The 115,343-nt window shown below is 64.5% G+C and carries 80 protein-coding genes (1 of these 80 running past the window's edge); 50 read left to right on the plus strand and 30 right to left on the minus strand.

Translation table 11 applies throughout. The annotated features are described in order from the left end of the window. The 3 genes from I6F28_RS31085 to I6F28_RS31095 all read right to left on the minus strand — a co-directional run. Positions 1-990 (minus strand): branched-chain amino acid ABC transporter permease (locus I6F28_RS31085; protein WP_225142717.1); only part of this gene is annotated, 990 nt, incomplete at its 3' end. Beyond that, positions 987-2,030: a branched-chain amino acid ABC transporter permease gene (locus I6F28_RS31090; RefSeq protein WP_036013420.1), complete on the minus strand. Its 1,044-nt coding sequence runs from the start codon at positions 2,028-2,030 to the stop codon at positions 987-989. The genes I6F28_RS31085 and I6F28_RS31090, both read right to left, overlap by 4 nt. 42 nt (positions 2,031-2,072) lie before the next feature. Then, positions 2,073-3,221: an ABC transporter substrate-binding protein gene (locus I6F28_RS31095; RefSeq protein WP_225142719.1), complete on the minus strand. Its 1,149-nt coding sequence runs from the start codon at positions 3,219-3,221 to the stop codon at positions 2,073-2,075. A 633-nt stretch (positions 3,222-3,854) separates the two neighbouring features. On the opposite strand from I6F28_RS31095, the gene I6F28_RS31100 reads away from it, so the two are divergent. The 7 genes from I6F28_RS31100 to I6F28_RS31130 are packed head-to-tail and all read left to right on the plus strand — an operon-like array spanning position 3,855 to position 11,244. Next, positions 3,855-4,637, plus strand: a complete 783-nt coding sequence (locus tag I6F28_RS31100) for an aspartate/glutamate racemase family protein (RefSeq protein WP_225142721.1) — start codon at positions 3,855-3,857, stop codon at positions 4,635-4,637. A 31-nt stretch (positions 4,638-4,668) separates the two neighbouring features. Next, positions 4,669-5,097 (plus strand): organic hydroperoxide resistance protein, encoded by a 429-nt coding sequence (locus I6F28_RS31105; RefSeq protein ID WP_311735370.1) that lies wholly within the window; start codon positions 4,669-4,671, stop codon positions 5,095-5,097. Positions 5,098-5,119: 22 nt separating this feature from the next. Beyond that, positions 5,120-6,298 carry a thiolase family protein gene (locus I6F28_RS31110; protein WP_225142723.1) on the plus strand — a complete coding sequence of 393 codons (1,179 nt, stop codon included), beginning with the start codon at positions 5,120-5,122 and terminating at the stop codon, positions 6,296-6,298. Further along, the gene (locus I6F28_RS31115; protein ID WP_225142724.1) at positions 6,295-7,536 is read left to right on the plus strand and encodes an SDR family NAD(P)-dependent oxidoreductase; all 1,242 of its coding nucleotides are present in this window, start codon (positions 6,295-6,297) and stop codon (positions 7,534-7,536) included. Before I6F28_RS31110 ends, I6F28_RS31115 begins: the two co-directional genes overlap by 4 nt. Positions 7,537-7,571: 35 nt before the next feature. Beyond that, a complete protein-coding gene (locus I6F28_RS31120; RefSeq protein WP_225142726.1) occupies positions 7,572-8,354 on the plus strand; it encodes a cyclase family protein in 783 nt (260 codons plus the stop codon). Between the two features lie 58 nt (positions 8,355-8,412). After that, entirely contained in the window at positions 8,413-9,570 is a 1,158-nt protein-coding gene (locus I6F28_RS31125; RefSeq protein WP_225142728.1) for an ABC transporter substrate-binding protein, read from the plus strand. An 18-nt stretch (positions 9,571-9,588) separates the two neighbouring features. After that, positions 9,589-11,244 (plus strand): ATP-dependent acyl-CoA ligase, encoded by a 1,656-nt coding sequence (locus I6F28_RS31130; protein ID WP_524536125.1) that lies wholly within the window; start codon positions 9,589-9,591, stop codon positions 11,242-11,244. 12 nt (positions 11,245-11,256) lie between these two features. Here the strand turns inward: I6F28_RS31130 and I6F28_RS31135 are convergent, their stop codons facing one another. After that, entirely contained in the window at positions 11,257-11,763 is a 507-nt protein-coding gene (locus I6F28_RS31135; RefSeq protein WP_036013463.1) for a MarR family winged helix-turn-helix transcriptional regulator, read from the minus strand. Between the two features lie 280 nt (positions 11,764-12,043). Here I6F28_RS31135 and I6F28_RS31140 point away from each other — a divergent pair, with 280 nt between their 5' ends. The 14 genes from I6F28_RS31140 to fhuB all read left to right on the plus strand — a co-directional run bounded on the left by I6F28_RS31140 (position 12,044) and on the right by fhuB (position 59,123). Then, a complete protein-coding gene (locus I6F28_RS31140) occupies positions 12,044-14,362 on the plus strand; it encodes a bifunctional salicylyl-CoA 5-hydroxylase/oxidoreductase (protein WP_225142732.1) in 2,319 nt (772 codons plus the stop codon). Between the two features lie 16 nt (positions 14,363-14,378). Then, the gene (locus tag I6F28_RS31145; RefSeq protein WP_225142734.1) at positions 14,379-15,560 is read left to right on the plus strand and encodes an acyl-CoA dehydrogenase family protein; all 1,182 of its coding nucleotides are present in this window, start codon (positions 14,379-14,381) and stop codon (positions 15,558-15,560) included. Positions 15,561-15,578: 18 nt separating this feature from the next. Then, complete coding sequence (locus I6F28_RS31150) at positions 15,579-16,010, plus strand: RidA family protein (protein ID WP_225142736.1); 432 nt, start codon at positions 15,579-15,581, stop codon at positions 16,008-16,010. A 283-nt stretch (positions 16,011-16,293) separates the two neighbouring features. Further along, a complete protein-coding gene (locus I6F28_RS31155; RefSeq protein WP_225142738.1) occupies positions 16,294-17,442 on the plus strand; it encodes an amidohydrolase in 1,149 nt (382 codons plus the stop codon). A gap of 249 nt (positions 17,443-17,691) precedes the next feature. Next, positions 17,692-20,031 carry a TonB-dependent receptor gene (locus I6F28_RS31160; protein ID WP_225142741.1) on the plus strand — a complete coding sequence of 780 codons (2,340 nt, stop codon included), beginning with the start codon at positions 17,692-17,694 and terminating at the stop codon, positions 20,029-20,031. A 376-nt stretch (positions 20,032-20,407) separates the two neighbouring features. Next, positions 20,408-20,635: an MbtH family protein gene (locus tag I6F28_RS31165; RefSeq protein ID WP_036013449.1), complete on the plus strand. Its 228-nt coding sequence runs from the start codon at positions 20,408-20,410 to the stop codon at positions 20,633-20,635. Between the two features lie 21 nt (positions 20,636-20,656). After that, entirely contained in the window at positions 20,657-21,412 is a 756-nt protein-coding gene (locus I6F28_RS31170; protein WP_225142743.1) for a thioesterase II family protein, read from the plus strand. After that, the gene (locus I6F28_RS31175; protein WP_036023852.1) at positions 21,381-22,349 is read left to right on the plus strand and encodes a TauD/TfdA family dioxygenase; all 969 of its coding nucleotides are present in this window, start codon (positions 21,381-21,383) and stop codon (positions 22,347-22,349) included. The genes I6F28_RS31170 and I6F28_RS31175 overlap by 32 nt, the downstream gene beginning before the upstream one ends. 78 nt (positions 22,350-22,427) lie before the next feature. Next, the gene (locus I6F28_RS31180) at positions 22,428-32,162 is read left to right on the plus strand and encodes a non-ribosomal peptide synthetase (RefSeq protein ID WP_225142744.1); all 9,735 of its coding nucleotides are present in this window, start codon (positions 22,428-22,430) and stop codon (positions 32,160-32,162) included. Positions 32,163-32,164: 2 nt separating this feature from the next. Continuing rightward, a complete protein-coding gene (locus tag I6F28_RS31185; protein ID WP_225183393.1) occupies positions 32,165-38,701 on the plus strand; it encodes a non-ribosomal peptide synthetase in 6,537 nt (2,178 codons plus the stop codon). Further along, on the plus strand, positions 38,694-55,130 hold the full coding sequence (locus I6F28_RS31190; RefSeq protein ID WP_225142746.1) for a non-ribosomal peptide synthase/polyketide synthase: 16,437 nt from the start codon (positions 38,694-38,696) through the stop codon (positions 55,128-55,130). Before I6F28_RS31185 ends, I6F28_RS31190 begins: the two co-directional genes overlap by 8 nt. 4 nt (positions 55,131-55,134) lie before the next feature. Next, positions 55,135-56,115, plus strand: a complete 981-nt coding sequence (locus tag I6F28_RS31195; RefSeq protein ID WP_225142748.1) for an alpha/beta hydrolase — start codon at positions 55,135-55,137, stop codon at positions 56,113-56,115. A gap of 178 nt (positions 56,116-56,293) precedes the next feature. Continuing rightward, positions 56,294-57,130 (plus strand): ABC transporter substrate-binding protein, encoded by an 837-nt coding sequence (locus I6F28_RS31200; RefSeq protein ID WP_225142750.1) that lies wholly within the window; start codon positions 56,294-56,296, stop codon positions 57,128-57,130. Beyond that, entirely contained in the window at positions 57,117-59,123 is a 2,007-nt protein-coding gene (fhuB, locus tag I6F28_RS31205; protein WP_225142752.1) for a Fe(3+)-hydroxamate ABC transporter permease FhuB, read from the plus strand. Before I6F28_RS31200 ends, fhuB begins: the two co-directional genes overlap by 14 nt. Before the next feature lie 6 nt (positions 59,124-59,129). On the opposite strand, the gene I6F28_RS31210 is transcribed toward fhuB, so the two are convergent. Then, a complete protein-coding gene (locus I6F28_RS31210; RefSeq protein WP_225141397.1) occupies positions 59,130-59,984 on the minus strand; it encodes an ATP-binding cassette domain-containing protein in 855 nt (284 codons plus the stop codon). After that, positions 59,981-61,114 (minus strand): siderophore-interacting protein, encoded by a 1,134-nt coding sequence (locus tag I6F28_RS31215; protein ID WP_225142754.1) that lies wholly within the window; start codon positions 61,112-61,114, stop codon positions 59,981-59,983. The genes I6F28_RS31210 and I6F28_RS31215 overlap by 4 nt, the downstream gene beginning before the upstream one ends. A gap of 222 nt (positions 61,115-61,336) precedes the next feature. Here I6F28_RS31215 and I6F28_RS31220 point away from each other — a divergent pair, with 222 nt between their 5' ends. The 4 genes from I6F28_RS31220 (at position 61,337) to dusA (ending at position 67,833) form a co-directional block, all read left to right on the plus strand. Further along, on the plus strand, positions 61,337-63,034 hold the full coding sequence (locus I6F28_RS31220) for a cyclic peptide export ABC transporter (RefSeq protein ID WP_225112786.1): 1,698 nt from the start codon (positions 61,337-61,339) through the stop codon (positions 63,032-63,034). Between the two features lie 177 nt (positions 63,035-63,211). Then, positions 63,212-64,273 (plus strand): GNAT family N-acetyltransferase, encoded by a 1,062-nt coding sequence (locus tag I6F28_RS31225; RefSeq protein WP_225142756.1) that lies wholly within the window; start codon positions 63,212-63,214, stop codon positions 64,271-64,273. A gap of 22 nt (positions 64,274-64,295) precedes the next feature. After that, complete coding sequence (locus I6F28_RS31230) at positions 64,296-65,594, plus strand: lysine N(6)-hydroxylase/L-ornithine N(5)-oxygenase family protein (protein ID WP_225142758.1); 1,299 nt, start codon at positions 64,296-64,298, stop codon at positions 65,592-65,594. Between the two features lie 1,252 nt (positions 65,595-66,846). After that, a complete protein-coding gene (dusA, locus tag I6F28_RS31235; protein WP_225112813.1) occupies positions 66,847-67,833 on the plus strand; it encodes a tRNA dihydrouridine(20/20a) synthase DusA in 987 nt (328 codons plus the stop codon). 105 nt (positions 67,834-67,938) lie between these two features. Here dusA and I6F28_RS31240 read toward each other — a convergent pair whose 3' ends face one another. The 5 genes from I6F28_RS31240 to I6F28_RS31260 form a co-directional block, all read right to left on the minus strand. Further along, positions 67,939-68,493 (minus strand): TIGR02281 family clan AA aspartic protease, encoded by a 555-nt coding sequence (locus tag I6F28_RS31240; protein ID WP_036001607.1) that lies wholly within the window; start codon positions 68,491-68,493, stop codon positions 67,939-67,941. Between the two features lie 28 nt (positions 68,494-68,521). Next, positions 68,522-68,725, minus strand: coding sequence for a DUF1289 domain-containing protein (locus tag I6F28_RS31245; protein ID WP_036001604.1), 204 nt, complete (start codon positions 68,723-68,725; stop codon positions 68,522-68,524). Positions 68,726-68,769: 44 nt separating this feature from the next. Next, positions 68,770-70,365, minus strand: coding sequence for a sensor histidine kinase (locus I6F28_RS31250; protein WP_225142761.1), 1,596 nt, complete (start codon positions 70,363-70,365; stop codon positions 68,770-68,772). Positions 70,366-70,527: 162 nt separating this feature from the next. Then, positions 70,528-71,928, minus strand: coding sequence for a sodium:proton antiporter (locus tag I6F28_RS31255; RefSeq protein ID WP_420886316.1), 1,401 nt, complete (start codon positions 71,926-71,928; stop codon positions 70,528-70,530). A gap of 228 nt (positions 71,929-72,156) precedes the next feature. Further along, complete coding sequence (locus tag I6F28_RS31260; protein WP_036001597.1) at positions 72,157-73,029, minus strand: NAD(P)-dependent oxidoreductase; 873 nt, start codon at positions 73,027-73,029, stop codon at positions 72,157-72,159. A 182-nt stretch (positions 73,030-73,211) separates the two neighbouring features. Here I6F28_RS31260 and I6F28_RS31265 point away from each other — a divergent pair, with 182 nt between their 5' ends. From I6F28_RS31265 to I6F28_RS31280, 4 genes are all read left to right on the plus strand, one after another. Next, positions 73,212-73,649 (plus strand): VOC family protein, encoded by a 438-nt coding sequence (locus I6F28_RS31265; protein WP_036001594.1) that lies wholly within the window; start codon positions 73,212-73,214, stop codon positions 73,647-73,649. Between the two features lie 53 nt (positions 73,650-73,702). After that, a complete protein-coding gene (locus tag I6F28_RS31270; protein WP_036001591.1) occupies positions 73,703-74,839 on the plus strand; it encodes an Mrp/NBP35 family ATP-binding protein in 1,137 nt (378 codons plus the stop codon). Between the two features lie 206 nt (positions 74,840-75,045). Further along, positions 75,046-76,134: a TRAP transporter substrate-binding protein gene (locus I6F28_RS31275; protein ID WP_036001589.1), complete on the plus strand. Its 1,089-nt coding sequence runs from the start codon at positions 75,046-75,048 to the stop codon at positions 76,132-76,134. A gap of 155 nt (positions 76,135-76,289) precedes the next feature. Next, entirely contained in the window at positions 76,290-77,378 is a 1,089-nt protein-coding gene (locus I6F28_RS31280) for a TRAP transporter substrate-binding protein (protein ID WP_036001586.1), read from the plus strand. A 438-nt stretch (positions 77,379-77,816) separates the two neighbouring features. Here the strand turns inward: I6F28_RS31280 and I6F28_RS31285 are convergent, their stop codons facing one another. After that, on the minus strand, positions 77,817-78,026 hold the full coding sequence (locus I6F28_RS31285; RefSeq protein WP_036001583.1) for a hypothetical protein: 210 nt from the start codon (positions 78,024-78,026) through the stop codon (positions 77,817-77,819). Positions 78,027-78,278: 252 nt separating this feature from the next. Here I6F28_RS31285 and I6F28_RS31290 point away from each other — a divergent pair, with 252 nt between their 5' ends. From I6F28_RS31290 to I6F28_RS31305, 4 genes are all read left to right on the plus strand, one after another. After that, on the plus strand, positions 78,279-78,953 hold the full coding sequence (locus tag I6F28_RS31290) for a response regulator (protein WP_036001578.1): 675 nt from the start codon (positions 78,279-78,281) through the stop codon (positions 78,951-78,953). A 1-nt stretch (position 78,954) separates the two neighbouring features. Then, entirely contained in the window at positions 78,955-80,328 is a 1,374-nt protein-coding gene (locus I6F28_RS31295; RefSeq protein ID WP_524536124.1) for a sensor histidine kinase, read from the plus strand. Between the two features lie 99 nt (positions 80,329-80,427). After that, entirely contained in the window at positions 80,428-80,703 is a 276-nt protein-coding gene (locus tag I6F28_RS31300; protein ID WP_225112788.1) for a ribbon-helix-helix domain-containing protein, read from the plus strand. Continuing rightward, positions 80,693-80,905, plus strand: coding sequence for a type II toxin-antitoxin system RelE/ParE family toxin (locus I6F28_RS31305; RefSeq protein ID WP_225142762.1), 213 nt, complete (start codon positions 80,693-80,695; stop codon positions 80,903-80,905). Before I6F28_RS31300 ends, I6F28_RS31305 begins: the two co-directional genes overlap by 11 nt. A gap of 167 nt (positions 80,906-81,072) precedes the next feature. Here I6F28_RS31305 and I6F28_RS31310 read toward each other — a convergent pair whose 3' ends face one another. The 5 genes from I6F28_RS31310 to I6F28_RS31330 all read right to left on the minus strand — a co-directional run bounded on the left by I6F28_RS31310 (position 81,073) and on the right by I6F28_RS31330 (position 87,058). Continuing rightward, positions 81,073-82,362: a M20/M25/M40 family metallo-hydrolase gene (locus I6F28_RS31310; protein ID WP_036001572.1), complete on the minus strand. Its 1,290-nt coding sequence runs from the start codon at positions 82,360-82,362 to the stop codon at positions 81,073-81,075. A gap of 269 nt (positions 82,363-82,631) precedes the next feature. Next, entirely contained in the window at positions 82,632-84,287 is a 1,656-nt protein-coding gene (locus I6F28_RS31315) for a TRAP transporter large permease (protein ID WP_036001569.1), read from the minus strand. 27 nt (positions 84,288-84,314) lie between these two features. Continuing rightward, the gene (locus I6F28_RS31320; protein ID WP_036001566.1) at positions 84,315-84,896 is read right to left on the minus strand and encodes a TRAP transporter small permease subunit; all 582 of its coding nucleotides are present in this window, start codon (positions 84,894-84,896) and stop codon (positions 84,315-84,317) included. 169 nt (positions 84,897-85,065) lie between these two features. Then, positions 85,066-86,085 (minus strand): GTP 3',8-cyclase MoaA, encoded by a 1,020-nt coding sequence (gene moaA / locus I6F28_RS31325; protein WP_036001562.1) that lies wholly within the window; start codon positions 86,083-86,085, stop codon positions 85,066-85,068. 265 nt (positions 86,086-86,350) lie between these two features. Next, a complete protein-coding gene (locus I6F28_RS31330) occupies positions 86,351-87,058 on the minus strand; it encodes an HAD family hydrolase (RefSeq protein WP_225142764.1) in 708 nt (235 codons plus the stop codon). Positions 87,059-87,233: 175 nt separating this feature from the next. Between I6F28_RS31330 and rpiA the strand changes: the two genes are divergently transcribed. From rpiA to gor, 3 genes are read left to right on the plus strand one after another with little or no spacing between them, the layout of a single operon-like run. Continuing rightward, complete coding sequence (gene rpiA / locus I6F28_RS31335; protein WP_225142766.1) at positions 87,234-87,965, plus strand: ribose-5-phosphate isomerase RpiA; 732 nt, start codon at positions 87,234-87,236, stop codon at positions 87,963-87,965. Continuing rightward, on the plus strand, positions 87,962-88,504 hold the full coding sequence (locus tag I6F28_RS31340) for a DUF2059 domain-containing protein (protein WP_036001556.1): 543 nt from the start codon (positions 87,962-87,964) through the stop codon (positions 88,502-88,504). The genes rpiA and I6F28_RS31340 overlap by 4 nt, the downstream gene beginning before the upstream one ends. 47 nt (positions 88,505-88,551) lie before the next feature. Beyond that, the gene (gor, locus tag I6F28_RS31345) at positions 88,552-89,940 is read left to right on the plus strand and encodes a glutathione-disulfide reductase (RefSeq protein WP_036001552.1); all 1,389 of its coding nucleotides are present in this window, start codon (positions 88,552-88,554) and stop codon (positions 89,938-89,940) included. A gap of 2 nt (positions 89,941-89,942) precedes the next feature. Here the strand turns inward: gor and I6F28_RS31350 are convergent, their stop codons facing one another. From I6F28_RS31350 to I6F28_RS31365, 4 genes are all read right to left on the minus strand, one after another. After that, on the minus strand, positions 89,943-91,082 hold the full coding sequence (locus tag I6F28_RS31350) for a glucuronate isomerase (RefSeq protein ID WP_225142768.1): 1,140 nt from the start codon (positions 91,080-91,082) through the stop codon (positions 89,943-89,945). 325 nt (positions 91,083-91,407) lie between these two features. Then, entirely contained in the window at positions 91,408-91,593 is a 186-nt protein-coding gene (locus tag I6F28_RS31355) for a hypothetical protein (protein ID WP_225141415.1), read from the minus strand. A 64-nt stretch (positions 91,594-91,657) separates the two neighbouring features. Continuing rightward, positions 91,658-92,887, minus strand: coding sequence for a carboxylate-amine ligase (locus I6F28_RS31360; RefSeq protein ID WP_225142771.1), 1,230 nt, complete (start codon positions 92,885-92,887; stop codon positions 91,658-91,660). 18 nt (positions 92,888-92,905) lie between these two features. Beyond that, the gene (locus I6F28_RS31365; RefSeq protein ID WP_036001537.1) at positions 92,906-93,733 is read right to left on the minus strand and encodes a class II glutamine amidotransferase; all 828 of its coding nucleotides are present in this window, start codon (positions 93,731-93,733) and stop codon (positions 92,906-92,908) included. Between the two features lie 359 nt (positions 93,734-94,092). On the opposite strand from I6F28_RS31365, the gene I6F28_RS31370 reads away from it, so the two are divergent. From I6F28_RS31370 to I6F28_RS31390, 5 genes are all read left to right on the plus strand, one after another. Next, positions 94,093-94,560: a tellurite resistance TerB family protein gene (locus I6F28_RS31370; RefSeq protein ID WP_109144143.1), complete on the plus strand. Its 468-nt coding sequence runs from the start codon at positions 94,093-94,095 to the stop codon at positions 94,558-94,560. Between the two features lie 2 nt (positions 94,561-94,562). Next, positions 94,563-94,925, plus strand: coding sequence for a hypothetical protein (locus tag I6F28_RS31375; RefSeq protein ID WP_036022245.1), 363 nt, complete (start codon positions 94,563-94,565; stop codon positions 94,923-94,925). After that, complete coding sequence (locus I6F28_RS31380) at positions 94,922-95,569, plus strand: TerC family protein (RefSeq protein ID WP_036022248.1); 648 nt, start codon at positions 94,922-94,924, stop codon at positions 95,567-95,569. Before I6F28_RS31375 ends, I6F28_RS31380 begins: the two co-directional genes overlap by 4 nt. A gap of 31 nt (positions 95,570-95,600) precedes the next feature. Beyond that, positions 95,601-96,185, plus strand: coding sequence for a TIGR00645 family protein (locus I6F28_RS31385; protein WP_036022249.1), 585 nt, complete (start codon positions 95,601-95,603; stop codon positions 96,183-96,185). 202 nt (positions 96,186-96,387) lie between these two features. Then, positions 96,388-96,651: a hypothetical protein gene (locus tag I6F28_RS31390; protein WP_036001521.1), complete on the plus strand. Its 264-nt coding sequence runs from the start codon at positions 96,388-96,390 to the stop codon at positions 96,649-96,651. A gap of 7 nt (positions 96,652-96,658) precedes the next feature. Here the strand turns inward: I6F28_RS31390 and I6F28_RS31395 are convergent, their stop codons facing one another. Continuing rightward, on the minus strand, positions 96,659-97,555 hold the full coding sequence (locus I6F28_RS31395) for an alpha/beta hydrolase family protein (protein WP_225132832.1): 897 nt from the start codon (positions 97,553-97,555) through the stop codon (positions 96,659-96,661). A gap of 181 nt (positions 97,556-97,736) precedes the next feature. Here I6F28_RS31395 and I6F28_RS31400 point away from each other — a divergent pair, with 181 nt between their 5' ends. The 3 genes from I6F28_RS31400 to I6F28_RS31410 all read left to right on the plus strand — a co-directional run bounded on the left by I6F28_RS31400 (position 97,737) and on the right by I6F28_RS31410 (position 101,455). After that, positions 97,737-99,125 carry a class II 3-deoxy-7-phosphoheptulonate synthase gene (locus I6F28_RS31400; RefSeq protein WP_225141419.1) on the plus strand — a complete coding sequence of 463 codons (1,389 nt, stop codon included), beginning with the start codon at positions 97,737-97,739 and terminating at the stop codon, positions 99,123-99,125. Positions 99,126-99,129: 4 nt separating this feature from the next. Then, a complete protein-coding gene (locus I6F28_RS31405; RefSeq protein WP_036001513.1) occupies positions 99,130-99,483 on the plus strand; it encodes a diacylglycerol kinase in 354 nt (117 codons plus the stop codon). A 214-nt stretch (positions 99,484-99,697) separates the two neighbouring features. Beyond that, positions 99,698-101,455 carry an NAD+ synthase gene (locus I6F28_RS31410; protein ID WP_225142773.1) on the plus strand — a complete coding sequence of 586 codons (1,758 nt, stop codon included), beginning with the start codon at positions 99,698-99,700 and terminating at the stop codon, positions 101,453-101,455. A 25-nt stretch (positions 101,456-101,480) separates the two neighbouring features. On the opposite strand, the gene I6F28_RS31415 is transcribed toward I6F28_RS31410, so the two are convergent. The 5 genes from I6F28_RS31415 to I6F28_RS31435 all read right to left on the minus strand — a co-directional run bounded on the left by I6F28_RS31415 (position 101,481) and on the right by I6F28_RS31435 (position 106,006). After that, positions 101,481-101,873 (minus strand): cytochrome C oxidase subunit IV family protein, encoded by a 393-nt coding sequence (locus tag I6F28_RS31415; protein ID WP_036001507.1) that lies wholly within the window; start codon positions 101,871-101,873, stop codon positions 101,481-101,483. Between the two features lie 9 nt (positions 101,874-101,882). Continuing rightward, the gene (locus I6F28_RS31420) at positions 101,883-102,605 is read right to left on the minus strand and encodes a heme-copper oxidase subunit III family protein (protein ID WP_036001504.1); all 723 of its coding nucleotides are present in this window, start codon (positions 102,603-102,605) and stop codon (positions 101,883-101,885) included. Positions 102,606-102,619: 14 nt separating this feature from the next. After that, positions 102,620-103,324: a cytochrome c oxidase subunit 3 gene (locus I6F28_RS31425; protein ID WP_036001502.1), complete on the minus strand. Its 705-nt coding sequence runs from the start codon at positions 103,322-103,324 to the stop codon at positions 102,620-102,622. Beyond that, positions 103,321-105,099 carry a cbb3-type cytochrome c oxidase subunit I gene (locus I6F28_RS31430; RefSeq protein ID WP_036001499.1) on the minus strand — a complete coding sequence of 593 codons (1,779 nt, stop codon included), beginning with the start codon at positions 105,097-105,099 and terminating at the stop codon, positions 103,321-103,323. The genes I6F28_RS31425 and I6F28_RS31430 overlap by 4 nt, the downstream gene beginning before the upstream one ends. Positions 105,100-105,172: 73 nt before the next feature. Next, positions 105,173-106,006 carry a cytochrome c oxidase subunit II gene (locus I6F28_RS31435; RefSeq protein WP_036001495.1) on the minus strand — a complete coding sequence of 278 codons (834 nt, stop codon included), beginning with the start codon at positions 106,004-106,006 and terminating at the stop codon, positions 105,173-105,175. Between the two features lie 526 nt (positions 106,007-106,532). Between I6F28_RS31435 and I6F28_RS31440 the strand changes: the two genes are divergently transcribed. Beyond that, positions 106,533-107,438, plus strand: coding sequence for a DUF2189 domain-containing protein (locus tag I6F28_RS31440; RefSeq protein WP_225142775.1), 906 nt, complete (start codon positions 106,533-106,535; stop codon positions 107,436-107,438). 52 nt (positions 107,439-107,490) lie between these two features. On the opposite strand, the gene I6F28_RS31445 is transcribed toward I6F28_RS31440, so the two are convergent. Together I6F28_RS31445 and I6F28_RS31450 are read right to left on the minus strand one after the other, a co-directional pair. Continuing rightward, entirely contained in the window at positions 107,491-108,660 is a 1,170-nt protein-coding gene (locus I6F28_RS31445) for a DUF2865 domain-containing protein (RefSeq protein ID WP_074447864.1), read from the minus strand. A gap of 140 nt (positions 108,661-108,800) precedes the next feature. Then, a complete protein-coding gene (locus I6F28_RS31450) occupies positions 108,801-109,094 on the minus strand; it encodes a hypothetical protein (RefSeq protein ID WP_225142777.1) in 294 nt (97 codons plus the stop codon). A 288-nt stretch (positions 109,095-109,382) separates the two neighbouring features. On the opposite strand from I6F28_RS31450, the gene cysS reads away from it, so the two are divergent. From cysS to I6F28_RS31470, 4 genes are all read left to right on the plus strand, one after another. Beyond that, the gene (gene cysS, locus I6F28_RS31455; RefSeq protein WP_225142779.1) at positions 109,383-110,765 is read left to right on the plus strand and encodes a cysteine--tRNA ligase; all 1,383 of its coding nucleotides are present in this window, start codon (positions 109,383-109,385) and stop codon (positions 110,763-110,765) included. 115 nt (positions 110,766-110,880) lie between these two features. Next, positions 110,881-111,372 carry a GNAT family N-acetyltransferase gene (locus I6F28_RS31460; RefSeq protein ID WP_036001471.1) on the plus strand — a complete coding sequence of 164 codons (492 nt, stop codon included), beginning with the start codon at positions 110,881-110,883 and terminating at the stop codon, positions 111,370-111,372. Next, positions 111,369-112,967, plus strand: a complete 1,599-nt coding sequence (gene cimA, locus I6F28_RS31465) for a citramalate synthase (RefSeq protein WP_109144134.1) — start codon at positions 111,369-111,371, stop codon at positions 112,965-112,967. The genes I6F28_RS31460 and cimA overlap by 4 nt, the downstream gene beginning before the upstream one ends. 141 nt (positions 112,968-113,108) lie before the next feature. Next, positions 113,109-113,486, plus strand: coding sequence for a VOC family protein (locus I6F28_RS31470; RefSeq protein ID WP_036001466.1), 378 nt, complete (start codon positions 113,109-113,111; stop codon positions 113,484-113,486). 108 nt (positions 113,487-113,594) lie between these two features. On the opposite strand, the gene I6F28_RS31475 is transcribed toward I6F28_RS31470, so the two are convergent. Then, positions 113,595-114,200, minus strand: a complete 606-nt coding sequence (locus I6F28_RS31475; protein WP_025035586.1) for an LOG family protein — start codon at positions 114,198-114,200, stop codon at positions 113,595-113,597. A 200-nt stretch (positions 114,201-114,400) separates the two neighbouring features. Here I6F28_RS31475 and I6F28_RS31480 point away from each other — a divergent pair, with 200 nt between their 5' ends. Continuing rightward, a protein-coding gene (locus tag I6F28_RS31480; protein WP_225142781.1) for an ABCB family ABC transporter ATP-binding protein/permease crosses the window boundary here: on the plus strand, positions 114,401-115,343 show its 5' portion. It continues 1,016 nt past the right edge of the window; only the first 943 of its 1,959 coding nucleotides appear in the window; its start codon is at positions 114,401-114,403; its stop codon lies beyond the right edge, outside the window.

A 115,343-nucleotide genomic window follows, 5' to 3' on the forward strand; every position in this document is an offset into this window, starting at 1 on the left:
GGGCAGGGGCGGGGCGGCTGGCGGCCGTTCGCGCTTGATCTTCGGCAAGTAGCGCGCGACGAACGGCACGATGCCCTGCCGCGCCCATTGCAGGAACAGGATGAACAGCGCGGAGAAGGCGACGATCTCGAGCTGGCCGGACGCGCCCTTGGCGATCAACGGCAGATAGTCCTGCACGCTGTTCTTGAGCAAGGTGACGATAGCGGCGCCCACGACGCCGCCGAGCAGGCTGCCGGCGCCGCCGACCATCGACATCATCAGATATTCGATGCCCATGCCGGCCTCGAACGGGCCCGGGCTGATGAAGCGGCTCATATGGGCGTAGAGCCAGCCGGAGAGCGAGGCGAGGAAGGCCGCGATCACGAAGGTCACGAGCTTGATCCGGAACGCGTTGATGCCGAGGCTTTCGACCAGGATATTGCCGCCGCGCAGCGCGCGCATGGCGCGGCCGACGCGGGAATCGAGGAGATTGTATCCGAGGAAAAGCACCACGACGACGATGCCCCAGATCAGGAAATAGATCTGGGCGCTCGAAACGAGCGCGAACGATCCGATACTGATCGGCGGGATCGACGAGATGCCGTTGAAGCGCCCGAGCCCCTCGACATTGCCGAACAGGAAGCCGATGGCGAGCCCCCAGGCGACGGTCGAGAGCGACAGGAAATGGCCCTGGAGCCGCAAGGTGACAACGCCGAGGACGGTGGCGACACCGCAGGTCAGCGCCACCCCGAACACGAGGCCGAGCCACGGGGAAGATCCATTCAGAGCAGAGACCCAGGCCGTGGCATAGGCCGCGACGCCGACGAAGGCGGCCTGTCCGAAGGACACGATGCCGCCGACGCCGGTGAGCAGGGCAAGGCCGATCGCGACCAGCGAATAGATGCCGATATAGTTCATCAGCGTGATGCTGAAGGGGTTGAGGACGAATGGCGCGAGCGCGAGGCACGCTACCGCCGCCACCGCCGCGAGCTGAACGTGAAGGCGCGTCATTCCTCGATCTCCTCCTCGGAATGCAGCGAGGCGAGGGATCGCCAGATCAGGATCGGGATCAGAAGCGAGAACACGATGACATCCTTCAGCGCGCTGCTCTCGAAGGATGCGAAGCTTTCGAGGATACCGACGCCGACGGCGCCGATGGCCGCGCCGGGATAGCTCGTCATGCCGCCGACGATGGCGCCGACGAAGGCCTTGAGGCCGAGCAGGAAGCCGGAATCGTAGAATATGGTGTTGACGGGCGCGATCAGGATTCCGGAGACGCCGGCCATCAGCGAACCCAGGAGATAGGCGATGGTGCCGGCGCGGGCGGGACGTATGCCCATCAGGCGGGAGCCGGTCCGGTTCACGGCCGTCGCGCGGAGCGATTTACCGACCAGCGTGAAGTCGAAGAAGAGATAGAGCAGGCCAGAGAAGACGAGGGCTGCGATCACGATCAGCATGGTCTGGCCCGAGATCAGCACGCCCGCAAACTCGGTCGACAATGACGTCAGCGGCTCGGTCCTGACACCCTCGGGACCGAAGAAGAGCAGCCCAAGGCCGACCAGCGCGAAGTGCAGGGCGACGGAAACGGTCAGGAGCAGCAGCACCGTTCCGTCCGCAATGGGACGGAAGACGATCCGGTCCAGCAGCGGGGAGATGGGGGTGATCAGCATCAAGGCCAGCACGAGCCTGATGGCGAGCGGCGGATCGGCGCGCATGGTCAGCCAGGCGAGGCCAACCACGGCCAGCGGCAATGCGAGATAGAAGAAGAGAGCGCGCGGAACCAGCCGACGCTCGCCGTTGCGCAGCAGCGAGACGATTTCGATCAGGGTTGCGAGGCACGCAAGAATGACGACCAGCGCGCCCGTGCCGGGAAAGCGCTTCGCGTCGAGCGCCGCCAGCGTCAGCGCGGTGAAGGCGGCGATGTCGCCAAAGGGAATGAAGATGACCCGTGTCACCGTGAAGATGAGGACCGTCCCGATTGCCACCAGCGCGTAGACTGCGCCGGTGGCGATCCCATCGATCGCAAGAATGGCTGCGATGTCGCTCGTCATTGAGAACGCCGTCCCCTTGTTCTGGTGGCCTGGCCTGTCCGACTACGGCGCGTATTTCCAGGCGCCGCCCGTCAGGCGCACCACGACCAGCGCGCGCTCATCGACGCCGGTCACCGAGCCGGGCTTGAAGTTGTAGATGGCGTGCACGCCGGGCAGCTCCTTGGTGCTGAGGATCGCGTCCCGCAGGGCGGCGCGAAATTCCGCCGTGCCGGGCTTCGCCGTCTTGAGCGCGCGCTCCGCTGCGTTGGCGAAGATCAGCCAGGCGTCGAAGGAGTAGGCCGAGAAGCCGTCGGTGGTCGGGATGTTATGGACCTTCTGGTAGACGCTGCGGAAATCCAGCGCGATCTTCTTGGCGAAATGTTCGTCGGGCAGCTGCTCGGCCACGATGACCGGGCCGGCGGAGACCTGGATGCCTTCGGCCGCCTTGCCGCCGACGTTCACGAAGTCCGGATTGACGAGCGCCACCGTGCCGTAGGTGTTTCCCTTGAAGCCGCGCTCCGCGAGGCTGAGGAGCGGCAGCGCGCCTTGCGTCCCCGAGCCGCCGTCCAGCACGGCGTCCGGCCGCGCCGCGAGCACTTTGAGGATCTGCGCGGTGACCGAAGTGTCGGTGCGCGCATAGCGCTCGTTGGTCTGGATCTTGACATCGCCGGCGGCCTCCGCCGCCTTGGCGCCGTTGTAGACGAGGTCCCCCCAGGCGTCGGAGAAGCCGATATAGCCGATGTTCTTCATGCCGTCGCGCTTCATGCGATCGGCGATGATCTTGACGAGGAGGGACGCAGGCTGCGGCACCGACACCACCCACTGCTCGGGTGTTTCCGGCAGTTTGCCGATCGGCGAGACCGCGATCATCGGCACTTTCAATTCGCTCGCCACCGCCGCCATGGCGATGGTCGAGGGCGCCGTCGCGGTGCCTATCAGGAGGTCGACCTTCTCTTCTTCCACCAGCTTGCGCGCGTTGCGGGTCGCGGCCGACGGGTCGGAGCCGTCGTCGAGCTGGATCAGGCGGACGGTCTCGCCGTTGATGGTCTTCTTGTATTCATAGGCCGCGTTGATGCCGCGCCCGTAGGGAATGCCGATCGACGAGCCGTTGCCGCTGAGCGAGGTGACGAAGCCGATGGTGATATCGGCCCGCGCGGCGGGGGCTGTGACGATGCCGGCGGCAAGTGCAAGTAAACTCAGAGTCTTGCGCATATGCGTTCTCCTCCGTTGATGCTGGATAGGAATGCTTCGATGCTGCCGCACGGGGTCCCCGAACGACGAACCGCCCGATTGAAAACATTGCTGCGGCGCCAAAAACCGGGCGCGACCGAAGAGTGTGTGCTCCGGGCGCTCAGCAGCCATGATGTTGTGCGCCGCGCGAACGATAGGCCCACCGGCACATGCAAGCGGGCCTTTTCCGGAGCGATGAAAGGTCGTCGGTGCCGCCGCGATGCGCGACCGGCGATGCTGCTGCTAAGGCCGGCTGTTCGAGCACGGCGACTGTCCACACGATCGAGTCTCTCAAAATCGGTGCCCTGCAACATCATTGTCATGGCCACCGGTCTTTGACCGGCGAGGAATTACTTAAAGCCTAAAGTAACTCCGGTGGCGCCGTCAACACGTGTCACGGGGCTGTCAGAAAAAAATGTTGTTGCATACAATTTCGTCAGTGTGCGGCGCTTCTGCGCTCATCGACCCATAGAAAAAGCCGTGCTCGCCTTGACCCCGACGGCACTGGTCGCCGTCGCCGCCGCGCGCATTTGACGCGTCAATTAGTTTATGGTTGAAATATATCCATCGGCAGCCGACGACCGATCCTCCGATCACCGCTTGAGGAGAAGGACGATGCGCATCTTCTGGCAGAGCTTTGTTGATGCGAGCGTGAATGCGCCCTACATGGCGCGGCTGTCGGAATACCTGAACGACATCGCTGCGCCAGGCACGACGGTCCACGTCCAGGGCATCAGTCCGCCGGACCGCGAGTTCGGACGGCTCGCGGAATTGCGCTGTGCGGTCCAGGCAATCGACAACGGTATTGCAGCGGAGGAGGGTGGGTTCGACGCCTTCGTCATGGGGCATTTTCAGGATCCCGGACTCTACGAGCTGCGCTCGGCGCTCGACATTCCCGTGATTGGGACTGGCGAGGCGACGTTGCTGGCGGCCTCACAACTCGGGCGGCGGCTGGGTCTTGTGACGCTCGATCCCGTCTTCGAGGTCTTGCACTATGAGCAGGCCGAGCGTTACGGCCTCGGCGATCGCGTCGTCCATGTGACCGGCCTTGGCTGCAGGCCGGATGATTTCTCCGATGCGTTCGCCGGAAACGCTGCCGCGCAAGCCCGCATGATCAAGGACTTCGTCGCCTGCGCGCTCCCGCTGGTGGAACGCGGCGCGGATGTCGTGATCCCGGCCGGCGTGTTGCCAGGCCTCTTGATCGGGCGAGAGCATGGCCTGAAGGTCGGCCACGCTCCGGTGGTCAACTGCGCGGCCGTGGCGCTCAAGAGTGCCGAGATGTGGGTACAGCTCCGGAAGCTCAATGGCACCGAGCCCAGCCGCGGGCCGAGCTTCAGGCGGGCCAGCGCCCAGGCCCGCGATGACTTCCGCGCGCTACTTGCCCGTAACAGCCGCTAGTCCTCGAAAAACCGTTCCTGGAGAACAAATAATGATGACCCCCGAAAAGATCCTGTACGAGACCGAGGTGGCGGCGACCGGAGGTCGGGATGGCAAGGCGGTCAGCGCTGACGGTCTGCTCTCGGTGTCCCTGTCCTTGCCGAAATCGATGGGTGGTCCCGGCGGCGAAGGCACCAATCCCGAGCAGCTCTTTGCGGCCGGCTATGCCGCTTGCTTTCTCGGCGCGGTCAAGCTCGTCGCGCGCACGCGGAAGGTGGTGCCCTCTGCCGAGCCGTCCGTGACTGCGAAGGTTGCGATGGGGCCGGTGCCCGTCGGATATGCGCTCGCTGTCGAGCTGAAGGTCAGCCTGCCTGGTGTCGAGAAGGCCGTGGCCGAAGAGGTCGTTGCCGGTGCGCATGAGCGTTGCCCCTATTCGAACGCAACCCGCGGCAATATTGACGTGAAACTGACGGTGGTCTGAGGCGGATGAACGAGGGCGGTCGGTGACCAACACCTTGCGCGCACCATATGACGGCGTGGTGATCGCGGCTCCCGTCACGATTCCCTATGTGCGCTACTCCATCGAGAGCGCGCAGTGGTGGATCGGGCGGGCGCTGAGCGCGCTCGTCGCGCAGGCCGGCATCAAGGCCTCCGACATCGACGGCCTGTGCGTCTCCAGTTTCACCATGGGCACGGACAGTGGCATCGGATTGACACAGCATTTCGGGCTCTGCGTCCGGTGGTTGGACACGATCCCGCTCGGCGGCGCCAGCGCTATTGCGGCGCTGCGCAAGGCGGCGCGCGCGGTTCAGGCGCGCGATGCCGACATCGTGGCGTGCGTCGCTGGCGACACCAATCACGTCGATTCGTTCAGGCTGACGCTGGAGAATTTCTCGCGGTTCAATCAGGACGCCGTCTATCCTTACGGCGCGGGCGGCGCCAATGCCAGCTTTGCGCTGATTGCGCGCAACTATATGCGAATGTTCGGCGTCGCGCGCGAGGACGTCGGCAAGATCGCTGTCGCCCAGCGCGCCAATGCCCTGCGCAACCCGCATGCGCTCATGAAGGCTCCGCTCACGCTCGAGCAATACCTGGCGGCCCGGCCGATTTCCGATCCGATCCACCTGTTCGATTGCGTGATGCCCTGTGCGGGCGCGGAAGCTTTCCTCGTGATGCGCGATGAGACGGCTTCATCCCTGAAGCTGCCCGCCGCGCGACTCCTTTCGACGATCGAGCGGCACAATGCCTTTGCCGACGATCCGATGCAGGTGCGCGGCGGCTGGGCGATGGATGTCGACGAGCTCTATGCGATGGCCGGCGTCAAGCCTGACGATCTCGATGTCGTGCAGACCTATGACGACTATCCCATCATCACGATGATGCAGTTCGAGGATCTCGGATTCTGCAAGAAGGGCGAGGGCGCTGAGTTCGTGCGCCAACACGATCTCACCATCGATGGCGACTTCCCGCACAACACCTCGGGCGGACAGCTCTCGGTCGGGCAGGCCGGTGCCGCCGGCGCCTACCTCGGCCTCGTTGAAGGGTTGCGGCAGGTTCTGGGCAGTGCCGGTCCCACGCAGGTCAGGAATGCGAGCCTCGCTCTGGCCTCGGGGTTCGGTATGATCAACTATGATCGTGGTCTCGCCTCGGGTGCCGCGATCTTTGCTGGACCGTCGCGATGATAGAGCAGATCAAGCCGCCCCGGCGCAAGAACCCGCTGCTGCGGACGCGGCTACCGGCCTCGCCACCGCGACCGCGCAGCAGGATGTCGCACGGGTTCACGCGCGCGGCCGCCGAAGGCCGCTTTATGCTGCAGCGCTGCGAGGCTTGCGGCACCTTTGCTTATCCGGCGCGCGAAGCCTGCCCGTCTTGTCTTTCGGCCGGCCTCGCTTTCGTCGATGCGCCGCGGCAAGGTGTACTGCTTGCCGAGACAACGGCGCTGGTGCCGAGCGACGTCTATTTCCGCGAGCGGGCGCCGTGGCGGATCGGCCTCGTCAAGATGGATTGCGGTCCGACGATCGTCGCACATCTTCATGCCGACTGCGCAGAGGGCGCGGCCGTCAGCATGTCGCTGCAACTCGACAAGAGCGGCCAGGCGGTGGCCTTTGCCCGTCCCGAAGGGGAGACTCCCAACATGGCAGACGACAAGCAGTGGCGGGAAATGACGGCCGATCCGAAATTCCGTCGCGTGCTCGTCACCAATGGCCGCAGCGTCATCGGTCAGGAAGCCGTCACCGCTTTGAAGGCGGCGGGCGCCAAGACGGTGTTCGTCGGCATTGCCGAACCATGGCGGCCGTTCGCCGGCGAGGAGCGGCTGCGCGGTCAAGACGGGATCGAGATCGTGACTCTCGATGCTGCTGACGAAAAATCGGCTACCGATCTTGCGGCCGACATCGGCGGCAAGGTCGATATTCTCGTCAACACGACGGAATATGTCCGGCCGGGCGGCCTGCTCGATCGCAGGGGCACGAGCATCGCACGGGACGAGATCGACCAGGCCTATCTCGGCTTCATCAATCTGGCTCAAGCCTTTGGCCCCGCCATGCGGATGCGCGGTGCCGACGGCATCAACAGCAGCGCGGCATGGGTCAATATTCTCTCGGTCTATGCACTAGCGAACTGGCCCGCCTTCGGCGCCTACTCGGCTTCGCAGGCCGCCTGCCTGTCGTTGTCGCATTGCTTGCGCGCGGAGCTGCGGCCGGGCGGCGTCCGGGTGATGAACCTGTTCACCGGCCCTGTCGACACCGAATGGTTCCAGACCGTGCCGCCGCCCAAGGTCGCGCCGCGCGTGATCGCGCAGGCGGTCGTGTCGGGCCTCAAGAACGGACTCGAAGAGATGTATGTCGGAGATGTCGCCGAAGAGATCCGGCAACGTCTCGCGGCCAATCCGAAAGCGCTCGAGCGCGAGCTCGACCGATAAGAAGCGGGATTTCAACCGAGCTGGAGGACGTGACGATGCAAAGCAAGAGTCTCCTGGAGCTGGCGAGTGCGATTTCTTCCGGCGCGGTGCGCGTCGTCGATCTGACCTTCACACTCAGTCCGGACTTTCCGGTCATCGTCCTGCCGCCGGAATTCGGTCAGGCCGCGCCTGTCCGCATCCAGGAGATATCGCGATACGATGGTCGCGGCCCGGCCTGGTACTGGAACAACGTTACGTTCGGCGAACACACCGGCACGCATTTCGACGCGCCGATTCACTGGTTCACCGGCAAGAACCTGCCGAACAATGCCGTCGACACGATGCCGGCCAAGGACATGATCGCACCGGCCTGTGTCATCGACTGCTCGGCGCAGGCGGCGCAGGATCCCGATTTCCTGCTGACCGTCCCGATTGTCGAAGCTTGGGAAGCCAGGCACGGCCGGATCCCTGAGCGGAATTGGGTCCTGCTCAGGACCGACTGGTCGAAGAAGGGCTGGCGTGACTACTCCAATCTCGGGGACGACGGCGCGCATACGCCGGGCCCGAACCCGGTGGTGATGAAGTGGCTGGTGGAGGAGCGCGGTGTCATCGGTTTCGGCACCGAAACCATCGGCACGGATGCGGGGCAGGCCGGGCACTTCGAGCCGCCCTATCCAGCGCATCACTTCCTGCACGGCGCGGGCCGCTACGGCCTGCAATGCCTGTGTAACCTGGATCAGCTTCCGGCCACCGGCGCCGTCATCGTGGCTTCGCCACTGAAGATCCAGAACGGCTCCGGCAGCCCGCTTCGAGTCATCGCTCTGGTGTCGTCCACTTGAGCCCCAATCCATGGCGCTCGCCAGCCAGAACAAGAAATTCTCCCGAAAGACAGGTGCCATGAACTTGATCAAGAGCCTGGTGGCTTCCACTGCATTGCTGCTTGCCGTTCCGCAATTCGCGCGAGCCGAGATCCTCGTCGGATTCGTTACCGGCCTCAGTGGGCCGGTGTCATCGATCGGTATTCCCAACGCGAAGGGGATCGCGGCAGGTCAGGCCTATATCGGCGAAATTGGCGGCGAGAAGCTGCGGGTCATCCAGCTCGACGACGGCTCCGATCCGACCGCGTCGGCACGCAATGCGCGCAAGCTGCTGGAGCAGGAGAAGGTCGATATCCTGATCGGCACGTCCGGCGCTCCCCAGACGCTCGCGATGGCGACCGCGGCCATCGAGATGAAGATTCCGATGATCGCGGTGTCGCCGATCGCACCGGTGGCGTCAGGCGACGGCGGTCCTTGGGTCGTGCAGACGCCGCAGCCCACGCCGCTTCTGGTGCAAGGAATCGTGGACCACATGAAGGCGAAGAGCCTGACGACCGTGGCCTTCATCGGTTTCTCCGATGCGTTCGGCGATCTCATGTACAATTCGCTCGAGCAGAGTGCGAAGGCCGCCGGCATCAAGGTCGTCGCCAACGAGCGCTATGCCCGGTCGGACTCCTCGGTGACGGCTCAGGTGCTGCGCGCACTCGCCGCGCGTCCCGACGCCATCATGCTCGGCGGCACCGGCACGCCAGGCGCGCTGCCGGTCATCGCTCTGTCCGAGCGGGGATATAAGGGACCGCTCTACGGCAATCACGGGCTGATCAGCGCCGATTTCCTTCGTCTGGCCGGCAAAGCCGCCAATGGCATCATGTGCCCGACGGGACCTGTGACCGCGGCGGAGCAGCTTCCGGCCAGCAATCCGATCCAGAAGGTCGCCCTGGATTTCCGCGCGGCCTTCGAAAAGGCCAATGGCGAGGCGCCGACGGATTCATTCTCGTCCTATTCCTTCGACGGCTGGCTGATCTTCGCCGACGCCGCCAAGCGTGCGCTGGCAACCGGTGCCAAACCAGGCTCACCTGAGTTCCGTACCGCGATTCGCCAGGCACTGTTCACCACCAAGGAGGTCGTCGGGACGCAGGGCGTCTACACCTACACGCCGGCGGACCGGCATGGAGTCGACGATCGCTCGCGCATCATGGTTCAGATCGAGGACGGCAAGTACAAGCTGTTGCCTTGAGGTGCGAGCATGGTCGCAATGGAGAAAGATGCGCTGGCGAACATCAGCGAGGTGGTCGGCGGTGAGGACGTGACGCCTGCCTGGGCGCGCGCGATGGCGTCGTTTCCGCCGTCTGAGCGCATCCTCTCGACGATGCTCACGCGCCAGGCGGAGCGTTACGGCGATCGCCTTCTGCTCGTTGCCGGAGAGGCGCGTTGGAGCTTTACGCAGGCTGCGACGATTGCGGCTGCGTCGGCCCAGACGCTGGTCGATGCCGGGATCAAGCCGGGCGACCGGGTCGCGCTGATGTGCTCGAACCGTCCGGAGTTCTTGCAGGTCTATCTCGGCTGTGCGTGGCTGGGGGCGATTGCGGTCCCGATCAATACCGCCTTGCGCGGCTTCCAGCTGTCCCACATTTTCCGCAACTCGCGTCCCGCGCTGCTCGTCATCGAGGCTCAGTTCGCCAGCGCGGTCGAGAGTGTCGAGGCGGATGTCGAGCTGCCGCCTCGGACCTGGATCATCGGAGCTGCCGCCGACGCAATCGGTGCCAGGCTTTCCGCGGTCCCGCTGCCGCCTCTTGGCGCCGCAGCCCCGGCCGGCGCCGTGCGTCCCGGTGACACCGTTGCGATCCTCTATACGTCGGGCACCACGGGGCCTGCGAAGGGTGTGTGCTGTCCGCAGGCGCAGCTGTTCTGGTGGGGCGTCTATTCGGCGCGCGCGCTCGGAATCCGCGAGGGCGATGTGCTGTTCACCACGCTGCCGCTGTTCCACACCAACGCGCTGAATGCGTTCTATCAGGCGCTGCTGAACGGATGCACGTACGTGCTCGAGCCGAAGTTCTCGGCTTCCGGCTTTTGGGCTGCCGCGCGACAGCACAATGCGACGGTCGGCTATCTGCTCGGTGCGATGGCGTCGATGCTCCTGGCACAGCCGAAGAGCGCAGACGAGTCAATGCATCGTCTTCGTGTCGCTCTTGGCGGCGGCGTGCCGCCGCAAATCCACGGCCCGTTCCGCGAGCGCTTCGGCGTACCGCTGGTCGACGGCTACGGGTCGACGGAGACGAATTTCGTGTTCGCCGGCACGATTCCGTCGGATCGGGCGGGGACGATGGGGTACCTGGCCGATGGCATTGAGGCGCGGATCGTCGACGAGAATGATTCCGCGCTGCCTGATGGAGAGGCCGGCGAGCTCGTGCTTCGCGCGAGAGAACCCTTTGCGTTCGCGTCCGGCTATTTCGGCATGCCGGAGAAGACCGTGGAGGCCTGGCGAAATCTGTGGTTCCACTCAGGCGATCGGGTCGTTCGCGATTCCGACGGGCATTATCGCTTCATCGATCGCATGAAGGATTCCATCCGCAGGCGCGGCGAGAACGTGTCCTCGTGGGAGGTCGAGCAGGCGATCCAGGCGCACCCCGCGGTCGCTGCCTGCGCGGTCTACCCGCTGCCGTCGGAGTTGGGTGAGGATGAAGTTGCTGCTGCGATTCTGCTGGAACCGGGCCACTTGCTACAGCCCGTCGACATCGTCAGGCATTGCGAAGGACGGATCGCCTATTTCGCTATTCCGCGTTATGTGCGAATCCTCGGTCAGATGCCGCTGACGGAGAACGGCAAGATCAAGAAGGGCGTGCTGCGCGATGCCGGTGTCACGACGGATACATGGGATCGCGAAGCGGCCGGAGTGAAGGTACGACGCTGACGTCGTATCCGCTCAAGGTTTTTGCAAGGCGTCCCTGACGGCGGCCTTGAGTTCGTCGAGCTCGCCGATCAATCCATCGAACCGATCTGCCGGGAAATCCGCCAGCAGCTCGGCAAGCCATGCGCCGTGGCTCTTGGCCATTCGCCTGAAGATCTTGCGGCCTTCGACCGTCATACAGACGATCTGCACCCGCCGGTCGAGGTTCGACGCCGTGCGGGTGATGTATCCATCTGCGACCAGGCGGTCGACGATTGGCGTGAGGTTCCCGGCGGAGACCATCAGGCGCTTGGGCAGCTCTCCCAGCACAAGTCCGCTTGGTTCGCGGTCGAGCTGGGCGAGAACGTCGAAGCGGGGCATCGTGAAGTCGAACTCTTCGCGAAACCGGCGCCGCAACTCGCTTTCGATGAGGGACGTGCAGGCGAGCAGTCGGAGCCAAAGGCGTGTTTGAGCCCTGTACTCAGCCTCCTGATCCGTCTCGTTCTTGGCCGAAACAGGGGTGGACTCCTTCGCGAGTGCCAATCGAATCTCCCGGGCTTCGTGGCTTACGAAAGCTGGCGCAGCTCTCGTGACATTGGCAAGATAGTTCGTGCCAAAAGTAAATTCAAGGCTGGGTCCGAAGGATTCGGAATCGGCGCCGCCGTGCATCCGATTTACACTAAAATTCAGATCGACGCTGCGGCGAGGGGCGTGCCCTCCAGGGCCTTTGCAGAACCGCCTTGACAAGGCACGCGTCGAGGAAATATTTTATACTTAAAATAATTGGGTGAGAGCTCGGCGCAACGCGCGAAAGCGAGGGATCATGCGCATAGTCTGTATCGGCGGCGGGCCGGCCGGCCTCTATCTGGGCCTCCTGATGAAGCGTCGACATCCGGAACATGTCGTCACGGTCGTCGAGCGCAACAAGCCCTACGATACGTTTGGCTGGGGGGTGGTATTCTCCGATGCCATGATGTCTGCGATGCGTCTTGCCGACCCCGAAAGCGCGGCCGAGATCGAGGACGCCTTCAATCATTGGGACGACATCGAGCTGATCTTCAAGGGGACGCGCCAGCGCACGACCGGCCACGGCTTCATCGGCATTGGTCGCAAGCATCTGCTCAACATTCTCCAGAGGCGCTGCGAGGCTCTGGGTGTCGAGCTCGCCTTCGAGCGTGAGGTGGAGTCCGATCTCGAATTCCCCGACGCCGACCTGATCGTCGCCTGCGACGGTGTCAACTCCAGGATTCGCGCCCGCTATGCCGAACAGTTCCAGCCGGACATGGTGATCCGGCCGAACCGCTACATCTGGCTCGGCACCAAGAAGGCGTTCGACGCCTTCACGTTCGATTTCCAGAGGACCGAGCACGGCTGGTTCCAGGCACACATTTACAAGTTCGACGCGGAGACCTCGACCTTCATCGTCGAGACCACGGAAGAGACCTACAATGCTCACGGGCTGGGCGAGCTCGATCAGCAAGGGTCGATCGACTTCTGCGAGAAGATCTTCGCCGAGACGCTCGACGGTGCGAAGCTCTTGACCAACGCCCGCCATCTGCGCGGCTCGGCTTGGCTCAATTTCAGCCGCCTGATCTGCGGCAAATGGAGCGTGTTCAACGGCCGCTCCCATGTCGTGCTGATGGGGGACGCCGCGCACACCGCGCATTTCGCCATCGGGTCGGGCACCAAGCTCGCGCTCGACGACGCCATCGAGCTCGCCAACCAGTTCGATCACCATGGTCACGGGCGCGACCGCATCCAGACCGTGCTGGAGGCCTACGAGGAAGTACGCCGCGTCGACGTGGCGCGCATCCAGAACGCCGCGCGCAATGCGATGGAATGGTTCGAGGTGGTCGGCCGGCGCTATGCTGATACGCTCGAACCGCCGCAATTCTTCTATTCGATGCTGACGCGTTCCCAGCGCATCAGCCATGAAAACCTGCGCCTGCGCGACCGTGCCTGGTTGGAAGGATTCGAGCGATGGTTTGCCGCGCGCTCGGGCATCGCCGTCGAGGACGGCGAACGGGTACCGCCGCCGATGCTGACGCCGCACCGCGTGCGCGGCCTCACGCTGGCGAACCGCATCATGGTCTCGCCGATGGCGATGTATTCGGCGAAGGACGGGCTGATCAACGACTTCCACATCGCCCACCTCGGAGCGCGCGCCATGGGCGGCGCCGCGTTGATCTTTGCCGAGATGACCTGCGTCTCACCGGATGCCAGGATTACGCCGGGCTGTCTCGGGCTCTGGAATGATGAGCAAGCGGCACAATGGCGCCGGCTGGTCGATCTGGTCCATAGCCTCGGACATGCCAAGGTCGGCATCCAGCTCGGCCATGCCGGGCGGAAGGGATCGACCCGGCTCGCCTGGGAGGGGATTGACCAACCGCTGGCTTCAGGCAATTGGCCGCTGATCTCGGCTTCCGCGCTGCCCTATCTGCCGCACAGCCAGTTGCCGCGGGAGATGAACCGCAGCGATATGGACCGCGTCCGCGACGATTTCGTCGCCGCAACGCGCCGTGCTGCCGACGCCGGTGTCGATTGGCTCGAGCTTCATTGCGCCCATGGCTATTTGCTATCGAGCTTCCTCTCGCCGCTGACCAACCGGCGGACTGACGAATATGGCGGCAACCACGAAAATCGTGCGCGCTTTCCGCTGGAGGTCTTCAGGGCGATGCGCGCGGCGTGGCCATCCGATCGGCCGATGTCGGTGCGGCTGTCCTGCCATGACTGGACCGAAGGCGGCAACACGCCGGCCGACGCCGCGATCTTCGCTGCGATGTTCAAGGAGGCGGGAGCAGACGTGATCGATTGCTCCTCGGGACAGGTCTGGAAGGAGGAACGGCCGATCTACGGCCGCCTGTTCCAGACGCCATTCGCCGATCTGATCCGCAACGAAGTCGGCATCGAGACGATAGCAGTCGGTGCGATCTCCGAGGCCGATCACGCCAACTCGATTCTCGCGGCTGGCCGCGCGGATCTCTGCGCGATTGCGCGGCCGCATCTCGCCGACCCGGCCTGGACGCTGCACGAAGCCGCGCGCATCGGCATCACAGCGGTCAACTGGCCGAAGCAGTATCTGTCCGCCAAGGGACAATACGAAGCCAATCTGGCGCGTGCCGCTGCCGTGGCCGCGCAGTGAGCGAAGGAGGGATCGGATGAACTCCGTGGTAAAGATGATCCGGCGCGAATGGCTGGACTGGCCGTTCTTCGAGCCCCGCCATCTTGCGATCGGCGAGGCGCTCGATCGCTTCGTGCAGTCGGGAGCCCTCGACAAGATCGATCACAATGATGTGGATGGTGCCTGTCGCAAGCTTGTGCGCGCGATGGGCGCGGCGGGGTTGCTCGATTGCGCGGTCGCGGCGTCGCCCGATGGCGATGCGACGTCGATCGATTCCCGCTCGATCTGCCTGTCGCGCGAGTCGCTGGCCTATGCCGATGGCCTCGCCGATTTTGCTTTCGCCATGCAGGGGCTTGGCTCCGGAGCGATTGCACTGGGTGGCTCGGCGGAGTTGCGCAAGGCCGTGCTGCCGAAGGTGCGTTCCGGCGAATGGCTCGCGGCCTTCGCGCTCTCCGAGAAGGAGGCGGGGTCGGACGTCGCGGCGATGTCCTGCACGGCGCGGGTCGACGGCGACAACTACGTCATCGACGGCGAGAAGACCTGGATCTCGAACGGCGGCATTGCCGACGTCTATACGCTGTTTGCGCGAACGGGCGAGGCGCCGGGCGCCCGCGGCATTTCGGCCTTCGTCGTCTTTCCGGATGATCCCGGTTTTAGCATTGCCGAGCGCATCGACGTCATCGCGCCGCACCCGCTGGCCACGTTGCGCTTCACCAATTGCCGGATTCCCGCGAGCCGTAGGCTCGGCGCGCCCGGGGGCGGGTTCAAGCTCGCGATGCAGACGTTGGATATTTTCCGCGCATCGGTCGCCGCCGCAGCCCTCGGCTTTGCCCGTCGCGCGCTCGACGAGGCATTGTCGCATGCCCGCAGCCGAAACATGTTCGGTGCGACGCTGGGGGATCTTCAACTGACCCAGGCCGCGCTCGGCGACATGGCGACCGACACCGACGCGGCGGCGCTGCTGAGCTACCGCGCGGCCTGGCGCCGCGATGTCCAGAAGCTTCCGACGACGCGCGAAGCCGCCATGGCGAAGCTGACCGCCACCGAGACCGCGCAGCGCGTCATCGACCGTGCCGTCCAGATGTTCGGCGGCCGCGGCGTGCGCAAGGGAGAGGTCGTCGAAAGTCTCTACCGCGAAATCCGCGCGCTGCGCATCTACGAGGGTGCGACCGAGGTCCAGAAGTTGATTGTCGCCCGCGAGCTGTTGAAGCCGCGCTGAAGGGATTGAGAACTACGCATGAGCACGATCAGCAAGCCGGAAGCCCCCGTTGCGCGTGGTCTGCAACTGCTTCAGCCCAGCGGCTGGCCGCAGCCGAAGGGGTATGCGAATGGCGTCATGGCTGAAGGACGACTCATCGTGACGGGTGGTGTGGTCGGTTGGGACGCAGCCGGGCGATTTGCGGACGGCTTCGTTGCGCAGGTCCGCCAGACGCTCGAGAACATCGTCGCGATTCTGGCAGAGGGAGGCGCGCGGCCGGACCATCTCGTGCGCCTGACCTGGTACGTCGTGGACATGGACGAATATGTGTCGAACCTGAAAGCGCTCGGCAAAGTCTATCGCGAGGTCATTGGCACCCATTACCCTAGCATGGCGCTGGTGCAGGTCGTGCGTCTCGTCGAGCCATCCTCGCGTGTCGAGATCGAGGCGACGGCCGTCGTCCCGCGCTGACGAAGGCGTCGGCCGCAGGCCCGCGGCGAGACCGCGACGATGGAAAGCTCTCTACGGCGCCCGTGATGGATTGGAGCGAGAGCTCAATATTTTCAATCGGCTAAGGGGCGGCGTGTGCACCATGTGTGCACCGGGAGATGCACAAAAATCTATCGACTGCAAATTTGAGCAGACGGTCTGAGGCGTGATACTGAGCTCGGCTTCCGCGCGATCGAATTGACGAGAGCAGTGCAGCGACTACAACAGGCGTTTCGCCGCCGGTCATGAGTGAGAAAGAAGCCCAATGTTCCTGACCGAGAACGATCTGAATGAATTGGTGGCATGGCGACGCCATCTTCACGCCGTGCCGGAACTGTCGGGGCAAGAGGCAAAAACCGCGGAAGCCGTGCGGGCCCGTCTTCAGGCGGCGGGTGCCGACAGGATCGTTTCGGGCCTCGGTGGTCACGGCGTGCTTGGAATCTATGATGGACGTGAGTCTGGCCCGACGATCATGCTTCGGGCCGAACTGGATGCACTGCCGATTCAAGAAAAATCAGAACTCAAGCATCGATCGCTGATAGCAGGAAAGGCCCATCTCTGCGGTCATGATGGTCATATGGCAATTCTGGCGGCCGTAGCGCAAAATCTGAGCCAGCAACGTCCAAGCCGAGGTCGCGTAGCGCTCCTGTTTCAGCCGGCCGAGGAGGACGGGTCCGGTGCGGCCGCCGTTCTGGCTGACGCGAAGTTTGAGCAGATGCGGCCCGACTTTGTCTTCGCGCTGCATAACCTTCCCGGCCTCGGTCTTGGACAGGTCTCTCTTGCCGAAGGTTTGGTGAATTGCGCCTCGCAAGGAATGCAGATCAGATTATCAGGACGAACGACGCACGCGTCGAATCCGGAGCTTGGTGTCTCCCCGAAAGACGCGCTCGCCAGGCTTCTGCTGGAGATACCCGCGCTCGGGCGCGGGACGGAGCTAGACGACGACTTCTCAATGCTGACGGTCACCCACGCAAGACTTGGGGAGCCTGCGTTCGGTATCGCGCCGGGCTTCGGCGAATTGTGGGCGACACTGAGAACATGCACCGACATGATGATGGAACGGCTCCGCCTGGAGGCGGAAGACTTGGTTCGGCGCGTGACGGCCGGCAAGGGGCTGAGCACGGAAATCGCTTATCGCGACGTCTTCAATCATTGCGCAAACGACGTCGATGCTGTTGCCCAGCTTAGAAGCGCGCTGGACGCAGAGGGGGTGCGACATTCGGCGGAGGGCCTTCCACTGCGTGGCTCCGAGGACTTCGGACGTTTTGGCTCCCGTTCGAAGTCGGCGATGTTTTTCCTGGGAGCCGGCAAAGAGCATCCCGGGCTGCATGAGTCGAACTACGACTTTCCGGATCAGTTGATAGAAATTGGTGCAAGAATATTCGTGCGCACCATACGCAACCTGCTTGGCTAAATAGAGAATTCCGGACGGAGTGACAGCGTATCGCCTGCATGCCACATGTTGGATCGGCGCTTAGAACGATTTGAAACTAGAAGCTTTCGAAAATTTGCAGTGAAGTTCGAAGTAGGAAATCGCTTCTCCGATCACGACGGTTTCGTCGTGCAACCTTAGATAATTTCTAGGTCCCAATTCCTTCTCGCAGCACCGTCGTATGTTAGGAAGCGACGGGGACGTGCTTGCAAGTGGAATTGGGGCGCAGGAATGACGCGTGAACTCTCGGCCAGGAAAATCGTGCGTACACTATCGTTGGGCGCGGTGAGTTATCTCGCACTGTCGATGGAATCTTCGGGTGACCTTCAGCATGCGGTTGCGCAATCCAATCTGCCGCCCGTGACCGTGGATGCCTCCAAGCCGAGAGCTCGTCAGCCGGTCCAGAGATCACAGTCGACGCGCGCCTCGCGTGGACAGCGATCCGTCGCCGCGGCGCCTCCGCGCCAGGCTGCACCCGTTCCCTATGTGGTGCCCTCGACCGGAACGGTCGGCACGGTGCCGCCCGCCTACGCAGGCGGCCAGGTTGCAACCGGCGGGAGTCTCGGTCTGCTCGGCAATCGCGGCGTGATGAACACGCCGTTCAACCAGACGAGCTATACGGCGGAGCTGATCAAGAATCAGCAGGCGCGCACCGTCGGCGATGTGCTGTTCAACGATCCCTCGGTCCGGGTGAAGACGCCTGCCGGCAATGGCATCGATGGTGTCTACATCAGGGGCTTCTACCACGACAGTGGCGACTACGCCATGAATGGCCTCTATGGAATGGCGCCGTTCTATTCCACGTCAGCGAATTTCCTTGAGCGCGTCGAGGTTCTGAAGGGACCGGGCGTGCTTCTCGGCGGCATGCCGCCTGCAGGTGCCAATGGTGGTAGCATTAACTTGGTGACTAAGCGCGCACCTGACTTCGACATCACGCAACTCACTGCACTTTACATATCAAGGTCTCAGTTCGGACTGCAAACCGATGTGAGCCGTCGATACGGCGAACATAAAGAATGGGGCGTCCGGTTCAATGGTGAGGCGCGGGGCGGCTCGACTGCGTATGATCGGCAGACCGATCAGTTCGGCAACGCCGTGCTCAATCTGGACTACCGGGGTGAACGCGTGCGCTTTTCAACGGATATCGGTTATCAGGCTGATGATCTGAAGCCGCCGCTGCGGTTCCTGACGTTTACCACCAGTCCTCCGTTCGCGACCACCATCCCAGTTCCCGCCCTTCCGAAGCCCGGCGCCAATTACATGCCGGAATGGGCGACATGGAAACCGAAAGACGCGTTTGCCATGACGCGCGGTGAAGTCGATTTAACGGAGTCGGTGACGGCGTACGGTGCGGCTGGATATCACAAGAGCGAGATCGACTACGTCTATCCATCGCCGCGCATCACGAACGCGAACGGCAACTGGACGGCCGTTCCATTCAGCGGGCGCGATGTTTATGACAATTATACAGGTGAGGTCGGGCTGCGAGCCTCGGTGGATACCGGCCCCATCAATCATCTCTTGACTGTGAACTACTCGGCTTTCGAGCGAGATTACAGTTCGTTCGGCAGGGCAGGCGCTGCGATCAATTCAAACTTGTACAATCCGGTTCCGATCCCTTATCCCAACTTCGCTACCGTCGCCCAGAATCTGGAGACGCGAACCAAGCTTACCAGTGTCGGTATCGCTGATACGATGTCGATGTTCAACAACAGGCTTCAGTTTGTTGTCGGGGCGAGGCGGCAGACAGCGGGCGTAGACAGCGTGAACCTGCTGACCTCTGCCAAATCGAGTGTCGACGTTCCGACCTGGAGTCCCGGCTATGCGGTCATCGTCAAGCCGGTGGAGAACATCTCCCTTTACGCAAACTACATCGAAGGCCTTAAGGCGCCCGAAGTCGTTGTCGGCGCCACGTCGTATTCGAACGTTGGCGAGATCATTCCTCCTGCTCAGACCAAGCAGAAGGAAGTCGGCATGAAGGTCGATATGGGCCGGATCGGCTTTACTGCCAGCGCATTTGACATCACCAGTCCGAACATTATTTCGGTCGCAGTGCCGGGGCAAACCCTACCTGCGAGGCGACTTTCCGGCGAGCAGCGCAATCGGGGCTTCGAACTGTTCACCTTCGGGGAGGTGACCCCGACGTTCCGGGTGCTGGGTGGTGTGACCTTCATTGACGGCGAGGTCGTCAGGCAGGCGGTCTCCGTCGGATCGATCATCGTCAACTACAATGGCAAGGTTCCCGTCGGCGTGTCGGCGGTTAACTTGAACCTCGGCGCCGAGTGGGACACCCCGTTCCTGCCGGGACTGACTATGACCGGCCGGGTCATCTACACTAGCGAGAGCTACGCCAACGATGCGAATACGCAGGAGCTTCCTGCGTGGACGCGAGTCGACCTTGGCGCACGCTACACATTCGTGTCGCCTTGGAACGGTAAGCCGATTGTTGTTCGCGCCAGCGTGGAGAACGTGTTCAACGAGGCGTACTGGAATTCCTATCGCACGGTGAGTAGCGCGGTATCACTCGGCGCGCCGCGCACCTACCTCCTGTCGACGACGTTCAATTTCTGAACGCTGGTCCTTGGTACTCCCGATGCGCACCGCCGTGGATCTGGTCCGCGGCGGTTTTTCGTTGGTCCATAATCAGCAAGCTGCACTTGTCGCGATTGATGACAGTGTCATGAAACACCACCGCGATAAAATCGCACCATCACGCCACATCGGAAAAGTTCCTCCTTGCGCAGTTAGAATTGCAGCAATCTTCGTCGCGTCCTGAAATCCCAATAGTTTTCCGCGTATTGGCGCGCAAGCGCGGAGGTTGCATTGTGTCCGCCCGTCGCCAATTTTGAGGTCTTACAAAAAGTCGCGTCGATATTGCTTTGACCCTCGTCGGCTTCTCACCTAGTCAAACGTCTCTGCTTTCGCTTTCCGAAAAGGGGATCGCGCCATGATGGTGTTCGACAGAGACGACGTCACCTTCACCGTCGTCGTCAATCACGAAGAGCAATACTCCATCTGGCCGACGTTCAAGGAGATTCCGGCCGGCTGGAAGGCGGTGGGCAAGTCCGGCAGCAAGAAGGAATGTCTCGACCATATCGAGCAGGTGTGGACCGACATGCGCCCGCTCAGCTTGCGCAAGTTCATGGACGGCGCGTCGCCTCAGCAGACGACGTAGTCAGCGAAGTCCGGTCGTCCGATGCGGCTTCTTTGTCTGCCCTATTCCGGCGGAACTGCCATGTTCTATGCGCGGTGGCGCAGGCTGCTGTCGTCGTGGATCGACGTTCGGCCGGTGGAATGGCCCGGCCGCGGTGCGCGCATGGACGAGCCGCTGGCGACCGATCCGCGCGTGCTGGCGGCACAGCTGGCTGGTGAACTCGCCGCGCAGCTCGACGGGCCCTACGCACTATTCGGGCACAGCCTCGGTGCCGTGATCGCGTTCGAGCTCGCACATGGCCTGCTCGATCGCGGGGCGCCTGCGCCGGCCATTCTCTTCGCCTCGGGTGCGGAAGCGCCGGCGGTGCGGGACGGCAGCAAGTGGCGCCATCCCCTGAGCGACCAGGCGCTGATGCAGGAGCTGCGTGATCTTCAGGGCACACCCGACGAGGCGCTGTCGAATGCCGAGTTGATGCGATCCGCGCTGCCGGTACTGCGCGCAGATTTTCTGATGTGCGGAGCCTATGCCTACCGGCCGCGGCGTCCATTGCCGTGCCCCGTACACGTTTTTGGCGGAGCGGACGACGAGACCAGCCGCGAAGCACTCGAGGCTTGGCGGCTGGAGACCTCGGCGGCATTCACGCTCGATATTCTGCCCGGGCATCACTTCTTCATTCACACACAGCAGGCCGAACTGATCGACCGGATCGGCTGGGCGCTGGCCCGGCAATCGGGGCGATCGACCGGTTTGCATCGGAGCGAGGATCATGAGCGCGTTCTCCGTCCAGCCACTCATTGAGGGCAAGGCTCTTCCCATGCTGCTTAGGGCAGGTGAGGCCGGGCAGCCGCTCGGCGAATCCCTTCCCATGCTGCGTGCAACGATCGACCGGTACCTCACCGACAGCGGCGGCATCGTGTTTCGCGATTTCGCGCTCGATGGTCCCGATGCGTTTCGAGCCTTCGCGGCCGATTTCGGCCACCCGCTGCTGACCTACGAGTTCGGGTCGACGCCGCGTTCGCAGGTGACCTCAGGCGTCTACACGTCCACGGAGTATCCGCCGCACCAGCATATCCCGCTGCACAACGAGCAGGCCTATACCCGCGATTGGCCGATGAAGATCTGGTTCTACTGCATGCAGCCAGCGCTGGAAGGCGGCGAGACGCCGATCGCCGACAGCCGCGCCATCTATCGCGACATGCCGCCGGCCATTCGCGAGCGGTTCGCCGAGAAGGGCGTGATGTATGTGCGGAACTACGGCAACGGGCTCGACGTCGATTGGCAGCAGGTGTTCGGCACCGACTCCAGATCGGAGGTGGAAGCTTACTGCGCTCGCCACGACATCGAATGCGAGTGGAAGGAAGATGGCGAACTCCGTACGCGCCAGGTCTGTCAGGGCACGGCGCAGCACCCGGTCACGAAGGAGTGGGTCTGGTTCAACCAGGCGCATCTGTTCCATGTCTCCAATCTCGAGCCGGAGGTGCGCGAGAGTCTGCTCGACGTGGTCGAGGACGAAGCCGATCTACCGCGCAACGTCTTCTATGGCGACGGTTCGACGATCGAGGACGAAACATTGTCAACGGTCCGGACCGTTCTGGAGAGGCACAAGATCAGCTTTCCCTGGCAGGCTGGGGACGTCGTGATGCTCGACAACATGCTCACCGCGCACGCGCGGGCCCCGTTCAGGGGTCCGCGCAAGGTGATCGTCGCCATGGCGGAAGCTCATCGGCAGGGGTGATCGGCAAGGGTGATCAGCGGCACGTCTCATTCGGGCGGCGGGGATTTCCGGCGCGCGGCCGGACAGGAATTTGAGAACATGGACAGATCCGACCTCGTCGAACGCTTGCGAGAGCATGCCGCCTTGCGACCGGAGAAGGTGGCGTTGCGATTCCTGGAGGGCGACGACGTTGCCGATGAGCTGACGTTTGCCGCGCTGGACGCTCGGATCAGGGCGCTTGCGGCATGGTTTCAGCAGATGGGCGGTGCGGGCGAACGGGCGGTGATTCTGCTTCCGAGCGGGATCAACTATGCCGTCGCATTCTATGCCTGCCTGTATTCGGGCGTAGTCGCCGTGCCGGCGTATCCGCCTGAGGGCGGTCCCGAGCGCTATGCAGGACGACTGAACGGTATCCTGCGGGATGCCGCGCCTCGCTTCATCCTGGTGGAGACGGGGCTGCGCGGTCTCATCGAGGCGGCATTGCCCGAGCTCGCCGACGTGGAGATCGTTGCGGTGGACACGATTTCGCCCGATCTCGCCGCGGACTGGTGCGAGACGAGGCCTGCCACCGATGGGATCGCGTTCCTCCAATACACATCCGGCTCGACCTCGCAGCCGAAGGGCGTTTGCGTCTCCCATGGCAATCTAGCGGCCAACGAGCGTGCGATCGAAGCGGTTTGTAGTGGAACGCCGAACGATGTGTTTGTGAGCTGGCTGCCGCTCTATCACGACATGGGGCTGATCGGCGGACTTCTGAACCCGCTGTTCACGGGCTTTACCGGCGTCCTGATGTCGCCACGGAACTTCCTGGAGCGGCCACGGCGCTGGCTCGAGGCCATCGACCGTCACGGCGGCACGTTGAGCGGTGGCCCCGACTTCGCGTACTCACTCTGCACCGACCGCATCTCGGAAGAGACCATCCGTCGGCTCGACCTCAGCCGGTGGAGGTTTGCGTTCTCGGGCTCGGAGTTCGTCCGCCGCACCACCTTCGAGAAATTTGGCGACCGGTTTGCGCGGGCCGGGTTCGATCGACGGGCGTTGACGGCTTGCTATGGACTTGCGGAGGCGACGCTGCTGGTCACGGCCAGCGACATCACCGCCGAGACCGTCAGCTACACGCTCGACACCGCGGAACTCGCCGCCGGCCGCATCGCGAGCGCCAGCGAAGGCACGGACCTCGTGGCATGTGGTCGAACTGCTGCTGGTCACGCCGTGCGCATCATGCGCGTCGACGAATCGGCGGTGGCCGAGGCGAATGAGGTGGGCGAGATCTGGGTCACTGGTCCCAGTGTCGCGCTCGGCTACTGGAACAATGTCGAGGCCACGCATCAAGCCTTCGTCGAGCGAGATGGTGCGCGTTGGCTGCGGACCGGCGACATCGGCTTCCTTCGCGACGGCGCACTCGTGGTGGCCGGTCGTCTCAAGGACCTGCTGATCGTTCGCGGGCAGAACGTCTATCCGACGGATGTTGAGCAGGCGGTCGAAGCCGAGGTCGAATCCGTCCGCAGCGGACGGGTTGCCGCCTTTCCCATCGAGGTCGAGGGGCGTGAAGCCATCGGAGTGGCGGCGGAGTTCAGCCGCGCCGTGCTCAAGCGTAGCAATCCGGAAGCGCTCGCACATGCGATCGGCGAAGCCGTGCTCCGGCAGGCGCAGGAATATCCGGCCGTGATCGTTCTGCTGAACCCGCAAGCGATGCCGCTGACGACGAGCGGCAAGCTGCAGCGGTCGGCCTGCGCAACGCGTCTCGCCGACAACACGCTCGACAGCTTCGCGGTGTTCGAGAGAGGGCGTCGCCGCGGCACTGCATCCGTGACGGTGCCGGCGAGCGATACCGAGCGTGCCGTCGCTGCGATGTGGTGCGAGGCGCTTGGCGTCGCGGCGGTGCATCGCGAGGACGATTTCTTTGTGCTGGGCGGAAACTCGATCGCGGCTGGCCAGGTTGCTGCTGCGATCCGCGACCGCCTGGACGTGGAAGTGGAGCTGCGCACCTTCTTCGACGCGCCGGCGCTTGCGGCCTTCGCTGGCCGGATCGATGCTCTGGCGGGCACGGGTGCTGGCCGGGCGCTCCCGCCGATCCCATGGGCCGTCGCGGCCGATCGCACGATGCTGTCGCACGCACAGGAGCGGCTCTGGTTCCTCTGGAACATGGATCCTGCTGGGACAGCCTATACCGTTGCGAGCACAATCGGTCTGAAGGGACGGCTCGACCGTGCAGTGCTTTCGCGTGCTTTCGGCGAGATCGTCCGTCGTCACGAGATATTGCGCACCACGTTCATCGCCAGAGACGGCCGTGGGACGCAGCTCGTCCACGATGTCATGAGCATCGGCGTTCGGCACGAGGATCTCCGCGCCTATTCTGTGCGGGAGCGCTCCGAGCGCGCGGAGACGGTCAGGCGATCCGAGCTCGGCAAGCCATTCGATCTCGTGAACGGGCCATTGTTGCGCGCCGTGCTGCTTCAATTCGCGGACGATGCCTACGAATTGCTGTTGCTGGCCCATCACATCATCGTCGATGGATGGTCGCTTGATGTGCTACTCGAAGAGCTAGCCGCTCTCTATCGAGCCGGTACCGGTCAGGACGCAGGCGTGCCGCCGGTTCCGGCAATTCAATATGCTGATTTTGCGGCCTGGCAGCGAAGCTGGCTTGCGGGCGGCGAGGGCGATCGGCAGCTCGCCTATTGGCGCGCCAAGCTCGGCGATGTTCACCCGGTGCTGGCGCTGCCGCATGATCGGCCGCGCCCGACGATCCAGAGCCATGCCGGCGATACGATCGGTCTGGCCATCGACGCCGTGCTTGCGTCCCAGCTCCGGGAGATCGCCGGCAAGCAGCGCGTCAGCGTCTTCATGCTACTGCTCGGCGCATATTACGCGCTGCTCCATCGCTACACCGGGCAGAGTGATTTGCGTGTCGGCGTGCCGGTCGCCGGGCGCCGGCATACGCAGCTCGAACGACTGATCGGATGTTTCGTCAACACGCTGGTGCTGCGGGCCGAGATGACCGCCGAAGCGAGCTTCACGAGCCTGTTGCGTCAGGTCAGGGAATTGGTGGTCGAGGCACTGGCGCACCAGGATCTTCCGTTCGAAATGCTGGTCGACAGCCTCAAGCCCGAACGCAGCGGTGGGCAAAATCCCCTGTTCCAGGCGAAGTTCAACTACATGACGGCGCCGGGCGGTTTCTCCGGCGTGGAGGGGCTCGCTGCCGACGTCGACATTGTCGATCTCGCTGGTTCGCATTTCGATCTCGCCCTCGACGTCATCGATGGCGTCGGGATGAAGGTCACGTTCAACTACGCCACCGACCTATTCGATCGTCCGACCATTGCACGGCTGGCGGCGCAATTCGGTTCGATGCTGCGCCAGATCGCCGACAACGCCGAGCGGCGGATATCGGACTTCGTCATCGACGACGGACACCGGCAGACCGTGCCGAGTGAGGCTGCGGCGTTCGGCTTCGCCGATATGGTGAGCCTTCATCGCGCGGCGACAGTCGATCGACAGACCGCCATCGCCATTCGATGCGGCCGGGGGCAACTGACCTTTGCGGCGCTCGAGCAGCGGTCAAATCGTATCGCACACGCCCTCATCGCGAAGGGCGTGGCACGCGAGACACCGGTTGCGCTGTGGATCGAGCGCTCTCCGGCCTTTGTCGTCGCCTTGCTCGGTGTGCTGAAGGCGGGCGGCTCTTATGTCCCGCTCGATCCGAAATGGCCGTTGGAGCGCGTCCGCCGTATCCTGACCGACGGCGGCATCGACATCATGCTTGCGGCAGGCGACAAATTGACGGATGCGCGCGAGCTGGGCTGCCTGGTGCTCGACGCGGAGGCGGAAGCGGCGCGCGCCGAGGTATCGAGCCTGCCGCTCGACACGACCATTCATCCAACGCAGACCGCTTACGTCATCTATACCTCCGGATCGACCGGCGCGCCTAAGGGCGTCAGCGTCTCGCACGGGGCCTTGGCCAATTATGTCCAGGCTCTGCTGCAACGTCTGAAGCCGCGCCCGTCGGCGAGCATGGCGATGGTTTCGACGGTGGCGGCCGACCTCGGCCACACTGTCCTGTTCGGTGCGCTCGCATCCGGCGGCACGCTGCATCTGCTGTCACCAGAGGCCGTATTCGACGCGGATGCGTTTGCACAAGCGATGCGCGAGGGCGAGGTCGACATTCTCAAGATCGTGCCGAGCCATCTGCGAGGGCTGCTTCAGGCCTCGCACTCGGCCGATCTGCTCCCCCGCGACGCGCTCGTCCTGGGCGGCGAGGCGTGCGATGGCGCGCTGCTGGACGACGTCCGGCGTTTGCGGCCGGAATGCCGGATCCTGAATCATTACGGGCCCACGGAAACGACCGTCGGTGCGGTGACGCATGAGTGCGCGGCAGGCCGCGGGGACGGTTCGGTTCCGATCGGTCTGCCTCTTGCCAATCTGCGCGTCCATGTCCTCGATGACGCCTTGAACGAGGTGCCGATCGGAGTCGTTGGCGAGCTCTATGTCGGCGGCGCTGGGCTGGCGCGGGGCTATCGCGGCGCGGCGGGCCTGACCGCGGAACGCTTCGTGCCGGATCCGTTCGGCGCCGCGGGCGGGCGCCTCTACCGAACCGGGGATCGCGTCCGCTGCGACCGCGAGGGCCGGCTGATATTCCTGGGTCGTTCTGACGACCAGATCAAGTTGCGCGGCTATCGCATCGAGCTGGGCGAGGTCGCGCGCGTCATCAAGGCGCTGCGGGGAATCGATGACGCGGTGGTCGTGTCACGCGCCATCGGTGCGAGTGAGCGCCAGGAGCTGATCGCCTATTGCGTGCCCGAGAGCGGCGCCGGTCCGCAGGCCGAGGCGATCAAGCAACAGCTGGCTGCAATCGTGCCGGATTATATGGTTCCGTCACACATCGTCATGTTGGTGCGACTGCCGCTGACGCCCAACGGAAAGATCGATCGTCGCGCCTTGCCTGAACCGGCCGAACAGGGGGCGTCGGCCGGCTATGCCGCGCCTGCGGGGGATCTTGAAGTTGCGATCGCGGCGGTCTGGTGCGAGGTGCTCGTTCGCGAGCGCGTCGGCCGGAATGACAATTTCTTCGAACTCGGCGGCGATTCGATTCTGAGCCTGCAGATCATCGCCCGCTTGCGCAAGCGCGGCATCCGGCTGACGCCGAAGCAGATCTTCAGCCAGCAGACGGTTGCCGGGCTGGCGACGGTCGCCGTTATGTCGGCGGGGACGACCAGAAAGGACAGACCGGCGGCGAGGACGTCAGTCGGCGGCGACACCGCATCTGGCATGCCCCGTCTGATGCCGATTCAGACGCGCTTCTTCGCCGAGGACATTGCCAACCGGGATCACTGGAACCAGGCGGTTCTGCTGCTGCCGCGGATGCAGGTCGACTGGGAGACGCTGCGGCGCGCGCTTGCGGCCATCCTGGACCATCACGATGCGCTGCGTTTGCGGTTCAGGCAGGTGGATGGCGCCTGGCGGGCGGAGCAGGGCCCGGCACCGGCGTCATCCGAACTGCTGTGGCGTCATGCGGGCGTCGCCGGCGCGACGGAGGTCGTGGCGCTCGCCCGCGCTGCGCAGGAAAGTCTCTCACTGTCTTCGGGACCGCTGCTGCGGGCTGTCGGCATGGACCTGGCGGACGGTAGCCAACGCTTGTTGCTTGCGATCCATCATCTCGTCGTCGATGGCGTATCCTGGCGCATCCTTCTGGAGGACCTGGCGTTGGCCTATGACCAACTCCAGCGTGGCAGTCCCGTCGCGCTGCCGCCGAAGAGCGACTCCTATGCCTCGTGGAGCGAGCGGCTGCATGCCTATGCGGTAACCGCCGAGATCGCGGGCGAATTGCCCCATTGGCTGGATTGTGGCGCCGGCGCGCGTCTGCCGTGCGATGACGACCATGGCGACGTCGATCGCGTCGGGGACGGCGGCGAGGTGTCATTGGTGTTCGATGCCGACCTGACGTCGCAACTGCTCGAACAGGCGCCGGCTGCCTATCGGACCCAGGTCAATGATCTCCTGCTCGCCGGTCTCGTCCGTGCGGTGTCGCGCTGGAGCCAGCACGACGAGATCGCCGTGGAGCTCGAAGGCCACGGCCGCGAGGATATCTTCCCGGATGCGGATGTGTCCCGCACCGTCGGCTGGTTCACGACGGCCTTTCCGGTCCGGCTGAAAGATGCAGGCGACGAGGCGTCGCTGATCAAGGCGGTCAAGGAGACGCTTCGCGCGATTCCGAATCGCGGGATCGGCTATGGCGTGCTGCGCCATCTCGGCTCCGGGCAGCAGCGCCAGGCTCTGGCGCAATTGGCAGAGCCGCAGATCGTCTTCAACTATCTAGGCCGATTCGATGCCAACGTAGGGACCAACCAGCGCTTCTCCTTCGCAGCGGAGAGTGCAGGTCCCTCGCGTAGCGCCACGGCCCCGATGCGCGGTTGGCTGAACATTACAGGCCTCGTGCGTGAAGGCCGGCTGGAATTATCTCTCGGATACGGACGCAAGCGCTACCGGCACGCGACCATCGAGCGGCTCGCCGCACATTACAAGGACGCATTGCGCGAACTGATCGCCCATTGCTGCAATGGAGCGTTCGGTCTCACGCCATCGGATGTCCCGCTGTCGGGGCTCGCTCAATCCGATCTCGATCGGTTGGCTGCGAACCTGGATCTTCGCGGCATCGAGGACATCTATCCGCTCTCGCCGATGCAGCAGGGCATGCTGTTTCATGCGCTGCGCGATGGTGCCAACGACGCCTATGTGAATCAGGTCGGGCTCGAACTGTTCGGCGTCGATGCCGGCAAGCTGAAAGCCGCGTGGCAGGTGGTCAGCGACCGGTATGCGGCCTTGCGGACCGGATTTGTCTGGCAGAATCTGTCGGGTGCTGCGCAGCAGGTGGTGCATCGTCATGTGACGGTGCCGTTCGTCGAGGAGGATTGGCGCGGGAGCGCGCCTGCGGATCTGCAAGCCGCGCTGGCGGAGATATCCCGGCGTGAGCGCGAGATGGGCTTCGACGTTTCGCAGCCGCCCCTTCAGCGTATCCGTCTGATCCGTCTCGACGACGACAGGCACTGGCTGATCTGGACCCATCATCACATCTTCGTCGATGGTTGGAGCTCGGCCCGACTGGTGGCGGAGGTGTTGCAGCAGGCGAGCGGTCGCCCGCTGCCGGCCGTGCAGGGCAGCTACCGCGACTACATCGCATGGTTGCAGGGTCGCGATCGCGAGAGCGCCGAGAGGTTCTGGCGCGAGGCTTTGGCAGGGCTCGAGGCGCCCACATTGCTCGCGAACACGCTGGCGCCCTCCAAGACATCCCCGGCCGAAGGCCATGCCAGTGTCGGGCTTGCGGTGGACGCAGCGCTGACCGAGCGGCTGAAGTCCTTTGCCAAGCATGAACGGGTGACGCTCAATACGCTCATCCAGGGTGCGTGGGCACAGCTGCTGCGGCGTCATTCGGGGCAGTCCGCGGTCTCTTTCGGCGTGACCATCTCGGGCCGTCCGGCCGAATTGCCCGGGTCCGAGGAGATGGTGGGCCTCTTCATCAACACGCTTCCCATCGTCGATGCGACCAGCCCGCAAGCTATCGTGGGCGATTGGCTGCGCCAGTTGCAGGAACAGAATTTGGCGATGCGCGAGCACGGTTGGACGCCGCTCTACGACATTCAGCGCCTCGCCGGCCGTGCCGGGCAGCCGCTGTTCGACAGTATCCTGGTGTTCGAAAACTATCCGATCGACGAGGGGGTGCTGCGAGGCGGGGAAGGTGGTCCGCGGCTGGGACGTGTGGCGCATGTGACGCCGACGAACTATGCGCTGGCGGTCGCGGTGTTCGCCGCCGGCGATCGGCTGAACATTGAATTCAACTATGACCGGAGCCGGGTCGACGAGGCGGCGATCCTGCGCCTTCGCGACATTCTCCACGCCCTGCTGGAACGGATTGCGGCGAATTCGGAATGTGCGCTCGGTGATCTCTCTGCGGCAGTCGAGCAGGACGCGCGACGAGCTCTCGAATGGAGTGGCGCAGCGCGGCTGACCTCCGCATCATCCTGCGCCGACGTCGTGATGCATATCGAAGCACAGGCCGCGCAGGCGCGGTCTGCCATTGCCATCGTCTGCGGCGACCAGCGCATCTCCTATGGCGAGTTGAACGCGCGTGCGAACGCGCTCGCACGACGCCTTCGCCTCTGGAACGTCGGTCCGGATCGGCTGGTCGGCATTGCCTTGAGCCGAAGCCCGGACATGATCATCGCGCTGCTCGCGGTTCTGAAGGCCGGAGGCGCCTATCTGCCGCTCGATCCGGATTATCCGGCCGAGCGGCTTGCCTACATGCTGCGTGACGGCGGCGCGGCGCTGGTCCTGACGCAAGGCGCGCTGCTCGAGCCGCTTGCACCGGTGCTGCGCGAAGCCGGGGTCGAGGCGCTCTGCATCGACGAGCCATCGCCGCGCGCCGGCGAGGACGGCGGGAACCTCGACATCGAAATCCATCCGGACAGCCTGGCCTATGTCATCTACACGTCCGGGTCGACCGGCGCGCCGAAAGGCGTGGCGGTTGCGCGCGGACCGCTGGCGATGCATTGCGAAGCCATCGGCCGGCTGTACCGCATGACCTCGCGTGACCGCGAGTTCCAGACGGCATCGATCAATTTCGACATCGCCCACGAGCGATGGCTGGTACCGCTGATGACGGGCGGTTCGCTCGTCCTGCCTTCGAAGCCCGGTCTCCTGATTGACGATCTCGTCAGCGAGATGACCCGCAATGCGGTGACCTCGATCTTCCTGCCGCCGGCCTATGCGGATCAATTGAGCGCGGCATTGCGGCAGGGTGGGCGCAGGCTGGCGATCAGGGCCTGTATCGTCGGCGGCGAAGCCTGGTCCGATACCGGGGTCAGGGCATTTCGAGAAGCTTTCATTATCGATCTTCTGGTCAACGCCTACGGCCCGACCGAGACGGTGATCGCGCCGACGGCGTGGATCGTCGACGCCGCCGCGTTGACACCTCACCAGCCCGCACCGATCGGACGGCCCGTTGGTGCGAGGTCGGCGCACATTCTCGATTCCGACCTCAATATCGTTCCCGCCGGCGTCACCGGCGAGCTGTTCATCGGTGGTGTTGGCCAGGCCCGCGGCTATCTGAACCGGGCTGCACTGACCGCGGAGCGGTTCGTCCCCGATCCGTTCAGCGACGATGGCACGCGCCTCTATCGCACCGGCGATCTCGCGCGCTGGCGCAACGACGGCGTGATTGAATATGTCGGCCGCGCCGACCAGCAGGTGAAGATCCGCGGCTTCCGTATCGAGCTCGGAGAGATCGAGGCGCGTCTGCTCGAGCAGCGTGGCGTGCGTGCGGCGGCCGTTGTGGCGGGCGAAGGCCGGACCGGGCGCCAATTGTTCGCCTATGCGAGTGGCGGGCCGTCGCTCGACGGCCGCGCCTTGCGCGATGCACTGTCCGCCGTTCTGCCTGACTACATGGTGCCGTCGTCGGTGACGGTGCTGGAGCAGTTGCCGCTCACCGCTAACGGTAAGATCGATCGGCGTGCACTGCCGGCGCCGGGCGAGGATGCGTTGGCGAGTCGCACCTACGAGGCACCCGAGGACGAGATCGAGCTGGCGCTGGCCGGGATCTGGGCGGAGCTGCTCGACGTCGATCAGGTCGGACGCAACGATCACTTCTTCGAGCTCGGCGGACATTCCTTGCTCGCAGTGCGGGTGCTGAGCCGGGTGTCGCAGGAGATCGGCGTGTCAATCGCGGTCTCGGATCTGTTCGCTCATCCCGATCTTGCCTCATTTGCCCGGGTCGTGTCGATCAGGCTCATCGAGCAAGAATTCGATGCCGAAGAGCTCCAGGAACTGGTGGGAACGGAGCAGTGAGCATGGCTGACACGGCAAAGCCGAGCTTACGCGATCTGGATCCCCAGCAGATGAGAAAGCTCGTCGCGCTGGCCAGGAATCGTGGCCGGAGTGACGCCAGTGCCATTCCGGTGGTGGCGCGGAGCGGATCGTTGGAAATGTCCTTTGCGCAGCAGCGGCTCTGGCTGCTGGCGCAGCTCGATGGTACGAATTCCAGCTATCACATTCGCGGAGCATTGCGGCTTACGGGCGAGCTCGATCTCGAAGCCTTGCGTCGCAGCATCGACCGTGTGTTCGCGCGCCACGAAGCGCTGCGCAGCGTCTTTCGCGTACTGGACGAACAGCCGCGCGTAGTGCTGCTGCCCACGGATGAGCGTGTGCCGCTGCTCGAACATGATCTGAGTGGCCGGGACGATCGCGAGCAGGAGCTGGCGCGCCTCTGCCGCGAGGAGGCCGCGACGCCGTTCGATCTCGCCGCAGGACCGTTGGTCCGCGGTCGCCTGATCCGGATGGCGGAGGGAGAGCATCTCTTCTTGCTCACCCAGCATCACATCGTCTCCGATGGCTGGTCGATCGGCGTGCTCATGCGCGAGCTCGGCGCTCTCTACCGGGCATTCGCCGCCGGCAAGGACGATCCTCTGCCGCCATTGGCAATCCAGTATCCGGACTATGCCGTCTGGCAGCGGCAATGGCTGTCCGGCGAACGCTTGCAGCGGCAGGTCGACTATTGGCGAGAAGCACTCGCGGACGCTCCTGCCGTGCTTGAATTGCCGACGGATCGGCCGCGTCCGCCAATCAGGTCGCTCGCCGGGGCGTCCCTGCCGATCGAGATCGATGTGGAGCTGGCCTCCGGCATCAGGCGACTGAGTCAGTCGCATGGCGCCAGTGCTTTCATGACGGTGCTGGCGGCCTGGGCAGTGGTGTTGTCGAGACTCTCCTCGCAGACCGATATCGTCATCGGGACTCCGACGGCCAACCGAAATAGGCCGGAGATCGAGGGCCTGATCGGATTCTTCGTCAACATGCTGGCTGTCCGCGTTGATCTCTCGGCGGAGCCCAGCGTGGCCGAACTGCTCCGCCGCGTGCGCGCGGCGGCGCTCGCGGCGCAGGATCATCAGGACCTACCGTTCGAGCAGGTCGTCGAGATCGTCCAACCGCTGCGACGGCCGGAGCAGACACCGGTCTTCCAGGCCGTGTTCGCCTGGCAAAACAACGAGAGGGGGCCTCTCGAGTTGCCCGGCCTCAAAGCCGAGGTCGCTGATATTCCGCTGCAACAGGTCAAGTTCGATCTCGAGCTCAATCTCGGCGAGATGGACGGGCGCATTGTCGGCTCCCTGAATTATGCGACGTCGCTATTCGACGAAGCGACGATCACGCGCCATCGGGGCTATCTGTTGACCGTGCTGCGGGCGATGATCTCCGATGCGGACCAGGAGGTCGACCGGATCGATATCATTGGTGCCGATGAGCGCAGGCGCGTTCTCGACACTTGGAACGAGACGGCCACGCCGTTTCCCTCCGAAAGCTGCATTCAAGATCTGTTTGCGGAGCAGGTGAGAAGGGCGCCGGACGCCATTGCGCTGGCATACGAGGACGTTCGTCTGAGCTATAGCGAGCTCGATGCGCGGGCGAACAGGCTTGCGCGGCACTTGATCACCTTGGGAGTGGTGCCGGATCAGCCCGTTGCGATCTGCGTGCCGCGGGGCATCGCAATGGTGGTGAGCCTGCTGGCCGTGCTGAAGGCGGGCGGCGCCTATCTGCCGCTCGATCCCGCTTATCCTGCGGAGCGGCTACGTCAGATTGTCGACGATGCCAGGCCGCGCCTGCTGATCGCAGACGCCACAGGACGCGCGATCATTCCAGATGGGACCTGCGAGATGGTCGACCCCGACGCAGACGCAGGGCTGGCGACGTCGGATCCGAGTGTTCTCCTCGAAGGCCTGACTGCGCGAAGCCTCGCCTACATCATCTACACGTCCGGCTCGACCGGTCGGCCGAAGGGGGTGATGGTCGAGCACCGTGGCCTGGTGAATTTGGCGTTGGCGCAGCGGGCATTGTTCAACATCAATTCGAGCAGTCGCGTCGTGCAGTTTGCCTCGCTCAACTTCGATGCCAGCATCTGGGAAATCGTCATGGCCCTGTGCTCGGGCGCCGCGCTGTTTCTGGCCGGCACGCGCGAGCATCAGGACACCGCGGCATTGTTCGGCTATCTCGCGGACAATGCGATCACGCATGCGACCTTGCCGCCGGCGATGCTGCACGGGCGGACCGATCTCGAACGGCTCGCCTCGTTGCGGGTTCTCGTTCTTGCCGGTGAATTGCCCAGGGCCGAGCTGGTCAAGGGATTGCCTCCTGATATTGCCGTCTTCAACGGTTATGGGCCGACGGAAGCAACGGTCTGCGCCACGAGCTGGTTGCGGCATCGGGGCTTTGATGGCGACGCGGCTCCGATCGGTCGACCGCTGCCGAATGCGCGGATCTATCTTCTGGACCGGTTCGGTGCGCCCGTTCCGCTCGGTGCGGTCGGTGAAATCCATATCGGAGGGGTCGGCATCGCGCGCGGTTATCTCAATCGCGCCGATCTGACGGCGGAACGCTTCGTGCGCGATCCCTTCTGCGGCGATGCGGATGCACGCATGTACCGCACCGGCGATCTCGGCCGCTATCTCCCGGACGGCAATATTGCGTTTCTCGGCCGCAACGACCACCAGGTCAAGATCCGTGGCTTTCGTATCGAGCTCGCTGAAATCGAGTTTCGGCTCAACGAGCACGCCGACGTTGCCGATTCAATCGTGCTGGTGCAGCGCAATCATGGCGGCGATATGCGGCTGGTCGCCTATGTGGCCGTTAGGGGGGGCGTAAGGCGCGATGGCGGAGAGCTTGCCAGCGCGTTGCGCGATCACCTGCGTGCGTGTCTGCCGGACTACATGGTGCCGTCAGCGTTCGTAAGTCTCGATGCACTCCCGCTCACGCCGAATGGCAAGGTGGACCGCAAGGCACTGCCGGCGCCGGAGAACGATGCATATGCGCGGCGCCGTTTCGAACCGCCGCGAGGCGAGGTCGAGCAGATTGTCGCAAATATCTGGGCCGAGCTCTTGGGCGTCGATCGGATCGGACGCAGTGACCACTTCTTCGAGCTCGGCGGCCACTCGCTGCTCGCAGTGCGCATGCTGGAGCGATTGCAGCGGCATGCGCTGAGGGCGGATGCGCGCATGCTGTTCGCGAAGCCGGTGCTGGCGGAATTTGCCGCCAGCCTCGATGGCGGCGTAGAAGCCGACGTTCCGGTCAATCAAATCACCCGGCAGACGACGGCGATCACACCGGAATTGTTGCCGCTGATCACGTTGACGCAATCCGACATCGACAGCATCGTGGCCGACGTTCCTGGCGGCGTCGCCAACATCCAGGATGTCTACGGCCTCTCGCCACTTCAGGATGGCATTCTCTTCCACCACCTGCTGTCGAAGGAAGGCGATCCCTATCTGCTGGTCGGCCGAATGGCATTTGCCAGCCGCGACCTGCTCGATCGCTATCTCGACGCGGTCCGGCAGGTGGTCGCCCGTCACGACATTCTGCGAACGTCTATCGTGTGGAGCGGACTGTCCACGCCGGCACAGGTGGTTTGGCGGCAGGCGTCCTTGGTCGTCGACGAGGTCGTGCTGGATGGCGAAGGCCCTGGGGATGAGCAGCTCGCGCGACGATTCGATCCGCGTTTGCATCGGATCGATCTCGGACGGCCGCCGCTTTTGCGATTTGCGGTCGCGGCCGATCCGGGTGGAGAGCGCTGGCTGCTTTTGGTCCTGCTGCATCATTTGATTGGCGACCACTCCACGCTCGAAGTGATGCACGACGAGGTCGGGAAGATCCTGTCCGGGCGGAGCCACGAATTGCCGCCGCCTTATCCGTTCCGGAATCTGGTGGCACAGGCGCGCGGATCGGCGGCGACCAAGGAGCATGAGCGCTTCTTCCGCGGCATGCTCGCCGACATCGACGAGCCCTCCACGCCGTTCGGCCTGGATCGGGTGCACGGCGATGGTGCCGGTATTGCCGAAACCCGGCTGATGCTGCCCGAGAGCTTGAACGCAAGGCTTCGTGTGCAGGCGCGGCGGTTGGGCGTCAGCCTGGCCAGCCTTTGCCATCTCGCCTGGGGGCAGGTGGTGGGGCGAACCAGTGGGCGCGAGCAGGTGGTGTTCGGGACTGTTTTGTTCGGTCGCATGCAGGCCGGCGCCGGCGGCGATCGCACCATGGGCCTGTTCATCAACACCTTGCCGCTGCGGCTCGACCTCGACGACACAGCGGTCGAGGACAGCGTCCGTGATGCGCATGGTCGGCTGACCGAGCTGATGGCGCACGAGCACGCCTCGCTGGCGCTTGCGCAGCGATACAGCGGCGTCGCGGCGCCCGCGCCGCTGTTTAGCGCGATCCTGAACTACCGGCACAATGCGATGCCGGCCGATTTGGCTGCCGGCAGAGAGCACTCCGGCATCGAATGGCTCGGTGGTGAAGAGCGCACCAATTATCCCCTGATGCTGGCGGTCGAGGATTATGGCCAGGCGCTTGGCCTGACCGCCCAGATCGTCCATCCGTTCTCGGCCGATCGCATTTGCGCCATGATGCAGCAGGCACTCGATCAATTGGCCGATGCGCTGGATCGCGCGCCGCGTGCGCCGGTCCGGCAGCTCGACATTTTGCCCCCCGACGAGCGGCAGCTGTTGCTGGAGACGTGGAACCGGACGCAGGCGCATGATCGGCGACAGTCGTTGATCGAGCAATTTGAAGCACAGGTCCGGAAGTCACCTGAGGCGATCGCGCTGGTGTTCGGCGAGGCGGAGCTGAGCTATGCCGCGCTGAATGCGCGCGCCAACCGGCTGGCGCGACGATTGCGGGATCACGGCGTCGGGACCGAAATCGTGGTCGGGCTGGCGCTCGACCGCGGCGTCGAGATGCTGGTCGCGCTGCTGGCGGTGCTAAAAGCCGGCGGGGCCTATTTGCCGCTCGATCCGGATTACCCGCCGGAGCGGCTGGCTCATATGCTGCGCGACAGCGGCGCGGCGCTGGTGCTGACGCAGACGGAGTTGCGCGATCAGTTCGCCGCCGTGCTGGCGGAGACCGGCGCCGAGGCCTGGATGCTCGACGCTGCGGACGGCGAGGGCGGCGATGCCGCCAATCTCGATGTCGCCGTTCACGGTGAGAGCCTCGCCTATGTGATCTACACCTCGGGCTCGACCGGCCTGCCCAAGGGCGTGATGGTCCGTCATGACGCGGTGACGAACTTCCTCGCGACCATGGCGGAGCAGCCCGGCATGACGGCCGCCGACCGGGTGCTTGGCCTGACCTCGCTGTCCTTTGACATCGCAGTGCTTGAGCTCTGGCTGCCGCTGACGATTGGCGCCTGCGTCGTGCTGGCGGATCGCGCGGCCGCGCATGATCCTGCCAAGCTCAAGGCGATCGTGGAGCGGCATGGCGTGTCCCTGATCCAGGCAACGCCGTCGACCTGGCGGATGCTGCTCGATCATGACGGCCCTGCGCTGCCGGCGAGCTGCCGGGTGCTGTGCGGCGGCGAGGCGCTGCCGCCGGATCTGGCGCGGCGGCTGGTGGCCCAGGCCGGCGAGGCCTGGAACCTGTACGGCCCGACCGAGACCACGGTGTGGTCGGCGCGCCATCGGCTCGATGCGATGGATGATCGTCCGCTGCTGGGCCGCCCGATCGGCAACACCACGCTTTACGTTCTCGACGGTGACCTCAACCTCGCGCCGGTCGGCGTCGCCGGCGAGCTCTATATCGGCGGGAGCGGGCTCGCCCGCGGCTATTGGCAGCGCGGCGGCCTGACGGCGGAGCGCTTCATCCCTGATCCGTTCGGTCCGCCGGGGGCGCGGCTGTACCGCACCGGCGATGTGGCGCGGTGGCGATCCGACGGCGTGCTCGATTATGTCGGCCGTGCCGATTACCAGGTGAAGATCCGCGGCTTCCGCATCGAGCTCGGCGAGATCGAGGCGCGGCTGCAGGCGCAGCCGGGCGTCCGCGCGGCCGTGGTGGTGGCGCGCGAGGCCGGCACCGGCCGCCAGCTGGTCGGCTATGTCAGCGGCGAAGCGCTGGATGGGGCGGCGCTCAAAACGGCGCTGTCCCCGGTGCTGCCCGACTACATGGTCCCGGCGCGGATCGTGGTGCTGGAGCGTCTGCCGCTGACGCCGAACGGCAAGATCGACCGCAAGGCATTGCCGGCGCCGGATCAGCTCGCGCCGTCCGCCCAGCATGTGGCGCCGCGCACGCCGGTGGAGGTCACATTGGCCGCGATCTGGGCCGATCTGCTGCGCCAGCCCAATATCGGTGTCACCGACAATTTCTTCGAGCTCGGCGGCGATTCCTTGATCGCGGTCCAGCTCGTCAGCCGCATCAAGCGGGATCTCGGCCACGACCTGCCGCTCAATCGTCTGTTTGAATTGACGACCGTTGAAACCATGGCTGCTGCGCTGGGCCTGGAGAGCGAGATCGACAAGCGAAGCGACGACATCGTAGCGATGCTCGACCTGTTGAAGGAAGTCGAACTGTCCCATGAGTGACACGGCAACCACGCAAAAGCAGCAGCTGCGCGACATTTCACGGCGCTTGATGCGTCTCGATTCCGGCAAGCAGCACGCGTTCGTGTCGCAGCTCGCGGCGAAGGGCGTCAACCTCGCCATGCTGCCGATCGTGCGCCAGGGGCGAAAGCGGGCGCCGCTGTCCTTTGCGCAAGCGCGCCTCTGGTTCCTGTGGCGGATGGATCCGTCCAGCGCGGCCTACAACATATCAGCGACGGTGCGCGTGCGCGGCCAGCTGCAACCACGCGCATTGCAACAGGCGTTCGATATGCTTGTCGCCCGCCACAGCGCGCTTCGCACCGTCTTTCGGCAGGAAGGGGAGCAGGCCGAACAAGTCATCCAGGTTCCGCAGCCGGCCGCATTGCGGCACCTGGCCCTCGATGGCGACGACCGCGAACGGCAGGCGCGCGAGCTTGCGCGGCAGGAGGCTTCGCTGCCGTTCGATCTCGAGGCCGGCCCGCTTATGCGCGCGACGCTGCTGACGCTGGACGAGGGCGATCACTTCCTCGTCGTCAGCCTGCACCATATCGTGGCCGACGGCTGGTCGATGGGCGTGCTGGTTGACGAGTTCTGGAAACTGTACGCGGCATTCGCTTGCGGTGAAGAACCGGCGCTGCCGGAGCCGGAGATTGACTATGCCGACTACGCCGAATGGCAGCGGCTCTGGATGAGTGCGGTCGATGGCGAACGGCAGGTCGGCTACTGGACCAGGCGTCTCGCCGATCCGGCGGTGCTCCAGCTGCCGATCGACCGGCCGCGCCCGGCGGTCCCGGATCTGGCGGGATCGGCACATCGCATCCCACTCGACCCGGCGCTAGCCGATGGCTTGCGCGGACTCGCGCGGCGGCATCGCACGACCCTGTTCGCGGTCCTGCTGGCGAGCTTCAAGGTGCTGCTCTATCGCTACACCGGGCAGTCCGACATCAACATCGGCGTGCCCGTCGCCAACAGGCATCGCGCCGAAGCGCGCGGCGTGATCGGTCTGTTCGTCAATACCCAGGTGCTTCGCACGCAGATCGACGGCCGCGCGGCGATCGCGGACTTCATTGCGGCGGTTCATGCGGCCACTGTCGAGGCACAGGAAAACCAGGACCTGCCTTTCGAACGTCTGCTCGAAATCCTTCGGCCCACGCGCAGCCTGAGTCAGAATCCACTGTTCCAGGTCCTCTACAATCACCAGCGCCGTCGGGCGTCGGCTAGTCCATCGGATCGGACCGGTCTCCAGATCGAGACGATCGATACGGAGGTCGATGCCGTCAAGTTCGACCTCGCGCTCGATACCGAGGAGGGGCTGTCAGGCGAAATCCGCGCCGTCTTTACCTATGCGGCGGCGCTGTTCGAGGCGGCGACGATCGAGCGTCTTGCCGCGCATTGGACCACGACCCTGAAGGCCATGGTCGCCGACGACGCGCAAGGGATCGCCGATGTGGCGTTGCTGTCCGAACAGGAACTGGGGCAGTTGCGGCAATGGAATCGCGCCGACGAAACGGCAAGCTCATCGTTCACACCGGTGCATCGGACGGTTGCACGGCTGGCCGCCGAAACGCCCGACGCGCCGGCGCTGGTCTTCGGTGACGATGAAATCAGCTATGCCGAGCTCAACCGCCGCGCCAACCGGCTTGCGCACCACCTGATCCGCCTCGGTGTCGGGCGCGACGACCTTGTCGGCGTCTCGGCACGGCGTTCGCCACACCTCGTTGCGGCGCTGCTCGCCATCTTGAAGACGGGTGCAGCCTATCTGCCGCTCGATCCCGAACATCCGGCGAGACGCCAGATCGGCACCCTCCGCGATGCCGGTGCGCGCGTCGTGCTGATTGACGCGGATGGGTCGGCGTTGACGCCGCCGCCGGCTGGCGTCGAGGTCGTTCCGCTCGGTGCGATCGATCTCGCCAAGGAGAGCGAAAGCGATCCCGAGATCGCGGTGGTGCCAACCAGCCTTGCCTATGTGATCTACACCTCCGGCTCCACCGGCATCCCCAAGGGCGTCGCGGTCGAACACGGTCCGTTCGCCATGCACTGCGAGGTGACGGCCGGGCTCTACGACATGGATCGGCACTCGCGCGAGCTGCACTTCCTGTCCTTCACCTTCGATGGCGCCCATGAGCGGCTCTGGACCGCACTGACCTGCGGCGCGGCGCTCGTGATGCGGGATGCGGACCTGTGGTCCGCCGAACAGACTATCGAGGTTCTGCGCCGGCAGCGCGTCACCAATGCCGGATTCCCGCCCGCCTACCTGCAACAGCTCGCTGATTTCGCGATGTGGCGTGGCGATCCGCCGCCAGTCGAGTTGTACTCGTTCGGCGGCGAGGCGATGCCAAAGGCCGGCTTCGACAAGGTCAAACGCGCGCTCAAGCCGCGGGCATTGATCAACGGCTACGGGCCGACCGAAACCGTGGTCACGCCGCTGGTCTGGAAGGTCGATGCGAGCGAGGAGATCGACGGCAATTATGCCCCGATCGGTCGCCCGGTGGGCCGCCGCTCGGCCTACATCCTGGACAATGATTTCAACATCGTCCCGGTCGGCGTGACCGGTGAACTGTTCATCGGCGGCGAGGGCTTGGCGCGCGGTTACTGGCAGCGCGCCGAGCTGACGGCCGACCGCTTCGTCCCTGATCCGTTTGGCGCGCCGGGCGCGCGGCTGTATCGCACCGGCGATCTGGCGCGGTGGCGCGCCGATGGCGTCATCGAATATGTGGGCCGGACCGATCATCAGGTGAAGATCCGCGGCTTCCGGATCGAGCTCGGCGAGATCGAGGCATGGTTGATGCGGCAGGCCGGCGTGCGGTCGGCCGTGGTCGTTGCCCTTGAAGCCAGCGTCAGCCGTCAGCTGGTCGGCTATGTCGCCGGCGATGGGCCGTTCGACGAAGCGGCGATGCGTGCGGCGCTCTCGGATGAGCTGCCCGACTACATGGTGCCGGCCCGCATCGTGCGATTGGACCGGCTGCCGCTCACCGCGCACGGCAAGGTTGATCGCGACGCCCTGCCGGCGCCTGAGATGCCGGCCGCAACCACCGCGCATGTCGCGCCGCGCTCCGCAGCCGAGACGGTGCTCGCTGCGATCTGGGCCGAGCTGCTCGGCCAGCCCGCCATCGGCGCCACCGACAATTTCTTCGAGCTCGGCGGCGATTCCATCATCTCGCTGCAGCTGGTCGGTCGCGCGCGCCAGGCGGGCCTGCTGATCGAGCCGCGTGACGTCTTCCGGCATCAGACCTTGCAGGATCTGGCGCGCGTGGCGCGGAGTGAAGACAAAGCGGAGATCGTCGCCGCTGAGATCGATCTCGACGGCCGCGAGCACCTGCTGCTGCCGATCCAGTTGCGGTTCCTCAGTGAGGATGCAGGGGACCGTCATCACTGGAATCAGGCCGTCCTGCTGATGCCGAAGTCGCGGCTCGACTGGAAGCTCGTCGAGCTCACGCTTGCCGCTCTTGTCGCGCATCATGCGGCCCTGCGCCTGCGCTTCGAGGAGATTGATGGCGGTTGGCGCGCGACGTACGGCGCTACACCGCCAACGTCCGAGCTGCTGTGGATTCTTGGTGACCTCCAGGATGCCGCCGCAGTCACGAAGGTCGCCTCACAAGCTCAGGCCAGCCTGTCGCTGGCCGGGCCGCTGTTGCGTGTGGTCGGCATGGATCTCGCGGACGGCAGCCAGCGGCTTCTGGTGGTGGTGCATCATCTCGTCATCGACGGCGTGTCATGGCGTGTGCTGCTCGAAGACTTTGCGACGGCGTACGATCAGCTCCGCCAGGGCGCGGCTTCAGTCGCACTGGCGAGGAGCGACTCTTATGCATCCTGGGGCGCGCGATTGCAGGCCTATGCTGCAACCGACGAGCTGGCGGCCGAGCTCGACTATTGGCTGGAGCGGGGATCGCATGTGGCGTTTCCCTGCGATGACGATCATGGCGGGGTCGACCGGGTTGCAGACGGCGATGAAGTCCTGCTGGCGTTCGACGCCGGATTGACCACGCGGCTGCTGAAGGAAGCCCCGGCCGCCTACCGCACCCAGGTCAATGATCTCCTGCTGGCGGCACTTGCGCGAGCGGTGTCACGCTGGGGCGGGATTGAGGATGTCGTCGTTGAGCTCGAGGGCCATGGCCGCGAAGACGTCTTTGCGGGCGCCGATGTGTCCCGCACCATCGGCTGGTTCACCACTGCTTTTCCGGTGCGGCTGTCGGGTGGCCCCGAGGACGATGCCTCTCTGATCAAATCCATCAAGGAGGAGCTTCGGGCCGTTCCCAACCGCGGGCTGGGGTACGGCATCCTGCGCCATCTCGGCACCGAGGCGCAGCGGAGCGCCCTGGCGACACGCCCTGAGCCGCGCATCGTCTTCAACTATCTCGGCCAGTTCGATTCCAGCATGGGAGAGAGTGCCCCGTTCCGCCTCGCGCCCGAGAGCTCGGGGCCGATGCGCAGCGAAAGCGCGCCACTCGGCCGCTGGGTCAGCATCAACGGTCAGGTCGGCGAAGGACAATTGCGCCTGTCGTTCAGCTATGGCCGCAGGCGTTACCGGCGCGCAACGATCGAACGTCTCGCCGAGCATTACGCGGCTTCCTTGCGCGAACTCGTCGCGCATTGCACGGGCGGCGCCCGCGGCATCACGCCGTCGGACTTCGCCTTGTCGAACCTCAAGCAGGCTGATCTCGACGCGCTGGTCGCGACGATCGACTGCCGCGAGATCGAGGACATCTATCCGCTGTCGCCCATGCAGCAGGGCATGCTGTTCCATGCCCTTCGTGATGGCGAGAGCGGCAATTACGTCAACCAGATCGGCCTGGAGGTCCGTGGTCTCGAGGCCGGCAGGCTGCGCGCAGCCTGGCACGAGATCAGCTCGCGCCACGCCGTGTTGCGAACCGGATTTGCGTGGCGCGAGCTGTCGGGGGCCGCGCAGCAGGTGGTCTATCGCTCTGCGCCTTTGCCATTCGAGGAAGAAGACTGGCGCTCGCGGGCGGCCGCCATGGAAGAGGAGGAGCTGCGGGTTGCGCTCGCGGATATTGCGCAAGCCGAACGTACCAGGGCATTCGATCTGTCTCAGGCGCCATTGCAGCGGGTCCGGCTGATCCGGCTCGACGAGGCACGCCACTGGCTGATCTGGACCCATCACCATATCCTGCTCGACGGCTGGAGCGCCGCGCGTCTGATGGCCGAGATCCTGCAGCACGAACGCGGTGCGCGACTATCGGCCGTGAAGGGCCGCTACCGCGACTACATCGCGTGGCTGCAAAGGCAGGACCGCGACGCGTCCGCGTCGTTCTGGCGATCGGCCTTGGCCGAATTGGACGAGCCCAGCTTCCTAGCGGACACGCTGGGAGGACCTGCGGCCAACGGTGCTTCCGGCCATGGCTCGTCGGACCTGCTGCTCACGGCCGACCTGACGGCAAGCCTGCAAGCCTTTGCGCGGCGCGAGCGCGTCACGCTGAACACGCTGGTGCAAGGCGCTTGGGCGCAGCTGTTGCGCCGCCACACCGGTCAGCGCGCGGTCTGTTTCGGTGCGACGGTCTCGGGCCGGCCGGCGGAGATCAGCGGGGCCGAGGAGATGGTCGGCCTGTTCATCAACACGCTGCCCGTCGTCGATCAGGCAAGCCCGCAAACCGAGATCGGAGCGTGGCTGCGCGATCTCCAGGCGCGCAACACGGATCTGCGCGATCACGGCTGGATGCCGCTGTACGAAATCCAGCGTCTTGCCGGCCGTTCCGGACGCGCGTTGTTCGACAACATCCTCGTGTTCGAGAACTATCCGATCGATCAGGCGCTACGGGGCGAGAGCGAAAGCGGACGCCGGTTCGGCCGGGTCGAGCAGGTCTCGATCACCAACTATGCGCTGACGGTGGCGGTCTTCGCCAAGCCCGACGGCATCAATCTGGGCTTTCGCTACGATCGCAGCCGCCTCGACCACGATCATATCAGATATCTGCAAGCCTCGCTGTCGCAACTGCTGGCCAGGATCGTGGCGGACGCCTCGCGGCCGCTGGGCGCGCTGGACAGCCTCGATGCCGATGAGGAGCAGAGATTGCTCGGCTGGGGCGGCAGCGCCGAGCGGGCACCGAAGCTTGGCGACACTATCGTCGCGCAGATCGAAGCCCGGGCCGCGGCTTCGCCATCGTCGATCGCGTTGATCTTCGGTGAACGGCAGATCAGCTATGGCGAGCTGAACGCGCGTGCCAATCGCCTGGCATGGCGGTTGCGGGAGCACGGGATCAGTCGCGACCGGCTGGTCGGCTTGGCGCTCGAGCGCAGCATCGAGCTGATCGTCGGCGTCCTGGCCGTGCTGAAGGCCGGAGGCGCCTATCTGCCGCTCGATCCCGACTACCCGTCCGATCGCCTGCTCCACATGCTGCGTGATAGCGGAACGGCGCTGGTGCTGACCCAGGAGCGGCTGCTTCCGCACCTGGCGTCTGTGATCACGGATGCGGACGTCGAGGCCTGGACAATCGACGGCGAGGCTGAAGCTCGGATCGGCGCGCCTGCCGGCAATCCCGACCCGGCGCTTCATCCGGACAGCCTGGCTTATGTGATGTACACATCAGGCTCGACCGGCGTGCCCAAGGGCGTGGCCTGTTCGCATCGCGCGCTGGCGGCGCGGCTTGACTGGATGGAGGCGGAGTATCGTCTCGATCCTGCCGAGACCTTGCTGCACAAGACCCCGTTCAGCTTCGACGTCTCGGTTTGGGAGATATTTTGGCCGCTCGCAACCGGCGCGCGGCTCGTGATCGCGGCTCCAGGCGCGCATCGCGAGCCGCGACTCCTGGTGGACGCCGTCATCGCCCACGACGTGACGACGCTCCACTTCGTGCCGCAGATGCTCGAGCATTTCGTGACCGAGCCCGGCGCGCCGCGCTGCACCTCGCTGAGGCGCCTGTTTGCTGGCGGCGAGGCGCTGTCACTCGATCTCATGACGCGTGTGCGTGCGGCGTTCCCCCATGTGCGGTTTGACAATCGCTACGGTCCGACCGAGGCTCTCATCAACGCCACGTATTGGACCTGTCGCGACGAGGATGGGACGCGCGTGCCGATCGGCCAGCCCATTCCCGGCGTGACGATCCGCATCCTCGACGCCGATCTGAACATGGTTCCGGCAGGCGTGACCGGCGAGTTGTTCATCGGCGGGGCCGGTTTGGCGCGGGGCTATTGGCGGCGCGAGAAGCTGACGGCGGAGCGCTTCATTCCCGATCCGTTCGGGCAGGAAGGCGAACGGCTCTATCGGTCGGGAGATCTGGCGCGTTGGCGCGCTGATGGCGCGATCGACTATGTCGGACGCGCGGATCACCAGATCAAGATCCGTGGCTTCCGCATCGAGCTCGGTGAGATCGAGGCGCGGCTGCTCGAGCAGCCCGGTGTTCGTTCCGTGGTCGTGGTGGCGCGAGAGATCGGCGCCGGCCGGCAGCTCGTTGGCTACGTCAGCGGCACGGCGGAGTTGGAAGAGGCTGCGCTGCGGACAGCGCTGTCGGCCGTCCTGCCGGATTACATGGTGCCGCCGAGAATTGCCGTGCTGGAGCGGCTGCCCTTGATGCCGAGCGGCAAGGTTGATCGCCAGGCGCTGCCGGCGCCCGACATGGCCCATGGCCATGCGGATCATCAGGCGCCACGCACGCCTGCGGAGATCGCCTTTGCGGCGATCTGGGCCGAGCTGCTCGGCCGGCCGGCCGTCGGCCTCACCGACAATTTCTTCGAGCTCGGGGGCGATTCCATCATCTCGCTCCAGATGGTGAGCCGCGCCCGGCGCGCCGGATACCTGATCGAGCCCCGCGACGTATTCCAGCATCAGACGCTCGAAGCTCTGGCGCGCGCGGCGCGGACCGAGCAGCGCACGGGGACGCTCGCCGATCAGGGGCAGGTCATCGGCCCGCATCCGCTCTTGCCGATTCAGTCCCGCTTCTTTGCTGAGGACATGGAGAATCGGGATCATTGGAACCAGGCTGTGCTCTTGCATCCGCGAGAGCGCCTCGACTGGAACGTGATGCGGCGCGCGCTCGCCGCCGTGGTCGATCATCATGATGCGCTACGCCTGCGCTTCGAGCAGAAGCAAGGAAGCTGGTATGCCGAGCACGGCGCTGCTGTTGGCGCGGAGGAACTGCTCTGGGTCCGGCAGGCGGCCGGCCGCGATGCCGTGACGGCGCTGGCATCGTCGGCGCAAGCAAGCCTGTCGATCTCCGGCGGGGAGCTGTTACGGGCCGTCGGCATCGATGTCGCTGATGGCAGCCAGCGTTTTCTGATCGTGATCCACCATCTCGTGGTCGACGGGATGTCATGGCGCATTCTGCTGGAGGACGTCGCGTCCGCTTACAGGCAGCTTGCGAAGGGTGACGCCGCGGCCGCGCTTCCGCCCAAGACTCATGCTCACGCGCTGTGGGGTCAGCGCTTGCGGGCTTACGCGACCTCGCCAGAACTGGCGACGGAGTTACCCTACTGGACCAGCCGCTGTGCAAATGCGGACGTTCCCTGCGACGAGGACCACGCGGGCAACGATCGCATCGCCGATGCCGATGAGGTCCTGCTGTCATTCGAAAGTGAATGGACGCGGCGCCTGCTGACGGATGCGCCATCGGCTTATCGTACGCAGATCAATGATCTCCTTCTTGCCGGCCTTGCACGCGCCGTCTGGCAGTGGAGTGGGCAGGACGACGTTCTCGTCGAGCTGGAGGGGCATGGCCGCGAGCCTCTCGCTGGCGATCTCGATCTCTCGCGCACGGTCGGCTGGTTTACGACGGCCTTTCCCGTGCGGTTGGCCGGTGGCTCGGAAGTTCCTTCGTCATTGATCAAGACCGTGAAGGAGGAGCTTCGCGGCGTTCCCGGCCGCGGACTGGGCTACGGCGTATTGCGCTATCTTGGCTCCGAAGAACAACGTTTGGCGCTATCGCATGCCGGCGAGCCGAAGATTGCGTTCAACTATCTCGGCCAGATCGACGGAGGCGATGAGGCGGCGCTGTTCAAGATGGCAGCGGAAAGCGCGGGCCGATCGCGGGATGCATCGAGCCCGCTGCGACGCTGGCTGACCGTGAACGGCACGGTGCGCGATGGTCGGTTGTTTCTATCGTTCGGGTTCGGCCGCAAGCGCTATCGGCGCGAGACGGTCGAGCGGTTGGCTGCGTTGTACGAGGCTGCGTTGCGCGAGCTGGTCGATCACTGCACCGGCGGCGCTTGCGGTCTGACACCATCGGACGTGGCGTTGTCGGGGCTGGGTCAGACCGAACTCGACAGGCTTGCGCTTGATTGGCGCGAGATCGAGGACATCTATCCATTGTCGCCGATGCAGCAAGGCATGTTGTTCCATGCGATGCATGACGGCGAGAGCGGGCTCTACGTCAACCAGGTCGCGGCGGAGATCCGTGGGCTGGACGCCGGAAAGCTGCGCCGCGCCTGGCAGGCAGCCAGCGATCGTCACGCGGTGCTGCGGACGGGATTTATTTGGCGTGACCTGTCCGGCGCGCCGCAACAGGTCGTCTATCGACGGGCCGAAGTGCCCTTTATCGAGGATGACTGGCGAGCACGGAGTGCGACCTGGGACCAGGCGCAACTGGATGCGGCGCTGGCCGACCTTTCGCGGCAGGAGCAGGCCGCCGGCTTTGACCTGTCGCGGCCGCCCTTGCAGCGCGTTCGGTTGATCCGGCTCGGCAACGACAGGCATTGGCTGATCTGGACGCATCATCACATTCTGCTCGATGGGTGGAGCTCGGCGCGGTTCATCGCCGAAGTGATGCAACATAACGGCGAGGGGCGCCTGCCGCCGTTACGGCACCGCTATCGCGACTACATCGCGTGGCTGAAGAGCCGCGACAGCGACGCATCGGCGGCGTTCTGGCGCAATGCGACGGCTGGGCTGGTCGAGCCGAGCTTCCTCGCAGGCAGCCTGGCCGAAGGGGGGGACGTGGAAACGTCCGGCCATGGCATGCTTGCGCTGGAGCTGGATCCTGCCATGACCGGACGGTTGCAGGAATTCGCGGCGCGCGAGCGCATCACGATGAACACGCTGGTGCAGGCGGCATGGGCGCAGTTGCTGCGACAGCATACCGGGCAGGGCACGGTCTGCTTCGGTGTCACCGTCTCGGGCAGGCCGCCCGAGCTCGCCGGCGCCGAAGAGATGGTCGGCCTGTTCATCAACACGTTGCCCGTGATCGACGGCGTCAGCCCGCAGCAGGCCGTCGGTGCATGGCTGCACGAGTTGCAGGATCGCAATCTGGCCCTGCGCGAATTCGGCGCGACGCCGCTCTACGAGATCCAGCGGCTGGCAGGGCGCCCCGGACGGCCGCTATTCGACAGCATCCTGGTGTTCGAGAATTACCCGGTCGACCGCGCGCTGATCGGACAGAACCGGCAGATCCAGGTCGGCGAAACCCGGATCGTCGAGAGCAGCAATTATCCTTTGTTCGCCAGCATCGGCGTCGATGAGCGCCTGCGCCTCGTCTTCAACTATCAGCGCAAATATTTCGACGAGGCCCAGATCGCACGGCTGCAGCGAACCTTTGTGCGGCTGATCGAGGCGCTGAGCATGGATGCCGATCGACCGGTCGGGATGATCGCGGCCCGCGACCCCGCGGATGACGTCCTGCTTGCACGGGCGAACGATACGCGCCGGGATGAACCGCGCGAAGGGATCATTGCGCAGTTCGAGGCACAGGTCCGGAAGTCGCCGCAGGCGATCGCGCTGGTGTTCGGCGAGGTGGGGCTGAGTTACGCTGCGCTGAATGCACGCGCCAACCGGCTGGCGCGGCGCTTGCGGGATCACGGCGTCGGGACCGAAATCGTGGTCGGGCTGGCGCTCGACCGCGGCGTCGGGATGCTGGTCGCGCTGTTGGCGGTGCTGAAGGCCGGCGGGGCCTATCTGCCGCTCGATCCGGATTACCCGCCGGAGCGGCTGGCGCACATGCTGCGCGACAGCGGCGCGGCGCTGGTGCTGACGCAACAGGGATTGCACGATCAGTTCGCAGCCATCCTGGCGGAGACTGGCGCAGAAGCCTGGCTCGTTGATGGACAGGACGGCGAGGGCAGCGATGCCGCCAATCTCGATGTCGCCGTTCACGGTGAGAGCCTCGCCTATGTGATCTACACTTCGGGCTCGACCGGTCTGCCCAAGGGCGTGATGGTTCGCCACGACGCCGTGACAAACTTCCTCGCGACCATGACGGAGCAGCCCGGCATGACGGCTAGCGACCGCGTGCTCGGACTGACCTCGCTGTCCTTTGACATCGCAGTCCTGGAGCTGTGGCTGCCGCTGACGATCGGCGCCTGCGTCGTGCTGGCGGATCATGCGGCCGCGCATGATCCCGCCGGGCTCAAGGCGATCGTGCAGCGGCATGGCGTCTCCCTGATCCAGGCAACGCCGTCGACCTGGCGCATGCTGCTCGATCACGACGGTCCTGCGCTGCCGGCGAGCTGCCGGGTGCTGTGCGGCGGCGAGGCGCTGCCGCCGGATCTGGCGCGGCGGCTGGTGGCCCAGGCCGGCGAGGTCTGGAACCTGTACGGCCCGACCGAGACCACGGTGTGGTCGGCGTGCCATCGGCTCGATGCGGCGGACGATCGTCCGCTGCTCGGCCGCCCGATCGGCAACACCACGCTCTACGTTCTCGACGGTGACCTCAACCTCGCGCCGGTAGGCGTTGCCGGCGAGCTCTATATCGGCGGGAGCGGGCTCGCCCGCGGCTATTGGCAGCGCGGCGCCCTGACGGCGGGGCGCTTCATTCCCGATCCCTTCGGTCCGCCGGGGGCGCGACTGTACCGCACCGGCGATGTGGCGCGGTGGCGATCCGACGGTGTGCTCGATTATGTCGGCCGTGCCGATTACCAGGTGAAGATCCGCGGCTTCCGCATCGAGCTCGGCGAGATCGAGGCACGGCTACAGGCGCAGGATGGTGTCCGCGCGGCCGTGGTGGTGGCGCGCGAGGCCGGCGCCGGCCGCCAGCTGGTCGGCTATGTCAGTGGCGAAGCGCTGGATGGGAGGGCGCTCAAAACGGCGCTGTCCTCGGTGCTGCCCGACTACATGGTCCCGGCGCGGATCGTGGTGCTGGAGCGCCTGCCGCTGACGCCGAACGGCAAAATCGACCGCAAGGCATTGCCGGCGCCGGATCAGCTCGCGGCGTCCGCCCAGCATGTGGCGCCGTGCACGCCGGCGGAGGTCACATTGGCCGCGATCTGGGCCGATCTGCTGCGCCAGCCCAACATCGGCGTCACCGATAATTTTTTCGAGCTCGGTGGTGATTCCATCATCTCGCTGCAGATGGTGAGCCGCGCGCGGCGCGAAGGCGTGCTCATCGAGCCGCGCGACGTGTTCCGGCATCAAACCATCGAGGCGCTGATTGCGTCGTCCCGAGATGTCGAGCCCGACAAGGAAGACCGCGCATCGGAGCGCGGTTCGCTGGCGGGACTCTCCAGCGAGCAGCTCGAACGGCTCGGTCTGAACTGGAGCCGCGTCGAGGACGTCTATCCGCTGTCGCCGATGCAGCAGGGCATGCTGTTTCACAGCCTGCGCGATGCCGGCAGCGGCGTTTATGTCAACCAGGTCAGTGTCGAGATCCGGGGCCTCGACCCGGAACGGCTCGGCACAGCGTGGCGCGAGGTGAGCGCGCGTCATCAGATGCTGCGGACCGGCTTCCTCTGGCGTGAGCTCTCCGGCTCCCCGCTGCAAGCCGTCTATCGCGACGCCATCGTGCCGTTCGCACAGGAGGACTGGCGAGGGCAGGCGATCAGTGATGAAAGAATTGCGGCGGCTCTTGCCGATGAGCGCGCCGCCGAGTTCGATCTCCAGAGGCCGCCGCTCCAGCGGGTGCGGCTGTTGCGCCTCCAGGACCACCTGTATCGGCTGATCTGGACCTATCATCACATCCTGATGGACGGCTGGAGCTCGGCAAGGTTCGTCGGAGAAGTCCTGGAGTGCTATTACGGCGGCGCTGCTGCCGCGAACGCGACGCGCTACCGCGACTATATCGCCTGGCTGCAGGCGCAGGACGCCAAGGCTGCCGAAGCTTTCTGGCGTGAACAACTCAGGAGCTTTGATCAGCCAACGAAGCTCGCCGACGCCTTCGGCGCGCGCCGCCATCAGGCATCCGGCCACGAACGCTGTTACACGCGTCTCGGAGAGGCCGCGACCGCGGAGCTGAAGGCGTTCGCGCGCCGCGAACGGATCACGCTGAACACCGTCGTCCAGGGCGTGTGGGCGCTGCTGCTGCAACGCTATACGGGCCAGAACACAGTCACATTCGGCGTAACCGTGGCCGGTCGTCCGGCCGGTCTCGACGGATCGCAGCAGATGCTCGGGCTCTTCATCAACACGCTGCCCGTGATCGATACGATTCCGCCCGAAAGCCCGATCGGAGAATGGCTCCGCGCGCTGCAGGACCGCAATTCGGCGATCCGGGACTACGAGCACACGCCGCTCTATGACATCCAGGGCTGGGCCGGCCGCGCCGGTCAGACCATGTTCGACAGCATCATCGTCTTCGAGAACTATCCGATCGAACGCAGCATGCACCGCGGCGCAGGCGCATTGCAGTTCAGCGGCCTCAAGAGTGTCGACGTGACGAACTATCCGATGGACCTCTCGGTGCTGGTCGAAGACACGCTCCAGGTCGAATACACCTATATGCCGAGTCATTTCACCGCAGCGCAGGCGGCGCAGATCAAGGCGCAGTTCGAGCTCTTGCTGGCGGAGCTGACGCGGGATGCCACGGTCTTGCTTGGCAGCATCCATCCCGTCACAGAGCTCGACGCCGCTCTTGCGGATCGTTGCAACCGCCACGCGACGTCGAGCGCTCCGCTGCCGCTGGTACATGAGGCGATCAGCAGCCATGCGCATCGTCATCCGGAGCGGACGGCGCTGACCATCGGCAGCTCGGTGCTCTCGTTCGGAGACCTCGAGCGCAGGGCCAACCGCCTGGCGCATCACCTGATCGCCCGGGGGCTCAAGCCCGAGCAGCGCGTCGGCGTGGTGGTCGAGCGAACTGCTGCCACGATGATTGCGCTGCTGGCCGTGCTCAAGGCGGGTGGGGCCTACGTTCCACTCGATCCCGAGCTGCCCTCGGAGCGGCGCGCGTTCGTCATGCGCGATGCCGCAATCGCGTTCCTGTTGACGGGTCCGCTCGAAATCGAGGGCAGCCCGGACGGCATGGAGCGAATTTCCTTGTCTTCGTTCGAGTTCGACGCGGGACCGGACCATCCGCCGCAGCCCGAACTGCATCCGGAAAACCTTGCCTATTTGATTTACACCTCGGGCTCGACGGGGACGCCGAAGGGCGTCGCTGTCGCCCACGGTCCGCTGGCGATGCACTGTCGCGTCACGGGCAGCCTCTACGAGATCGACGAAAGCTCCTGCGAGCTGCATTTCCTATCGCTGGCCTTCGACGGCGCTCATGAGCGCTGGCTCACAGTTCTGTCGCATGGCGCACGGCTGTTGATGCGTGACGCCGAATTGTGGACGCCGGAACAGACCGTCGAGAACCTGCACGCCCATCGCGTCAGCCATATCGGATTGCCGCCGGCCTACCTCCAGCAGGTCGCCGATTGCGTCGAGCAGAGCGGCAATCCACCGCCGGTCAAGCTCTACTCGTTCGGCGGCGAGGCGATGCCGAAGGCGGGCTTCGACAAGGTCAGGCGCGTTCTCAAGCCACGCATTCTGATCAATGGTTATGGTCCGACCGAAACCGTCGTCACGCCGCTGGTCTGGAAAGTCGATGGCGCGTCGGAATGCGACACGCCCTACGCGCCGATCGGCGTGCCGGTCGGAGATCGCCGTGCCTACATTCTCGATGCCGCGCTCGACATTATTCCCGCCGGCGTCGCCGGCGAGCTTTATCTCGGCGGCTTTGGGCTGGCACGGTGCTATCACGGCAAGGCCGGTATGACCGCAGAGCGCTTCGTGCCTGACCCATTCTCGTCGGCCCCGGGAGCGCGGCTGTACCGCACCGGCGATCTGGCGCGATGGCGCGAGGACGGCACCGTCGAATATCTCGGCCGCAGCGATGACCAGGTCAAGGTCAACGGTTTCCGGATCGAGCTCGGAGAGATCCAGACCTCACTGCTCCGTCACGAGGCAATCGCGCAGGCCGCGGTGGTGGCGGTGCCGGGTGCAGCCGGAAATCAGCTCATTGCCTATGTCGCGCCGAAGGCGGCAGATGACGCCGCGCCTGATGCGGCCGAGACGCTGGTCGAGCGCTTGACCGGTTTCCTGAAGCTCGTCCTGCCGGCCTATATGGTGCCGGCTCGGATCGTGGTGCTGGAGCGGTTGCCGACATTGTCGAGCGGCAAGATCGACCGGCGTGCATTGCCGGCTCCCGATGCGTCGATGCGGAGCTTCGTCCCCCCGCGAACCCCGGCAGAGATTGCAATGGCGCGCCTGTGGTCCGAGATCCTGGAGGTGCCGCAGGTCGGCGTCACCGACAATTTCTTCGAGCTTGGCGGCAATTCAATCCTGTGCCTCAAGGTCGTGGCGCGGGTCCGTCAGGACAAGACGTTCGGGATCGAGATCAAGCTGCGGGATCTGCTTCAGAAGCCGACGATCCGCGCCTTGCTCGCCGGCAGCGCCACCGCGGCGTCCGCCGTCGCATCCGCGCCATCGGCGCTGCTGCCGCTGAATGCCGCGGCTCGCGGCGTGAACCCGGTCTTCGCTGTGCATGGCGGCTTCGGCACAGTGTTCGAGTACGGGCCGCTGGCGCGCCGCCTCGAAGGGCACCGGCAGCTGATCGGGCTGCAATCGAGAATGCTGGTCGATCCCTCGTGGACCGACGCCTCCCTCGAAGCCATGGCCGTGGACTACGCGGCCGAGATCCGGCGGATGCAGCCGCGCGGTCCCTATAGCCTGGTCGGCTGGTCCTTGGGAGGACTGCTGGTCGGTCTCGTCGCGGCCGAGCTCGAACGCGGCGGTGAGCGCGTCGATCGTCTCGCGCTGGTCGACAGCTTCGTGCCGCGGCAGCCGGACGGATCGAACCGGCAGGAGTCGATGGCACACTGGGCCGACGATCTCGCAGGATTGCTGGCTGCGGTTCTTCCGAGCGCTGCGGCCTCTCGCATCAAGGCGCAGGTCGAGGCAGCGAAACGCGCTGATTTGCCGGAGACGCCGGAGCGGATCCGCGATCTGGTCGCCTCTGTTGTGGAGCAGAGCAGGAGCGTGAGAGCGAACGACGCCTCGCTTGGCGCCGATGATTTGTCCGCTGCATTCGCAGTCGGACGGCACCTCAACAGGCTGGCGCAGAACACAGCGCTGCCGCGGGGCCTGGAGGCCACGCCGCTCTGCTGGTGGACCTCGACCCGTCTGGCACAGCGTGATCGGCTGGAATCGCAGTTGCCGAAGGCGGTCGATCGCGGCTTCGTCGGCGAGAACCATTTCACGATCCTGAGGGATGCCGGCCTGCTCGGTGAGATCTGCGGTCTGCTCGTGCCGGCGGAGGCGTCGACGATCGCGCAGGATACGGTCCCGGAGCCAGCGGAGTAAGTCTTTGAGTCTTGATCCAGATATCGCGGCATTGCTCGAGATGGTGCAGGCCGGCACCGAAAGCGGCGCGCGCGTTCCGTTTCCGCAATTGACTGCTGCGCAGGCGCGGGCCGATTTCGATGCGTCCTCGCCGCTGCTCGACGTCGATCCGCCGGCGCTTGCCTACGAGCGGCGTTTGTCGCTGCCGGTGCGGGATGGCGCGATCATCGAGGCGCGGCTCTATGCGAGCGCGCAACCGAGCGAACGCACTCCCATTCCGGTTCTTCTTTACATGCACGGCGGCGGCTTCGTCGTCGGCAGCCTCGATTCGCATCAGCCATTGTGCCGCGGCCTCGCCAAGGACAGCGGTGCGGCCGTGCTCTCGGTCGGCTACAGGCTCGCACCGGAGCACAAGTTTCCGACCGCTTTCGAGGATGCGGTCGACGCGCTAGCCTGGATTGGCCTCGAGGGCCGCGCGATCGGCCTCGATCCGCGCCGGGTCGCCGTCGGCGGCGACAGCGCCGGCGGAACGCTTGCGGCCGCGCTCGCGATCGAGGCGAGGACAAACAGGGGCCTTCCGCAGCCGGTGCTCCAGATTCTCGCTTATCCTGGTCTCAGCTCTCGACAGACCTCCGCATCCTACGAGCGCTACGGTACCGGCCATCTCCTGGAGCGCAGCACCGTCGATTGGTTCTTCCGGCAATATCTCCGCGACGAGTCGGATCGCGACGATTGGCGTTTCGCGCCGCTCGCAGCGGAGGATTTGTCGGGCCTCGCTCCCGCATTCATCGTCCTCGCCGAGTTCGATCCGCTGGTGGACGAGGGGCGCGATTATGCAGCACGCTTGGCGGCAGCCGGCGTTCCCGTCGATCTGCACGTTTATCCCGGCATGATCCATGAATTCCTGCGCATGGGGAATGTCGTGGCCGATGCCTTGCAGGCGAGGGCCACCATCGGACGAGCCTTGGTCAAGGCCTTTCTCGTCGCTGGCGAAAAGGCGGCCTGACATGGAAATGCAGCGTGAACGAGAGTATGTCATGATCATCATCTCTCGCGGCCTCTCTGCGGGAGGCGCCTGAACGGATCCCATGAGCACGTCTATTCCAGACCATAGGCTGTCCCGCCGTGCGCTCCTCGGCGCGGGCGCGGCGATCGGAGGCACGGCCCTTGCGGGTACATGGCCCATGGCGTTTGCCCAAACCGCTGGATCGCAATCCGGGCCCCGGGTCGCCGCGCTCGGCTGGGCCTGTGCCCAGACGATACTGGCGCTCGGCGTCGTGCCGCTGGTGATTCCGGAGATCGAGCGCTATGGCCGGCTCGTCGTCGAGCCGCCCGTTCCGTCCGCGGTTCAGGAAATTGGTCTGCGTTCGGAGCCAAATCTCGAACTGCTGCAGAGCTTCGCCCCCGACATCATCATCATCGACCCCAGCATTGCGGCCGCCATACCCCGGCTCAAGCTGATCGCGCCGGTCGAAACGTTCACGATCTTCAGACCCGGCGGGCATCCTCTCGACACGGCGCGCCGTTCGACGCTGGAGCTTGCCAAACGCCTCGGGGTGCAGCCGGCGTGCGAAGCCTATTTCGCCCGTTTCGACGTCGCCATGGCCGGCTATCGTGAGCAACTCCGGGGCCGCGGCGGCAAGCCGCTCTATCTCGTCAGCGAGATCGCGCGCAACCGCGCGCTCGTGTTCGGTCCGAACAGCCTCTATCAGGAGGTGCTCGATCAGTGCGGATTGAGGAATGCCTGGACCGGACAGAGCGGCCCATGGGGCCATACCAGTGTCGGGCTCGAAGTGCTCGCCGCGGTTCCGGACGCGCGGCTGGTGTTGATGACCTCGCGGGTCGCCGATGTCGAAGCGCTGCTGAAGGCAAGCCCTGTGCTTCAAACCCTGCCGTCTCTTCGGTCGCATCGGCTGACGGTCCTGGGCAATCAGTTCTTCTATGGCGGCGTGCCAGCGGCCGAGCGTTTTGCCCGCCTTCTCGCCGAACGTCTGCCGCGGGAAAGCCATGAGCAAGGTTGAGGCACTGCCGGCCCGGTCCGGCTTGGAGATGCATCCGGCGGTGCTGATCGGCTTGCTGCTGGCAGCCGCGGCTGCGCTGACCTGGCGGAACCTGTCCGGATATCTGCCCGTAGGCGCCTGGCTGCCGGTGTTGTGGCGGCCCGAGGTCACCGATCCCCAGCAGATGCTCGTGCACTACACCGTTTTTCCGCGCATCGCAGTGGCGCTGCTGGCCGGCGCAGCCCTCGGTCTTGCCGGCGCGGTCTCTCAGCAGGTGTTGCGCAATCCGCTTGCGGAGCCGAGCACTATCGGCGTCCTGAACGGCGCCTATCTTGCGCTGGCCGTGACGACGCTGTGGGCGCCGTCGCTCCTGGCCTTCGGCCGGGAGTGGGTTGCGCTGTGCGGCGGGTTCGCTGCGTTCCTGTGCGTGTTCGGGCTGACCTGGAAACGTGCGCTGTCGCCCGTCGTCCTGGTGCTCGCCGGATTGATCGTCAGCTACTACTGCGCGGTGACCACCCAGGCGCTGGTATTGCTCAACCACGAATATCTGATCGGGCTGTTCATCTGGGGCGCCGGCTTCCTCAATCAGCAGGATTGGAGCAACGTCACGTTCCTGGCGCCGCGGCTGCTGATTTCGATCGTGCTGATCGCGGCGATGGTTCGTCCGCTGACCCTGCTCGGCTTCGACGACGAGACCGCGCGCAATCTGGGCCTCGGATTGACGAGGGCCCGGGTCTTCGCGCTCGTCATCGCGATCGCGCTCAGTGCGTCAGTCGTCAGCGTCGTCGGCGTCATGGGATTTGTCGGTTTGTCCGCGCCAGCCATCGTCATGCTGTCAGGCGCGCGCCGCTTTCGCGACCGGCTGATCTGGGCGCCACTTTGCGGCGCGCTGCTGCTGTGGCTGACGGATCAGCTCGTGCTTCTGATCCCGCCCGGCTATCGCGAAATGCCGGCCGGTGCGGTGACGGCCCTGATCGGCGCGCCAATGTTGCTCGTGCTGCTGCCGCGGCTGCGGGCCGCCATGCCGATGGGAAACCTCACGCCATCCGCTCCGGCGCGGCTCGATCATCCCTGGCGCGTGATCCTGTTCGCGCTCGTCGTGCTGCTGCTCGCCGTCTGGATCGCACTCGGCCTCGGGGTCGGCTCCGACGGCTGGCGCTGGAGCGGCCTGTCGGGCTTGCAGGAATTCTGGCCGTGGCGCTGGCCGCGCGTGGTGTCGGCGCTGGCCGCGGGCGCGACGCTGGCGGTCGCCGGCACGCTGCTGCAGCGGATGACCGGAAACCCGATGGCCGCGCCGGAGGTCATGGGCATCAGCTATGGCGCCGCGATGGGCGTGATCGTTCTGCTCTATCTCTTTCCCGCCCACACCCGGCTGGAGCAGATTGCAGCGGCCGGGATCGGCGCCTTCATTGTGCTGGCGCTGGTGCTGCTGTTCAGCCGGCGGTCCGAGTTCAGTCCGGAGCGCGTGCTGCTGGCAGGCGTCGCCATGAGCGCGGCATTCGGCGCGATCATTGCCATGGCGCTGGCGACAGGCGATCCCCGCATCGGCACGCTGCTGTCGCTGCTGACAGGCTCGCTCTACCAGATCGGCCCGGCCGAGGCCGCAATCCTCGCCGCCGCGGCGCTCGTTCTGCTGATCATGGTGCCAATGCTGTCCCGCTGGCTTGATATCCTGCCGCTCGGACCTGCGACCTCGCGTTCGATCGGCATCTCGCTGACGCGGAGCCGCGTCATCATCATGCTGCTGACGGCGTTGCTGACGGCGACGGCCACGCTGATGGTTGGTCTTCTGAGCCTGGTCGGCTTCATCGCGCCGCATATGGCACGGATGATGGGGGCGCAGCGCGCGCTGCATCAGGCGGCGCTGGCCGCGTTGATCGGGGCGATCCTGATGGTGACGGCGGATTGGGCCGGACGCATGGTGATCTTCCCGTTCCAGATGCCCGCCGGCATCTTCGCCATGATGCTTGCCGGACCCTATCTCATCTGGCTGCTGCGCCCGCAGCGCGGGTGACGGCGCTCACCGCGCGAAGCTGATGAGATGGCCATGGTCCGGCGACGGCATCACGCCCATGGGGATGCCGTAGATGGTTTCGAGCTCGGCCGGCGTCATGATCTTGTCCGGTGTGCCGCGCGCGATCAGCTTCCCGGAATGCAGCGCGATGATCTCGTCGCAGAAGCGGGCGGCCATGTTGACGTCGTGGAGCACCACGACCACGCCGAGATTGCGCTCGCGGGCGAGCTGCCTGACCAGCGACAGCACTTCGATCTGATGAGCGATGTCGAGCGCCGAGGTCGGCTCGTCGAGCAGCAGGCACTCGGCATCCTGCGCAACCAGCATGGCGATCCACGCCCGCTGGCGCTCGCCGCCGGACAACGTATCGACCAGGCGATCCGCAAAGGGTTCGATATGGGTCAACGCCATGGCGTTTGCGACCTTCTCGCGGTCGATGTCACCGAACCGTCCGAGCGCGCCGTGCCAGGGATAGCGTCCGAGTGCGACCAGCTCCTTGACCAGCATGCCCGCGGCGGGCGGCGTCTGCTGCGGCAGGTAGGCGACCTTGCGGGCATAGTCCCGATCGCTCCAGGCGCGCAGTGCGCGGCCTTCGAAACGGATCGTTCCCGACGAGCTTGGCTGCTGGCGCGACAATAATTTCAGCAAGGTCGATTTGCCGGAGCCATTATGGCCGATCAGCCCGACGACGCTGCGTGCGGGAAAGGATAGCGTCAGCGGTTCGAGCAGCGCGCGCCCGGCCACTGCGAAGCCGACCTGGTCGAGCTGGAACAAGGGCGCGGGCGCTTCCAGCGAGGCCTGCGTGACGTCGGTTGGCAAGGCGAGCGTTCTTTCGCTCGTCTGCGCGTGTTGGATCGTCATGGTTGGCGCAGGCTCCAATAGGCGACGGCCAGAACTTGGTCGCGGGAAAGCTTTCGCTCATCGCGCAGATGGTTGCGCAGGGCCTTCAGCGCCTGCGCCTCACACGCGATCCAGGCGAAGACGTCCTGATGGTGCGGCCATCGCACCGCCTTGACGGCGTCGACCAGGAGCTGCGTCGTCCCGGCTGGACGGCCCTCGCGATGCAACCAGCGGATTGCTACCCCGGCCGGGGCGACCAGCGGAACTTCCTCGGGCCGATCCGCGACCTCGATAAAGGCCTCACCCGTCGCCGTCGCCGGCAGCGTCTCCAGAATTCGCGCGATGGCGGGCAGGGCGGTTTCGTCGCCCGCCAGCAACACCCAGCGCGCCGGACGAATGCCCCGGCCGAGCGGGCCGGCCATGCCGCAGATGGCACCGGCCGTCGCGTTCACCGCGAACGCCGAGCCCGGCCCGGCATGATCATGGACCACGAAATCGATGTCGATCTCGCGGCTCTGCAAGTCGATGCGACGGATCGTGTAATAACGGGTGACGGGCCTGCGGTCGGGCTCCGGCCACAGGATACGTCCGTCGGGCGCGGGCCACGGCCATTCGGGCTTGGCGAGGCCCTCGGGCGGAAAATACAGGCGCACGTGCAGGTCGTCGTCATTCACGAAACGGGCGATATCGTCGCCCGTGAAGGTCAGCCGCCGCATGTGCGGCGTCAGGGTGATCGCGGCCTTCAGCCGCACTTCACGGAAATTGGCCAGCGTGCCGCCGTTGGATTCATGACCGGACCAAATGATGGTCGGGGCAATGTCTCCCGCGAACTCGATCACATGCGAGGCGACGACCGAACGCAGCATTTCCAGATTGCCCTTGTCGTTGGCCTCGACGCGGATCTTGAGCGCTTCGGCCTCGACGGCGAGGGAACTGATGCCGAACGGCAGTTTCGCCACCATGAGACCGTCCCGGTCCTCGAAGGCGATGTCATGCTCGGCCAGATGATCGATCATCCGCGCGGCGAGGCCGGCGGCGTCGGGAAGCGCGATGCGGGTTTCGGAGATCAGCAAGTCCAAACTCATTCTCCACCGGCCTGTCCGATGCCAGCCTGCAAGCGCTTCAAATGTCCGGATGTCGCGGCCTGGCACGGCTCTGGATCAAAAATCCTGCTCGCTCGCCGGCTGCGATGCAAAAGCGATACTACCCGCATCATATTAAAGGCATTGCCGATCCCAAATTAGAATCCATCGAAAGAGCAGCGAAAATAACCGCTGGAGTTGCGGTGCTGCCATCATGTATTCGCATCACTTCGGCACGGCTTGTCCGGCCATATAGGTTCGCTTCAGGTCTCCTCCAGCGCGGCTCTCATCATGAACTCACGAAGCGGCCTGACGACGCAGATCCTGCAGCTCCTGCGGCCCTACTGGCCACTCGTGCTCGGCGGCAGCGTTCTCGGAGTGGTCGGCGGTGCCTCCGTCGCGGCGTTGCTCGCGGTCGTGAATCATGGGCTTTATGCCACGCAGGCCGACGTGGTAACGCTGTTTTTCGCCTTCGCTGGCCTGTGCCTTCTGATCCTGATCGGTTCCATTGGCGCCGACATCAGCGCCAATTTTGTCGGACAGCGGATCATCGCCGAGCTTCGTAAGTCGCTCGCCGCCAAAATCCTGGCTGCGCCGATCGATCAGCTCGAAATCTACCGGACGCATCGCCTGATCCCGGTTCTCACGCAGGACGTCGACACGATCAGCGATTTCGCGTTCTTCTTTTCGTCCTTTTTCGTGTCGCTCGTGATCGCGCTCGGCTGCATGGTTTACCTGGCGGTGCTGTCTTGGCAGCTTTTCCTGATCACGGGAGTCGTCATCGTGCTGGGATCGCTGGCGCATGGATATGCGAGGACGCGCGGCGTTCGCGGCTTCAGCACCGCGCGAGAGGCCGAAGATCAGCTGCACAAGCAATATCGCGCGATCGCCGAAGGTGCCAAGGAGTTGCGCCTCAATCGGGTGCGCCGTCGGCGCGTCTATGTCGAGCAGCTCCAGCAGACCGTCGACCGGATCAGCTCGGTGCAAATCAGGTCGATCAATCTGTTCGTGACGGCGCGGGCGTTCGGGACGATGCTGTTCTTCGTCGTGATCGGCGTGGCGCTGACCTTGCGACCGTTCCTGTGGCCCGACAGTCCCGCTGCGGTGTCCAGCGGGTTCGTGCTGGTGCTGCTCTTTATGCGCGGGCCTATTGACCAGGTCATCGGCATCCTGCCGGCGCTCGGTCGCGCCCAGGTCGCGATGCGCCGCATTGCGGAGCTCTCGGGGCAGTTCTCGAGCCCCGAGCACGATCTGCTGGCCAGTGCGCCCGCTGCACCCGGCAAGACCGCCATCGAATCCATCGAGCTCCGCGGCGTAACCTATGCTTTTCGCGCCGTGCCGGGCAGCGATCCCTTTGTCCTCGGGCCGGTTGATCTGTTCGTTCGGCAAGGCGACATCGTCTTCATCGTGGGGCAGAACGGCAGTGGAAAGACGACCCTGATCAAGTTGTTGCTGGGCCTTTATGCTCCGCATGGCGGCGCCGTGCTGCGCGACGGTTCGCCGGTCCTGACGGAGACACGCGACGATTACCGCCAGCTCTTCACGACCATCTTCTCCGACTATTATCTGTTTGAGGATCTCATTCGTGGAGAGGGCGTGGTTCCTGATGTGGCGGAACGCTATCTCCAGCGGCTGGAGGTCGCGCACAAGGTCTCGGTCGAGAACGGCGTGTTCACGACGACGGACCTGTCGACCGGACAGCGCAAGCGATTGGCGCTGATGAATGCATGGCTCGAGGAAAGACCCGTGCTCGTGTTTGACGAATGGGCCGCGGATCAGGATCCGGCGTTCCGGCACATCTTCTATACGGAGCTGCTGCCCGATCTGAAGCGTCTCGGAAAGACCATCATCGTGATTTCACACGATGATCGCTATTTCGGGATTGCGGATCATCTGGTGCGGCTGCGCGACGGCAAGATCGTCGCAAGCGAGGCAAGGGCCAGCAACGTCGCTGGGCCTTCCGCAGTTCCAACCGATGCGCCGCTTTAGACACATTGTAGCGAGCCGCTGGCGCCATCTGTCGCACAAATGACGGCATACGATCCCGTTTTGCGACAGGCCGTCAGATTTGTAGAGAATCTAATCTGCGTGTGCGCGCATTCCTTGTCAGCCTGTAGGCGAGTGATCTACACCACGCCTCAACGATGATCGAGATGCGAGGGCCGGATGAACAAGGCTTCGGATTCCGGGACCGGACCTCGTGCGTTCCCGGTCGGCCCATATTCCGCTCAGACCGTTTTCCAGGAGGGCGATCGCCTTCGCGTCGTCGCCGCCGATGTGACCGCGTTGGAACTGCGTCTGCCCGAGCGCGTCGATCACCTCGATATCCTGAATGCCTCGGACGACCGCGAGGTTGCGGCACGGGCGGTGTCGGCGTCCGCCGAGGCGCTGTTTGCCTGGCGACCTGGCGCCGATCGACTTGTTCTGGACTTCGCTGGAAGAGCGCCGCTTGCACGAGAGCTGACCGAGAGTGGTCTTGCCATCATGTCCGAGGGGCGACTGGTGCTGCTGCCCGAACTGGTGATGCAGCGGCGGGACAACTGGCTGGTCAACCCCGGGCGACCGCCATTGCCGCAACTCCACGTCATGACGGACGGCAAGCGTCATCCGCGCCGCGCCGCAAAGCCGGCGGGAAAGGTGTACGGTCGTTTCATTCCCTGGCTGTCGGAGGTCATCTCGTTTCGCGTGGCCGATCTCGAGAATGACCTCCATTTGTTGCACCGCTGGATGAACGATCCTCGCGTCGATGCATTCTGGAACGAGGCGGGCGATCTCGACAAGCATCGGCGATATCTGGCCGGCATTCTGGCCGATCCTCATATGCTGCCGTTGATCGGCTGCTTCGGCGAGCAGCCGTTCGGCTATTTCGAGCTCTATTGGGCCAAGGAAAATCGCATTGCGCCGTTCTATGATGCCGACGACTATGACCGGGGATGGCACGTGGTCGTGGGCGAGGACGCTTTTCGCGGCGCTCGTTACATCAGCGCGTGGCTGCCGTCTCTGATGCACTACATGTTCCTCGACGATTGCCGCACGCAGCGGATCGTCGGGGAGCCGGCGGCGGCGCATACGCAGCAGCTTCGCAATCTCGAGCGCTCGGGATTCGCAAGGATCAAGAACTTCAACTTTCCCCATAAGCGCGCGACCCTGGTCATGCTGTTGCGCGAGCGCTTCTTCGGCGATCGGCTTTGGCTTCCGGCAGCCGCCGGCCCAACGGTCTCGTCTTAAAGCGCAAGCGGAGCGCGGCTTCATGTCCCATCAACTTGCGATCGAGCACGACGTCATTGGCGTCGGATTCGGGCCTTCCAATCTCGCGCTCGCCATCGCATTGGACGAGTGCGCGAAGCGATCACGGCTGAAATGCATGCCGCTGTTCGTGGAGAAGCAGCCGCACTTCACCTGGCATGGCGGCATGCTGCTTCCGGGCAGCGACATGCAGATATCGTTTCTCAAAGATCTGGTCTCCTTGCGCGATCCGACCAGTCCCTTCACCTTCGTGAACTACCTGCATAAGCGCGGCCGCCTACTGGATTTCATCAACTGTCGGACGTTCTATCCGAGCAGGGTCGAGTTCAACGATTACCTGCAGTGGGTGGCGAGCCATTTTAAGTCGCAGGCCGCTTACGGCGAGACCATCGTCGCCGTCGAGCCGGTGACGGCCGGGCAGACGGTGACGTCGTTGCGGGTGCATTCGCGCTCGCTCGCCGGCGGGGAGACCGTGCGGCTGGCGCGAAATCTCGTGGTCGCGGTTGGAGGCCAGCCTTATGTTCCGCAGGTGTTTGCCAAGGCTACCGACGATCGCAGGCTGCTGCATTCCAGCCGCTATCTCGACCTGATCGAGCGCGTTGTCCCGCGCGGCCGGTCCGTGCGTGTGGCCGTCGTCGGTGGCGGACAGAGCGCGACCGAGGTAACGGTCGATCTTCATGGCCGATGTCCCGAAGCGCATATCGATCTGATCTTCCGCGGCCATGCTCTCAAGCCGTCCGACAGCAGTCCCTTCGTCAACGAGATCTTCAACCCCGACTATACGGACTTCGTCTACGCGCAGCCTGCCGAGCGGCGGGATGCGATCGTCCGCAACTTCCGGAACACCAACTACGCCGTCGTCGATGCCGACCTGCTGGACCAGCTTTATCGGCTGCTCTACCAGCAGCGCGTCGGTGGCGACACAAGGGTCATGTTGCGTCCCCGCAGCGAGATTTCCAATGTGGATGCGGGACCGGACGGCATCGAGATCGGCGTGATTGACAAGTTCCGCGGCGAAAACCGTCGTTCGACTTATGACGTGGTCGTGCTGGCGACGGGATACGACAGGGAGACGCCGCACGGGTTTCTCGAACCGATCCGCCGCTACATTCGCGATGCGGCGCTGGATCGCAACTACCGGCTCGTGATCAATCCGGCGTTCCGGCCGCAGATCCACCTCCAGGGCTATTCGGAATCCTCTCACGGTCTGAGCGACACGCTGCTTTCGGTGATTGCCGTGCGGTCGCAGGAGATTGCGGAGTCTCTGCTCTCGACAATCTCGCGCCGGGAACTCATCGCCTAGAACACGATCCGGGAGAGATCGCAGCTCCAAAAGCCTTGCGCGGATGGAGATTGAAACGCATCACGAATCGTCCCGTTCTCATTACACAATAGCCGGCGTTCTCGCGGTCACCCTGCAGGCGTGTTCCGCTGTCGCTTTGGGGTTCCCCGATCTAGAACCTGTCTAATCGAGATCAACCGCAGCGTGTACGTGTGAGACAACGCCGATTGGCTTTGCTAGAGGAGTTCTTAGAACGATCTTGGAATTTCTGAAAGTCTAGCTGGAATTGACCGTGAGGAAAGCTCTCGTTCCCAAGCAGGGGCAAAGCCTTCTCCCTGAGCGAATTGCAGGCATTCTGGTTCACAGTCCGCTTGCGGCGTTGGTTGGCAGAGAGCCCGTGACGCGCATGCACTACCTCCTCGAGATTGCGTCGCTTCACACCAAGGCCGAGCTCCTGGCGCAGCCGGGCTTGGGACGTTCAGGCATGCGTCGCATCGAGAACTGGATGGCCTTTCACGGACACCGCATGCGCGACGTGAATGAGAGTCTCGATAGCGTCATCTGCCGCTTTGCGTTCCGACGTTCTTCCGTTCGGAAAGGAAACGTTCGTTCTCTCCCCTTATCGGCGTTGCCCTCGCGTTTCACGCGGGCGGCTGGTGGCTAAGGCGGTACATGCGTGGGCGCAAAGCAGGTCGATTGTTTTCAGACGCTGTCTCACGAGCTTGAGCATTGGACCGGCGCTCCCTGTCGAAGCCAGCGAGCTCGCCCGAGTGCTCGCAGGCGAGCTACTGCTTGAGCTTGGTGTAGCGCCGCGGCGTACGCCAATCCTCGCGGCCCGCAACAAGCGAGGTAAGGACGGCCGAGTGGCGAAGCCTGATCTGATCAGGCGCAACCACGCTGCACAGATTTGCTGCATGGCGACGTGATTGGAGCAGCCTGCGCTGCAATAGCGTGCTTGATTTCGCTTTCGATCTCTCATGTTGGTTAGGGGCTATCGTGTCCACGACATGTGCACCGGGAGATCAAGGCAAATCTTCCGACGGCCCACGTGAGTGAGCATGCTCTTCGCGCGCTACTCGCTGGCAGCGGACTGGTCGCGTTCGACGTGTACGCGTTCGAGCGCGGCGCCGCGCCGTGCTGCCGCGAACCGCTTGCCGTCTGGTCTGGCGCCGGCCTTCCCCGCGCCGATTGGCTCGCAGAGCGTGCCATCGGGCCCGGCACGGTCATGAAATCCGCTATTCCCGTCGGGGGCTCGAAAGTCTATATGATCCATATGTTGTATCATCGCTTTTCCGTGGCCCCCATGATGGATTGGACCGACCGGCATTGCCGGGTGTTCCACCGTCACCTGACGCGGCGGGGATTGCTCTATACCGAGATGCTGACGACCGGCGCGATCATTCACGGCGACCGGGTGCGGCTGCTTGGGTTCGACGCGGTCGAGCACCCCGTGGCGCTTCAGCTCGGCGGATCGGATCCGCGCGAGCTCGCGGCGGCGGCACGGATCGGCGAGGACTTCGGTTATGACGAGATTAATCTCAATGTCGGCTGCCCGTCCGATCGTGTGAAGGATGGCCGTTTCGGCGCCTGTCTAATGGCCGAGCCGGAGCTGGTGGCGAGGTGCGTCGACGCGATGAAGCGCGTGGTCGCCGTTCCCGTCACGGTGAAGTGCCGCATCGGCATCGATGATCAGGATCCGGAGGTCGCGCTCGATGCGCTCGCGCGTGCGGTGGTCGCCGCGGGCAGCGATGCGTTGATCGTGCACGCCCGCAAGGCCTGGCTCAACGGCCTGTCGCCGAAGGAGAACCGCGATATCCCGCCGCTCGACTATGATCGCGTCTACCGGCTCAAGCGCGCGATGCCCGATGTGCCCGTCATCATCAATGGCGGCGTTCGGAGCATCGACGAGGCAAAGGCGCATCTTGCCCATGTCGACGGCGTGATGCTCGGCCGCGCCGCCTATCAGGAGCCGTGGCGGCTGCTCGCGGTCGACCACGAAATCTTTGGAGGGCCGGCGCCGCACGCCACCATGCAGGACGCGCTCGAGGCGATGATGCCCTACATCGAAGAGCAGCTCGCGCACGGCACGCGGCTGCACGCGATCACGCGGCATTTCGTCGGCGCATTTCATGCTGTGCCCGGCGCGCGTGCGTTCCGCCGGCATCTTGCCGAGCAGGGTGTGAAGCCCGGCGCCGGTCTCGACGTGCTGCGCGAGGCGATCACGTGTGTCGGGGCCCGCGCGCCGGCTGAGGCGGCCTAAATGAGCGGGAGCATGATCCGGAAAAGTGCGCAGCGGTTTTCCGAAAAGATCATGTTCAAACAACAGCCTAAAGCGCGAGACGATTCATCCTAATCGCATCGCGCTTTAGTCGACCGCCGTACGCGCGCGGCGGGGACTGCGCTGCTGCTCCGGATACCCTGTCAGCATCAGCGTGTCGGCGCGCACGCCCCAGCTTTCCAGCCGGTCGAGGAAGCTCATGCCGAGCAGATTGGTCTTCATCTGGCCGCGCTGCACGACAAGGGCCGGCACCGACTTCTCGACCAGCTTGCCGACGGCGAGACGGTCGAGCGTGAGCCGCGCTGCCTTGGTGTGGCCGCCTGCGGTCTCCAGATCGACGTCGTATTCAAGCATCTCGAGCGGCAGCCCGATCGCCCTTGCGGTTTCCCAGGTCAGTACCACCGACGTCGCGCCGGTATCGATCACCATCGGCGCAGTGACGCCGTTGATCTTCGCGCGCAGCGTGAATTCGCCGCCCTGGCCGCGCGGGATCTGCACGGCCGGCGCCGGGGAGGCTGCTTGTGCGCGAAAAATATGCGAGACCTTGTGGCTGGCGCGCGCGATCTGGTCGGGATCGCCATAGGCGACGACGGCACCTGCCGTGCCGGCGAGCATGATCAGGACGAGCAGGAAGCGGATCATCGCGCGCCTCCAAGGGCACGCAGGCGGATCAGACGTGCTTTGGGGATCCAGCGATCCGCACTAGTCCGGCTTCCGTCATCCGCTCCGGCAAGAGGGCCATGATCGCGCGCCGGTCCGCGCTCTCCATGGCGTGCCAGCGTGCGATCTCCGGCAAGGTGCGGCCGCAGCCGAAGCACAGCTTCGTCTTGGGATCGATCATGCACACGGCGACGCACGGCGTTTCTTTGCTCATACGGACATAGTGAGGGATGATCGGGCATGTCTGCAAGCATCTCGTTAAGAGCCTGTGCCGGCACTCATGATCGGCTTGTGCCGCGGCCGGCGTTTCTCGTCCGGCACGACGGAGCTCTCCGGCTGGAGCGGTGGAGAATCGTCCGAGAGTGGGGCAAGCGCGCTCATCACGCGCTCCGGCGGGAATGTGACGATCACCTCGGTGCCGATGCGCAGCTTTGATTTCAACGTGAACGTGCCGCCGTGCAGGTCGATCAGGTTCTTGGCGATCGGCAGGCCGAGGCCGGCGCCCTGTTCAGCCGACTTGATCGAATTGGAGCCCTGGCCGAACGAGGCGAGCACGACCGGGATCTCGTCCTCGGGTATGCCGGAGCCGGAATCCCTCACCGAGAGATATTGTCCGCCGGAGGCGGTCCAGCCGGCCTTGAGCCAGATCTCGCCGCCCTGCGGGGTGAACTTGATCGAGTTGGAGAGCAGGTTGAGCACGACCTGGCGGATCGCGCGCTCGTCGGCCCAGAGCCGCGGCATCGCCTGCTCGAACACTTCGTGGATGGTGATGCCGCGGCTCGAGGCACGCAGCTTCATCAGATGATGGCAATCGGCGACGATGCCGACCAGGGACACCGCTTCCTCGTTGAGCTCGTAACGGCCGGCTTCGATCCGCGACAGATCGAGGATCTCGTTGATCAGGTTGAGCAGGTGCACGCCGGAATTATGGATGTCGGCGGAATATTCCTTGTAGACCGGTACCGCATGCGCGCCGAAAATCTCGCTCTTCATGACCTCTGAGAAGCCGAGGATGGCGTTCAGCGGCGTCCGCAGCTCGTGGCTCATCTGCGCGAGGAAGCGCGACTTGGCGACGTTGGCGGCTTCGGCGCGGTGGCGCGCTTCGTCCGAGATTGCCTTGGCCTGCTCCAGCTCGCCGATCAGCGCGTCCTTTTCCGCACGTGCTTCCAGCGTGGCGAAGGTGGAGGAGTGCAGGCGGTGCGCAAGCAGCACGAAATAGCCTTCGGCGGCGAGCGACAGCGCTGCCAGGATGTAATTGTCCAGCGATCCGGTCGTCACGAAGCTCAGCGCCATCGCAACCGCGACCGGCGCCGTGGCGGCGAGGGCTGCGATCGGCAGATTGGCCGCGAGCATGCTCGACACTGCGATCACCAGCAGCATCAAGAACATCATCAGCGTTTCCGTGACCACGTCGAGCACGGGATGGATCAGGATCGCCATCCAGCACAGGCCATAGAGCAGGTCGAGCACGACGAAGCGCGTCCGCCATGCGCGTGTCGCGGCCGGCGAGGCGGGCTCGGTCAGGAAGCGCCGGCAGCTGCGGATCATGGCGCTGTGGATGCAGAGCATGCCCGCGGTCCAGGCCGCGGCCGGGATCGGCTGCATCCATAGCCCGAACAGCACGCCGGTCGCCACCACCAGGAGCATCACGACATAGGAGGCGGACAGCCGGGTCTGGGCGTATTGCCGCAGCATCTCGGCGTCGAAAGCCGGCCGGGTTCCACTGGTCGACGTTAACTTGTCGCGCGCCTCGCGCACCCGCTGCGCCGCAGCCCTTCGGCTGCTCGCCGATGGCGCGCTCACCGGCTCGGCCGGAAGCTGCACGACCTCGGGCTTTTCAGCGGGGTTACTCATCAAGCAACACGGATTCCTGCCCACGCCGGACGCGGGCTTTCTGCATTGTCTATCTCTGGCAAGAAATCCTTAAGAGCTGACTTAAGGAGCTAAAGAATTACGTTAACCGAACGTTAATTCATACGCAGTCCGGGCCGCCGCTTTCATCAACCCGCGCTTCAATCATCTGAAGAAAACGAGCGTGACCAACCCGAAGACCGGCAGCAGCAGGACGGAGGTCCAGGCCATGTATCCGAAGAAGCCGGGCATTGCGACACCACTCGCTCGGGCAATTGCGTACACCATGAAATTGGGCGCGTTGCCGATGTAGGAGTTTGCGCCCATGAACACCGCACCGGCGGAAATCGCGGCAAGGGTCAAGGCGCCGTTCGTCATCAGATGCTTGGCGTCGCCTCCGGCAAGTTCAAAGAAGACCAGATAGGTCGGCGCATTGTCGAGAAAGGATGAGAGCAGGCCGGTCAACCAGAAATATGCAGCATTGTTCGGCGTGCCGTCTGCGTTGGTGACCATGTTTACGACGGAGGCAAACGCGCCGGATTTGCCGGCGTTGAGAATCGCGAGCACGGGAATGATGGTGATGAAGATCGCGGCAAACAGCTTTGCCACTTCGATCATCGGGCCCCAAGAGAAGCCGTTCGCGTCGTGGTCCTCCTTCGAGGTGACGGCGAGAGATGCGAACACGACTCCGATCATCACGGCATCGCGCAGGAGATTCTGCACCTGGAGATGCGTGCCGAGAACTTCAAATCCGCCGAGGTCGAGCTTGGCACTCAAGAGGATCGCAGCGATGATGACTCCCATCAAAGCGAAGTTGAGGCCGCCGCTGATCCGCAAGGGATTGTCCGGAGTTGGGTCCGGTTTGACGCGGCCTTCCTTGCGATAGAGATAAGTATCGATGCAAAAGAACAGGGCGAGCAGAATCCAGGCCGCGAACGTGGTCTGGGGAAGCAGGTGTGTCGTCGTCCAGAAAAAATCCACGCCGCGCAGGAACCCCAGAAACAACGGGGGATCTCCCAGGGGGGAGAGCGAACCGCCGATGTTGGACACCAGAAAGATGAAGAAGATCACGACGTGCGCGTTGTGCCGCCGATCGTCATTGGCGCGGATCACCGGTCGGATCATGACCATTGAGGCGCCGGTCGTGCCGATGACGCTCGCGATCAGAGTGCCGAGAGCGAGCAGCAGCGTATTCAGGACTGGGGAGCCGTGAAGATTGCCGCGCACCACGATTCCGCCGGCGACGGTAAACAGGGCGAGGAGCAGCAGAATGAACGGGACGTATTCGAGCAGCGCCGTGTGAACGAGCGCTTGGACGGTTGGAAGCGGGCCGTACCAGATTGCAAGCGGCAGCGCGATCAGGGTGGCCCACATCGCGGCAATCTTGCCTTGGTGATGCTCCCAGAAGTGAGGCGCGGCGAGCGGAAATATGGCGATCGAGAGCAGCATCCCCGCGAATGGAAGCGCCCATTGCGGGCCAATGCTGGCACCATCGAGCGATGCGGCAAGCGCCTGTGCAGGAGATCCAACCAGGATCAGGAGCGCGACCGGGAGCAGGCGCGCGATGAGCCGGGATCGCCGCACGCCCAAACCTGCGGCAATCCTGGCGGTTCGGAGTCGAAGCTCCGGCGCGAATTCGACGCGGGCAACAGCAAGGATGGCGGCGATCACGCTAAGCAAGGCTCCCCCCGGAAGTCTATGGTTGTTCGGTCGGTGCGCTCGACACAATTCGTCGCGGCCGAGGTCGCGACGAAGTTCAAAGCCGGCTACGCCGAACCAGGCCGCAACAGAGCGTCAGCGTTGCAGGCGTGCGAGCAGGCTCGACGTATCCCAGCGCTTGCCGCCCATCTTCTCGACCTCGGAATAAAACTGATCGACGAGCGCCGTCACCGGCAGATTGGCGCCGTTGCGGCGGGCTTCGGCCAGCGCGATCGAGAGGTCCTTGCGCATCCATTCGACCGCGAAGCCGAAATCGTACTTGTCCTCGTTCATGGTCTTGTAGCGGTTCTCCATTTGCCAGGACTGGGCGGCCCCTTTCGAGATGGTCTCGATCACAGCGGCGACGTCGAGGCCGCTCTTCTTGGCGAAATGGATGCCCTCGGAGAGGCCCTGCACCAGACCGGCGATGCAGATCTGGTTGACCATCTTGGTCAGCTGGCCGCTTCCGGCGGGCCCGAGCAGCTTGCACATCCGCGCATAGGCGCCCGTAATGATCGGCTCGGCGCCGGAATAGGCGTCCTGCGCGCCGCCGCACATCACCGTTAGCACGCCGTTCTCGGCGCCGGCCTGGCCGCCGGACACGGGGGCGTCGACGAATTTGAAGCCGGCCTTGGTCGCGGCCGCGTCGAGCTCACGGGCGACCTCGGCGGAGGCAGTGGTGTGGTCGACGAAGGTCGCACCCTTCTTCATGCCGGCGAAGGCGCCGTCGGGGCCGATCGTGACCGCGCGCAGATCGTTGTCGTTGCCGACGCAGCACATCACGAAATCCTGACCCTCGGCGGCGGCCTTCGGGGTCGGCGCGGTCTTGCCGCCGAACTTGTCCGCCCATTCCTTCGCCTTCGCCGCGGTGCGGTTGTAGACGGTGACCTCATGGCCCCCTTTTTTCACGAGGTGTCCGGCCATGGGGAAGCCCATCACGCCAAGACCGAGGAAAGCGACTTTAGCCATAGTGGTACCTTGTCCGTAGTTCGGGTTTACGGTTCTTGCCAAGCGAGGGATGCCTGGGTTCCGCGGTGAGGGCGGGCCGGAGGCGCACCATAAACCCTTGAGGCCAGAGGGCAACGGCTTCGTTTGGCGGCCTGCCGTGCTAGGGTGGCGACCCAAGGACTTCAAAACAAGGGAGCGAGAGCATGGGCGGCGTGAGCGTAGGCGTCCTCGATCATTTCAACATCCGGACCCGGAATCTGGCCGAGACCGTCCGCTTCTACGAGGACGTGCTGGGCCTGGAAAAAGGCGCGCGGCCGAACTTCGCCTTCCCGGGCGCCTGGATGTACAGCGAGGGCAGGCCGGTGGTTCACCTCGTCGACATTTCCCCGACCGACGAGCCACAAAAGCCGGATTCCGGCGTTGTCCACCATGTCGCCTTCGCCAGTCGCGGCTTTGACGGTATGAAACAGCGGCTGGCGTCAAAGAAGATCAAGTTCGAGGCCCGCCAGGTGCCCGGTGGCGATCTCTGGCAGATCTTCGTCCACGACCCCAACGGGGTCATGATCGAGCTGAACTACGAGGCTGCCCTGGAGCAGGGGGCGGCGCCGGCCGAAAAGGCGGACGATATCGGCAGACAGTAGCCTTTTGGGCGTTTCCGCTCTAATGGGGCATCCTCAACTGCAGGAGATGCGCTTTGAGCGTGACGCAGCAACAGGTTCTCGATAGCCTCGCCAGGGTCCAGTCGCCCCGCGGGGTCGCGCTCCCCCATGCCAATGTGCTGAGCGCGATCAGCGCCTCCGACGGCAAGGTATTCTTCTCGATCAATGTCGACGCCGCCGAGGCAAGAGCCTGGGAATCCGTCCGGGCCGAAGCGGAAGCCGCCGTGCGCAGCATTCCCGGTGTCACCACCGTCATGGTGGCGCTGACCGCCGAGCGCAAGCCGGGCTCCGCGCCGCCGCCACCCCCGCAGCCGAGCCGCGGCACGCCCGGCGTGCAGCCGGCCCATGCCCACAAGCCGCCCCAGGGCGGGGGGTCGCCGATGGCGCGGCAATCGGAAATTCCCGGCGTTGCCGCCGTAATCGCGGTCGCCTCCGGCAAGGGCGGCGTCGGAAAGTCGACCACGGCGCTCAATCTGGCGCTCGGCCTGCGCGACCTCGGCCTCAAGGTCGGGCTGCTCGACGCCGATATCTACGGCCCCTCGGTGCCGCGCCTGACGGGCCTGCGCGACAAGCCGGAGCTGAACGACGAGCGCAAGATGATTCCGCTTCGGCGCTTCGGGCTCGCCATCATGTCGATCGGCTTCCTGGTCGAGGAGGAGACCGCGATGATCTGGCGCGGCCCGATGGTGATGTCGGCGGTGACGCAGATGCTGCGCGACGTCGAATGGGGCAAGCTCGACGTGCTGGTCGTCGACATGCCGCCGGGCACCGGCGATGCCCAGCTCACGCTGGCGCAGAACGTGCCGCTCAAGGGCGCCGTGATCGTCTCGACCCCGCAGGACCTGTCCCTGATCGATGCGCGGCGGGGGCTTGCCATGTTCAAGAAGGTCAACGTGCCCGTGCTCGGCATCGTCGAGAATATGAGCTACTTCCAATGTCCGCATTGCGGCACCAAGTCGGATATTTTCGGCCATGGCGGGGCGCGGCACGAGGCCGAGAAGCTCGGCGTCCCATTCCTGGGCGAGATCCCCCTGCACATGGCGATTCGCGCCACCTCGGACGCCGGCAATCCCGTGGTCGACAGCGAGCCGGACGGCCCTCATGCGGCGATCTACCGCGCCATTGCCGGCCAGGTCCGGGACCAGCTCAAGGGTGTCATCGCCGCGGCCTGAATGGGGGCACCGCGGCAGGCTCCGGGGCATGCGACTTTCGTAGAGCCCCGTCATGCCATTGTCGCGTTCCGAAACCGGGCTGGCCGTGTTAAAGGCCCCCCGCAGTCAAGCCACTTCGGTTCGACGCGACCTCAACGCGTCGCCGGAACGAGCGGCGGCAAGAAGAGAAGTCAAGGGGAAACGCCCCAGCAAGGAGAGACCTGAAGATGAAGCGTCGTGATTTTCTCAAAGTGTCGGCAGCAGGCGCGGCGGCGACCGCGGTGGCCTCGCCGGCGATCGCACAGTCCTCGCCCGAGGTGAAGTGGCGCCTGACTTCGAGCTTCCCGAAGTCGCTCGACACCATCTATGGCGGCGCCGAGCAGGTGGCGAAGTACGTCGCCGAGATGACTGACAACAAGTTCCAGATTCAGGTGTTCGCCGCCGGCGAAATCGTCCCCGGCCTCCAGGCGCTCGATGCGACCTCGAACGGCACGGTCGATATGTGCCACACCGTCTCGTACTATTACGTCGGCAAGGACCCCACCTTCGCGATCTTCGCCTCGGTGCCGTTCGGCCTCAACGCGCGCCAGCAGAATTCGTGGCTGTATCAGGGCGGCGGCAACGAGCTCGCCAACGAGTTCTTCAAGAAGTCGAACGTGATCGGCTTCCCATGCGGCAACACCGGTACCCAGATGGGCGGCTGGTTCCGCAAGGAGATCAAGACCGTTGCCGACCTCTCCGGCCTCAAGATGCGCATCGGCGGCATTGCCGGCCAGGTGCTGCAGAAGGTCGGCGTGGTGCCGCAGCAGCTCGCCGGCGGCGACATTTATCCCGCGCTGGAGAAGGGCACGATCGACGCCGCCGAGTGGGTCGGCCCCTACGATGACGAGAAGCTCGGCTTCGCCAAGGTCGCCAAGTACTACTACTACCCCGGCTTCTGGGAGGGCGGTCCGACCGTCCACGCCTTCGCCAACCTGGAAAAGTTCAATGCGCTGCCGAAGAGCTACCAGGCGATCCTCACCAACGCGACGGCGAACGCCAACAGCTGGATGGCTGCGCGCTACGACATGCAGAACCCGGCGGCGCTGAAGCGCCTGGTCGCCGGCGGCACCCAGCTGCGTCCGTTCACCAACGAGGTGCTGGAAGCCTGCCTCAAGGCGACCAACGAGCTGTGGGCCGAGGTTTCTGGCAAGAACGCCGACTTCAAAAAGGCTATTGACTCCATGCAGGCCTACCGCTCCGACGAATATCTGTGGTGGCAGGTTGCCGAATATACCTACGACAGCTTCATGATCCGCTCGCGCACCCGCGGCTGATCTACGGCTTAGGTCGTAAGACCACTAGCCCGGCCTCCCCAGGAGGCCGGGCTTTTTCTTTGCGATCGGGATGGCATTCGGTCCCGTGATGCTCCATTCTGTCGGCAAGCCTCGCAAAGAAGGCTCCACAATTAGATCCATCAGGGTAGGAAATCATGAAGAGAAGAGACTTCATCAAGGTCACAGGACTTGGTGCGGCCGGCGCCGCCACGCTCGCGGCTCCCGCGATCGCGCAGTCGATGCCGGAAATCAAATGGCGCATGCCGACGAGCTGGCCGAAATCGCTCGACACGCTGTTTGGCGGCGCCGAGATGATGTGCAAGATGGTTGCCGAGGCGACCGACAACAAATTCCAGATCCAGATCTTCGCGGCCGGCGAAATCGTGCCGGGCCTGCAGGTGCTCGACGCCGTGCAGAACGGCACCTGCGAGATCGGCCACACCGCGTCCTATTATTATTTCGGCAAGGACCCGACCTTCACCTTCGGCTCGGCCGTGCCGTTCGGTCCCAACATGCGCATCAACCAGGCCTGGTACATGCTGGGCGGCGGCCGCGACGTGCTCAACGAGTTCTACAAGAGCTACAACGTCGTCTCGCTGCTCGCGGGCAACACCGGCTGCCAGATGGGCGGCTGGTTCAGGAAAGAGGTCAACACGCCCGACGATCTCAAAGGCATGAAGTTCCGCATCGGCGGCTTCACCGGCCGCGTGCTCCAGAAGCTCGGCGTGGTGCCGCAGCAGCTCGCCGGCGGTGACATCTATCCGGCGCTGGAGAAGGGCACGATCGACGCCGCCGAATGGGTCGGGCCTTATGACGACGAGAAGCTCGGCTTCTACAAGATCGCGCCGCACTACTACTATCCCGGCTGGTGGGAAGGCGGTCCGATGCTGATGGCTTTCGTCAACCTCGACAAGTGGAACGCGCTGCCGAAATATTACCAGAGCGTGCTGGAGCAGGCCGGCCACTACGCCAACAATTACATGATGGCGCGCTACGACAACGCCAATCCGCTGGCGCTGAGGAAGCTGCTCGCGGGCGGCACCAAGCTGCACGCCTTCTCGCCCGCGATCATGGATGCCTGCTACAAGGCGGCCAAGGAGCTGCACGCCGAAGTCGCTGCGACCAATCCGAACTTCAAGAAGGTGAACGACTCGCTCGCCAAGTTCACGAGCGACGGCTATTCCTGGTTCCAGGTGGCCGAGGTCGGCTACGACATCTTCATGGCGCGGCGCTCGCAGAGCTGATCGCGTCCCGATCGAATGCGGCACGCCCCGGAGCGAAAGACTCCGGGGCGTTGTCGCTGCTGTTGGGAGGGCGTCCAACCAAAACATCGAAAACAACCCCATGCACAGTAGACCGGGGCAGCGATATCAATGACTTGACTTCGTTACCACGAGCGATTGCGAAATTACCGAAATTTTTGACCCGTCGGGCAAAACAGTGGTAGACATGCATCATCGCCCGATCCGAAATCGTGGCGCTGAACGATGCCCCCGATGCGCTTCGATCCCGATGAAATTCAAAGAGCGCTGCGCAAGGCCTGGTCGGTGTCCTTTTCCGTTAGTGCCGGCGCGCGTCGTAATGGAAAGGTCCGCGCGTTGGGGCAAGCTGAGTCGTAGCAGCCGAGCTTATTTGCCGCTAGAGGCGGACCATCGGTCGGCTGCCGAGCATCGGAAGCGCGGCTAGCGAACGACGCCTGCTGCGTCTCTTGCGCTTGGCATGAGCCAGTCGAGCCCGAGCAGGGCAGCTTCGAGAATGACGAAGGCGACAATTCCGCCGATCCAGCCGAAGAACACGATCGAAAAGGTGCCGAGCAGGATCGCGCAGAAGACGTCGGCGAGCACCTTGCAAATGCGGAAGGCTTGGTCTTCGCCAGATGGAAAATACGACATCGGGCTCCTCCAGGCGCTCATCCTGAGCGCTTGGATTTAACGACACGCCAAAACGAATGTTCCGTGGGTCAATCTTCGGCCGGCGATGATCATGTGGTCGATGACCGGGTTCATGCGCAGCGCTGGCTTACACTGAGCTGACAAGGAGAGGCTATTCGGCGCTTTTTCGCTGGCCGCGGCGCCCCGAATGCTGGAAAAGAGCGCAGATGCGGCGCGAGCGGTGCGGTATCAGGAACGTCCAGCGGATATGCGATGCGGCTTCTGATCGTCGAGGACAATGCCGAGCTGTCGCGGCTCGTGGCCGGTGGGCTGGCCGCAGCCGGCTATGAGAGCGACATCGTGGGCAGCGCGGCCGAGGCGCGCGAGGCGGTGAACAGCGTCAGCTATGCCGCGATGATCCTCGACCTCGGTCTGCCCGATGCCGACGGCCTGTCGGTGCTGCGCGAGCTGCGCCTCAAGATGGAGCCGCTGCCGGTGCTGGTGCTGACCGCGCGCGGCGGCTTGCAGGACCGCGTCACCGGCCTGCGCAGCGGCGCCGACGACTATTTGGCAAAACCGTTCGCGATGGAGGAGCTGGTGGCGCGGCTGGAGGCCATCCTGCGCCGCCCCGGCCAGTTGCTCGGCCGCTCGCTCACTCTCGCCAACCTCGTCTACGACACCGAGAGCCGGCAGATCTTCGTCGACGACCAGCCGCGGATCATCTCCGCGCGCGAGACCTCGGTGCTCGAGATCCTGCTGCGCCGGCAGGGGCGGGTGGTACCGAAGAAGAACGTCGAGGACCACATCTTCGGTCTCGAAGGCGACGTCGCCTCCAATGCGATCGAGGTCTACGTGTCGCGGCTGCGCAAGCAGCTGACTGAACACGGCGCCAAGGTCGTGATCCATACGATCCGTGGCGTCGGCTATCTCATGACCGAGGAGAAATAGCGTGCCCGCCGCGGGCCGTGCCGGATCGCTGACCTTCAAATCGCTGATCTCGCGCATCGTGTTTCTGCACATCGTCGCGGTCGCGATGGTCGCGATCTTCCTGCCGCTGGTGTTGTTCTGGCTGCTCAACTCCGAGATCGACCAGTTGCATCGCGATGCCATGCGCGCGCAGGCCGAGGTGCTGGCGGAGCGCATCGTCGCGCAGCCGGACGGCACGTTGACCTTCAACCTGCCCGACAGCCTCAAGGGGCTTTATTCGGACGCCTACGGCCGCTACCAGTTCGACATTCGCGATGCCGACGGAAGGTTGCTGTTCTCCTCGCACCGGCGTTCCGCCGCGACGGCGCCCTCCCGTTTCTCCGACACCGTCTCCGGCGCCAGCGTCACGCGAGACGTTGCGGGCAAGACGGTGCGCATCCAGGTTGCCGAGGATCTGGCCCACCGGGACGTCATCATCGACGATATCGTCTCGAACTTTTTTCGGCGGGTCGGGTGGATCACCGTCCCGATCCTCCTGGTCCTGCTTGCCATCGACATCATCATCTTCCGCCGCGCGATCGCGCCGTTGTGGAAGGCCTCCCAGGAGGCCAGCAACATCGGCCCTGCACGCACCGACATTCGCCTGCCGACCGAGCAGATTCCGCGCGAGATCGTGCCGCTGGTCACCGCCGTGAACCAGGCGCTCGACCGCCTCGAGGCCGGCTTTCGCGTGCAGCGGCAGTTCACGGCGGATGCCGCGCATCAATTGCGCACGCCGCTGGCGATCCTGCGCACGCGGATCGAGACGCTCGGCGACGGCGCCGAACGGCAGGCGCTGCATGCCGACATCGAGGCCATGAGCCGGATCGTCGCCCAGCTGCTTGAGATCGCCGAGCTCGACACCCTGGTGCTCGATCCCGGCGAGGCCGCGGATTTGCGCGCCGTCTGTACCGAGGTGGTCGGCTCGATCGCCCCGTTCGCGATCGCGCAACGCAAGGACATCGCGCTGAAGGGCACCGACGCACCGGTCCTGATCCACGGCAATTCGGAGATGCTGCAGCGCGCGGTGTTCAATCTTGCCGAAAACGCCATCAAGTTCACGGCGGAGGGCACCACCGTCGAGGTCGAGGTAGGGGAGGACGGTTCGGTGCGGGTGCGCGATTCCGGCCCGGGGATCGCGGAGGCTGAGCGCGAGCTGATCTTCCAGCGCTTCTGGCGCGCCGACCGCCGGCGCAGCGACGGTGCGGGGCTGGGACTCTCGATCGTGCGCGCCGTAGCGGACGATCACGCCGCCACGGTCGCGGTGCAGAACCTCCCCGGCGGCGGTGCGGAGTTCACGCTGCGGTTTCGGCTGGCGGACAAGGTCACGATGGGGGAGGAACTGGCCCGGCAATGACAGTGCACCTTTTCCCGTGCGCGGAGCAGGGAGCCCGGATGGCGCTTGAGGCATGGACATTGTCATATCTTGCGTTGTAGAGCACTGAAGGGGGACCACATGCGGACCAGCAAGCCGATCCCCGTCACTCTTGGCCCGCAGCGCGCGAGCCTGGAAGCCCGCCTGAAGTCAGGCGAATATGCCTCCGCCAGCGAAGTCATGCGCTCGGCCCTCCGCGCCCTCGATCGTCAGGATGCCGCGCTTGACGAATATCTGGCCGCCAAGGTCCGAGCTTCGGTCCAGGATCCCCGCCCCAGCGTTGCTGCGAGCGACGTTTTCAAGCGCCTGCGGACTCGTCACGCCAGAAACGTGAAGGCAGCCAAGCGTGGCGCTTAAGGTCGTATTCCGACCGGAGGCGGAGGCCGATCTGGTTGGCCTTTACGAGTACATCGCAGAACGTGCCGGCTACCGAATTGCAGGCGGCTATATCGACCGTATCGAGAAGGCATGCAAGGCTCTCGCCACCTTTCCCAACCGTGGGACCAGTCGCGACGATCTTCTTCCGGTCTGCGTACCGTCGGATTCAAGCGGCGCGTGACGATCGCGTTCCGTGTCCTGAAGACAGAGGTCGAGATCGTCACAATCGCATATGCCGGACGTCATTTCGAAGGCGATGTCTGAACACTCCTGTTCGGACGAAAGAGCTTCGCTCTGTCTCGTCGCAACGGAAGGCCGCGAGCCGGAGAGTGACGGCGACCGCAGCCGCTATTTAAGCTTGCCGGTGGACAGGTCCATGATCATGCGTGTCGTCAGATAGAGCCGCGGCACGATGCTGCCCACCTGCACATATTCGGCATCGTTGGAGTGCGCACCGAAGGCCGACAGGCCCATGCCTTCCACCACGGCTCCTTTGGATTGCAGCGCGGCAAAAGCCGCATCGGTGCCGCCGCCGATGGCCTTCTCGTCGACCTTGAGGGATAGTCCGATCTCCCCATAGATCGTCTTGCCATAGGCCGCCACCCGGCGCGAGGCCTCACTGGGTTCGAGCGGCGGGCGCCGCACCTCGAACTTCAGCTCGACTCTGGAATCGGGCAGCAGGCGATTTTTGATCTTGTCCTGCAGCGCCTTCTGCAACTCGTCGAAGTCGGACACCTTGAGGGCGCGCGCGTCGGCCTGGGCCGTCGCCTCGGCAGGGATCACATTGCGGTTGGTTCCGGACTTGGACACCGTCCAATTCAGCTTCAGGCCCTGCTCGGGCTTGGACAAGTCCTTCATCTGCAGCACCTGGTGCGAGAGCTCGTACAGCGCATTCACGCCGCCTTCGGGCCGTGCGCCGGCATGTGACGATCTGCCATGCACGGTAAGATAGGCCGAGCCGATGCCGCTGGTGGCGAGGCGCAGCGTGCCGTCGGCGCCGCCGCCTTCGAACGAGAACACCACGTCCTGATCCGATGCGAGCTTGGTGATGGTGCTGCGCCAGCCGGGCGAGGAGATCTCCTCGTCGCCGTTCGTGAGCACCGTGAGCGTGCCGTAATCCCTGAAGTTCAGCTTCTGCAGCAATGCCACGGTATGGAGAATGAGCGCGATGCCCTGCTTGTCGTCGGCAATGCCGAGCCCGTACGCCTTGTCGCCGTCGATGCGGAACGGCTGGTCCTTCAGCATGCCCTTCAGGTACACCGTGTCCATGTGAGCAATCAGCATGATCTTCTTGGACCCCGTGCCCTTGAACACGGCGTGCACGGCCGGCCCGATCTTTTCGGGGGTGTCGTCGAGGCGATAGATGTCAGTCGGCTGCAGGATCTCCACCGTGCCGCCGAGTTGCTTGAGCTGACCGGCAATGCGCTCGGCGATCTGGTTCAGGCCTTCGATGTCCTTGCTGCCGGATTCGATGTTGACGAGATCGCGCAGCGTGTCGAGCAGCGGCTGCTGTTCCTTCTGCGCCAGCGCATGGACGTTGGCGACCGGCTCGGCGTGCACCAGCGTTGCGGCAGATGCCAGCCAGAGTGAGGCGATCAACGTTCCAAAGAACGTGGAAGCGGGGTGCGATCGGGGCATGAGCGGACAGTCCTTCGGTTGAAGAAGGAGCCGATATGCCTGTGTTCGCGGCGCTTGTCACGCGGCCGTGCTGCACCCTCTCCCCTGGTGGGAGAGGGCGGCTTCGCGATAGCGAAGCCGGGTGAGGGGTTGTCTCCGCGAGTCCGACGGCGAGTAAAATGCGCGGAGAGAAACCCCTCATCCGGCGCGAACTGCGTTCGCGCCACCTTCTCCCACAAGGGGAGAAGGGAAGAGGGTGTGGGCGCTCGCGCCTAGAACCAGTTGTCGCACTACTTCTGCGGAGGGCCGAGATCCAGCGGAGGCAGCTCGATCTGCGGCACCTCGATCTTGATCGTGCTGGGATCGATGTTCGTCTGCACGCCCTTGTAGTGCATCACCATCGACGGGAACGCGATCACGAGGCCGACCATGATGATCTGGATGACGACGAAGGGCACCGCACCCCAATAGATCTGGCCGGTGGTGACGGGGTCCATCCGCTTGCCAGTGACCCGATCGGTGTATCGCTCCTTCGGCGCGACGGACCGGAGATAGAACAGCGCGAATCCGAACGGCGGGTGCATGAACGAGGTCTGCATATTGACGCCGAGAATGACGCCGAACCAGATCAGGTCGATGCCGAGCTTCTCGGCGGCCGGTCCCAGTAGCGGGATCACGATGAAGGCCAGCTCGAAGAAGTCGAGGAAGAAGGCCAGTACGAATACGAGCGCGTTGACGAAGATCAGGAAGCCGATCTGGCCGCCCGGCAGCGATGTGAGCAGGTGCTCGACCCAGACGTGACCGTTGACCCCGTAAAAGGTGAGCGAAAAGATGCGGGCGCCGACCAGGATGAACACGACGAAGGCCGACAGCTTGGCGGTCGATTCCGTGGCCTGCCGGATCAGGTCCCAGCTCAGCCGCCGCTTCACGGCACCGAGAATGAGGGCGCCGGCGGCACCCATCGCACCGCCTTCGGTCGGCGTGGCGATGCCGATGAAGATCGTGCCCAGCACCAGGAAGATCAGGAACAGCGGCGGCACCATCACGAAGGTGGTCTGCTGCGCCATCTTCGAGAGGAAACGGAATCCGGTCAGCTTATCCACCACCCAGTTCAGCACGGCGACGGCGAATGCGAAGATGATGCCGTAGAACATGCTGAGCACCACGTAATCGGCGCCACGAGTGCTGGAATTGCGCATCATGAGCCATCCGAATGCGCAGCTCGCGAGGAACAGCACACCGAGCGATACAAGGCCGCGATCGCCGTTCTCTTCGCGGAAGCCGATGGCGTCCTTCGGCAGGCCGGGCGTCGCCTTCGGCCAGATCATGCTGACGAGGAAAGCGTATCCGGCGTAGAGGGCGGCAAGCACGAGGCCCGGGATGAAGGCGCCTTCGTACATGTCGCCGACGGACTTGCCGAGCTGGTCGGCCATCACGATCAGGACGAGGGAGGGCGGAATGATTTGCGCGAGCGTGCCGGAGGCGGCGATGACGCCGGCGGCCACGCGGCGATCATAGCCATAGCGCAGCATGATCGGCAGCGAGATCAGGCCCATCGAGATCACGGACGCCGCGACCACGCCGGTGGTCGCAGCGAGCAGCGCGCCGACGAAGATCACGGCATAGGCGAGGCCGCCGCGGATCGTGCCGAACAGCTGGCCGATCGTGTCGAGCAGGTCCTCGGCCATGCCCGACCGCTCCAGCACCAATCCCATGAAGGTGAAGAAGGGGATCGCGAGCAGCGTGTCGTTGTTCATCACGCCATAGACGCGCTCCGGCAAGGCCTGGAGGAAGTCGGGGTGAAACTGGCCGAGCTCGACGCCGATGATGGCGAAGAACAGGCCGACGGCGCCGAGCGAGAATGCCGCCGGATAGCCGAGCAGCAGCATGACGACCAGCGATACGAACATGATGGGCGCCATATTGGCGATGATGAATGCGGTCATGGATTCCCCCTACACCGTCGCCAACGGCTACTTCTTCTCGATCGCTTCAACGAGATGCTCGACTTCCGCTTCGAGCGCCGACACCTGCGATTCGTGCGGGTCCGGTATCAAGCCGCGCATCACCGCGATCCGCTTGATCAGCTCGGAAATGCCTTGGACCAGAAGGAAGGCGAACCCCACCATGATCAGGGCTTTGGCGGGCCATTGCGGCAGGCCGCCGGCATTGCCGGATTGCTCGTTGATCTGGAAGGAGCGCAGGAAGAACGGCACGCCCGTGACGATCATGACGATGCAGATCGGAATGAGGAAGAACACGTGACCGACGATGTCGATGACGTTGCGCGCCTTCTTGGGCATCGTGTTGCTTACGATGTCGATGCGGATGTGCTCATTGTCGAGCAGCGTCCACGGCGAACAGAGCAGGAAGACGATGCTGAACAGCACCCATTGCAGCTCGAGCCACGAATTGGACGAGGTGTCGAACGTCTTGCGGATGATCGCGTTGACCGCCGAAATGACAACGGCGAGCACGATCAGCCACGCAATACGTTTGCCGGTCCAGCGCGTGAACGCGTCGATCCTGCTGCTCAGCTTAAGGAGCGCTTGCAACGATAGGTCCTCCCCCGATTGTGCCCCGGCCGTCTTGACTGCGCCGAGATGGCGCGTGGCTTATCTCGCCGCGCAGGCATGAGGCCGCCGCACCAAACCAGCGGGCGTGCCGTCAGTCAATCGGAAGTTTGTTGATAGTTAAGGGGAATAGGGCCGCAACTATACGGAGTTAGCCGCCGGTGACGCTCATGTGCCTGCTGACGCTGGGCCGGTCGTGGCGGCGGTCGATGATGAAATCGTGGCCCTTGGGCTTCAGCCCGATGGCGCGGTCGATCGCATCCGCAAGCAATAGATCGTCGCTCGATGCACGCAGAGGTTTGCGCAAATCGGAGGCATCCTCGTGGCCGAGGCAGGTGTGCAGCGTTCCGGTGCAGGTGATGCGTACCCGATTACAGGATTCGCAGAAATTATGGGTCATCGGCGTGATGAAGCCGAGCTTGCCGCCGGTCTCGGCGACGCCGACATAGCGGGCCGGACCGCCGGTGCTCTCGGCCAGATCCGTCAGCGTGAACTGCTGGGCGAGGCGGGCGCGCACCAGCGACAGCGGCAGATATTGGTCAATGCGGCCCGATCCGATCTCGCCCATCGGCATCACCTCGATCAGCGTCAGGCCCATGCCCTTGCCGTGGGCCCAGCGCATCAGCGAAGGCAGCTCGTCCTCGTTGAGGTTCTTCAGCGCCACGGCGTTGATCTTCACGGCGAGCCCTGCGGCGCGCGCGGCCTCGATGCCCTCCAGCACCTTGTCGATCTCGCCCCAGCGGGTGATCTCGCGAAACTTCTTGGGATCGAGGGTGTCGAGCGAGACGTTGATGCGGCGGACGCCGCAATCGGCGAGCTCCCGCGCGTGCTTCGCAAGCTGGGTGCCGTTGGTGGTCAGCGTCAGCTCGCTCAACGCGCCGCTCGACAGATGCCGCGACAACGAGCGCACCAGCGACATCACATTGCGGCGGACCAAGGGCTCGCCGCCGGTGAGGCGCAGCTTCTTCACGCCCTTGGCGATGAAGGCCGTACAGAGCCGATCGAGCTCCTCCAGCGTCAGCAGGTCCGCCTTGGGCAGGAACGTCATGTCTTCGGACATACAGTAGAAGCAGCGCAGGTCGCAGCGGTCGGTGACGGAGACGCGCAAGTAGGTGATGGTCCGCCCGAACGGATCGGTCATCGGGGTCGACAATGCGGCGGATCCGGTCATGCGAGAGGCCTTCACTTATGGCGACGGGCGCACCTTTGCTGCAGCGGTGCGGTCGACGCAATCTAAGCATCGGACGCGGCAAGGACAATCGGGTGGTATACGTGAGTGCAGCACTGACGCATGTGACCCCCTCGGCGCGGGATTTCGGCTCGTTCGGTGGGCTCGCAGCTGGGTTCCGCGTACGGCCGGCAACGCCCGCGGCGCCGGTGAAGTCAGCCCTCTATGCATCCATTCGGGATGTGGGGCGGCGAAAATGGCAATCCTATCAAAGCGTTGCTGTTTTGCTTGCCGTCATCAGGCTGATCGCGGCCGCCGGCAGGTCGCGCATGTGGTGGATCAGGCGGTCCGGCTTCAGCTCGGCGATCGGCACGTCGGTGTAGCCGAAGCTGACCGCGATCACGGGCACGCCGGCCCGCCGGGCGACACCGACATCGGTTCCGGCATCGCCGACCATGATGCTGGCCTTCACGTCGCCGCCGGCCCGGGCCACCGTCTCCCGAAAAATAGTCGGATCGGGCTTCTGGACGCCAAAAGTGTCCGCGCCGCAGATCGCCGCGAAGCGGCGGCTGAGGTCGAGCTGGTCCAGCAGGCGCTTCGACAGCCATTCCAGCTTGTTGGTGCAGACCGCGAGGCGGTGGCCTTGCGCCGAAAACTGGTCGAGCGCGGCCTCGAGACCCTCGAAGGGGCGGGATTCCACCGCGATATGGTCGGCATAGTACGCGATGAAATCCGCAGTCATCCGGTCCATGTCCGCGGGCGTGACGGTGCGGCCCTCCGCTTCCAGCCCCCGCTCGATCAACTTGCGGGCACCGGCGCCGATCATGTTGCGGGCCGAGGCCATCGGCACCGGCGGCAGGCCTTCGCGGTCGAGCACGTAATTCAGTGCCGTGATCAGGTCGGGTGCCGTATCCACCAGCGTGCCGTCGAGATCGAAGACGATGGTGTGAGGGGAAGTCGTCTTGAAGGAGGTCATGATTCCCAAGCGCTACCGGCCCGGTCCTATCCGCGCAAGGGGCGGGCCCATAAGATCACCTTATAGGCCTGTTCCCAGACCCTGTTCCAGGCCCTGTTCTCCTGGGAAAAACGAGGCTACATAGGCGCCCGAAAGCGGCCGGAATCGGCCGAGACTTCACAAGGCAGGCGCACACGTGACCATGGACCAATTGAAGCGGCAGGCTGCGGCGCGTGCGCTGGAGGAAGTGCGCGACGGCATGCAGCTCGGGCTTGGCACCGGCTCGACCGCCAAGCACTTCGTCGAGCTGCTCGGCGAACGCGTTGCCGCCGGGCTCAAGGTGATCGGCGTGCCGACCTCCGAGGCGACGCGGGCCGATGCGGAACGCTGCGGCGTCAAGCTGACGACGCTGGACGAGATCGACCATCTCGACCTCACGATCGACGGCGCCGACGAGATCGATCCCGAGCTCAATCTGATCAAGGGCGGCGGCGGCGCGCTGTTGCGCGAGAAGATCGTGGCGGCCGCCTCGGACCGCATGATCGTGATTGCCGACGACAGCAAATGGGTGCCGACGCTCGGCAAGTTTCCGCTGCCGATCGAGGTCATCCCGTTCGGGCTCGGTGCGACGCGCCGCGCGATCGAAAAGGCATTTGCCGAATGCGGCGTTTCCGGGCAAATGGCGGTCCGCAAGGCCAAAGGCGGGGCCAAGGACGGCCACGTTTTCGTCACCGATGGCGGCCACTGGATCGTCGATGCCCAGCTCGGACGTATTACGGATCCCCCCGGTCTCGCCAAGGCGTTGAGCGCCATTCCCGGTGTGGTCGAGCATGGGCTGTTCATCGGCTTGGCCAGCTCGGCCGTTCTGGCGGGCGGCGGCGGAATCCGCGTGATTGAACGGCGCAAGCCGAAAGGAGACCAGGAATGAAGAACGTGTTGAAATTCTTGCCGGCTGCGGCTCTCGCTGCGGGATTGGCCCTTTCGGCCGCCCCGGTCGCCGCGCAGCAGGCGGGCCAGAAGGCTCCCGCGGCGCCGGCCCTGCCGAAGGCGTCGCCCGCGGCGATTGCGGCAGCGAAGGAAATTCTGCAGATCAAGAACGCCGCCGGGATGTATGCGGGCGCCGTGCCGGGCATGGTCGAGAAGACCAAGGGCGCGCTGATCCAGCAGAACCTGAATTACCAGAAGGACCTCAACGAGGTCGCCCCGATCGTGGCCCAGCAGCTCAACGGCCGCCAGAGCGAGATCGGCGAAGGCATGGCGCAGATTTATGCCAGCGAGTTCACCGAGCAGGAGCTGAAGGACCTCGTCACCTTCTACAAGTCGCCGCTGGGCAAGAAGCTGATCGATGCCGAGCCGCGCGCGATCGGGCAGAGCATGGCGTTCATGAACAGCTGGGCCCAGAACTTCTCGGAAACCGTGATGGGCGCCTTCCGTGCCGAGATGCGCAAGCGTGGCAAGGAGATCTGAGCGCACCTATCTGAAAGCTCGTTCCTGATAAGGGGTCGGAGTGGATAATGGCTGATTTCGACGTCGACCTCTTCGTCATTGGTGGCGGCTCGGGCGGCGTCCGTGCCGCCCGCATCGCGGCCGGCTACGGCGCCCGCGTCATGATCGCGGAAGAGTACCGCATGGGCGGCACCTGCGTGATCCGCGGCTGTGTGCCGAAGAAGCTGTTCGTGATCGGCTCGCACGTCCGTCACGAGCTCGAGGACGCCGCCGGCTTCGGCTGGACCGTGCCGCCCGCCAGCTTCGACTGGCCGACGCTGATCGCCAACAAGGACAAGGAGATCGCGCGGCTGGAGGCGGCCTACACCGCCAACGTCGAGAAATCAGGCGCGCAGATCGTCAAGAGCCGCGCGGTGATCGAGGACAAGCACACCGTCCGCCTGCTCGAGAACGACAGGAAGGTCACGGCGAAGTACATCCTGATCGCCACCGGCGGCGCGCCCAACCATGGCGCGGCGATCCCCGGCATCGAGCACGTGATCTCCTCCAACGAGGCGTTTCATCTTGCGAGGCTGCCGAAGCGGATCGTGATCCAGGGCGGCGGCTATATCGCGCTGGAATTCGCCGGCATCTTCGCCGGCTTCGGCTCCGATGTTACGGTAATCTATCGCGGCGACAACATTCTGCGCGGCTTCGACGAGGATGTCCGGACCCATGTCCGCGCCGAGATGGAGAAGCAGGGCATCACCATCCTCACCGGCTGCACCGTGACCAAGGTCGACCGCCACGGCGAGGACTTCACCACGCATCTGTCGAACGGCTCGAGCCTCGCCTCCGACCAGGTGATGTTCGCGATCGGCCGCCATCCGAACGTCGCCAATCTCGGCCTGGAGAATGCCGGCGTCGCCATCAATCCCGCCAACGGCGGCATCGCGGTCGACCATTTCTCCAAGAGCTCGGTCGACAGCATCTATGCCATCGGCGACGTCACCCACCGCTTCAACCTGACGCCGGTCGCGATCCGGGAGGGCCATGCCTTCGCCGACACGGTGTTCGGCAAGCGCGAGGTGCAGGTCGACCACGCCAATATCCCGACGGCCGTGTTCTCGCAGCCGGAGGTCGGCACTGTCGGCCTGACGGAAACCGAGGCGCGCGCGCAATTCAGCCACGTCGACATCTACAAGACGACGTTCCGGCCCATCAAGGCGACGATGTCCGGCCGCGACACCCGCGTGCTGATGAAGCTCGTGGTCGACGGCGCGACCGACCGCGTGCTCGGCTGTCACATCGTCGGCGATGCCGCCGCCGAGATCACGCAGGCCGTCGCGATCGCGGTGAAGATGAAGGCGACCAAGGCCGATTTCGACGCGACCATCGCGCTGCATCCGACCGCGGCCGAAGAGCTCGTCACCATGCGCACCCCGACCGCACGGCACGTGCGGCAGGCGGCGGAGTAGCCTCAGCCGTACAGATATCCGACCGGCTTGCCTTCGGTGCGCAGGGGACGCACGTCCTTTTGCGTGATGATCTGACCGGCGAGGCCGTCGATCTCGTCGCGCTGTGTCGCCGTCCAGCTGCGCAGCTCGTTCATGCCCTTGAGCAGGCCGAGGCGGAGGACCTGCGTGTTTTCGCCGACGCCGATCAGGCTGATGGAATCCTTGCCCGCCGTCACCACGTCGCCGGCAGAGAGTTCAAAGCTCTCGCCGGACTTCTTCTTGAACTCGGCCGTGCCGCGAATGACGCGATAGATCACGACCTCGCCCTTGGCAAAGCGGGTCGCGTCCGCCGCGGCAGACGTGCTCTTCGGCAAGAGCGCGTGGCCACGCGGGTCGGTCGCGATGATGTGGCCGGTGACGAGATGCCCGCTCGGAATCTCGATGCCGATGTCGCGAATGTAAACCGGCATCGCCGATCTGACAGAACCATCGGTGAGCGGCTTGAACAGCGCGTCGAGCGCCAGGGGATCCTGAAGCCAGAAGCCGGCATCGGCCGGGCGGTCATGCAGCGGATGGCTCCAGGCCACGCGCGGCGTTTCGTCCTCATTGATCTGATCCGGGCCGACAATGGTCGGGTTCGGAAAGGTGGTGGGATCGGTGATGAAGGCTTCGAGAAATTTGCCGGAATAGCCCATCGAGATCGGATCGGGCACCACCGTCTGCGGCGTCTTCAAATTCTCTTCGGTCGACAGGCCCGACCAGGTGTAGAACAGCTGGCGATGCACGATCGCGCTTTGCAGCATCACCGCGCCCGGGCCGACATTGTACCAGCGGCCGTCATAGTCGAAGGTGAACGCGCCCGAGGTGACCAGCACGAGCTGAAAGCCGCCCGGCGGCAGATGTAGATGGAAGTCGGTGGGGCCGGTGTCGGGCCGATAGATCGGCAGATTGGTGGCGACCTCGTGCAGCAGGAAGGTTTCGTTGTTGGCGTGGAAGCCTTCGTTGGCGCGGTTGTAGAGCGCCTGCGGCCGGTAGGTCGCCTCGAAATTCGCATTCTTGTCGCGATCGATCGCCACGAAGTCCTGATCGTTGAGGCGCAGCCGGGCGCCGTTCGGATGGGTGAGACCGGTGAATTTGATGTTTCCGGCAGCATGCACGTTCATGGCATTCTCCGATCTGAGGCCATTCATCCCGGAAGCCGAGCGCCGTGACTGACCGCTCCTCATCGTGGCCGGGCAGGGACTTGGCCTGATACTGTCTTGCGAATTTCAGGCCAGCCGGAGCGCAATGCGGCGCGCTGGTCTGCCGGCTGCACGCGACGCGCAAATAATCGAGATTGCACCTGAGGTTAGGCAATGGGTGGCGCCGAACTCGCCCGACCTGTCCTGGCAAGCCGTCAGTGGGCGCAGCGGCTTGTCTTGTCTAATTTGTCGGCATGCCCTGCAAAAGCGCATGCAGCCGGCCTCCGCGACGGGCGCCTGGCACGGTTCAGTCGAATGATCGCGGGAGCGCCGGCTCGGGCTTGCCGGACGGGCTGCCTGCCCATTTCGCCATGTCCATGGCGCGCGCGTCGAAGCCTTCGCACCAGAGGCAGCTCGGCTCCGTGTGGCCGTGGGCCGTCAGCATCGGGACAAGCGCATGGCCGCAGCCGGTGCAGGGTGTGGTGCGATTCATGCGCTTCTCCAACGATCTCCGCAATTCAGGAATGGCATTTTCGTCGCGCAAGCTTGCGCGGGCGCTATGACGGTGCAGGAGCACTGCGATCCACAGGCGCGCTCGTTCCTGACAGCGTAGAGGTAGCGATCCATTGTGACACGGCTGCGATGTCGTCGCCGCTTTCGCGATAGGCGCGAAGCTGGAATTCCGCCGAGCTGCCGCGCGCGACGATGGTGCGGCAGTGTTCGATCTCGGCGGAGCAGTTCAATGCGGCTGCGTCCTCCGCAATGTCGTCGATCACCCCGGTGAGCAGCTCCGAGATCGTCACCGGCCCGTCCGTGGAGGCGAAGATGCAGTCGGTGCCGTAGCGCTGGGCGCGCCATTTGTTCTCGACCGCGATCGCGCGCTCGACCGCAGTGACCTCCCGGGACAGCTGAGGGCGCAGATAGAGATGCCGCGTCAGGCAGCGGTAGAGCGAGGCGATGGCAACCGCGTCGTCGACGAAGGTGCAGGTGTCGGGCGCGCGAAGCTCCAGCGTCGGATGCTTCATGGAGGGGCGCATTGCCCACCAGATGTGGCTTTCGTCCGGGATCACGCCGGAGCGCTGCAACGCGCCGACATAAGCGTCGAAATCCTGCTTGCCTTCGAACAATTCGGGCAGGCCGGTGCGCGGCAGCTCGGAATAAGCCGCGAGGCGGTAGCCCTTCAATCCGGTCTTGTGCGAATTCCAGAACGGCGAGGACGTCGACAGCGCGATGAACAGCGGCAGATGCGGCAGCATGGCCCGCATCACCGCCATGCGCTTCTCGGGATCCGGCAGCTGCACGTGCACATGCATGCCGCACATCATGTTGCGGTGGCCGATGCTGCGCAGATCCTCGATCATCTCCTCGTAGCGCGGTTTCGGGCTGGGCTGCGACATGCGCCAGACTGCGCTCGGGTGCGTGCCGCAGGCCATGATCACGAAGCCGTATTGCGCAGCGACGTTCGCGACCTCGCGTCGCAGGAAGCGCAGCTCCTCGCGCGCGTCGTTCACGTCGACATGAACGTTGGTTGCGACCTCGAGCTGCGATTGCAGCATCTCGCGCATGGCCTGGCCGCCGGTCGACCAGTTTGCCGATTCGAACAGCTCGTTGGGCGTGCGGATCGCGACCTCGAAGCTGCGGCGGTCAGCGAGGAAGTATTCCTCCTCGATGCCGAAGGAATATTCCGCCGGATTGCCGCCGCCGCCGGCAGAACGGATGACGACATGCTGCTTGTCCTCGGAGGGGGCAAGACGTAGCAGCTTTGAAACGTCTGAAGCAAATGTCATTGGCCACCGGCGCGGTCATTACCTGCGGGCGATAATCCGTCTGATTGTGGCCGGTTCCGCACCCGATGTACTGGAAATTGCAAGGTCGAACGGAACAATTTTGACGGCTTCGGACGCTCGCGCGATCAGGGCGTGGTTCGGCGGGACTTCCGCCCAGTCCGATTCCTTATCGAACGGCTCGGAGACGACGATGACTTGCCCGCCGTCCTCGCGGAAGTAGAGCGTGTTCGCGGCATCGTTCACCGAGACCCGAAATGCGTAGAGGTCGCGGCCGTTGGCAATCGCGCTGGTAAAGCGCAGCCGCTCCCGAAGCCCGCCTTCATTGACGAATCCGAGGAGCGATTGCAGCACGGACTGTGTCGCGCCGAGCGGATCGTGCTCGAGACCGGCCCCCATCATGGCCAGGAACACGGCTTCCGAATCCGTCGTGCCCAGCCGCGACGGATAGTAGGCATCGGGAATCAGCGCCTCGACTTTGCGCCGCAGCCGATTCCAGCTGCCGACGAACCCGTTGTGCATGAACATCCAGTGCCCGCAGGCAAAGGGGTGACAATTCTGCCGCGTCACGGCCGTGCCGGTTGCGGCACGCACATGAGCGAAGAACAGATGCGAGTGCAGATGCCGGCAGAGGTAGCGCAGGTTTTCGTCCGACCACGCCGGGCGCGTCTCGCGATAAAGGCCCGGCTCGGGGTGCTCGCCATACCAGCCGAGACCAAAGCCGTCTCCGTTCGAGCCCGCCGTGGACTGAAGCGAGCGGATGCTCTGCGCAATCAGCGAATGCTCGGGTTCGGTGACATAAGGCTCGAACGAGGTGGTTTCGCCCCGGTATGCGATCCAGCGGCACATGCGGGTTCCTGCCAGGCGGTTTGATGCGTCGCGAGGTGCATCAACACCTGTTACGGACGCATGGTTCCAGCTGCGAAAGGGTTGCATGACCGATCCCGCAACGCCGAACGGATGCGGCGGCTGGTCGCAGCCGGTCCTCCTTGATTCCGACAGGCGTACCTATAATTCTGAAGCGAACAAGAATCCGGGCCCCTCTGGCGAGGACGTCGACGTTCGTCGGCAAACCTCGCGATGTCGGATGACCAGTCCCGCGCGAATGCGATGGATCGGCCGATTGTCGGGCCCCCTGTTTCGTTTTCTCCGACCATTCGTCCCCATCGCAGCTCCGTGCGGCTATTTCGCAAGTTAAGGGAGCTACGATGTCCGGAACCAAGTCCTCAAATTCGATCGAGATCACGGAACCGTCCAGCCTGAATGAGCAGGCCGCGGCGGCCGTGGTGATCGTGGGCGCCCTGGTAGCGGTTGCTGACCGGCGCGTCTCACCCGTCGAACGCGACGAGGTGATCCGTTTCATCAGAGACCGCAAGCTGGCGCCGCACATCGGCGACGAACGGCTCCGTGCGATGTTCGACGAACTCGCCGAACGGCTCGAAGAGCCGGATTTTGCCAACGTCGTGATCGATACGCTGCGACCGGTTTCGAACCTGCCGCTGTCGTCGCATCTGGTGGAGCTGTCGGAGCGCGTTGCTGCCGCAGACGAGGACGTACATCCCCACGAAGTCCAGGCGATTAAATTGTTGCGCTTGCTGACGCTGGTGCTGCCGCGCGCGAAGCCGGTCGGGGCGAGTGCGCCGGGCCCCAAGCTGCAGGCCGCCTCGAAGGGGTAAGCATGAGCACGATTTCGAACGAGCGCGCCAGGCAAACCGAGGGGAACACCGAGCAGATCGCTGGTGGAGACCCGCGCCTGGCCAAGCTCGTCGACCGCCTGCCGCCGCGCATGAGCGACACCCTGACCTATCTGCTCAAGCCGTCCAGCCGCTGGGTCAGGATCCCCTCGGGCACGCTGCTGGTCGTCGGCGGTGTGCTCTCCATCCTCCCGGTGCTCGGCGTCTGGATGCTGCCGCTCGGCCTTGCTCTGCTCGCCGAGGACGTGCCTGCGCTGCGCTCCTCCCGTTCAAAAGTCTTCGACTGGATCGAGCGGCGCAAGCCGCATTGGCTCGATCCGTCTGCCTCTAGGAATGATCAATCATGACTGAACTCATCACCGCCGAAGCGCTGTCCGCGCTGTTTCAAGTCATCCTGATCGATCTCGTGCTCGCCGGCGACAATGCCGTCGTCATCGGCCTTGCGGCTGCCGGCCTGCCGGCCGAGCAGCGCCGCCGCGCCATCATCGTCGGTATCGCCGCTGCCACCGCACTGCGTATCGCCTTCGCCGGCGTTGCGACCCAGCTTCTGCAAGTGATCGGCCTTCTGCTCGCCGGCGGCGTGTTGCTGCTCTGGGTCTGCTGGAAGATGTGGCGCGAGCTGCGCGAGCAGGCCGCGCATTCGAAAGAACTCGCATTCGATAGTAACGGCGCAGGTGCTGCGCCGGTACAGCAGCCGGTAACGCAGAAGACTTTCGGCCAAGCGGCGGTGCAGATCGTCGCCGCCGACGTGTCGATGTCGCTCGACAACGTGCTCGCGGTCGCGGGCGCCGCGCGGGAGCATCCCTACATCCTGGCCTTCGGCCTGCTCTTGTCGGTTGGGATGATGGGCGTTGCCGCGGATCTGCTTGGCCGTTTGCTCCAGAAGCAGCGCTGGGTGGCCTATGTCGGCCTCGCCATCATCCTTTACGTCTCGTTTGAGATGATCTATCGCGGCACGCTGGAACTTGCACCGGTGATTGCGAGTCTCTGAGGCGACAATCTACCGCAGTCCGGAGTGATCAATGACGTCTGAACCCAAAGCACCTTCGGCGCGGGCCGCGCCGTTGCCGCCGGTCGGCCTGCTTCCGAAGCTGATCTTCGGCTCGCGCTGGCTGCAGCTGCCGCTCTATGTTGGCCTCATTGTCGCCCAGTCCGTCTATGTGCTGTTGTTCCTGAAGGAGCTCTGGCACCTCGTCTTGCATTCGTTCGACGCCAGCGAGCAGCAGATCATGCTGGTCGTGCTCGGGCTGATTGACGTCGTCATGATCTCGAACCTTCTGATCATGGTAATCGTGGGTGGATACGAGACCTTCGTTTCCCGGCTGAACCTCAGCGGCCATCCGGACGAGCCGGAATGGCTCGGTCACGTCAATGCCAGCGTGCTCAAGATCAAGCTTGCAATGGCGATCATCGGCATCTCCTCGATCTCGCTGCTCAGGACCTTCATCGAGGCCGGCAATCTCGGCACGACCCGCAGCAATTTCACCGAGAGCGGGGTAATGTGGCAGGTGCTGATTCATATGACCTTCATCGTCTCGGCGGTCGGCATCGCCTGGGTCGACCGCCTCAGCGAGAGCGGCCATCGCAAGGCGGCCGAGCACGGCTGATAAGCTGGCCGCCCAATACCTCCCGAGCGGCCAATCCTGGAGCCCGCCTGATCGTCCGGTTGGGCGGGCTCTCTTTCGAGATCGATAAAATTGTCTGCAATCGGTTCAGTGCCGGCAAACGCTGCCGACAAGAAGCCGGGCGCCTTAAACCAGGCCTTTGGAACCGATCTGCATCCTGCCCGCAAAGGGCAGGGCATCGGGCATGACAATTCTCAGGGAGATCGTCGCAGCGGTCGCGGGAGTCTACGCGCTCCTGCTGGTCTGTGACGCATTGTTCGGCGTCGGCGAGGCGCGCTTCGACGACGCTTATTACCGCGCAAGCTTCTACGCACCGCGGCCGAAGGAGTTTCGGTTCGCGAGCGACACGCCGCCGGCGGTGCGCGTCAGCGACGCCTTCGCGCAGTTCGCACCTAGCGACGCCAAGCCGAACCGGCGCTACTCGTCGCTGACGACGATCATCCGCTGACGCAGCCTCATTCCCCCTGAATCCATTCCGCGACGCCGCGCCACAGCGTGTCGCGGTGCTCGGGGCGGAAGAAGCCGAAATGGCCTATTCCCTTGGCGCCGACGTCGGACGGTTTGACCATCAGCACCTCCGGCTTGATCGCAGTGAATCCGCTCGCGAGCAACTCGACCGCGGGCCGCGTCGCCCAGGGATCGTCGGAGAAGCATAGGGAGCGCAGCTCGCCCTTGAACCTGGCGAAGTTCTCGAGTGCCGGCAGCTTTGAATCGAACAGATAGCGCGGGCTCGAGACCCATTCGGTCCATTGCAGGAAGACGCCCTTGGGCAAATCCTCGCCGACGCCGGCCCAGCCCGGTGCGTAACCGAGTGCATGGACCAGCGGCACGCCGACAAAATTCATGAAGGCGTAGACCCGGTATTTCTCCGGCGAGGTCATCAACCGCCATGTCGCGGCCTGCGAGGCCACCAAGGCCGCGCGCGAGATCTCGCTGTTGTTCGCGATCAGCCCGAGCGCCTGGCCGCCGAAGGAATGGCCGATATAGGCGAGCGGCAGGGCATGATAGCGCTCGCGCATCCAACTGACCGCGGCGGTGACGTCGAGCGCGGCCCAGTCCGACATCGAGGCCTTGAAGCCGACCAGCGATTTTGGCTGGTTGTAGCCGACCATCGCCGGCAGGCGGGAATCGCCGATGCCGCGATAATCGTAGGTCAGCACCGCGCAGCCGCGATGGGCGAGGTAGGAGGCAAAGCCCCGATAGATCTTTCGCGGCACGGCGGTCGCCGAATTGATCAGGACGGCATGGCGCTTGGCGCCGCGCGGCAGGAACAGGGTGCCGGTCAGGGCATAGCCGTCGGCTGCCGGGAAGCTGATCTCGTCGATGAAAACGTCATCCAGTGCCGCGCCCATGGCGGTCGGTGTCCTGTCGGATTCCTCAAGCCTGCCCAAGCAAATGCGAATTCGGCTTTGGCCGCAAGGGTTTGCGCTGCGAAATGGATTTACAACTGGCGGGGCGTGGCCGGCCTGTGTATAAGGCGGCCCTCGCAACCCCTAGATCAGGTTGTGGTTTTTGCTTCACGGAGAGATTGCGATGTCCGAGCGGTGGACGCCCGAGTCCTGGCGCAGCAAGCCGGTGCTACAGGTGCCCGAATATCCCGACACCAAGGCTCTGGCTGACGTCGAGGCGCAGCTTGCGACCTTTCCGCCGCTGGTGTTCGCAGGCGAGGCGCGCAATCTGAAGAAGGCTTTGGGCCGCGTTGCGGCGGGCGAAGCCTTCCTGCTGCAGGGCGGCGACTGCGCCGAGAGCTTCGCCGAGCACGGCGCCAACAACATCCGCGACTTCTTCCGCGTGCTGCTGCAGATGGCGGTGGTGCTGACCTATGCCGGCGCGGTGCCGGTGGTGAAGGTCGGCCGCATCGCCGGCCAATTCGCCAAACCGCGCTCGTCGGCGACCGAGAAGGTGAATGGCGTCGAGCTGCCGAGCTATCGCGGCGACATCGTCAACGACATCGCCTTCACCAGCGAAGCGCGCATTCCCGATCCGCAGCGCCAGCTGATGGCCTATCGCCAGTCCGCCGCGACGCTGAACCTGCTCCGCGCGTTCGCCACCGGCGGCTTCGCCAATCTCGGCAGCGTGCATCAATGGATGCTGGGTTTCCTCAAGGATAGCCCGCAGTCACGCCGCTACAAGGAGCTGGCCGACCGCATCTCGGACGCGCTCAACTTCATGCGCGCCTGCGGCCTCGACCTCGAGAGCCATCCGGAGCTGCGTGCCACCGATTTCTACACCAGCCATGAGGCGCTGCTGCTCGGCTACGAGCAGGCCATGACCCGCGTCGATTCCACCACCGGCGACTGGTACGCGACCTCGGGCCACATGATCTGGATCGGCGATCGCACCCGCCAGCTCGATCACGGCCATGTCGAATATTTCCGCGGCATCAAGAATCCGATCGGGCTGAAGTGCGGCCCCTCGCTCAAGGTGGACGAGCTGCTGAAGCTGATCGACGTGCTCAATCCCGACAACGAGCCGGGCCGGCTGACGCTGATCGGCCGCTTCGGCTCCGACAAGATCGGCGAGCATCTGCCGAACATGGTCCGCGCCGTGAAGCGCGAGGGCCGGGTGGTGGTCTGGTCCTGCGATCCCATGCACGGCAACACCATCACCTCGACGTCCGGCTACAAGACTCGCCCGTTCGACCGCATCCTGTCCGAGGTCAAGTCGTTCTTCGCGGTCCACGCCGCCGAGGGCACCCATGCCGGCGGCGTGCATCTGGAGATGACCGGCCAGGACGTCACCGAATGTCTCGGCGGCGCCCGCGCGATCACGGATGAGGATCTCAACGATCGCTACCACACGGTCTGCGATCCCCGCCTCAACGCCGAGCAATCCATCGATATGGCGTTCCTGGTCGCGGAGCTGCTCAAGCAGGAGCGCGCCGGCAAGGCTCAGCCGATTCCGGCCGCAGCGGGGCTGTAAGACCTTGCTGCGGATCTGGAAGGCCACGATCAATTCCCGCAACGGGCTGGCCTTTGCGTTCCGGTCGGAGCAGGCGGTCCGCGAGGAGATCTTTGCGCTGCTGCTGTCGGTGCCGCTCGCCTGGTTCATCGGCGCCACCGCGATGCGCGCGGTCGAATTGGTGTGCTCTGTCGCTTTCGTGCTGACGGTCGAGTTGCTCAATACCGCGATCGAGAAGCTCGCCGACCGGCTGACCTTGGATCACGACAAGCAGATCGGCCGAGTCAAGGACATGGGCTCGGCCGCGGTTGGCGTTGCGCTCTTGATGACCGGCGCGTTCTGGATCATTGCCATCATCGAGCGATTGGGGTTCCTCTAGAGCGCGGAGACAATCCATTGCGCGTGGGTGTCCGAGGTCCCTTCACCTCTCCCCAACGGGGAGAGGTCGATTTGTGTCTCGCGATGCGGAGCATCGTCGAGCTCAAATCGGGTGAGGGAGCTCAGCTCCCACGAGACACCGTAACCCCTCACCCGAATTGCATCTCCGACGCAATTCGACCTCTCCCTTCGGGAGAGGTGAAAGCGAGCGCGCGATGACCGAACGTCTCGACACATTCGCGGTCACGCTCGCCCAGCTCAATCCGACCATGGGCGACGTGGAGGGCAATGCGGCCAAGGCGCGCGCGGCGCGGGCGCAGGCCAAGTCCGGCGGCGCCGATCTCGTGTTGTTTCCAGAACTGTTCATCGCCGGCTATCCGCCGGAAGACCTGGTGCAGAAGCCCGCCTTCCAGGCCGCCTGCCGCGCCGCGATCGAAAGCCTCGCGCGCGAGACCGCCGATGGCGGGCCTGCGATGCTGGTCGGCACGCCCTGGGTCGAGGAGGGCATGCTCTACAATGCCTGTGCGCTGCTCGACGGCGGGCGCATCGCGAGCCTGCGTTTCAAGTGCAACCTGCCGAATTACGGCGTGTTCGACGAGAAGCGGCTGTTTTCGCGCGGCCCTGCCGCCGGTCCCGTGACTGTGCGCGGCGTGCGCATCGGTGTGCCGATCTGCGAGGACATCTGGCTGGAAGAGTCCGAGGATTACGAGAACGTGGTCGAGACGCTGGCCGAGACCGGCGCCGAGATCATCCTGGTGCCGAACGGCTCGCCTTACGCCCGCGACAAGAACGACGTGCGCCTGTCGGTCGCGGTGGCGCGCGTCACGGAGAGCGGGCTGCCGCTGGTCTATCTCAACCAGGTCGGCGGCCAGGACGAGCTCGTGTTCGACGGCGCATCCTTCGCGCTCAATGGCGATCTCTCGCTCGCGGCGCAGCTGCCGGCCTTCGAAGAGGGCATCGTCACGCTGCGCTTCAGCAGAAACGGCGACGACTGGCGCTGCAGCGGGCCGATCGCCGAGCTGCCCGAGGGCGACAAGGCCGACTACGCCGCCTGCGTGCTGGGCTTACGCGATTACGTCACCAAGAACGGCTTTCCAGGCGTGCTGCTCGGCATCTCCGGCGGCATCGATTCGGCGCTCTGCGCGGCGATCGCGGTCGACGCGCTCGGCGTCGACCAGGTGCATGGCGTGATGCTGCCTTACCGCTACACCGCGCCGCATTCGATCGCGGATGCCGGCGAGCTCGCCGGCCATCTCGGCATCCGCTACGAGGTGCTGCCGATCGCCGAAGCCGTGACCGGGTTCGAGACGATCCTGTCCGGCATCTTCAAGAACCTGCCGCCCGATATCACCGAGGAGAACCTCCAGGCCCGCACCCGCGGCACGCTGCTGATGGCGATCTCCAACAAGACCGGGCTGATGGTGGTGACGACCGGCAACAAGTCGGAGATGTCGGTCGGCTACGCCACGCTTTATGGCGACATGAACGGCGGCTTCAACCCGATGAAGGACATCTACAAGACGCAGGTGTTCCGCCTGGCAAGCCTGCGCAATTCCTGGAAGCCGGAGGGCGCGCTCGGCCCTGCCGGCGAGGTGATCCCGCCCGACATCATCACGCGCCCGCCGACCGCGGAGCTGCGCGAGAACCAGACCGATCAGGACTCGTTGCCGCCTTACGACGTGCTCGATGCCATCCTGGAGCGCCTGGTCGAGCGCGAGGAGCCGCTCGACCAGATCATCGCCGCCGGCTTCGACCGCGAGACGGTGATCCGGATCGATCATCTGCTCAACGTCGCCGAATACAAGCGCCGCCAGGCCGCGCCTGGGGTGAAGGTGACACCGAAGAATTTCGGCCGCGACCGCCGTTATCCCATCACCAACCGTTTTCGCGACAAGGGCCAGCCGTTGCCGGCGACGGATGAGGCGCTGGTGTCACGTGGAAGCACGGCGTCAATCGACGCATTCGAGGGGTGAAGCCTGGCCTGAGCGACGGCAGGCGCTATGACGGGGTTGCGAAAAACAGCACCCTCAGGAAGCGCGTGTATTCGGATTCGAGCGCCATGATCGCCACAAATACGAATACCACGACCGGCGGCAGCAGGATGGCATAGGTCAAGGCCAGCCGCTCCCAGGCCATGTGCATGAAGACGGCGACGATCAGGCCGGCCTTCAACATCATGAACAGCAGGATCAGCGACCACCTCAGATAGCCATGCAGGCCAAAGTAGTCGACGAGGTAGGAGAACGTGCTGAGGACGAACAACCAGCCCCAGACCACGAGGTAGAGCTTGATCGGGTGCTGTTGCCCCTCGGCGTGAACGGCTTCCGTTGCGACTGCGCCGTGCGCCGGAGCGTGGAGCCGCTCTTCCATGTGTACCGCCGCGTTTGTCATGCGCCGACCTCACCAAAGATAGAAGAATGCAAAGATGAACACCCACACGAGATCGACGAAGTGCCAGTACAGGCCCGTGATCTCGACGATCTCGTAATTCCCCCTTCGGCTCGTGAAGAAGCCGCGCCTCTCGACGTCGAAGTCGCCACGAAAGACCTTTCGCGCGATGGCGATCAGGAAGATCACACCGAACGTCACATGGGTGCCGTGGAAGCCGGTGATCATGAAGAAGCTCGCACCAAACTGCGGGGCGCCCCATGGATTGCCCCAGGGCCGGACGCCCTCCATGATCAGCTTGGTCCATTCGAAGGCCTGCATTCCGACGAAGGTCGCGCCGAAGGCTGCAGTGACCAGCATCAGGATCGCGGTTCTCACCCGATCGCGGCGGTAGCCGAAATTGACGGCCATCGCCATCGTACCGCTGCTGCTGATCAGCACGAAGGTCATGATGGCGATCAGGATCAGGGGCATGTGGTTGCCCCCGATATCGAGGGCGAAGACTTCGCTGGGATTGGGCCACGGCACGGTCGTCGACATGCGCGCCGTCATGTAGGAGAGCAGGAAGCAACTGAAGATGAAGGTGTCGCTGAGGAGGAAGATCCACATCATGGCCTTGCCCCAGGACACGTTCTTGAAGGCGCGCTGATCGGACGCCCAGTCGGCGGCGATGCCGCGCCAGCCTTCAAGCCGCGCAGGCGATTGGCCCGGATTTGTCAGCACGGTCTCAGCCATCTGGTCTCGCCTCCCTAGCTCAGCAATTGGCGGCAGATGTCGACGAAATCGTCGGTCCAGCCGGTGAGAAGACCGAGCAGGACAAGCCAGACCAACAGCAGGAAGTGCCAGTAGATGGCGCACAGCTCCACGCTCAAGCGCATGCCGGCGATCTCGGCGCCGCGCCACATCTTGGCCGAGGTTCGGCCCAAGGCCACCAGACCGCCCGTCAGGTGCAGCCCGTGCACTGCGGTCAACAGGTAGAAGAAGGAATTCGATGGATTGGACGCCACGAAATATCCCGCAGCCCCGAGCCGTTGCCAGGCCAGGAGCTGCCCGGCGAGGAAGATCACGGCAGATGCTCCGCCCGCGAGCAGACCGATCATGACGCCTTCGGTATCGTGTCGGCGCGCGGCCACGTAAGACCATTGCAGCGCGACACTGCTCAGGACCAGGACGCCCGTGTTGACCCACAGCAGCCGCGGCACCGGCAGCGGCCGCCAGTCCACCACGCTCATGCGCATGGAGTAGGCGCTGATGAAGAGGATGAACAAGGCGCTCGCGACCGCGAGAAACACGCCAAGTCCGATCTTCGCTGCCGGCCAGGTTATGGCATCGCCGCCGGGGAAGTCACCGGCCGGGCCTTCCTCCAGCCAGGGCTTGGCCGTCAGGCGCTGTTGCGACAGCCACCATCCGGCGATCACCGCAAGCACAGCCAGGAACAGGATGATGGCGCTCACGAAGCAGCTCCCTGAACGAGCTGAGTCGCGCGCGGCGGCTGGTTCTGCGGAATGAAGTCCTCCGCGGCACCGGGCACACTGTAATCATAGGCCCAGCGGTACACGACAGGGAGCTCCTTGCCCCAGTTGCCGTGCGCTGGGGGCGTCTCCGGCGTCTGCCACTCCAGCGTCGTCGCCCGCCACGGATTGCCGCCTGAGGCCTCACCTTTGAACAGGCTCCAGACAAGGTTGAACAGGAACACCATCTGGCTAAAGCCGACGATCAAGGCCACCACGGAGATGAAGGCGTTGAGTGAATGGGCCGAGGACGGGATGAACGTCGTATCCAGGAGTTCGAAATACCGGCGCGGGACCCCGAGCAGTCCAAGATAGTGCATGGGGAAGAAGATCAGGTAGGCGCCGAGGAAGGTGACCCAGAAGTGAAACTTGCCCATGGCCTCGTTCAGCATCCGCCCCGTGACCTTTGGGTACCAATGATAGATCGCGCCGAGCACGACCATGATCGGCGCCACGCCCATCACCATGTGGAAATGGGCGACCACGAACATGGTATCCGAGAGGGGCACGTCCACGACGACGTTGCCGAGGAAGAGGCCGGTGAGCCCGCCGTTCACGAAGGTGACGATGAAGCCGAGGGCGAACAGCATCGGCACCGTGAGATGAATGTCGCCGCGCCACAGGGTCAGCACCCAGTTGTAGACCTTGATCGCGGTGGGGATTGCGATGATGAGCGTCGTGGTGGCGAAGAAGTACCCGAATTGCGGGAACATGCCGCTCACATACATGTGGTGCGCCCATACGATGAAGCTGAGCGCGCCGATGGCTACGATCGCCCAGACCATCATGCGATAACCAAAGATGTTCTTGCGCGCATGCGTGCTGATCAGATCGGAGACGATGCCGAAGGCGGGCAGGGCAACGATGTAGACTTCGGGATGACCGAAGAACCAGAACAGGTGCTGGAAGAGCAACGGGCTGCCGCCGCCATGTTTCGATAGCGTGCCCATCTCGAGGAGGGCGGGCATGAAGAAGCTGGTTCCCAAGAGACGGTCGAACAGCAGCATGACCGAGGCAACGAACAATGCAGGGAACGCGAGGAGCGCCATAACGGTCGCCGTGAAAATGCCCCACACCGTCAGGGGCAGGCGCATCAAGGTCATGCCGCGCGTGCGCGCCTGCAACACAGTGACCACATAGTTCAGCCCGCCCATGGTGAAGCCGATGATGAACAGGATCAGGGACGCGAGCATGAGAAGGATGCCCCAATCCTGCCCGGGCGTTCCTGAAAGGATTGCTTGCGGCGGGTACAGCGTCCAACCGGCGCCGGTGGGGCCACCGGGCACGAAGAATGTCGAGGCAAGCACCAGGACTGCGAGCAGGTAAATCCAGTAGCTCAGCATGTTCACATAGGGGAAGACCATGTCCCTGGCGCCGACCATCAGCGGGATCAGGTAGTTGCCGAAGCCGCCCAGGAACAATGCGGTGAGCAGGTAAATCACCATGATCATGCCGTGCATGGTGATGAACTGGAGGTACTGGTTGGCATCGATGAAAGAGAACGTGCCGGGGAATCCCAGTTGCAGCCGCATCAGCCACGACAGCACCAGGGCCACCAGCCCGATGGCCGTGGCCGTCAGCGAATACTGAATGGCGATCACCTTGGCGTCCTGCGAGAACACATATCGTGTCCACCAGCTCCGCGGATGATAGAGCTCGACGTCAGGTACTTCGGCAGGCGGGATGCCGGGGATCCCTTCATATGGAACATCGACCATAGAACCTCCTCGGTCGTTCCATCGGGGGGAGGCGCTGGCCTCTTGCGCCCGATCTATCTTCGGCGGCAGCTTGCTACTTGCTGCCGGATTGGTACGTCGTCTTCACGACGGCTTTTGCCGGCGATAATTCTGCGAACGTTTTTTGTTGCTCCAGCCAAGCGTGATATTCACGCTCTTCGTCGACGATGACCTTGGCCCGCATTTGATAGTGAGCAGTGCCACAAAGCTCCGCACAGAGGACATCGAAGGTTCCGGTTCGGATCGGCGTGATCCAGAAATAGGTCACCATGCCTGGAACCATGTCCATCTTGGCTCGGAATTCGGGCACGTAGAAATCGTGCAGGACATCAACCGAGCGGAGGAGAACCTTGACCGGCTTTCCGACTTGAAGGTGCAGGTCGCCGCTCTCGATCACGACATCGTCCTGCGCGTGCCGGTCGTCACGATTCAGCCCCATCGGATTGTCGGAAGCGATGTTGCGAACATCGGATGTGCCCAACTGCCCATCCTTGCCCGGAAGGCGGAAGCTCCACTGCCATTGCTGGCCCATGACCTCGATCTCGGTGGCATCCGCAGGCACCGTCACGAACTGGTGCCAGACCACGAGGCCAGGCGCCAGCATGGCCGCGACGCCGACGCCGGTCCCGACGCTCAGCCACCATTCGAGCCTTTTGTTTTCCGGATTGTAGTCAGCCCTTCTTCCCTCTCTATGGCGAAAGCGGAAGACGCAGTAAGCCATGAAGGCGATCACGGCGACGAAAACAAAGCCCGTGATCCAGAACGTGATGTTGATCGTGTGGTCGATATAGGCCCAGTTCGTGGCGATCGGCGTCCACCACCACGGGCTGTAGATGTGAAACAGCACCGAGCCGATCGCGACCAGAAGCAGTATCAGTGCGACAGCCATCCTGATCCATCCTTGCCATCGAAGGCTACGGATACGAATCCCGGGCGGAGCTCATGTCTGTCGCGATGGCTGGCCTTTCTTGGCATATGCCATCGCCGGCCTCTTGCTTCGCCCAGTCCACCGATCGCGAAATCAAGAGAACGCTCGCGACCTTCAACTCTAAGGGCGTCTGCGTCTAAAATGATCCCAGCCTAATCCGGCGTCAATAGAGCAATAGAGGTGCCCGAATTGGTGTGATTGCCGGTGCTGGCAAACCGACAAGCATCCGGTGCCCATTGTTCGGTTTGGGTGATGCAACGCACAAATCCGTGCTGGTGCGCAATTCACCCAACCGTGAGTGCAGTCGTGCTCCGCGCGCGCTAAGCTTGCCGGGCAGGTCGCGACGGGTTCCGTCCGGCCAGGCTCGGTTACTGAACCTGGGTTGCCGTACCAGACCCATCGCGTTTCCTGCTCGTCAGGCGGACACGCGTGGCTGAAGAGCGCGTGTTGTCGAAAACCGCGATTTTCAGCTCGGGAGGGTCCGTACATGGCCACTCTGTACTCCCACGACATCAGGCGGCGCGCATTCGGCGAAGCGACCTCCTATCCCATTCGCAAGATAAGCTTGTCCGACCTGACCGAGGTCCTGCGCCTGGGTTGGGGTGATTTCCAGGCGATGCCGAGTCACGCGATCGTCGTGTGCCTGATTTATCCCGTTCTCGGTCTCGTCCTGTTCAGGATGGTGCTCGGCTATTCGGTGCTACCGCTACTGTTTCCGCTGGCCGCCGGCTTTGCCTTGATCGGTCCTTTTGCCGCGATCGGTCTCTACGAACTCAGCCGTCGTCGCGAGCGCGGCGAAGAGGTCGAAGCATGGGATGCGATCAAGGTGCTGCGCGCACCGTCGTTCGGCGCCATGGTCGAACTCGGCGTGCTCCTGCTGGTCCTGTTCGGGGCCTGGATCGGTGCCGCGAACGCAATCTATGTCGCGATCTTCGGTCACGCTGCGGCCGCAAGCATACCCGACTTCGCAACGCGCGTGCTGACGACACCCGAAGGCTGGTCGCTCATCATCACCGGTTGCGGTGTCGGCTTCCTGTTTGCGGTTGTGGCATTGTGCGTTAGCGTCGTGTCATTTCCGTTGATGCTGGACCGTCATGCGACGGCGATCGACGCGATCCGCACGTCGCTCCGAGCGGTGGCGGCGAATCCGGTTGCGATGGCCGGATGGGGCCTCATCGTGGCGGCTCTGCTCGTGATCGGCTCGCTGCCGCTCTTCGTCGGTCTCGCCGTCGTTCTGCCGGTGCTCGGTCATGCCACCTGGCACCTCTATCGGCGGGTGGTCGAGCCCAATCCGAACCCACCGGATGCACCGCTTCCGCCCCGGAAGGGCAGGCGCTACGCAGCAGACTTTCCGGCCAATCTCTTCCCGTGGAGCCGCGAGGGCGAGCCGTAACAGCGGAACGGCCGCGCTGGGACGCCCGCGCGGAGCATGACAGAGCGACGGCCTACTTCTGCTGCTGCGGCAGAAAGGTCGGGCCGACCGAGCGGATCGGCTTGTTCTCCGACGCGGGGCTCGCGTCCGCGGGTGGCGTGGCGACCGGTGCGGCAGCAGTTGCTGGCGCAGGAGCCGCGCCTTTCTTGGCATTGGCAGGCTGCGGCGCGCCCTTGTTGAGCCGTTGCTGCTGCATCTTCCTGGCGCTTTCCTCGGTGACGATGATGTCGCCCTGCTGCTCGGCCGCGGCCTTGTCATCGGCCGATTTCAGCGCATCCGCCCAGGTCTGTCCCGCAGCCTTGCAGGAGCAGGACGGGTTGAACTCGCTGCGGAATTTGAATGCGGTCGGCAGCGCCGTGTAGGGCTGGCCGCCGATCGAGACCGCAGCGTTCATATCCTCGCCGGGATTGCGATGGCTGTAGAGCACGGCTTCCGCCGCCGGGCACAGCGCCTTGCAGGTCTTCTCATCGTCAGGGAAGCGCGCCGGCACGGTGGCAAAGGAGATCGGGAAATAAGCGCCGTCGCAGGTGCGCACGCAGACGGTGCGGAAGGTGCCGGATTGCGGGCCAAGATCGGAGGGCGGCATGGCCTGCGGATTGTTCGGGTTGTTGCCGCCGAACAGATTGCTGAGGAAGTTGCCGCCGCCCTGCTGCTGCACGGCATTGGCATATTGCGGGCCGCAATTGTTCTGCGCCAGCGCCATCAGCACCGAGCGGCGCTGGTTGTCGCGCTCCGGGTTGGCGCCGGGGCCGCCGCGCAGCCGCTCGAGGCTGCCGGTAATCTGGTCCAGATTGGCGCGCATCTGCTGGATCTGGGTGTTGACCGGGCCGCACTGCGCCGACTGGCCGTTGAACAGCGAGAAGAAGCCGGAGGAATCGCAGCCCATGCGCTTGGCCTGCATGGTGACACGGTCGAGCTCGGCCTGCTGCTTGGCCTGGGAATCCTGGTAGCGGCGGATCTGCTCTTCGCGCGCGGCATCACCTCCGCCGCGATCGAGCGCGGCGAGTTGGGCTTCCAGCCGCACGCACATCGGGTTCGGTCCGAGCCCGTTCTGGCCGGGCTGGGGCGGCGGGCCGGCCTGCGCCAAAGCGCCATCGGCGAGCACGAGTGTGCCGAGGAGCACGGTGCAGGCAAGGAGGGAGCGGGCACGGAGGAGAGAGAAGAATTCAGGCATATCCGCCATTCTAGCGAGGTCACGGCCCAGCGTGATCATCCAAGTGGGGTGGGGGCCGAAGCGCGCCCTCCCAATAGCCGCTTCCTGCGGCATCGTCACGTCGTTTCAGGGGCCGAGCTGGTCCTAAGGTCCGCCAGCTCCGAGGGAATTCAGCGCTGGCAGGTGATTGCGACATATTCGTCGCAATGGCCATGGGAGCAGTTTGTGCCGGATTTGGGGACGGAGCCGGTAATTTCATCGGGATCGACCCGGCGATAGCCTGATGCCTTTGCAAAATCTCGTGACTGGCAATAGGTGCGCGCGGCGGAGGCGCCGCATGTGTCGCCCTTGGTGTCGTTCTTGGCCAGGCACTGGTCGGCGATGATGAAGACGCGGGTCTCGGCGCACGCCTGAGGTGCTGCAAGGAGCGAGGCGCCGAAAATGAGCGCGAGCAGGGATCGCATGAAAATACCGGAGCAAAAAATCAGGGAACTGCAGTTCCAGAATGGCCTCAAATGGTTAGGGGATCATGAAGCCTTAAGGCAGGCCGCGCCCCTTGCGGAGGCAAAAACGGCATTTTCGCGGCCCTTGACGCCGGGGCCCGTGGTGGCCCATATGTGGCCGCATGAACGGTCTCCTCGCCATTTGCGCCATTTGCCGCGAGATTACGAGCTAGCGATTCGCTGGCTGGAGCCGTCTTTTCTCAAACACATTGAGAGCCTTGGACGCCCGGCCGAGAGGGATGGGTTGTCATGGAATTGCGTCTTTACGATACGCTGAGCCGGGAAAAGCGCACCTTCGTGCCGCTCGATCCGAACAACGTCCGCATGTATGTCTGCGGACCGACGGTCTATGACTTCGCCCATATCGGCAATGCGCGGCCGGTGATCGTGTTCGACGTGCTGTTTCGGCTGCTGCGCCACATCTACGGCGAGGCGCACGTCAAATATGTCCGCAACATCACCGACGTCGACGACAAGATCAACGACCGCGCCGCGCGCGACTTTCCCGGCCTGCCGCTGAACGAGGCCATTCGCAAGGTCACCGAGCAGACCGGCAAGCAGTTCCATGCCGACGTCGATGCGCTCGGCGCGCTTCGGCCGAGCGTCGAGCCGCGCGCCACCGAGCATATCGGCGAGATGCGCGAGATCATCGAGAAGCTGGTCGCCGGCGGCTTTGCCTATGTCGCCGAGGACCACGTGCTGTTCTCGCCGCAGGCGATGAACGCGGCCAATTCCGCGCTGCCGCGTTATGGCGCGCTGTCGAAGCGCTCGCTCGACGAGATGATCGCCGGCGCGCGGGTCGATGTTGCGCCCTACAAGCGCGATGCGACCGACTTCGTGCTGTGGAAGCCGTCGAAGCCGGGCGAGCCGTCCTGGCCGTCGCCATCCGGCATCAAGGCGGAGGGGCGTCCGGGCTGGCACATCGAGTGCTCAGCGATGGCCTGGAAGCATCTCGGCGAGCATTTCGACATCCATGGCGGCGGCATCGATCTCGTGTTTCCGCACCACGAGAACGAGGTCGCGCAGACCTGCTGCGCCTTCCATCGCGAGCGCATGGCGAATTATTGGATGCACAACGGCTTCTTGCAGGTCGAGAGCGAGAAGATGTCGAAGAGCCTCGGCAACTTCATCACGATCCACGAGCTGCTCAGGGATTGGCCGGGTGAGGTGCTGCGCCTCAACATGCTCAAGACGCATTACCGCTCGCCGATCGACTGGACCATGAAGTCGCTGGAGGAGAGCGCCAAGACGCTCGACGACTGGTATCGCGTCGCGGCCGATGTCGTGTCCGGCGAGCCGGCTCCGTCGGTGGTCGAACCGCTGCTCGACGACCTCAACACGCCGCAGGCGATCGCGGCGCTGCACGGCCTCCGCGGCAACGATATCGCAGGTCTTGCGGGCTCGTTGCGGCTGCTCGGATTCCTCTCCGAGAGCGCGGCGCAGTGGGAAGGGCGCAAGCAGCAGGCGAGCGGGATCGACGCCAAGGAGGTCGAGCGCCTGCTCGCGGAGCGAACAGCTGCGCGTAGCCGCAAGGACTTTGGCGAGTCCGACCGCATTCGCGATCTGCTCGCTGCGATGGGCGTCGCGATCAAGGACTCCAAGGAAGGCACCACCTGGGAGATCGCCCGATGAAGCGCCCCGAGACGCCTTTCCCGCGGCACTGGCTCTATTACATCGCGCTGAAAATCGCGCTGCTCGCCGGCGCGGTGGCGATCGTGCTCAAGCTTTATGGGATGTGGTAAGGACGATGGGACAGACTTTGCCAAAGCCCGCACTGAGGCCCTTCCTGCCGGCGGATGTGCCGATGCTCGCCGCGATCTTCGCCGCCAGCATCGAGGAGTTGACCGGCGACGATTATAGCGAGGCGCAGCAGGAAGCCTGGATGGCGGCGGCCGAGGACGAGGAGTTCGGCAAGCGGCTTGCGTCCGACCTGACGCTGATCGCGACGCTGGAAGGCTCGCCTGTCGGCTTCGCCTCGCTGCGCGGCAATGATCACATCCGCATGCTCTATGTGCATCCGGCCGTGGCCGGGCAGGGCATCGCGACCATGCTGGTCGACGCGCTGGAGAAGCTCGCCGGCGGCCGCGGCGCCAAGAGCCTCTCGGTCGACGCCAGCGATACCGCGGAGGGCTTCTTCGCCAAGCGCGGCTACACCGCCCAGCAGCGCAACAGCGTCACCATCAACGACGAGTGGCTCGCCAACACCACCATGAAGAAGACGCTCGGAGCGGGGCAATGAGCAAGCAGCGTCTCTATCTGTTCGACACCACGCTGCGCGATGGGGCGCAGACCAACGGCGTCGACTTCACGCTGGCGGACAAGCAGGTCATCGCGGCGATGCTCGATGATCTCGGCATCGACTATGTCGAGGGCGGCTATCCCGGCGCCAACCCGCTCGACACGGAGTTCTTTGGCTCCAAGCCCAAGCTCAATCATGCGCGCTTCACCGCCTTCGGCATGACGCGCCGGGCGGGACGGTCGGTGTCCAACGATCCGGGCGTTGCGGGCCTTTTGGAAGCGAAGGCGGACGCGATCTGCTTCGTGGCGAAGGCGTCGGCCTATCAGGTCCGCGTCGCGCTGGAGACCACGAAGGAAGAAAATCTCGCCTCGATCCGCGACAGCGTCGCGGCGGCGAAGGCGGCCGGCCGCGAGGTGATGCTAGATTGCGAGCATTTCTTCGACGGCTACAAGGAAGACGCCGCCTTTGCGCTTGCCTGCGCCAAGGCCGCCTTCGATGCCGGTGCGCGCTGGGTGGTGCTGTGCGACACCAACGGCGGCACCATGCCTGATGAGGTCGAGGTCATCGTCAGAGACGTGACCAGGCACATCCCCGGCGATCACGTCGGCATCCACGCCCATAACGACACCGAGCAGGCGGTGGCCAATTCGCTCGCCGCGGTGCGTGCCGGCGCGCGGCAGATCCAGGGCACGCTGAACGGCCTCGGCGAGCGCTGCGGCAATGCCAATCTCTGCTCGCTGATCCCGACGCTGAAGCTGAAGACGGGGTTTGCCGACGCCTTCGAGATCGGCGTCACCACGGAGAAGCTGGCGACGCTCGTCAAGGTGTCGCGCACGCTCGACGACATGCTCAACCGCGTGCCGAACCGGCATGCTCCTTATGTCGGCGAGAGCGCCTTCGTCACCAAGACCGGCATCCATGCCTCCGCCGTGCTGAAGGATCCGCAGACCTACGAGCATGTGTTGCCGGAGCTGGTCGGCAATCACCGCAAGGTGCTGGTGTCCGACCAGGCCGGGCGCTCCAACGTCATCGCCGAGCTCGACCGCGCCGGTATCCCTTACGAGAAGAGCGATCCGAAGCTGACGCGTCTCGTCGAGGAATTGAAGGAGCGCGAGGCGGCCGGCTATGCCTATGAATCCGCCAACGCCTCGTTCGAGCTCCTGGCGCGCCGCACGCTCGGCAAGGTGCCGCATTATTTCGAGGTCGAGCAGTTCGACGTCAACGTCGAGCAGCGCTACAACGCGCTCGGCGAACGCGTCACGGTGGCGCTCGCGGTGGTCAAGGTCGACGTCGCCGGCGAGCATCTGATCTCGGCGGCCGAAGGCAACGGTCCCGTCAACGCGCTCGACGTCGCCCTGCGCAAGGACCTCGGCAAGTACCAGAAGTTCATCGAGGGCCTGACACTGATCGACTATCGCGTCCGTATCCTCAATGGCGGCACCGGCGCGGTCACGCGCGTGCTGATCGAGAGCGAGGACGAGAACGGCGATCGTTGGACCACCGTCGGCGTGTCCCCGAACATCATCGATGCCTCGTTCCAGGCGCTGATGGATTCGGTAATCTACAAGCTCGTGAAGTCGGACGCGCCGGCGTAACCCCCACGACGACTGTCATTCCCCGCGAAGGCGGGGAATCCAGTACGCTGCGGCCCATCGATTTATCTACTGCTGTCACGGAGTACTGGATCGCCCGGTCAAGCCGGGCGATGACACCGAGGATGGGGAAAGGGCACGGCCATGATCGACCACATCTCCGTCGGCGTCAGCGATCTCGATCGCGCCGCAAAGTTCTACGAGGCGACGCTCGCCGCACTCGGCCTCGCGCGCCTCGTCACGCGGCCGCGGACGATCGGGTTTGGCAAGGCCTATCCGGAGTTCTGGATCAATCTGCGCGAGGGCATGCCGCGTGTCGCGCCGGAGAGCGGCGTGCACATCTGCCTGCGGGCGAAAACCGCGGCCGAGGTCGATGCGTTTCACGCAGCTGCGCTGTCCGCTGGCGGCGCCTCCGACGGCGCACCGGGCCTCCGCCCGCACGATCGCGTGCGCTACTACGCCGCCTTCGTCACCGATCCCGACGGCAACCGGATCGAGGCGGTGACGTTTCCGCAGGAATAGGGACGGTCTAAAGCGCGATGCGATTAGGATGGATCGTCATCGCGCTTTAGGTTGTTGTTTGAGCATGATCTTTTCGGAAAACCGCTTCACACTTTTCCGGATCATGCTTTAGAGCCGCCGGGCCACGTCGGGCGCGAGATCGCGCTGGTCGTCAGGGATCTGCGCCGCCGCGGCGCGCAGCCGTGGGATGATCTCCTCGACCTTGTCCGCCTTCAGGATATCGACGGTGAGGCCGGCGCGGATGAACTGGGTCTGCCGCATGTGGGCCACCAGGGAGAACAGCGGCTCCCAGAAGCCGTCGACATTGGCGAGCAGCACGGGCTTGGCGTGACGGCCGAGTTGCTGCCAGGTCAGCTGCTCCACCAGCTCCTCCAGCGTGCCGAGCCCGCCGGGCAGGGCCACGAAGGCGTCGGAGCGCTCGAACATCAGCCGCTTGCGCTCGTGCATGTCGGGTGTGACGACCATCTCCTGCACGCGCGTCAGCGCATTCTCGCGCATCCGCAGGAAGTCGGGGATGATGCCGGTGACCATGCCGCCGTGATCCAGCACGGAGGTCGCAACCGCGCCCATCAGGCCGAGCGAGCCGCCGCCATAGACGAGGCGGATCTTGCTTTCCGCCAGCGCTTTGCCGAGCGCCTTCGCTGCTTCAATGAAGTTGGGATTTGTTCCAGGGCCGGAGCCGCAATAGACACAGACGGTTTTGATCGTGCTCATTGGTGCCATGATGCATTGCAGCGAAGTGGCGTCAAGCCCAAACGGTGATTCGATACGTCCGGGAATTTACCGGTAAATCGCGACAAACAATCGAAGATTCGCCATCTGGCGGGGTGCGCGGGCATCGGGAAGGCTCTATATGACGGGCGAAAATCGTTAATCGCAGTTGCGCCCGCACCCGGCGGGCTTCGGGTTTGTTGATGGACCAACCTCAATCCTTCGACGGCGCCGACGTTCCTGATCCTTCCGTGGCAGGACCGCAGGCCGGGGCCACGCTGATGGGCACGCTGGCACATCTGTGGCCCTACATCTGGCCCGGCGACCGTTCCGACCTGAAGATGAGGGTGGTCTGGTCGCTGGTGCTGCTGCTCGCCGCCAAGCTGATCACGCTCACCGTGCCGTTCAGCTTCAAATGGGCGACGGATGCGCTGACCGGCGCCAACACCGCGCCGGTAGCGGCCGACAATTGGCATCTCTGGGTGATCGCCTCGCCTTTGCTGCTGACCGCGAGCTACGGCGTGATGCGCATCCTGATGGCGGTGCTGACGCAATGGCGCGACGGCATCTTCGCCCGCGTCGCCATGCATGCGGTGCGCAAGCTCGCGACCCTCACCTTCATCCACATGCACGAGCTGTCGCTGCGCTTTCACCTGGAGCGCAAGACCGGCGGCCTCACGCGCGTGCTCGAGCGCGGCCGCGAGGGCATCGAGGTTATCGTGCGCATGGTGATCCTGCAGCTGATCCCGACCATCGTCGAGGTCTCGCTGCTGCTGGCGGTGCTGCTCTGGCAATTCGACTGGCGTTACGTCGTCGCGACCCTGATCACGGTCACGCTCTATATGTACTACACCTACGTCGCGACCGAGTGGCGGATCGGCATCCGCCGCAAGATGAACGATTCCGACACCGAGGCGAACACCAAGGCGATCGACTCGCTGCTCAACTACGAGACGGTGAAGTATTTCAGTGCCGAGGCACGCGAGGCGCAGCGCTACGACAGGTCGGTCGAGCGCTACGAGGAGGCGAGCGTCCGCACCTACACCTCGCTCGCGGTGCTCAACACAGGCCAGGCGGTGATCTTCACGCTGGGCCTGACCGCGACCATGCTGATGTGCGCGATCGGCGTGCGCAACGGCACCAACA

Origin of the sequence: Bradyrhizobium sp. NBAIM14, assembly GCF_020193895.1 — a bacterium.
Taxonomy (GTDB): domain Bacteria; phylum Pseudomonadota; class Alphaproteobacteria; order Rhizobiales; family Xanthobacteraceae; genus Bradyrhizobium; species Bradyrhizobium yuanmingense.

Excerpts from the sequence above, each read along its gene's own strand:
- I6F28_RS31090 (WP_036013420.1), bottom strand. The coding sequence starts at position 2,030 with ATGACGAGCGACATCGCAGCCATTCTTGCGATCGATGGGATCGCCACC.
- I6F28_RS31095 (WP_225142719.1), bottom strand. The coding sequence starts at position 3,221 with ATGCGCAAGACTCTGAGTTTACTTGCACTTGCCGCCGGCATCGTCACA.
- I6F28_RS31100 (WP_225142721.1), top strand. The coding sequence starts at position 3,855 with ATGCGCATCTTCTGGCAGAGCTTTGTTGATGCGAGCGTGAATGCGCCC.
- I6F28_RS31105 (WP_311735370.1), top strand. The coding sequence starts at position 4,669 with ATGATGACCCCCGAAAAGATCCTGTACGAGACCGAGGTGGCGGCGACC.
- I6F28_RS31115 (WP_225142724.1), top strand. The coding sequence starts at position 6,295 with ATGATAGAGCAGATCAAGCCGCCCCGGCGCAAGAACCCGCTGCTGCGG.
- I6F28_RS31120 (WP_225142726.1), top strand. The coding sequence starts at position 7,572 with ATGCAAAGCAAGAGTCTCCTGGAGCTGGCGAGTGCGATTTCTTCCGGC.
- I6F28_RS31125 (WP_225142728.1), top strand. The coding sequence starts at position 8,413 with ATGAACTTGATCAAGAGCCTGGTGGCTTCCACTGCATTGCTGCTTGCC.
- I6F28_RS31130 (WP_524536125.1), top strand. The coding sequence starts at position 9,589 with ATGGAGAAAGATGCGCTGGCGAACATCAGCGAGGTGGTCGGCGGTGAG.
- I6F28_RS31140 (WP_225142732.1), top strand. The coding sequence starts at position 12,044 with ATGCGCATAGTCTGTATCGGCGGCGGGCCGGCCGGCCTCTATCTGGGC.
- I6F28_RS31145 (WP_225142734.1), top strand. The coding sequence starts at position 14,379 with ATGAACTCCGTGGTAAAGATGATCCGGCGCGAATGGCTGGACTGGCCG.
- I6F28_RS31150 (WP_225142736.1), top strand. The coding sequence starts at position 15,579 with ATGAGCACGATCAGCAAGCCGGAAGCCCCCGTTGCGCGTGGTCTGCAA.
- I6F28_RS31155 (WP_225142738.1), top strand. The coding sequence starts at position 16,294 with ATGTTCCTGACCGAGAACGATCTGAATGAATTGGTGGCATGGCGACGC.
- I6F28_RS31160 (WP_225142741.1), top strand. The coding sequence starts at position 17,692 with ATGACGCGTGAACTCTCGGCCAGGAAAATCGTGCGTACACTATCGTTG.
- I6F28_RS31165 (WP_036013449.1), top strand. The coding sequence starts at position 20,408 with ATGATGGTGTTCGACAGAGACGACGTCACCTTCACCGTCGTCGTCAAT.
- I6F28_RS31170 (WP_225142743.1), top strand. The coding sequence starts at position 20,657 with ATGCGGCTTCTTTGTCTGCCCTATTCCGGCGGAACTGCCATGTTCTAT.
- I6F28_RS31175 (WP_036023852.1), top strand. The coding sequence starts at position 21,381 with ATGAGCGCGTTCTCCGTCCAGCCACTCATTGAGGGCAAGGCTCTTCCC.
- I6F28_RS31180 (WP_225142744.1), top strand. The coding sequence starts at position 22,428 with ATGGACAGATCCGACCTCGTCGAACGCTTGCGAGAGCATGCCGCCTTG.
- I6F28_RS31185 (WP_225183393.1), top strand. The coding sequence starts at position 32,165 with ATGGCTGACACGGCAAAGCCGAGCTTACGCGATCTGGATCCCCAGCAG.
- I6F28_RS31190 (WP_225142746.1), top strand. The coding sequence starts at position 38,694 with ATGAGTGACACGGCAACCACGCAAAAGCAGCAGCTGCGCGACATTTCA.
- I6F28_RS31200 (WP_225142750.1), top strand. The coding sequence starts at position 56,294 with ATGGCGTTTGCCCAAACCGCTGGATCGCAATCCGGGCCCCGGGTCGCC.
- fhuB (WP_225142752.1), top strand. The coding sequence starts at position 57,117 with ATGAGCAAGGTTGAGGCACTGCCGGCCCGGTCCGGCTTGGAGATGCAT.
- I6F28_RS31210 (WP_225141397.1), bottom strand. The coding sequence starts at position 59,984 with ATGACGATCCAACACGCGCAGACGAGCGAAAGAACGCTCGCCTTGCCA.
- I6F28_RS31220 (WP_225112786.1), top strand. The coding sequence starts at position 61,337 with ATGAACTCACGAAGCGGCCTGACGACGCAGATCCTGCAGCTCCTGCGG.
- I6F28_RS31225 (WP_225142756.1), top strand. The coding sequence starts at position 63,212 with ATGAACAAGGCTTCGGATTCCGGGACCGGACCTCGTGCGTTCCCGGTC.
- I6F28_RS31230 (WP_225142758.1), top strand. The coding sequence starts at position 64,296 with ATGTCCCATCAACTTGCGATCGAGCACGACGTCATTGGCGTCGGATTC.
- dusA (WP_225112813.1), top strand. The coding sequence starts at position 66,847 with ATGTTGTATCATCGCTTTTCCGTGGCCCCCATGATGGATTGGACCGAC.
- I6F28_RS31240 (WP_036001607.1), bottom strand. The coding sequence starts at position 68,493 with ATGATCCGCTTCCTGCTCGTCCTGATCATGCTCGCCGGCACGGCAGGT.
- I6F28_RS31245 (WP_036001604.1), bottom strand. The coding sequence starts at position 68,725 with ATGAGCAAAGAAACGCCGTGCGTCGCCGTGTGCATGATCGATCCCAAG.
- I6F28_RS31250 (WP_225142761.1), bottom strand. The coding sequence starts at position 70,365 with ATGAGTAACCCCGCTGAAAAGCCCGAGGTCGTGCAGCTTCCGGCCGAG.
- I6F28_RS31260 (WP_036001597.1), bottom strand. The coding sequence starts at position 73,029 with ATGGCTAAAGTCGCTTTCCTCGGTCTTGGCGTGATGGGCTTCCCCATG.
- I6F28_RS31265 (WP_036001594.1), top strand. The coding sequence starts at position 73,212 with ATGGGCGGCGTGAGCGTAGGCGTCCTCGATCATTTCAACATCCGGACC.
- I6F28_RS31275 (WP_036001589.1), top strand. The coding sequence starts at position 75,046 with ATGAAGCGTCGTGATTTTCTCAAAGTGTCGGCAGCAGGCGCGGCGGCG.
- I6F28_RS31280 (WP_036001586.1), top strand. The coding sequence starts at position 76,290 with ATGAAGAGAAGAGACTTCATCAAGGTCACAGGACTTGGTGCGGCCGGC.
- I6F28_RS31285 (WP_036001583.1), bottom strand. The coding sequence starts at position 78,026 with ATGTCGTATTTTCCATCTGGCGAAGACCAAGCCTTCCGCATTTGCAAG.
- I6F28_RS31290 (WP_036001578.1), top strand. The coding sequence starts at position 78,279 with ATGCGGCTTCTGATCGTCGAGGACAATGCCGAGCTGTCGCGGCTCGTG.
- I6F28_RS31300 (WP_225112788.1), top strand. The coding sequence starts at position 80,428 with ATGCGGACCAGCAAGCCGATCCCCGTCACTCTTGGCCCGCAGCGCGCG.
- I6F28_RS31310 (WP_036001572.1), bottom strand. The coding sequence starts at position 82,362 with ATGCCCCGATCGCACCCCGCTTCCACGTTCTTTGGAACGTTGATCGCC.
- I6F28_RS31315 (WP_036001569.1), bottom strand. The coding sequence starts at position 84,287 with ATGACCGCATTCATCATCGCCAATATGGCGCCCATCATGTTCGTATCG.
- moaA (WP_036001562.1), bottom strand. The coding sequence starts at position 86,085 with ATGACCGGATCCGCCGCATTGTCGACCCCGATGACCGATCCGTTCGGG.
- I6F28_RS31330 (WP_225142764.1), bottom strand. The coding sequence starts at position 87,058 with ATGACCTCCTTCAAGACGACTTCCCCTCACACCATCGTCTTCGATCTC.
- I6F28_RS31340 (WP_036001556.1), top strand. The coding sequence starts at position 87,962 with ATGAAGAACGTGTTGAAATTCTTGCCGGCTGCGGCTCTCGCTGCGGGA.
- gor (WP_036001552.1), top strand. The coding sequence starts at position 88,552 with ATGGCTGATTTCGACGTCGACCTCTTCGTCATTGGTGGCGGCTCGGGC.
- I6F28_RS31350 (WP_225142768.1), bottom strand. The coding sequence starts at position 91,082 with ATGAACGTGCATGCTGCCGGAAACATCAAATTCACCGGTCTCACCCAT.
- I6F28_RS31355 (WP_225141415.1), bottom strand. The coding sequence starts at position 91,593 with ATGAATCGCACCACACCCTGCACCGGCTGCGGCCATGCGCTTGTCCCG.
- I6F28_RS31360 (WP_225142771.1), bottom strand. The coding sequence starts at position 92,887 with ATGACATTTGCTTCAGACGTTTCAAAGCTGCTACGTCTTGCCCCCTCC.
- I6F28_RS31365 (WP_036001537.1), bottom strand. The coding sequence starts at position 93,733 with ATGTGCCGCTGGATCGCATACCGGGGCGAAACCACCTCGTTCGAGCCT.
- I6F28_RS31370 (WP_109144143.1), top strand. The coding sequence starts at position 94,093 with ATGTCCGGAACCAAGTCCTCAAATTCGATCGAGATCACGGAACCGTCC.
- I6F28_RS31375 (WP_036022245.1), top strand. The coding sequence starts at position 94,563 with ATGAGCACGATTTCGAACGAGCGCGCCAGGCAAACCGAGGGGAACACC.
- I6F28_RS31380 (WP_036022248.1), top strand. The coding sequence starts at position 94,922 with ATGACTGAACTCATCACCGCCGAAGCGCTGTCCGCGCTGTTTCAAGTC.
- I6F28_RS31385 (WP_036022249.1), top strand. The coding sequence starts at position 95,601 with ATGACGTCTGAACCCAAAGCACCTTCGGCGCGGGCCGCGCCGTTGCCG.
- I6F28_RS31390 (WP_036001521.1), top strand. The coding sequence starts at position 96,388 with ATGACAATTCTCAGGGAGATCGTCGCAGCGGTCGCGGGAGTCTACGCG.
- I6F28_RS31395 (WP_225132832.1), bottom strand. The coding sequence starts at position 97,555 with ATGGGCGCGGCACTGGATGACGTTTTCATCGACGAGATCAGCTTCCCG.
- I6F28_RS31400 (WP_225141419.1), top strand. The coding sequence starts at position 97,737 with ATGTCCGAGCGGTGGACGCCCGAGTCCTGGCGCAGCAAGCCGGTGCTA.
- I6F28_RS31410 (WP_225142773.1), top strand. The coding sequence starts at position 99,698 with ATGACCGAACGTCTCGACACATTCGCGGTCACGCTCGCCCAGCTCAAT.
- I6F28_RS31415 (WP_036001507.1), bottom strand. The coding sequence starts at position 101,873 with ATGACAAACGCGGCGGTACACATGGAAGAGCGGCTCCACGCTCCGGCG.
- I6F28_RS31420 (WP_036001504.1), bottom strand. The coding sequence starts at position 102,605 with ATGGCTGAGACCGTGCTGACAAATCCGGGCCAATCGCCTGCGCGGCTT.
- I6F28_RS31430 (WP_036001499.1), bottom strand. The coding sequence starts at position 105,099 with ATGGTCGATGTTCCATATGAAGGGATCCCCGGCATCCCGCCTGCCGAA.
- I6F28_RS31435 (WP_036001495.1), bottom strand. The coding sequence starts at position 106,006 with ATGGCTGTCGCACTGATACTGCTTCTGGTCGCGATCGGCTCGGTGCTG.
- I6F28_RS31440 (WP_225142775.1), top strand. The coding sequence starts at position 106,533 with ATGGCCACTCTGTACTCCCACGACATCAGGCGGCGCGCATTCGGCGAA.
- I6F28_RS31445 (WP_074447864.1), bottom strand. The coding sequence starts at position 108,660 with ATGGCGGATATGCCTGAATTCTTCTCTCTCCTCCGTGCCCGCTCCCTC.
- I6F28_RS31450 (WP_225142777.1), bottom strand. The coding sequence starts at position 109,094 with ATGCGATCCCTGCTCGCGCTCATTTTCGGCGCCTCGCTCCTTGCAGCA.
- cysS (WP_225142779.1), top strand. The coding sequence starts at position 109,383 with ATGGAATTGCGTCTTTACGATACGCTGAGCCGGGAAAAGCGCACCTTC.
- I6F28_RS31460 (WP_036001471.1), top strand. The coding sequence starts at position 110,881 with ATGGGACAGACTTTGCCAAAGCCCGCACTGAGGCCCTTCCTGCCGGCG.
- cimA (WP_109144134.1), top strand. The coding sequence starts at position 111,369 with ATGAGCAAGCAGCGTCTCTATCTGTTCGACACCACGCTGCGCGATGGG.
- I6F28_RS31470 (WP_036001466.1), top strand. The coding sequence starts at position 113,109 with ATGATCGACCACATCTCCGTCGGCGTCAGCGATCTCGATCGCGCCGCA.
- I6F28_RS31475 (WP_025035586.1), bottom strand. The coding sequence starts at position 114,200 with ATGAGCACGATCAAAACCGTCTGTGTCTATTGCGGCTCCGGCCCTGGA.